134 protein-coding genes and 2 tRNA genes (2 of these 136 cut by a window edge) are annotated in these 102295 nt (G+C 68.3%); 89 read left to right on the top strand and 47 right to left on the bottom strand.

Translation table 11 applies throughout. From position 1 onward, the window contains the following. The 3 genes in view from tatC to ACY5J6_RS01370 are tightly spaced (at most 22 nt apart) and all read left to right on the top strand, a layout consistent with a single transcriptional unit that may run on beyond the window. Nucleotides 1–279 carry the 3' end of a twin-arginine translocase subunit TatC gene (tatC, locus tag ACY5J6_RS01360; protein ID WP_462845636.1) on the top strand. It extends 462 nt beyond the left edge of the window, so 279 of the gene's 741 nt are visible here — the last part of the coding sequence; its start codon lies off the left edge, out of view; its stop codon occupies nt 277–279. Nucleotides 280–301: 22 nt separating this feature from the next. Beyond that, a complete protein-coding gene (locus ACY5J6_RS01365) occupies nt 302–1369 on the top strand; it encodes a bifunctional 3-deoxy-7-phosphoheptulonate synthase/chorismate mutase (RefSeq protein WP_462845637.1) in 1068 nt (355 codons plus the stop codon). Further along, nucleotides 1369–2313, top strand: coding sequence for a 4Fe-4S dicluster domain-containing protein (locus tag ACY5J6_RS01370; protein WP_462845638.1), 945 nt, complete (start codon nt 1369–1371; stop codon nt 2311–2313). Before ACY5J6_RS01365 ends, ACY5J6_RS01370 begins: the two co-directional genes overlap by 1 nt. Before the next feature lie 203 nt (nt 2314–2516). Here the strand turns inward: ACY5J6_RS01370 and ACY5J6_RS01375 are convergent, their stop codons facing one another. Next, nucleotides 2517–3011 carry a CarD family transcriptional regulator gene (locus ACY5J6_RS01375; protein WP_054637984.1) on the bottom strand — a complete coding sequence of 165 codons (495 nt, stop codon included), beginning with the start codon at nt 3009–3011 and terminating at the stop codon, nt 2517–2519. Continuing rightward, nucleotides 3008–3568 carry a TetR/AcrR family transcriptional regulator gene (locus ACY5J6_RS01380; protein WP_462846476.1) on the bottom strand — a complete coding sequence of 187 codons (561 nt, stop codon included), beginning with the start codon at nt 3566–3568 and terminating at the stop codon, nt 3008–3010. Before ACY5J6_RS01380 ends, ACY5J6_RS01375 begins: the two co-directional genes overlap by 4 nt. A gap of 82 nt (nt 3569–3650) precedes the next feature. Here ACY5J6_RS01380 and ACY5J6_RS01385 point away from each other — a divergent pair, with 82 nt between their 5' ends. The 3 genes from ACY5J6_RS01385 to ACY5J6_RS01395 all read left to right on the top strand — a co-directional run bounded on the left by ACY5J6_RS01385 (nt 3651) and on the right by ACY5J6_RS01395 (nt 5498). Next, a complete protein-coding gene (locus ACY5J6_RS01385) occupies nt 3651–4364 on the top strand; it encodes a cyanophycinase (RefSeq protein WP_462845639.1) in 714 nt (237 codons plus the stop codon). 104 nt (nt 4365–4468) lie between these two features. Beyond that, the gene (locus tag ACY5J6_RS01390; protein WP_462845640.1) at nt 4469–4969 is read left to right on the top strand and encodes a metal-binding protein; all 501 of its coding nucleotides are present in this window, start codon (nt 4469–4471) and stop codon (nt 4967–4969) included. A gap of 43 nt (nt 4970–5012) precedes the next feature. Beyond that, complete coding sequence (locus ACY5J6_RS01395) at nt 5013–5498, top strand: TlpA family protein disulfide reductase (protein WP_462845641.1); 486 nt, start codon at nt 5013–5015, stop codon at nt 5496–5498. On the opposite strand, the gene tsaE is transcribed toward ACY5J6_RS01395, so the two are convergent. Then, nucleotides 5460–5897 carry a tRNA (adenosine(37)-N6)-threonylcarbamoyltransferase complex ATPase subunit type 1 TsaE gene (gene tsaE, locus ACY5J6_RS01400; RefSeq protein ID WP_462845642.1) on the bottom strand — a complete coding sequence of 146 codons (438 nt, stop codon included), beginning with the start codon at nt 5895–5897 and terminating at the stop codon, nt 5460–5462. The two genes, ACY5J6_RS01395 and tsaE, sit on opposite strands and share 39 nt — an antisense overlap. A 24-nt stretch (nt 5898–5921) precedes the next feature. Continuing rightward, nucleotides 5922–6008, bottom strand: a tRNA-Leu gene (locus ACY5J6_RS01405). 98 nt (nt 6009–6106) lie between these two features. On the opposite strand from ACY5J6_RS01405, the gene ACY5J6_RS01410 reads away from it, so the two are divergent. The 36 genes from ACY5J6_RS01410 (at nt 6107) to rplQ (ending at nt 25642) form a co-directional block, all read left to right on the top strand. Then, a tRNA-Thr gene (locus ACY5J6_RS01410) sits at nt 6107–6181 on the top strand. A 472-nt stretch (nt 6182–6653) separates the two neighbouring features. Next, nucleotides 6654–7067 carry a 30S ribosomal protein S12 gene (rpsL, locus tag ACY5J6_RS01415; protein WP_054637987.1) on the top strand — a complete coding sequence of 138 codons (414 nt, stop codon included), beginning with the start codon at nt 6654–6656 and terminating at the stop codon, nt 7065–7067. Nucleotides 7068–7075: 8 nt separating this feature from the next. After that, nucleotides 7076–7543 (top strand): 30S ribosomal protein S7, encoded by a 468-nt coding sequence (gene rpsG, locus ACY5J6_RS01420; protein WP_462845643.1) that lies wholly within the window; start codon nt 7076–7078, stop codon nt 7541–7543. Nucleotides 7544–7546: 3 nt separating this feature from the next. After that, complete coding sequence (gene fusA / locus ACY5J6_RS01425; protein ID WP_462845644.1) at nt 7547–9622, top strand: elongation factor G; 2076 nt, start codon at nt 7547–7549, stop codon at nt 9620–9622. A gap of 55 nt (nt 9623–9677) precedes the next feature. After that, a complete protein-coding gene (gene tuf, locus ACY5J6_RS01430) occupies nt 9678–10898 on the top strand; it encodes an elongation factor Tu (protein ID WP_462845516.1) in 1221 nt (406 codons plus the stop codon). 8 nt (nt 10899–10906) lie between these two features. After that, complete coding sequence (gene rpsJ / locus ACY5J6_RS01435; RefSeq protein WP_054647667.1) at nt 10907–11224, top strand: 30S ribosomal protein S10; 318 nt, start codon at nt 10907–10909, stop codon at nt 11222–11224. Further along, nucleotides 11221–11841, top strand: a complete 621-nt coding sequence (gene rplC, locus ACY5J6_RS01440; RefSeq protein WP_054637965.1) for a 50S ribosomal protein L3 — start codon at nt 11221–11223, stop codon at nt 11839–11841. Before rpsJ ends, rplC begins: the two co-directional genes overlap by 4 nt. A 14-nt stretch (nt 11842–11855) precedes the next feature. Further along, nucleotides 11856–12473, top strand: coding sequence for a 50S ribosomal protein L4 (gene rplD / locus ACY5J6_RS01445; protein WP_462845645.1), 618 nt, complete (start codon nt 11856–11858; stop codon nt 12471–12473). Next, nucleotides 12470–12760, top strand: coding sequence for a 50S ribosomal protein L23 (locus ACY5J6_RS01450; RefSeq protein WP_054637964.1), 291 nt, complete (start codon nt 12470–12472; stop codon nt 12758–12760). The genes rplD and ACY5J6_RS01450 overlap by 4 nt, the downstream gene beginning before the upstream one ends. 51 nt (nt 12761–12811) lie before the next feature. Continuing rightward, nucleotides 12812–13642 (top strand): 50S ribosomal protein L2, encoded by an 831-nt coding sequence (gene rplB / locus ACY5J6_RS01455; RefSeq protein ID WP_462845646.1) that lies wholly within the window; start codon nt 12812–12814, stop codon nt 13640–13642. Between the two features lie 8 nt (nt 13643–13650). Then, nucleotides 13651–13932, top strand: a complete 282-nt coding sequence (gene rpsS, locus ACY5J6_RS01460; protein ID WP_011173711.1) for a 30S ribosomal protein S19 — start codon at nt 13651–13653, stop codon at nt 13930–13932. A gap of 2 nt (nt 13933–13934) precedes the next feature. Then, nucleotides 13935–14276, top strand: a complete 342-nt coding sequence (gene rplV, locus ACY5J6_RS01465; protein WP_054637963.1) for a 50S ribosomal protein L22 — start codon at nt 13935–13937, stop codon at nt 14274–14276. Beyond that, nucleotides 14266–14985 carry a 30S ribosomal protein S3 gene (rpsC, locus tag ACY5J6_RS01470; protein WP_462845647.1) on the top strand — a complete coding sequence of 240 codons (720 nt, stop codon included), beginning with the start codon at nt 14266–14268 and terminating at the stop codon, nt 14983–14985. The genes rplV and rpsC overlap by 11 nt, the downstream gene beginning before the upstream one ends. A 3-nt stretch (nt 14986–14988) precedes the next feature. Next, nucleotides 14989–15414 (top strand): 50S ribosomal protein L16, encoded by a 426-nt coding sequence (gene rplP, locus ACY5J6_RS01475; protein ID WP_462845648.1) that lies wholly within the window; start codon nt 14989–14991, stop codon nt 15412–15414. Then, nucleotides 15401–15619 (top strand): 50S ribosomal protein L29, encoded by a 219-nt coding sequence (gene rpmC, locus ACY5J6_RS01480; protein WP_054637961.1) that lies wholly within the window; start codon nt 15401–15403, stop codon nt 15617–15619. The genes rplP and rpmC overlap by 14 nt, the downstream gene beginning before the upstream one ends. Further along, nucleotides 15612–15929: a 30S ribosomal protein S17 gene (gene rpsQ / locus ACY5J6_RS01485; RefSeq protein WP_054637960.1), complete on the top strand. Its 318-nt coding sequence runs from the start codon at nt 15612–15614 to the stop codon at nt 15927–15929. Before rpmC ends, rpsQ begins: the two co-directional genes overlap by 8 nt. Continuing rightward, entirely contained in the window at nt 15926–16294 is a 369-nt protein-coding gene (gene rplN / locus ACY5J6_RS01490) for a 50S ribosomal protein L14 (protein WP_003043914.1), read from the top strand. The genes rpsQ and rplN overlap by 4 nt, the downstream gene beginning before the upstream one ends. Further along, nucleotides 16294–16626: a 50S ribosomal protein L24 gene (gene rplX / locus ACY5J6_RS01495; protein ID WP_462845649.1), complete on the top strand. Its 333-nt coding sequence runs from the start codon at nt 16294–16296 to the stop codon at nt 16624–16626. The genes rplN and rplX overlap by 1 nt, the downstream gene beginning before the upstream one ends. 1 nt (nt 16627) lies before the next feature. Continuing rightward, nucleotides 16628–17176, top strand: a complete 549-nt coding sequence (gene rplE / locus ACY5J6_RS01500) for a 50S ribosomal protein L5 (protein WP_462845650.1) — start codon at nt 16628–16630, stop codon at nt 17174–17176. 7 nt (nt 17177–17183) lie between these two features. Beyond that, nucleotides 17184–17369 (top strand): type Z 30S ribosomal protein S14, encoded by a 186-nt coding sequence (locus ACY5J6_RS01505; protein WP_018111303.1) that lies wholly within the window; start codon nt 17184–17186, stop codon nt 17367–17369. Nucleotides 17370–17437: 68 nt separating this feature from the next. After that, nucleotides 17438–17854, top strand: a complete 417-nt coding sequence (rpsH, locus tag ACY5J6_RS01510) for a 30S ribosomal protein S8 (RefSeq protein WP_462845651.1) — start codon at nt 17438–17440, stop codon at nt 17852–17854. Then, entirely contained in the window at nt 17854–18396 is a 543-nt protein-coding gene (rplF, locus tag ACY5J6_RS01515; protein WP_462845652.1) for a 50S ribosomal protein L6, read from the top strand. Before rpsH ends, rplF begins: the two co-directional genes overlap by 1 nt. An 8-nt stretch (nt 18397–18404) precedes the next feature. Beyond that, a complete protein-coding gene (gene rplR / locus ACY5J6_RS01520) occupies nt 18405–18743 on the top strand; it encodes a 50S ribosomal protein L18 (protein WP_462845653.1) in 339 nt (112 codons plus the stop codon). Nucleotides 18744–18752: 9 nt separating this feature from the next. Beyond that, nucleotides 18753–19226, top strand: a complete 474-nt coding sequence (gene rpsE, locus ACY5J6_RS01525) for a 30S ribosomal protein S5 (protein ID WP_054637955.1) — start codon at nt 18753–18755, stop codon at nt 19224–19226. Further along, entirely contained in the window at nt 19226–19408 is a 183-nt protein-coding gene (rpmD, locus tag ACY5J6_RS01530) for a 50S ribosomal protein L30 (RefSeq protein WP_462845654.1), read from the top strand. The genes rpsE and rpmD overlap by 1 nt, the downstream gene beginning before the upstream one ends. Further along, nucleotides 19405–19857, top strand: a complete 453-nt coding sequence (rplO, locus tag ACY5J6_RS01535) for a 50S ribosomal protein L15 (protein ID WP_462845655.1) — start codon at nt 19405–19407, stop codon at nt 19855–19857. Before rpmD ends, rplO begins: the two co-directional genes overlap by 4 nt. A 1-nt stretch (nt 19858) precedes the next feature. Beyond that, nucleotides 19859–21175, top strand: coding sequence for a preprotein translocase subunit SecY (gene secY, locus ACY5J6_RS01540; protein ID WP_462845656.1), 1317 nt, complete (start codon nt 19859–19861; stop codon nt 21173–21175). A gap of 9 nt (nt 21176–21184) precedes the next feature. Beyond that, nucleotides 21185–21739 (top strand): adenylate kinase, encoded by a 555-nt coding sequence (locus ACY5J6_RS01545; protein ID WP_462845657.1) that lies wholly within the window; start codon nt 21185–21187, stop codon nt 21737–21739. After that, nucleotides 21739–22506, top strand: a complete 768-nt coding sequence (gene map, locus ACY5J6_RS01550) for a type I methionyl aminopeptidase (protein ID WP_462845658.1) — start codon at nt 21739–21741, stop codon at nt 22504–22506. Before ACY5J6_RS01545 ends, map begins: the two co-directional genes overlap by 1 nt. A gap of 7 nt (nt 22507–22513) precedes the next feature. Then, nucleotides 22514–22732, top strand: coding sequence for a translation initiation factor IF-1 (gene infA, locus ACY5J6_RS01555; RefSeq protein WP_003043942.1), 219 nt, complete (start codon nt 22514–22516; stop codon nt 22730–22732). Nucleotides 22733–22740: 8 nt separating this feature from the next. Then, nucleotides 22741–22854: a 50S ribosomal protein L36 gene (gene rpmJ, locus ACY5J6_RS01560; RefSeq protein WP_022797793.1), complete on the top strand. Its 114-nt coding sequence runs from the start codon at nt 22741–22743 to the stop codon at nt 22852–22854. 9 nt (nt 22855–22863) lie between these two features. Then, complete coding sequence (rpsM, locus tag ACY5J6_RS01565; RefSeq protein ID WP_314131370.1) at nt 22864–23244, top strand: 30S ribosomal protein S13; 381 nt, start codon at nt 22864–22866, stop codon at nt 23242–23244. Between the two features lie 43 nt (nt 23245–23287). Continuing rightward, nucleotides 23288–23677 carry a 30S ribosomal protein S11 gene (rpsK, locus tag ACY5J6_RS01570; RefSeq protein WP_054637953.1) on the top strand — a complete coding sequence of 130 codons (390 nt, stop codon included), beginning with the start codon at nt 23288–23290 and terminating at the stop codon, nt 23675–23677. A 13-nt stretch (nt 23678–23690) separates the two neighbouring features. After that, nucleotides 23691–24320 carry a 30S ribosomal protein S4 gene (gene rpsD, locus ACY5J6_RS01575; protein ID WP_462845659.1) on the top strand — a complete coding sequence of 210 codons (630 nt, stop codon included), beginning with the start codon at nt 23691–23693 and terminating at the stop codon, nt 24318–24320. Nucleotides 24321–24342: 22 nt separating this feature from the next. Continuing rightward, nucleotides 24343–25281, top strand: coding sequence for a DNA-directed RNA polymerase subunit alpha (locus ACY5J6_RS01580; RefSeq protein WP_462845660.1), 939 nt, complete (start codon nt 24343–24345; stop codon nt 25279–25281). 4 nt (nt 25282–25285) lie between these two features. After that, the gene (gene rplQ / locus ACY5J6_RS01585) at nt 25286–25642 is read left to right on the top strand and encodes a 50S ribosomal protein L17 (RefSeq protein WP_093004660.1); all 357 of its coding nucleotides are present in this window, start codon (nt 25286–25288) and stop codon (nt 25640–25642) included. A 149-nt stretch (nt 25643–25791) separates the two neighbouring features. Here rplQ and ACY5J6_RS01590 read toward each other — a convergent pair whose 3' ends face one another. Continuing rightward, a complete protein-coding gene (locus ACY5J6_RS01590; protein ID WP_462845661.1) occupies nt 25792–26268 on the bottom strand; it encodes a DNA cytosine methyltransferase in 477 nt (158 codons plus the stop codon). Between the two features lie 46 nt (nt 26269–26314). Here ACY5J6_RS01590 and ACY5J6_RS01595 point away from each other — a divergent pair, with 46 nt between their 5' ends. After that, entirely contained in the window at nt 26315–27148 is an 834-nt protein-coding gene (locus tag ACY5J6_RS01595) for a DMT family transporter (protein ID WP_462845662.1), read from the top strand. A gap of 1 nt (nt 27149) precedes the next feature. On the opposite strand, the gene ACY5J6_RS01600 is transcribed toward ACY5J6_RS01595, so the two are convergent. Beyond that, nucleotides 27150–27686, bottom strand: coding sequence for an HNH endonuclease (locus ACY5J6_RS01600; RefSeq protein WP_462845663.1), 537 nt, complete (start codon nt 27684–27686; stop codon nt 27150–27152). A 73-nt stretch (nt 27687–27759) separates the two neighbouring features. Here ACY5J6_RS01600 and ACY5J6_RS01605 point away from each other — a divergent pair, with 73 nt between their 5' ends. The 17 genes from ACY5J6_RS01605 to ACY5J6_RS01685 all read left to right on the top strand — a co-directional run bounded on the left by ACY5J6_RS01605 (nt 27760) and on the right by ACY5J6_RS01685 (nt 44469). Beyond that, nucleotides 27760–29097, top strand: coding sequence for a tetratricopeptide repeat protein (locus tag ACY5J6_RS01605; RefSeq protein ID WP_462845664.1), 1338 nt, complete (start codon nt 27760–27762; stop codon nt 29095–29097). A 1-nt stretch (nt 29098) separates the two neighbouring features. Continuing rightward, nucleotides 29099–29848 (top strand): SPOR domain-containing protein, encoded by a 750-nt coding sequence (locus tag ACY5J6_RS01610; RefSeq protein WP_462845665.1) that lies wholly within the window; start codon nt 29099–29101, stop codon nt 29846–29848. Continuing rightward, nucleotides 29845–30480 (top strand): redox-sensing transcriptional repressor Rex, encoded by a 636-nt coding sequence (locus ACY5J6_RS01615; protein WP_462845666.1) that lies wholly within the window; start codon nt 29845–29847, stop codon nt 30478–30480. Before ACY5J6_RS01610 ends, ACY5J6_RS01615 begins: the two co-directional genes overlap by 4 nt. Then, complete coding sequence (locus ACY5J6_RS01620) at nt 30477–30908, top strand: hypothetical protein (RefSeq protein ID WP_462845667.1); 432 nt, start codon at nt 30477–30479, stop codon at nt 30906–30908. Before ACY5J6_RS01615 ends, ACY5J6_RS01620 begins: the two co-directional genes overlap by 4 nt. Nucleotides 30909–30953: 45 nt before the next feature. Then, nucleotides 30954–31907 (top strand): polyprenyl synthetase family protein, encoded by a 954-nt coding sequence (locus ACY5J6_RS01625; protein ID WP_462845668.1) that lies wholly within the window; start codon nt 30954–30956, stop codon nt 31905–31907. A gap of 26 nt (nt 31908–31933) precedes the next feature. Next, complete coding sequence (locus tag ACY5J6_RS01630) at nt 31934–33193, top strand: Glu/Leu/Phe/Val family dehydrogenase (RefSeq protein ID WP_462845669.1); 1260 nt, start codon at nt 31934–31936, stop codon at nt 33191–33193. Nucleotides 33194–33201: 8 nt separating this feature from the next. Further along, nucleotides 33202–34476 carry a Glu/Leu/Phe/Val family dehydrogenase gene (locus ACY5J6_RS01635; RefSeq protein ID WP_462845670.1) on the top strand — a complete coding sequence of 425 codons (1275 nt, stop codon included), beginning with the start codon at nt 33202–33204 and terminating at the stop codon, nt 34474–34476. Nucleotides 34477–34488: 12 nt separating this feature from the next. Further along, nucleotides 34489–35016, top strand: a complete 528-nt coding sequence (locus ACY5J6_RS01640) for a GNAT family N-acetyltransferase (RefSeq protein WP_462845671.1) — start codon at nt 34489–34491, stop codon at nt 35014–35016. Further along, nucleotides 34991–35881 carry a 2-hydroxyacid dehydrogenase gene (locus ACY5J6_RS01645; protein WP_462845672.1) on the top strand — a complete coding sequence of 297 codons (891 nt, stop codon included), beginning with the start codon at nt 34991–34993 and terminating at the stop codon, nt 35879–35881. The genes ACY5J6_RS01640 and ACY5J6_RS01645 overlap by 26 nt, the downstream gene beginning before the upstream one ends. Nucleotide 35882: 1 nt before the next feature. After that, complete coding sequence (locus ACY5J6_RS01650) at nt 35883–36104, top strand: hypothetical protein (protein WP_462845673.1); 222 nt, start codon at nt 35883–35885, stop codon at nt 36102–36104. Between the two features lie 63 nt (nt 36105–36167). Then, complete coding sequence (locus ACY5J6_RS01655; protein ID WP_462845674.1) at nt 36168–37190, top strand: 1,9-bis(guanidino)-5-aza-nonane synthase; 1023 nt, start codon at nt 36168–36170, stop codon at nt 37188–37190. A 54-nt stretch (nt 37191–37244) separates the two neighbouring features. Further along, a complete protein-coding gene (locus tag ACY5J6_RS01660; RefSeq protein ID WP_462845675.1) occupies nt 37245–40001 on the top strand; it encodes a tetratricopeptide repeat protein in 2757 nt (918 codons plus the stop codon). A gap of 5 nt (nt 40002–40006) precedes the next feature. Then, nucleotides 40007–40825, top strand: coding sequence for a menaquinone biosynthesis family protein (locus ACY5J6_RS01665; RefSeq protein WP_462845676.1), 819 nt, complete (start codon nt 40007–40009; stop codon nt 40823–40825). Nucleotides 40826–40834: 9 nt separating this feature from the next. Beyond that, complete coding sequence (locus ACY5J6_RS01670) at nt 40835–41455, top strand: Crp/Fnr family transcriptional regulator (RefSeq protein ID WP_462845677.1); 621 nt, start codon at nt 40835–40837, stop codon at nt 41453–41455. Nucleotides 41456–41465: 10 nt separating this feature from the next. Beyond that, the gene (bshC, locus tag ACY5J6_RS01675; protein ID WP_462845678.1) at nt 41466–42920 is read left to right on the top strand and encodes a bacillithiol biosynthesis cysteine-adding enzyme BshC; all 1455 of its coding nucleotides are present in this window, start codon (nt 41466–41468) and stop codon (nt 42918–42920) included. A 13-nt stretch (nt 42921–42933) separates the two neighbouring features. Beyond that, a complete protein-coding gene (locus tag ACY5J6_RS01680) occupies nt 42934–44004 on the top strand; it encodes a SpoIID/LytB domain-containing protein (protein WP_462845679.1) in 1071 nt (356 codons plus the stop codon). A gap of 3 nt (nt 44005–44007) precedes the next feature. Continuing rightward, nucleotides 44008–44469 (top strand): methylated-DNA--[protein]-cysteine S-methyltransferase, encoded by a 462-nt coding sequence (locus tag ACY5J6_RS01685; protein WP_462845680.1) that lies wholly within the window; start codon nt 44008–44010, stop codon nt 44467–44469. Here the strand turns inward: ACY5J6_RS01685 and ACY5J6_RS01690 are convergent. After that, nucleotides 44446–45873 (bottom strand): glycoside hydrolase family 13 protein, encoded by a 1428-nt coding sequence (locus tag ACY5J6_RS01690; protein WP_462845681.1) that lies wholly within the window; start codon nt 45871–45873, stop codon nt 44446–44448. The genes ACY5J6_RS01685 and ACY5J6_RS01690 overlap by 24 nt on opposite strands. 91 nt (nt 45874–45964) lie before the next feature. Here ACY5J6_RS01690 and gmk point away from each other — a divergent pair, with 91 nt between their 5' ends. Genes gmk through ACY5J6_RS01715 form a run of 5 tightly spaced genes read left to right on the top strand, consistent with a single transcriptional unit; the run spans nt 45965 to nt 49217 of the window. Beyond that, the gene (gene gmk / locus ACY5J6_RS01695; protein ID WP_054638580.1) at nt 45965–46627 is read left to right on the top strand and encodes a guanylate kinase; all 663 of its coding nucleotides are present in this window, start codon (nt 45965–45967) and stop codon (nt 46625–46627) included. Continuing rightward, nucleotides 46608–46910, top strand: coding sequence for a DNA-directed RNA polymerase subunit omega (rpoZ, locus tag ACY5J6_RS01700; RefSeq protein WP_054638581.1), 303 nt, complete (start codon nt 46608–46610; stop codon nt 46908–46910). Before gmk ends, rpoZ begins: the two co-directional genes overlap by 20 nt. Next, the gene (gene coaBC, locus ACY5J6_RS01705) at nt 46910–48097 is read left to right on the top strand and encodes a bifunctional phosphopantothenoylcysteine decarboxylase/phosphopantothenate--cysteine ligase CoaBC (protein WP_462845682.1); all 1188 of its coding nucleotides are present in this window, start codon (nt 46910–46912) and stop codon (nt 48095–48097) included. Before rpoZ ends, coaBC begins: the two co-directional genes overlap by 1 nt. A 10-nt stretch (nt 48098–48107) precedes the next feature. Next, a complete protein-coding gene (gene argR, locus ACY5J6_RS01710; RefSeq protein ID WP_462845683.1) occupies nt 48108–48602 on the top strand; it encodes an arginine repressor in 495 nt (164 codons plus the stop codon). 3 nt (nt 48603–48605) lie between these two features. After that, complete coding sequence (locus tag ACY5J6_RS01715) at nt 48606–49217, top strand: MarC family protein (protein WP_054638578.1); 612 nt, start codon at nt 48606–48608, stop codon at nt 49215–49217. Here the strand turns inward: ACY5J6_RS01715 and ACY5J6_RS01720 are convergent. The 3 genes from ACY5J6_RS01720 to glyA are packed head-to-tail and all read right to left on the bottom strand — an operon-like array spanning nt 49201 to nt 53199. After that, nucleotides 49201–50373 (bottom strand): GGDEF domain-containing protein, encoded by a 1173-nt coding sequence (locus ACY5J6_RS01720; protein WP_462845684.1) that lies wholly within the window; start codon nt 50371–50373, stop codon nt 49201–49203. The two genes, ACY5J6_RS01715 and ACY5J6_RS01720, sit on opposite strands and share 17 nt — an antisense overlap. Continuing rightward, nucleotides 50370–51944, bottom strand: coding sequence for a DNA repair protein RecN (locus ACY5J6_RS01725; RefSeq protein WP_462845685.1), 1575 nt, complete (start codon nt 51942–51944; stop codon nt 50370–50372). Before ACY5J6_RS01725 ends, ACY5J6_RS01720 begins: the two co-directional genes overlap by 4 nt. Nucleotides 51945–51975: 31 nt before the next feature. Next, nucleotides 51976–53199, bottom strand: coding sequence for a serine hydroxymethyltransferase (gene glyA, locus ACY5J6_RS01730; RefSeq protein WP_462845686.1), 1224 nt, complete (start codon nt 53197–53199; stop codon nt 51976–51978). 47 nt (nt 53200–53246) lie between these two features. Between glyA and ACY5J6_RS01735 the strand changes: the two genes are divergently transcribed. Continuing rightward, on the top strand, nt 53247–53510 hold the full coding sequence (locus tag ACY5J6_RS01735; protein ID WP_462845687.1) for an LPXTG cell wall anchor domain-containing protein: 264 nt from the start codon (nt 53247–53249) through the stop codon (nt 53508–53510). On the opposite strand, the gene purF is transcribed toward ACY5J6_RS01735, so the two are convergent. Genes purF through ACY5J6_RS01790 form a run of 11 tightly spaced genes read right to left on the bottom strand, consistent with a single transcriptional unit; the run spans nt 53507 to nt 62510 of the window. After that, nucleotides 53507–54895, bottom strand: coding sequence for an amidophosphoribosyltransferase (purF, locus tag ACY5J6_RS01740; RefSeq protein ID WP_462845688.1), 1389 nt, complete (start codon nt 54893–54895; stop codon nt 53507–53509). The genes ACY5J6_RS01735 and purF overlap by 4 nt on opposite strands. Continuing rightward, nucleotides 54888–57065 (bottom strand): phosphoribosylformylglycinamidine synthase subunit PurL, encoded by a 2178-nt coding sequence (purL, locus tag ACY5J6_RS01745; RefSeq protein WP_462845689.1) that lies wholly within the window; start codon nt 57063–57065, stop codon nt 54888–54890. Before purL ends, purF begins: the two co-directional genes overlap by 8 nt. After that, complete coding sequence (locus tag ACY5J6_RS01750; RefSeq protein ID WP_462845690.1) at nt 57065–57778, bottom strand: HAD family hydrolase; 714 nt, start codon at nt 57776–57778, stop codon at nt 57065–57067. Before ACY5J6_RS01750 ends, purL begins: the two co-directional genes overlap by 1 nt. Next, on the bottom strand, nt 57775–58458 hold the full coding sequence (purQ, locus tag ACY5J6_RS01755; RefSeq protein WP_462845691.1) for a phosphoribosylformylglycinamidine synthase subunit PurQ: 684 nt from the start codon (nt 58456–58458) through the stop codon (nt 57775–57777). Before purQ ends, ACY5J6_RS01750 begins: the two co-directional genes overlap by 4 nt. Beyond that, the gene (gene purS / locus ACY5J6_RS01760) at nt 58455–58709 is read right to left on the bottom strand and encodes a phosphoribosylformylglycinamidine synthase subunit PurS (RefSeq protein WP_462845692.1); all 255 of its coding nucleotides are present in this window, start codon (nt 58707–58709) and stop codon (nt 58455–58457) included. Before purS ends, purQ begins: the two co-directional genes overlap by 4 nt. An 11-nt stretch (nt 58710–58720) precedes the next feature. Then, on the bottom strand, nt 58721–59410 hold the full coding sequence (gene purC, locus ACY5J6_RS01765) for a phosphoribosylaminoimidazolesuccinocarboxamide synthase (protein ID WP_462845693.1): 690 nt from the start codon (nt 59408–59410) through the stop codon (nt 58721–58723). 34 nt (nt 59411–59444) lie between these two features. Then, nucleotides 59445–59810 carry a DUF5615 family PIN-like protein gene (locus ACY5J6_RS01770; RefSeq protein WP_462845694.1) on the bottom strand — a complete coding sequence of 122 codons (366 nt, stop codon included), beginning with the start codon at nt 59808–59810 and terminating at the stop codon, nt 59445–59447. Beyond that, nucleotides 59807–60034, bottom strand: a complete 228-nt coding sequence (locus tag ACY5J6_RS01775; protein WP_462845695.1) for a DUF433 domain-containing protein — start codon at nt 60032–60034, stop codon at nt 59807–59809. Before ACY5J6_RS01775 ends, ACY5J6_RS01770 begins: the two co-directional genes overlap by 4 nt. Nucleotides 60035–60043: 9 nt before the next feature. After that, on the bottom strand, nt 60044–61354 hold the full coding sequence (purB, locus tag ACY5J6_RS01780) for an adenylosuccinate lyase (protein WP_462845696.1): 1311 nt from the start codon (nt 61352–61354) through the stop codon (nt 60044–60046). 14 nt (nt 61355–61368) lie between these two features. Further along, nucleotides 61369–61950, bottom strand: coding sequence for an intradiol ring-cleavage dioxygenase (locus ACY5J6_RS01785; RefSeq protein ID WP_462846477.1), 582 nt, complete (start codon nt 61948–61950; stop codon nt 61369–61371). Continuing rightward, the gene (locus ACY5J6_RS01790) at nt 61950–62510 is read right to left on the bottom strand and encodes a YceI family protein (protein ID WP_462845697.1); all 561 of its coding nucleotides are present in this window, start codon (nt 62508–62510) and stop codon (nt 61950–61952) included. The genes ACY5J6_RS01785 and ACY5J6_RS01790 overlap by 1 nt, the downstream gene beginning before the upstream one ends. A gap of 74 nt (nt 62511–62584) precedes the next feature. On the opposite strand from ACY5J6_RS01790, the gene ACY5J6_RS01795 reads away from it, so the two are divergent. From ACY5J6_RS01795 to ACY5J6_RS01830, 8 genes are all read left to right on the top strand, one after another. Beyond that, nucleotides 62585–63244: an HAD-IA family hydrolase gene (locus tag ACY5J6_RS01795; RefSeq protein ID WP_462845698.1), complete on the top strand. Its 660-nt coding sequence runs from the start codon at nt 62585–62587 to the stop codon at nt 63242–63244. After that, complete coding sequence (locus ACY5J6_RS01800; protein ID WP_462845699.1) at nt 63241–63606, top strand: carboxymuconolactone decarboxylase family protein; 366 nt, start codon at nt 63241–63243, stop codon at nt 63604–63606. The genes ACY5J6_RS01795 and ACY5J6_RS01800 overlap by 4 nt, the downstream gene beginning before the upstream one ends. After that, complete coding sequence (locus tag ACY5J6_RS01805; protein WP_462845700.1) at nt 63578–64258, top strand: uroporphyrinogen-III synthase; 681 nt, start codon at nt 63578–63580, stop codon at nt 64256–64258. The genes ACY5J6_RS01800 and ACY5J6_RS01805 overlap by 29 nt, the downstream gene beginning before the upstream one ends. Before the next feature lie 43 nt (nt 64259–64301). After that, complete coding sequence (gene hemA / locus ACY5J6_RS01810; protein WP_462845701.1) at nt 64302–65474, top strand: glutamyl-tRNA reductase; 1173 nt, start codon at nt 64302–64304, stop codon at nt 65472–65474. Next, complete coding sequence (gene ccsA, locus ACY5J6_RS01815; RefSeq protein ID WP_462845702.1) at nt 65471–66217, top strand: cytochrome c biogenesis protein CcsA; 747 nt, start codon at nt 65471–65473, stop codon at nt 66215–66217. Before hemA ends, ccsA begins: the two co-directional genes overlap by 4 nt. Before the next feature lie 67 nt (nt 66218–66284). Next, nucleotides 66285–66653: an SHOCT-like domain-containing protein gene (locus ACY5J6_RS01820; protein WP_462845703.1), complete on the top strand. Its 369-nt coding sequence runs from the start codon at nt 66285–66287 to the stop codon at nt 66651–66653. Beyond that, the gene (locus ACY5J6_RS01825; RefSeq protein WP_462845704.1) at nt 66650–66907 is read left to right on the top strand and encodes a hypothetical protein; all 258 of its coding nucleotides are present in this window, start codon (nt 66650–66652) and stop codon (nt 66905–66907) included. The genes ACY5J6_RS01820 and ACY5J6_RS01825 overlap by 4 nt, the downstream gene beginning before the upstream one ends. Beyond that, nucleotides 66901–67272 carry a DUF2089 family protein gene (locus ACY5J6_RS01830; protein ID WP_462845705.1) on the top strand — a complete coding sequence of 124 codons (372 nt, stop codon included), beginning with the start codon at nt 66901–66903 and terminating at the stop codon, nt 67270–67272. The genes ACY5J6_RS01825 and ACY5J6_RS01830 overlap by 7 nt, the downstream gene beginning before the upstream one ends. On the opposite strand, the gene ACY5J6_RS01835 is transcribed toward ACY5J6_RS01830, so the two are convergent. The 5 genes from ACY5J6_RS01835 to ACY5J6_RS01855 form a co-directional block, all read right to left on the bottom strand. After that, the gene (locus ACY5J6_RS01835; RefSeq protein WP_462845706.1) at nt 67226–68632 is read right to left on the bottom strand and encodes a sensor histidine kinase; all 1407 of its coding nucleotides are present in this window, start codon (nt 68630–68632) and stop codon (nt 67226–67228) included. The two genes, ACY5J6_RS01830 and ACY5J6_RS01835, sit on opposite strands and share 47 nt — an antisense overlap. A gap of 8 nt (nt 68633–68640) precedes the next feature. Further along, complete coding sequence (locus tag ACY5J6_RS01840) at nt 68641–69315, bottom strand: response regulator (protein WP_054638469.1); 675 nt, start codon at nt 69313–69315, stop codon at nt 68641–68643. Between the two features lie 75 nt (nt 69316–69390). Continuing rightward, a complete protein-coding gene (ppsA, locus tag ACY5J6_RS01845) occupies nt 69391–71784 on the bottom strand; it encodes a phosphoenolpyruvate synthase (protein ID WP_462845707.1) in 2394 nt (797 codons plus the stop codon). Further along, the gene (locus tag ACY5J6_RS01850; RefSeq protein WP_462845708.1) at nt 71781–72671 is read right to left on the bottom strand and encodes an AAA family ATPase; all 891 of its coding nucleotides are present in this window, start codon (nt 72669–72671) and stop codon (nt 71781–71783) included. The genes ppsA and ACY5J6_RS01850 overlap by 4 nt, the downstream gene beginning before the upstream one ends. 1 nt (nt 72672) lies before the next feature. Then, nucleotides 72673–74649 (bottom strand): elongation factor G, encoded by a 1977-nt coding sequence (locus tag ACY5J6_RS01855; protein ID WP_462845709.1) that lies wholly within the window; start codon nt 74647–74649, stop codon nt 72673–72675. Nucleotides 74650–74696: 47 nt separating this feature from the next. Between ACY5J6_RS01855 and ACY5J6_RS01860 the strand changes: the two genes are divergently transcribed. Continuing rightward, the gene (locus ACY5J6_RS01860; RefSeq protein WP_462845710.1) at nt 74697–75080 is read left to right on the top strand and encodes a M67 family metallopeptidase; all 384 of its coding nucleotides are present in this window, start codon (nt 74697–74699) and stop codon (nt 75078–75080) included. On the opposite strand, the gene ACY5J6_RS01865 is transcribed toward ACY5J6_RS01860, so the two are convergent. The 4 genes from ACY5J6_RS01865 to ACY5J6_RS01880 are packed head-to-tail and all read right to left on the bottom strand — an operon-like array spanning nt 75077 to nt 82377. After that, the gene (locus ACY5J6_RS01865; RefSeq protein ID WP_462845711.1) at nt 75077–75556 is read right to left on the bottom strand and encodes a flavin reductase family protein; all 480 of its coding nucleotides are present in this window, start codon (nt 75554–75556) and stop codon (nt 75077–75079) included. The genes ACY5J6_RS01860 and ACY5J6_RS01865 overlap by 4 nt on opposite strands. Before the next feature lie 4 nt (nt 75557–75560). Further along, on the bottom strand, nt 75561–76358 hold the full coding sequence (locus ACY5J6_RS01870) for an inositol monophosphatase family protein (RefSeq protein WP_462845712.1): 798 nt from the start codon (nt 76356–76358) through the stop codon (nt 75561–75563). 7 nt (nt 76359–76365) lie between these two features. Further along, nucleotides 76366–76977: a phosphoribosylanthranilate isomerase gene (locus ACY5J6_RS01875; protein ID WP_462845713.1), complete on the bottom strand. Its 612-nt coding sequence runs from the start codon at nt 76975–76977 to the stop codon at nt 76366–76368. Between the two features lie 12 nt (nt 76978–76989). Next, nucleotides 76990–82377 carry an LAGLIDADG family homing endonuclease gene (locus tag ACY5J6_RS01880; protein WP_462845714.1) on the bottom strand — a complete coding sequence of 1796 codons (5388 nt, stop codon included), beginning with the start codon at nt 82375–82377 and terminating at the stop codon, nt 76990–76992. A 137-nt stretch (nt 82378–82514) separates the two neighbouring features. On the opposite strand from ACY5J6_RS01880, the gene ACY5J6_RS01885 reads away from it, so the two are divergent. Together ACY5J6_RS01885 and ACY5J6_RS01890 are read left to right on the top strand one after the other, a co-directional pair. Continuing rightward, nucleotides 82515–83825 carry a MiaB/RimO family radical SAM methylthiotransferase gene (locus ACY5J6_RS01885; RefSeq protein WP_462845715.1) on the top strand — a complete coding sequence of 437 codons (1311 nt, stop codon included), beginning with the start codon at nt 82515–82517 and terminating at the stop codon, nt 83823–83825. 10 nt (nt 83826–83835) lie between these two features. Then, nucleotides 83836–84159: a histidine triad nucleotide-binding protein gene (locus ACY5J6_RS01890; protein ID WP_462845716.1), complete on the top strand. Its 324-nt coding sequence runs from the start codon at nt 83836–83838 to the stop codon at nt 84157–84159. On the opposite strand, the gene ACY5J6_RS01895 is transcribed toward ACY5J6_RS01890, so the two are convergent. Together ACY5J6_RS01895 and ACY5J6_RS01900 are read right to left on the bottom strand one after the other, a co-directional pair. Next, nucleotides 84140–84904, bottom strand: coding sequence for a metallophosphoesterase (locus tag ACY5J6_RS01895; protein WP_462845717.1), 765 nt, complete (start codon nt 84902–84904; stop codon nt 84140–84142). The two genes, ACY5J6_RS01890 and ACY5J6_RS01895, sit on opposite strands and share 20 nt — an antisense overlap. Before the next feature lie 3 nt (nt 84905–84907). Then, nucleotides 84908–85336 (bottom strand): bifunctional nuclease family protein, encoded by a 429-nt coding sequence (locus ACY5J6_RS01900; protein ID WP_054638183.1) that lies wholly within the window; start codon nt 85334–85336, stop codon nt 84908–84910. A 22-nt stretch (nt 85337–85358) separates the two neighbouring features. Here ACY5J6_RS01900 and ACY5J6_RS01905 point away from each other — a divergent pair, with 22 nt between their 5' ends. The 3 genes from ACY5J6_RS01905 to ACY5J6_RS01915 all read left to right on the top strand — a co-directional run bounded on the left by ACY5J6_RS01905 (nt 85359) and on the right by ACY5J6_RS01915 (nt 87863). Continuing rightward, entirely contained in the window at nt 85359–85895 is a 537-nt protein-coding gene (locus ACY5J6_RS01905; RefSeq protein WP_462845719.1) for a phosphoribosyltransferase family protein, read from the top strand. Nucleotides 85896–85904: 9 nt separating this feature from the next. Then, nucleotides 85905–86432 carry an adenine phosphoribosyltransferase gene (locus ACY5J6_RS01910; protein ID WP_462845720.1) on the top strand — a complete coding sequence of 176 codons (528 nt, stop codon included), beginning with the start codon at nt 85905–85907 and terminating at the stop codon, nt 86430–86432. A gap of 66 nt (nt 86433–86498) precedes the next feature. After that, nucleotides 86499–87863 (top strand): S-layer homology domain-containing protein, encoded by a 1365-nt coding sequence (locus tag ACY5J6_RS01915; RefSeq protein WP_462845721.1) that lies wholly within the window; start codon nt 86499–86501, stop codon nt 87861–87863. On the opposite strand, the gene ACY5J6_RS01920 is transcribed toward ACY5J6_RS01915, so the two are convergent. Both ACY5J6_RS01920 and ACY5J6_RS01925 read right to left on the bottom strand, forming a co-directional pair. Continuing rightward, complete coding sequence (locus ACY5J6_RS01920) at nt 87839–88447, bottom strand: HAD family hydrolase (protein ID WP_462845722.1); 609 nt, start codon at nt 88445–88447, stop codon at nt 87839–87841. The genes ACY5J6_RS01915 and ACY5J6_RS01920 overlap by 25 nt on opposite strands. A 113-nt stretch (nt 88448–88560) precedes the next feature. Beyond that, nucleotides 88561–89079 (bottom strand): 5-formyltetrahydrofolate cyclo-ligase, encoded by a 519-nt coding sequence (locus ACY5J6_RS01925; protein WP_462845723.1) that lies wholly within the window; start codon nt 89077–89079, stop codon nt 88561–88563. 74 nt (nt 89080–89153) lie between these two features. On the opposite strand from ACY5J6_RS01925, the gene ACY5J6_RS01930 reads away from it, so the two are divergent. After that, nucleotides 89154–89381: a hypothetical protein gene (locus ACY5J6_RS01930; protein ID WP_054638184.1), complete on the top strand. Its 228-nt coding sequence runs from the start codon at nt 89154–89156 to the stop codon at nt 89379–89381. Nucleotides 89382–89422: 41 nt separating this feature from the next. Then, entirely contained in the window at nt 89423–90358 is a 936-nt protein-coding gene (locus ACY5J6_RS01935) for a prohibitin family protein (protein ID WP_462845724.1), read from the top strand. Here the strand turns inward: ACY5J6_RS01935 and ACY5J6_RS01940 are convergent. From ACY5J6_RS01940 to ACY5J6_RS01990, 11 genes are all read right to left on the bottom strand, one after another. Beyond that, nucleotides 90324–90803: a DUF192 domain-containing protein gene (locus tag ACY5J6_RS01940; protein WP_462845725.1), complete on the bottom strand. Its 480-nt coding sequence runs from the start codon at nt 90801–90803 to the stop codon at nt 90324–90326. The two genes, ACY5J6_RS01935 and ACY5J6_RS01940, sit on opposite strands and share 35 nt — an antisense overlap. Beyond that, the gene (locus ACY5J6_RS01945; RefSeq protein ID WP_462845726.1) at nt 90803–91258 is read right to left on the bottom strand and encodes a DUF192 domain-containing protein; all 456 of its coding nucleotides are present in this window, start codon (nt 91256–91258) and stop codon (nt 90803–90805) included. The genes ACY5J6_RS01940 and ACY5J6_RS01945 overlap by 1 nt, the downstream gene beginning before the upstream one ends. 7 nt (nt 91259–91265) lie before the next feature. Then, the gene (gene tmk / locus ACY5J6_RS01950; protein ID WP_462845727.1) at nt 91266–91862 is read right to left on the bottom strand and encodes a dTMP kinase; all 597 of its coding nucleotides are present in this window, start codon (nt 91860–91862) and stop codon (nt 91266–91268) included. Beyond that, complete coding sequence (locus ACY5J6_RS01955; RefSeq protein WP_054638187.1) at nt 91862–92590, bottom strand: Nif3-like dinuclear metal center hexameric protein; 729 nt, start codon at nt 92588–92590, stop codon at nt 91862–91864. The genes tmk and ACY5J6_RS01955 overlap by 1 nt, the downstream gene beginning before the upstream one ends. Nucleotides 92591–92928: 338 nt before the next feature. Beyond that, nucleotides 92929–93195: a DUF3467 domain-containing protein gene (locus ACY5J6_RS01960; RefSeq protein WP_234507216.1), complete on the bottom strand. Its 267-nt coding sequence runs from the start codon at nt 93193–93195 to the stop codon at nt 92929–92931. Beyond that, entirely contained in the window at nt 93192–93545 is a 354-nt protein-coding gene (locus tag ACY5J6_RS01965; protein WP_462846478.1) for a roadblock/LC7 domain-containing protein, read from the bottom strand. Before ACY5J6_RS01965 ends, ACY5J6_RS01960 begins: the two co-directional genes overlap by 4 nt. Nucleotides 93546–93556: 11 nt before the next feature. Then, a complete protein-coding gene (locus ACY5J6_RS01970; RefSeq protein WP_462845728.1) occupies nt 93557–93886 on the bottom strand; it encodes a roadblock/LC7 domain-containing protein in 330 nt (109 codons plus the stop codon). Then, nucleotides 93874–94302, bottom strand: a complete 429-nt coding sequence (locus ACY5J6_RS01975; RefSeq protein WP_462845729.1) for a hypothetical protein — start codon at nt 94300–94302, stop codon at nt 93874–93876. Before ACY5J6_RS01975 ends, ACY5J6_RS01970 begins: the two co-directional genes overlap by 13 nt. A 33-nt stretch (nt 94303–94335) precedes the next feature. Next, nucleotides 94336–94920 carry a recombination mediator RecR gene (gene recR, locus ACY5J6_RS01980; protein WP_462845730.1) on the bottom strand — a complete coding sequence of 195 codons (585 nt, stop codon included), beginning with the start codon at nt 94918–94920 and terminating at the stop codon, nt 94336–94338. Beyond that, entirely contained in the window at nt 94921–95238 is a 318-nt protein-coding gene (locus tag ACY5J6_RS01985) for a YbaB/EbfC family nucleoid-associated protein (RefSeq protein WP_462845731.1), read from the bottom strand. It lies immediately after the preceding gene. A 98-nt stretch (nt 95239–95336) separates the two neighbouring features. Beyond that, on the bottom strand, nt 95337–95681 hold the full coding sequence (locus ACY5J6_RS01990) for a DUF5602 domain-containing protein (RefSeq protein WP_462845733.1): 345 nt from the start codon (nt 95679–95681) through the stop codon (nt 95337–95339). A 225-nt stretch (nt 95682–95906) separates the two neighbouring features. Between ACY5J6_RS01990 and ACY5J6_RS01995 the strand changes: the two genes are divergently transcribed. The 6 genes from ACY5J6_RS01995 to ACY5J6_RS02020 all read left to right on the top strand — a co-directional run bounded on the left by ACY5J6_RS01995 (nt 95907) and on the right by ACY5J6_RS02020 (nt 100300). Continuing rightward, a complete protein-coding gene (locus tag ACY5J6_RS01995; protein ID WP_462846479.1) occupies nt 95907–96470 on the top strand; it encodes a sigma-70 family RNA polymerase sigma factor in 564 nt (187 codons plus the stop codon). Then, on the top strand, nt 96460–97077 hold the full coding sequence (locus ACY5J6_RS02000; RefSeq protein WP_462845734.1) for an anti-sigma factor: 618 nt from the start codon (nt 96460–96462) through the stop codon (nt 97075–97077). The genes ACY5J6_RS01995 and ACY5J6_RS02000 overlap by 11 nt, the downstream gene beginning before the upstream one ends. A 231-nt stretch (nt 97078–97308) precedes the next feature. After that, nucleotides 97309–97935, top strand: coding sequence for a ferritin-like domain-containing protein (locus ACY5J6_RS02005; protein WP_462845735.1), 627 nt, complete (start codon nt 97309–97311; stop codon nt 97933–97935). Between the two features lie 117 nt (nt 97936–98052). Next, the gene (locus ACY5J6_RS02010; protein ID WP_462845736.1) at nt 98053–98931 is read left to right on the top strand and encodes a ferritin-like domain-containing protein; all 879 of its coding nucleotides are present in this window, start codon (nt 98053–98055) and stop codon (nt 98929–98931) included. A gap of 49 nt (nt 98932–98980) precedes the next feature. Further along, the gene (locus ACY5J6_RS02015) at nt 98981–99469 is read left to right on the top strand and encodes a carboxymuconolactone decarboxylase family protein (protein WP_462845737.1); all 489 of its coding nucleotides are present in this window, start codon (nt 98981–98983) and stop codon (nt 99467–99469) included. Between the two features lie 51 nt (nt 99470–99520). Continuing rightward, nucleotides 99521–100300 carry a GGDEF domain-containing protein gene (locus tag ACY5J6_RS02020; RefSeq protein WP_462845738.1) on the top strand — a complete coding sequence of 260 codons (780 nt, stop codon included), beginning with the start codon at nt 99521–99523 and terminating at the stop codon, nt 100298–100300. 50 nt (nt 100301–100350) lie between these two features. Here the strand turns inward: ACY5J6_RS02020 and ACY5J6_RS02025 are convergent, their stop codons facing one another. Next, nucleotides 100351–100620: a GlsB/YeaQ/YmgE family stress response membrane protein gene (locus tag ACY5J6_RS02025; RefSeq protein WP_462845739.1), complete on the bottom strand. Its 270-nt coding sequence runs from the start codon at nt 100618–100620 to the stop codon at nt 100351–100353. Between the two features lie 64 nt (nt 100621–100684). Here ACY5J6_RS02025 and hemB point away from each other — a divergent pair, with 64 nt between their 5' ends. Next, nucleotides 100685–101665, top strand: coding sequence for a porphobilinogen synthase (gene hemB / locus ACY5J6_RS02030; protein ID WP_462845740.1), 981 nt, complete (start codon nt 100685–100687; stop codon nt 101663–101665). On the opposite strand, the gene ACY5J6_RS02035 is transcribed toward hemB, so the two are convergent. Beyond that, on the bottom strand, nt 101662–102295 hold the 3' portion of the coding sequence (locus tag ACY5J6_RS02035) for an MFS transporter (RefSeq protein WP_462845741.1). The gene runs 560 nt beyond the window's last position; 634 of the gene's 1194 nt are visible here — the last part of the coding sequence; its start codon lies beyond the right edge, outside the window; its stop codon occupies nt 101662–101664. The genes hemB and ACY5J6_RS02035 overlap by 4 nt on opposite strands.

Consider the following 102295-nt stretch of genomic DNA (forward strand, 5'->3'; position numbering starts at 1 on the left):
ATGGGCCAGATCCTCATGATGATGAGCGTCATGGGCCTGGTCTTTGAGATGCCGGTGGTGAGCTACCTCCTGGCCCGCCTGGGGATCCTCTCCTCCGCCTTCCTCGCCCGCAACTGGCGCGTGGCCGTGGTCTTCCTCCTCACCCTGGCTGCGGTCATCACCCCCACGGTGGACGTGGTCTCCCTTTCCATCGTCACCTTGCCCCTCCTTGTCCTCTACTGGATCTCCGTCCTGGTGGCCCGCCTGGCGGAGAGGCAGCGGCCCCAGGAGGCGGCTTGAAACCCGCTTAGGACGATAGCCCATGGACGAGCGCATCCTGGCCTTGCGTAAAGAGGTGGACCGGGTGAACCGGGAGCTCCTTAGGCTCCTCTCGGAGCGGGGAAGGCTGGTGCAGGAGATCGGCCGCATCCAGACGGAGCTCGGCCTTCCCCACTACGACCCCAAGCGTGAGGAGGAGATGCTCGGTTACCTCACCGCGGAAAACCCCGGGCCCTTCCCCGACGAGACCATAAAGAAGCTCTTCAAGGAGATCTTCCAGGCGAGCCTGGACCTCGAGGAGCGCCAGGACCAGAAGAAGTTTCTCTACTCCAGAAAGCACAGGCCCGAGCCCACCAGGGTGCGGGTCAAGGACGTGGTCTTCGGGGAAAAGCCCCTTCTCATCGCCGGGCCCTGCTCCATTGAAAGCGAGGAGCAGATCATGGCGACGGCCCGGTTCCTTTCGGCGCGGGGGGTGAGGGTCTTGCGGGGCGGGGCCTTCAAGCCCAGGACGAGCCCCTACGGCTTCCAGGGCCTCGGGGTGGAGGGGCTTAAGCTTGGACGCAAGGCGGCGGACGCCTTCGGCATGGTCTTCGTCACCGAGGTCATGGACACCCGGGACGTGGAGGTGGTGGCGGAGTACGCCGACATCCTCCAGATCGGGGCCCGGAACATGCAGAACTTCGCCCTCCTCAAGGAGGTGGGGAAGGCCCGGCGCCCCGTCCTCTTAAAGCGGGGGCTTTCCGCCACCATGGAGGAGTGGTTCTACGCCGCCGAGTACATCCTCGCCCAGGGGAACGAGGAGGTGATCCTGGCCGAAAGGGGGATCCGCACCTTTGAGCGCTGGACGCGGAACACCCTGGACCTCTCCGCCGTGGCCCTCGCCAAGCAGGAGACCCACCTCCCCGTGGTGGTGGACGTGACCCACGCCGCCGGGCGCACGGACCTTCTGGCCCCTTTGGCCCGGGCGGCCCTGGCGGTGGGGGCGGACGGGGTGCACGTGGAGGTCCACCCCAGCCCCAAGGTGGCCCTCTCCGACAGCCAGCAGCAGCTGGACTTCGCCCAGTTTGACCGCTTCCTGGAGGCCATCCGGGACCTCCTCCCAGAGGGCTGATGGGCCTTTTGGATAACCTCCTGAACGCCTTCCTCAAGGCCACGGACCCGAGGCCCCGCTACACCGAGGCCCGTTGCCTCCTCTACAAGAACAGCGTGGGGGGGTGCGACAAGTGCTACCAGGTCTGCCCCAAGGGGGCGGTGCGGCTGGAAGGGTGGCGGGTGGAGCTGGACGAGGTCTTGTGCACGGGGTGCGGCCTCTGCACCGGGGTCTGCCCCGGCGTCGCCCTGGAATACCCCCTCGGGGCCATCCAGGAGGCCCTCATCCGGGGGAAGGGGAAGCTCAGGTGTTCCAGGGCCGAGGGGAAGGGAGAGGAGGTTCTTTGCCTGGGCCGCCTCACCCCGGGGCTTTTGGCCGAGGCGGGAAGCCGCTTCGGCAAGGTGGTCCTCGCCCGGGGAGACTGCGCGGGATGCAGGATCGGCGGGCCTGAGGTCCCGGAGCACCTAGGGAGGATGGCCGAGGAGGCGCGGCGCTACTTCCCCGTGGAGGTGGAGGTGGTGGCGGGGGAGCTTCCCGGGGAACGGGTGGGAAGGCGGGAGCTCTTCCAGGCCCTTTTGGGAAGCGCCAAGCGCACCGCCGCCGACCTCGTTCCCGAGCTTCCCCTGCCCGCTTTGGAGGAGAAGGAAGGGGGGCTTCCCGCCGAGCTTCGCTTGAGGGGCCTCGCCGCGGGCCGTGCCCCGGAGGTCCGCTGGCCCCGGATCCGGGTGGAGGAGGGGTGCACCCTCTGCCCGGTCTGCACCAACGTCTGCCCCACGGAGGCGGTGAGGCGGGTGAGGGAGGGGGAGGAGTACGTCCTCTACCTCCAGGTGGCGGCCTGCACGGGGTGCGGGGCCTGCGTGGAGAGCTGCCCGCCCCAGGTGATCCGCCTCGAGGAGGCCCCTAAGGAGGAGGTGGGGAAGGAGCTGGAGCTCTTCCGGGGCCGGCCTCCTTGGTATGACCTTTGATCCCACCCCGTGCTGGCCTAAGCCAGCAGGGGGGCCCCGGTGAACGCGATCCGCAGGGCCTCCATGCCTGGGCTTGGGCGAAGGATCCACGCCAAAAGGGTAGAAGTGCCCGCGCGTCCCTTTCGCAACACGAGATGCCCAGACTAGGGCTATAAGGAGGCCCTTTGGGGCCCCCACCGCGGCGAAAGCCGCGGTGGGGTACTTTAGTTAAGCTCTTCTCCCCAGGCCTCCTCAAAGAGGCGCTTGGCCTCTTGCAGGGTGATCTCCAGGGTCTGGGAGACCTCCTCGGCCAGGAGGTGGATGGCCCGCCTCAGGGCCTGCCGGTCCAGGTCGGGCAGGCCCCGTTCCAGCTCCCAGGCCCTTAGCTGCCCCGCCATCTGGGCGATGCGGTAGGGGTTGCCGTCCGCCAGGATCTCGCTGGTCTTGCGGTGCCGGGCGGCCCACTGCTTGGGCAGGGGCATCCGCCCGTTCTTGAGGAGGTCCAGGATCACGGGGACCTCCTCGGGGGCCAGGGCTTTGCGCATGCCCACGCTTTGCGGGGCCTCCACGGGTACGTAGGCCTTGGAGCGGGAGCCGGGGAAGTCCACCTGGTAGTAGGCCCGGCTGACGCCGCTCACGCTTCGCTGGGCTATGCCGGCCACCACGCCTACCCCATAAGGGGGCAAGACCACCTTGTCGCCGGGACGGAACTCTTTCACGGCGCGACTCCTTTCCGGAGCACCAAGAGGAGGTGCTCCAAATACGCCTCCACCTCCAGCTGGGGGTTGCACCCCAAGGCCGCCACCACGGCGGCCGTGGCCTTGGGAGAAAGCTCCGGGCGCACGGCCCCTTCCTCCTGGCCGCTTCGCAAAAGCTCCTCCAAGAGGTCCAGGTAGTGCTGGTGAAGCCCCTTGAGCCAGGGGGTGGGGTCCTCCATGGCTTCCCGGGCCACCGCCGCCCATAGGCCCCTCCACTCCGCGATCCAGGCCAGGCGCTTTTCCAGGATGCGCTCGAGGCGCACAAAAAAAGGCGCCCGCAGGCGCACCAGTTCCTCCACCTCCCGGTAGAAGGCCCAGGTTCGCTCTTCCACCAGGTTTTTGAGGAGGTCCTTCTTGTCGCGGAAGTAGAGGTAAAGGGTCCCTTTCCCCACCTCGGCCTTCCGGGCCACGTCCTCCATTTTCAGGCCGGAAAGCCCGCTTTCCCGGAGAACCTCTAGGGTGGCATCGAGGATGGCCCTTCGCTTTCCCTTAGCTAAGGCCCCCGGGGGGGATACCATCGCGGCCACGACCCCAAGTCTACCACACCGCCCTTTTCCTTTCATGAGGAGGCGGTTACCCTAGAGGTATAGGAGGTCCGCCATGCGGCAGGGTTTCTTCGCCTTGCTCACCGCCGATCCCCTGCGGGGGGCCTTGCGCCCGGTGGAGGCCAGGCTCCTGGAGGAGGCCAGGGGGGAGGCCCTTTTCCTCGTGCCCTATCCCCTTAGGGACCTGGCCGAGGCCTGGCGGCTGGCCTATCGGGACCTGGGCCTCAGGCGGGGCCAGGTCCTTTACCTGAGGCGGCGGGAGGAAGCCTTTGACCCGGAGGTGGCCCAAAGGGTGGCGGCGAGTCCCCTGGTGCTCCTGGCGGCGGAGGGGCTTCCCGAGTTTTTAGACCTCATCCGGGGGAGCCTGGTGCTCCAGGCCCTCTGGGAGGTGCACCGCAAAGGGGGTGGGGTGGTGGCCCTGGGAGAGGCGGCGGGGCTTTTGGGAGAAGCGGCCTTTTACTCCTGGGAAGGGGAGATGCGGGCGGCTTTGGGCCTGGCCCTCCTCCGGGGTCTGGCCCTGCTTCCCAAGGTGGAGGAGCGGGGGCGCTTCCTGGCCCTTTCCCGCCTGGTGGCGGACAACCCCGATCTGGTGGGCCTGGGCCTTCTGGAGAACACCGCCTTGCGCCTCCTTAGGGGCCTGGGGGAGGTCTGGGTGGGCGGGGTGACCCTGGTGGACGCCGAGGGGGCGGAGCACACCGGACGGGGGGTAAAGGGGTTACGGGTGGATGTGCTCTCCGCCGGGGAGCGCTTCCCCTTGCCCCCCCTCTAAGTACCCCTTTCGCCGGGGCGGGGGCCCCCAAAAGCTTTTCCCTAGCCCTAACCCGGGCACCCCAGGTTGCGAAACCCACGTGCGGGCACGGGTATCCTGGTTCCATGCCCTCGGGGCGCGTGCACGAGGCCATCAACCTGACGGCGCTGGGCCTGGGAAGCCTGGCCTACCTGGCCCTAGGGGGCTCCCCGGAGAGGCCGGAGGCTTTGGCCTTTGCCCTGGCCTACCTGGCGGGCACCTTTCTCCTCTCCCCGGACCTGGACCTGGCGGAGAAGGAGGTGCGGTCCAGGCGGCGCTGGGGCCTTTTGGGCGTTCTCTGGCGGCCCTATGGCTGGCTCTTCCGCCACCGGGGGCTTTCCCACACCTGGGTCCTTGGGCCCCTCACCCGGCTCGGGTACCTGGTGGGCCTTTTGGGCCTGCTGGGCTTCCTTGCCCAGGAGGTCTTGGGCTTCCTGGGGGCGGAGGTGAGGCTAAGGCCTCCCTCCCTGGGCCTCGAGGCCCTGGGCTTCGCGCTGCTCGGCTACTACCTCTCCCAGTGGCTCCACCTGGTGGCGGACGGCGTCTGGCCGGACCACGACCTCAAGCGCCTTCGGCGGCCAAGGTGAGGGGATTTACATACCCTAGGCGGGCAGGGTAGAGAATAGGGCTATGGCTAAGCTCAAGGTTTGGGGGCTTGGGCTCCTTCTGGGACTGGCCTTTGCGGTGGGGCTGGGGGAGCGCCTGCCGGACTTCTCCCTCCTGGACCCGGCAGGGAACCTCGTCACCCCTAAGACCATGAAGAAGCCTGCCGTCATCGTCTTCTGGGCCAGCTGGTGCCCGGTGTGCCGGGCGGAGTTTCCCGGATTGCACAAGGTGGCCGAGGAGACCAAGGTCCCCTTCTACGTCATCAGTCGGGAGCCTAAGGACACCCGGGAGGTGGTCCTGAACTACATGAAGGCCTACCCCCGCTTCATCCCCCTCCTGGCCTCTGACCGGGACAAGCCCCACGAGGTGGCGGGCCGCTTTAAGGTGACGGGCCAGCCCTGGACCTTCGTGGTGAACAAGGAAGGGGAGGTGGTGGCCCTCTTCGCCGGCCGGGCGGGGCGGGAAGCCCTTTTAGACGCCCTCTTGCTGGCCGGGGTGGAGCTCCCATAGCTCGGCCCGCCGGGTCTCCCCTTGGGGGATGAGGCGAAGGAGGAACCCGGCCTCGAGGGCCTTGGGGTCCCCCCACTCCACCAGGGTGAGGCGGGCCTCCTCCAGGGCGGCCAGGAGCTGGGGAAGAAGCTCCCCCGGGTCCGGCAACCGGTAGAGGTCGGCGTGGACCAGGGGGCCTTCCGGGGTGGGGTAGGTGTGGATGAGGGTGTAGGTGGGGCTGGTGACCCGACCCCGGAAGCCCAGGGCTTCGGCTAGGAAGCGGACCAGGGTGGTCTTGCCCGCCCCCAGGGGCCCCTCCAGGGCTACTACCGCTCCTCGGGGCAGAAAGGGGAGGACCTCCCGGGCCAGGGACCGGGTGTCCTCGAGGCTCTTCAAGGTGCGGGCCAGGACAAGGCGCATAAAAAAAGGCCCCTGAGGGGCCTTTGGTGCCGGGAGCGGGACTTGAACCCGCACGCCCTTGCGGGCACCACCCCCTCAAGATGGCGTGTCTACCAGTTCCACCATCCCGGCAGGCCGCGCCCTAGGCGCAAGCTTCAGTTTAGCAAAAGCCCTCGCCTTGTCAAGGCGATTGCCAAACGGGAGTCCCTGCCCTAAACTCGGGAGGGCGGGCCGGTGTAGCTCAGCGGTAGAGCAACCGCCTCGTAAGCGGTAGGCCGCCGGTTCGAATCCGGCCACCGGCTCCAGCTCCAGGACGCAATTCCCCGCCTCCTTTAGGGAGGCGGGGAATTGCTTTTGACAGCTAAGTGCCCGTACTTTGGTTTCGCGACATGGGATGCCCGAAACGGGGCCAGGAGAGGGCTTTTTGGGGCCCCCACCGCGGCTTTTGCCGCGGTGGGGTACTTAAGGGCCTCAACCCCTCGTTGCTCACCAAGGCCTGGGCCGCCCCAAAAGGGCGGCTTTGATTGGGCCATGAACTTCCCAAGAGCCGGGCAAGGTGGCCTGTTGCCTCCGTCTATGCCCGCAGTGTTCCCCCTCCTTTGGGAGGCGGCTTTCACCCGACTTGCCAAAAGAAGCCTGGGCCTGTAGACTGAGCAAGTTGAGGGCCCTCAGGGCCAGCCCCTGGTCCTGAGGGCGGTGCCCTGTGTGGGCAAAGCGGGGAAGGGTCCTTCCCCGGGTGGATCTTGAGAACACGGGGGCAAGTCCAAGAAGAAGGGAGTGGTGGCACTGCCGACGATCAATCAGCTGGTACGAAGGGGCCGCGAGAAGGTCCAGAAGAAGAGCAAAGTTCCGGCTTTGAAGGGTTCCCCCTTCCGCCGGGGGGTGTGCACCGTGGTGCGCACCGTGACCCCCAAGAAGCCCAACTCGGCGCTTCGTAAGGTGGCCAAGGTGCGCCTCACCTCGGGCTACGAGGTCACCGCCTATATCCCTGGCGAGGGGCATAACCTCCAGGAGCACTCCGTGGTCCTCATCCGGGGTGGGCGTGTGAAGGACCTCCCGGGCGTGCGCTACCACATCGTCCGCGGGGTCTACGACACCCAAGGGGTGAAGGACCGCAAAAAGAGCCGCTCCAAGTACGGGACCAAGAAGCCCAAGGAGACCAAGGGCGCGGCCCCGGCTAAGAAGAAGTAGGTGAGGGTATGCGGAGAAGAAGAGCAGAGGTACGCCAGCTCCAGCCCGACCTGGTCTACGGGGACGTGGTGGTGTCGGCCTTCATCAACAAGATCATGCGGGAAGGAAAGAAGAACCTCGCCGCCCGCATCTTCTACGATGCTTGCCGCATCATCCAGGAGAAAACCGGCCAGGAGCCCCTCAAGGTCTTCAAGCAGGCGGTGGAGAACGTAAAGCCCAGGATGGAGGTCCGCTCCCGCCGCGTGGGTGGGGCCAACTACCAGGTGCCCATGGAGGTTTCTCCCCGCAGGCAGCAGTCCTTGGCCCTTCGTTGGCTGGTGCAGGCGGCCAACGCCCGCTCCGAGCGCGGGGCAGCGGTGCGCATCGCCCACGAGCTCATGGACGCCGCCGAGGGCAAGGGTGGGGCGATCAAGAAGAAAGAGGACGTGGAGCGCATGGCCGAGGCCAACCGCGCCTACGCTCACTACCGGTGGTAAGCCATGGCGGTTAAGGTAGAGTACGACCTAAAAAGGCTCCGCAACATCGGCATCGCCGCCCACATTGACGCCGGCAAGACCACCACCACCGAGCGCATTCTCTACTACACCGGCAAGATTCACAAGATCGGCGAGGTGCACGAGGGCGCGGCCACCATGGACTTCATGGAGCAGGAAAGGGAGCGGGGCATCACCATCACCGCCGCCGTGACCACCTGCTTCTGGAAAGACCACCGCATCAACATCATCGACACCCCGGGCCACGTGGACTTCACCATCGAGGTGGAGCGCTCCATGCGGGTCCTGGACGGGGCCATCGTGGTCTTTGACTCCAGCCAAGGGGTGGAGCCCCAGTCCGAGACCGTCTGGCGCCAGGCGGAGAAGTACAAGGTCCCCCGCATCGCCTTCGCCAACAAGATGGACAAGACCGGGGCAGACCTTTGGCTGGTGATCCGCACCATGCAGGAGCGCCTGGGGGCCAGGCCTGTGGTGATGCAGCTCCCCATCGGCCGGGAGGACACCTTCTCGGGGATCATAGACGTCCTCCGCATGAAGGCCTACACCTACGGCAACGACCTGGGCACGGACATCCGGGAGATCCCCATCCCCGAGGAGTACCAGGAGCAGGCCCGGGAGTACCACGAGAAGCTCATTGAGGCGGCCGCCGACTTTGACGAGAACGTGATGCTTAAGTACCTCGAGGGCGAGGAGCCCACGGAGGAGGAGTTGGTGGCCGCCATCCGCAAGGGCACCATCGGCATCCAGATCACCCCCGTGTTCCTCGGGTCCGCCCTCAAAAATAAAGGGGTCCAGCTCCTCCTGGACGCCGTGGTGGATTACCTGCCCTCCCCCTTGGACATCCCCCCCATCCGGGGCACCACCCCCGAAGGGGAGGAGGTGGAGATCCACCCCGACCCCGAAGGTCCCCTGGCGGCCCTGGCCTTCAAGATCATGGCCGACCCCTACGTGGGCCGCCTCACCTTCATCCGCGTCTACTCCGGAACCATCACCTCCGGGTCTTACGTCTACAACACCACCAAGGGCCGCAAGGAGCGGGTGGCCCGGCTTCTTCGCATGCACGCCAACCACCGCGAGGAGGTGGAGGAGCTGAAGGCGGGGGACCTGGGGGCGGTGGTGGGCCTCAAGGAGACCATCACCGGGGACACCCTGGTGGGCGAGGACGCCCCCCGGGTGGTCCTGGAGTCCATTGAGGTGCCCGAGCCCGTCATCGACGTGGCCATTGAGCCCAAGACCAAGGCCGACCAGGACAAGCTCTCCCAGGCCCTGGCCCGCCTGGCGGAGGAGGACCCCACCTTCCGCGTCTCCACCCACCCCGAGACCGGCCAGACCATCATCAGCGGGATGGGCGAGCTCCACCTGGAGATCATCGTGGACCGGCTGAAGCGGGAGTTCAAGGTGGACGCCAACGTGGGCAAGCCCCAGGTGGCCTACCGCGAGACCATCACCAAGCCGGTGGACGTGGAGGGCAAGTTCATCCGCCAGACCGGCGGGCGCGGCCAGTACGGCCACGTGAAGATCAAGGCCGAGCCCCTGCCTCGAGGCTCCGGCTTTGAGTTCGTGAACGCCATCGTGGGCGGGGTGATCCCCAAGGAGTACATCCCCGCGGTGCAGAAGGGCATTGAGGAGGCCATGCAGTCGGGGCCCCTCATCGGTTTCCCCGTGGTGGACGTCAAAGTCACCCTCTACGACGGCTCCTACCACGAGGTGGACTCCTCGGAGATGGCCTTCAAGATCGCCGGCTCCATGGCCATCAAGGAGGCGGTGCAGAAGGGGGACCCGGTGATCCTCGAGCCCATCATGCGGGTGGAGGTCACCACCCCCGAGGAGTACATGGGCGACGTCATCGGCGACCTGAACGCCCGCCGGGGCCAGATCCTGGGCATGGAGCCTCGGGGCAACGCCCAGGTGATCCGGGCCTACGTGCCCCTGGCGGAGATGTTCGGGTACGCCACCGATCTGCGTTCCAAAACCCAGGGCCGGGGCTCCTTCGTCATGTTCTTCGACCACTACCAGGAGGTCCCCAAGCAGGTGCAGGAGAAGCTCATCAAGGGTCAGTAGATCCTTTGCGGGGTGGGCCCTATGGGCCCGCCCCTTGCTTGAAAGGAGAGCGAAGATGGCCAAGGGCGAGTTTATCCGGACGAAGCCTCACGTGAACGTGGGGACGATTGGGCACGTGGACCACGGGAAGACGACGCTGACCGCGGCCTTGACCTTTGTGGCGGCGGCGGAGAACCCGAACGTGGAGGTGAAGGACTACGGGGAGATTGACAAGGCCCCGGAGGAGCGGGCGCGGGGGATCACCATCAACACGGCGCACGTGGAGTACGAGACGGCGAAGCGGCACTACTCGCACGTGGACTGCCCTGGGCACGCGGACTACATCAAGAACATGATCACGGGTGCGGCGCAGATGGACGGGGCCATCCTGGTGGTGTCGGCGGCGGACGGTCCCATGCCGCAGACGCGGGAGCACATTCTTTTGGCCCGGCAGGTGGGGGTGCCGTACATCGTGGTGTTCATGAACAAGGTGGACATGGTGGACGACCCGGAGCTCTTGGACCTGGTGGAGATGGAGGTGCGGGACCTCCTGAACCAGTACGAGTTTCCTGGGGACGAGGTGCCGGTGATTCGGGGGAGCGCTTTGCTTGCGCTTGAGCAGATGCACAAGAACCCGAAGACCAAGCGGGGTGAGAACGAGTGGGTGGACAAGATTTGGGAGCTTTTGGACGCCATTGACGAGTACATTCCCACGCCGGTGCGGGACGTGGACAAGCCCTTCTTGATGCCGGTGGAGGACGTGTTCACCATTACGGGGCGTGGGACGGTGGCCACGGGGCGGATTGAGCGGGGCAAGGTGAAGGTGGGGGACGAGGTGGAGATTGTGGGCCTTGCTCCGGAGACGCGGAAGACGGTGGTGACGGGTGTGGAGATGCACCGGAAGACCCTGCAGGAGGGGATTGCTGGGGACAACGTGGGGGTGCTCCTGCGGGGCGTGGGCCGGGACGAGGTGGAGCGGGGCCAGGTGTTGGCGAAGCCTGGGAGCATTACGCCGCACACCAAGTTTGAGGCCTCGGTGTACATTCTGAAGAAGGAGGAGGGGGGCCGGCACACGGGGTTTTTTTCGGGGTACCGGCCGCAGTTTTACTTCCGGACCACGGACGTGACGGGGGTGGTGGAGTTGCCCCAGGGGGTGGAGATGGTGATGCCTGGGGACAACGTGACCTTCACGGTGGAGCTCATCAAGCCGGTGGCCCTGGAGGAGGGCCTCCGCTTCGCCATCCGGGAAGGCGGCCGCACCGTGGGCGCCGGCGTGGTCACCAAAATCCTGGAGTGAGGTGAGGCATGCCCAAGATCCGCATCAAGCTACGGGGCTTTGACCACAAGACCTTGGACGCCTCGGCCCAGAGGATCGTGGAGGCCGCCCGGCGTTCCGGGGCCCAGGTGTCAGGGCCCGTGCCTTTGCCCACGCGGGTACGGCGCTTCACCGTGATCCGGGGGCCTTTCAAGCACAAGGACTCCCGGGAGCACTTTGAGCTCCGCACCCATCACCGCCTGGTGGACATCCTCAATCCCAACCGCAAGACCATAGAGAACCTCATGTCCTTGGACCTGCCCACCGGGGTGGAGATCGAGATCAAGACCGTGGGAGGTGGCAAGTGAAGGGCATCCTGGGCGTGAAGGTGGGCATGACCCGGATTTACAAGGAGGACCGGGCCATTCCCGTCACCGTCATCCTGGCGGGGCCCTGTCCTGTGGTGCAGCGCCGCACCCCGGAGAAGGACGGCTATTTGGCGGTGCAGCTGGGGTTCCTTCCCCAGAAGCCCAAGCGGGTCAACCGGCCCATGAAGGGGCACTTTGCCAAGGCCGGGGTCCAGCCCGTGCGCATCCTCAAGGAGATCCGCGGCTTTAACCCCGAGGCGGATGTGGTGACCGTGGAGATCTTCCAGCCCGGGGAGAAGGTGGACGTGACCGGCACCTCCAAGGGGCGGGGCACGGCGGGGGTCATGAAGCGCTGGAACTTCGCCGGCGGTCCCGATTCCCACGGGGCCCACAAGATCCACCGCCACCCGGGCTCCATCGGCAACCGCAAGACCCCGGGCCGGGTCTACAAGGGCAAGAAGATGGCGGGCCGCTACGGGGCCGAGAGGGTTACGGTGCAGAACCTCGAGGTGGTGGACGTCCTCCCGGAGGAGAACCTCCTCTTGGTGAAAGGCGCCGTCCCCGGGCCCAACGGGGGCCTTCTGCTGGTGCGGGAGGCCAAGAAGGTGGCCAAGTGAAGGAGGGTAGGGCTGTGTACCAGATTCCTGTGCTTTCCTCTGCCGGCAGGCGGGAGCTCGCGGCCCACCTGCCCCAGGAAGTAAACCCCCACCTCCTCTGGGAGGTGGTGCGTTGGCAGCTGGCCAAGCGCCGCCGGGGCACCGCCAGCACCAAGACCCGGGGCGAGGTGGCCTACTCTAGCCGCAAGATCTATCCCCAGAAGCACACCGGGCGGGCCCGCCACGGGGACATCGGGGCCCCCATCTTCGTGGGGGGTGGGACGGCTTTCGGGCCCAAGCCCCGGGACTACAGCTACACCCTTCCCAAGAAGGTGCGGAAGGCGGGCCTGGCCATGGCCGTAGCCGATCGGGCTAAGGAGGGAAAGCTCCTCTTGGTGGAGGACTTCGCCGGGGTGAACGGAAAGACCAAGGAGTTTTTGGCCTGGGCCAAGGAGGCGGGGCTGGACGGCTCGGAAAGCGTCCTTCTGGTGGCGGAAAGCGAGCTGGTGCGCCGCGCCGCCCGCAACCTTCCCTGGGTGGTCACCCTGGCTCCCCAAGGGCTCAACGTTTACGACATCTTGCGCACCGAGCGCCTGGTGATGGACCTGAAGGCTTGGGAAGTGTTCCAGGACCGCCTGGGAGGTAAGGAATGAAGACCGCCTACGACGTGATCCTGGCCCCGGTGCTTTCCGAGAAGGCCTACGCGGGTTTCGCCGAGGGCAAGTACACCTTCTGGGTGCACCCCAAGGCCACCAAAACCGAGATCAAGCAGGCGGTGGAGGAGGCCTTTAAGGTGAAGGTGGTGGGGGTGAACACCCTCCACGTGCGGGGCAAGAAGAAGCGCCTGGGCCGCTACCTGGGCAAGCGCCCCGACCGCAAAAAGGCCATCGTGCAGGTGGCCTCCGGGCAGAGGATTGAGGCCCTGGAGGGCCTCATCTAGACCCCGCCGGGAAAGGGAGCCCGGCCCTGATCCGGCAAGGGAGGAAAGGCCATGCCAGTAAAGAAGTTCAAACCCTACACCCCAAGCCGCCGCTTCATGACGGTGGCCGACTTCTCCGAGATCACCAAGACCGAGCCGGAGAGGTCCTTGGTCGTCCCCCTGAAGAAGACGGGGGGGCGCAACAACCAGGGCCGCATCACCGTGCGCTTCCGCGGGGGCGGTCACAAGCGCCTCTACCGCCTCGTGGACTTCAAGCGCTGGGACAAGGCGGGTATCCCCGCCAAGGTGGCGGCCATAGAGTACGACCCCAACCGCTCGGCCCGCATCGCCCTCCTGCACTACGCCGATGGGGAGAAGCGCTACATTATCGCCCCGGACGGCCTCCAGGTGGGGCAGCAGGTGGTGGCGGGGCCAGACGCCCCCATCCAGGTGGGCAACGCCCTGCCCCTCCGCTTCATCCCCGTGGGCACGGTGGTGCACGCGGTGGAGCTCGTGCCCAAGCAGGGGGCCAAGCTGGCCCGCTCCGCCGGCACCAGCGCCCAGATCCAGGGCCGGGAAGGGGATTACGTGATCCTCCGCCTGCCCTCGGGGGAGCTTCGCAAGGTGCACGGGGAGTGCTACGCCGCCATCGGGGCGGTGGGCAACGCCGACCACAAGAACATCGTCCTGGGGAAGGCTGGCCGCACACGCTGGCTCGGCCGCAAGCCCCACGTGCGCGGCGCCGCCATGAACCCGGTGGACCACCCTCACGGCGGCGGTGAGGGCCGGGCCCCCAGGGGGCGTCCGCCCGCCTCGCCTTGGGGTTGGCAGACCAAGGGGCTCAAGACCAGGAAGCGGCGCAAGCCTTCCAGCCGCTTCATCCTCGCCCGGCGGAAGAAGTGAGGTGAGCCATGCCACGTAGCTTGAAAAAGGGCGTTTTCGTAGACGACCACCTCCTGGAGAAGGTGCTGGAGCTCAACGCCAAGGGGGAGAAGCGGCTCATCAAGACCTGGAGCCGTCGCTCCACCATCGTCCCGGAGATGGTGGGCCACACCATCGCGGTCTACAACGGCAAGCAGCACGTGCCCGTCTACATCACCGAGAACATGGTGGGGCACAAGCTGGGAGAGTTCGCGCCCACCCGCACCTACCGGGGGCACGGCAAAGAGGCCAAGGCCACCAAGAAGAAGTAGCCATGGAAGCGAAAGCCATAGCCCGTTACGTGCGCATCGCCCCCAGGAAGGTCCGCCTGGTGGTGGACCTCATCCGGGGGAAGAGCCTCGAGGAGGCCCGCAACATCCTTCGCTACACCCACAAGCGGGGGGCCTACTACGTGGCCAAGGTGCTGGAGTCCGCCGCCGCCAACGCCGTCAACAACCACGACATGCTGGAGGACCGGCTTTACGTGAAGGCGGCCTTCGTGGACGAGGGCCCTACCTTGAAGCGGGTTCTTCCCAGGGCCCGGGGCCGGGCGGACATCATGAAGAAGAGGACCAGCCACATCACGGTGATCTTGGGGGAGAAGCATGGGAAATAAGATTCACCCCATCGGGTTCCGGCTTGGCATCACCCGGGACTGGGAGTCCCGCTGGTACGCCGGCAAGAGGCAGTACCGCCACCTCCTCTGGGAGGACCAGGAGATCCGCAACTACCTTACCAAGGAGCTCTACCCTGCGGGCCTGGCCCGGGTGGACATCGAGCGGGCGGCGGACAACGTGGCGGTGACCGTTCACGTGGCCAAGCCGGGCGTGGTCATCGGCCGGGGCGGGGAGAAGATCAAGGTCCTTCGCGACGCCCTCGCCAAGATGACCGGGAAGAACGTGGCCCTGAACGTCCAGGAGATCCAGAACCCCAACCTCTCCGCCCCCCTGGTGGCCCAACGGGTGGCCGAGCAGATAGAGCGCCGCTTCGCCGTGCGCCGGGCCATCAAGCAGGCGGTGCAGCGGGTGATGGAGGCGGGGGCCAAGGGGGCCAAGGTCATCGTCTCCGGACGCATCGGCGGGGCGGAGCAGGCCCGCACGGAGTGGGCCGCCGAGGGCCGGGTGCCCCTCCAGACCCTGCGTGCTAACATAGACTATGGCTTCGCTTTGGCCCGCACCACCTACGGGGTGCTGGGGGTCAAGGCGTACGTCTTCCTGGGTGAGGTGATCGGCGGCCAAAAGGTCAAGGCCCGCCTCGAGGGGGCCAAGGCCGAGGAGAGGCCCCGCCGCCGTCGCCCCGCCGTGCGGGTGAAGAAGGAGGAGTAGGCCATGCTGATGCCCAGGCGCATGAAGTACCGCAAGCAGCACCGGGGCCGGATGAAGGGGGCGGCCAAGGGGGGGGATTACGTGGCCTTCGGGGACTTTGGCCTGGTGGCCATGGAGCCCGCCTGGATCACCTCCCAGCAGATCGAGGCCGCCCGTGTGGCCATGGTGCGCCACTTCCGCCGCGGGGGGAAGATCTTCATCCGCATCTTCCCCGACAAGCCCTACACCAAGAAGCCCCTGGAGGTGCGGATGGGTAAGGGCAAGGGCAACGTGGAGGGGTACGTGGCCGTGGTGAAGCCGGGCCGGGTGATGTTTGAGGTGGCGGGGGTGACGGAGGAGCAGGCCCTCGAGGCCCTGCGCATCGCCAGCCACAAGCTCCCCATCAGAACCAAGATCGTGAGGAGGGACGCCTACGATGAAGCTCAGTGAGGTGAAGAAGCAGCTGGAGGAGGCCCGGAAGCTCTCCCCGGTGGAGCTGGAGAAGCTTTTGCGGGAGAAGAAGCGGGAGCTCATGGAACTCCGCTTCCAGGCCTCCATCGGCCAGCTTTCCCAGAACCACAAGATCCGGGACCTCAAGCGCCAGATCGCCAGGCTCCTTACGGTCTTGAACGAGAAGAGGAGGGCCAATGCCTAAGAAGGTCCTGACCGGGGTGGTGGTGAGCGACAAGATGCAGAAGACCGTCACGGTCCTGGTGGAGCGCCAGTTCCCCCACCCCCTTTACGGCAAGGTGATCAAGCGCTCCAAGAAGTACCTGGCCCACGACCCCGAGGAGAAGTACAAGCTGGGGGACGTGGTGGAGATCATAGAGTCCCGCCCCATTTCCAAGCGCAAGCGCTTTAGGGTGCTCCGCCTGGTGGAATCGGGCCGGTTGGACCTGGTGGAAAAGTACCTGGTGCGCCGCCAGAACTACCAAAGCCTTTCCAAGCGGGGAGGTAAGGCATGATCCAGCCGCAGACCTACCTGGAGGTGGCCGACAACACCGGGGCCCGCAAGATCATGTGCATCCGCGTCCTCAAGGGCTCCAACGCCAAGTACGCCACCGTGGGGGACGTGATCGTGGCCAGCGTCAAGGAGGCCATCCCCCGGGGGGCGGTGAAGGAAGGGGACGTGGTCAAGGCGGTGGTGGTGCGCACCAAGAAAGAGGTAAAGCGCCCCGACGGCTCGGCCATCCGCTTTGACGACAACGCCGCGGTGATCATCAACAACCAGCTGGAGCCTCGAGGCACCCGGGTTTTCGGCCCGGTGGCCCGCGAGCTCCGCGAGAAGGGCTTCATGAAGATCGTCTCCCTGGCGCCGGAGGTGCTCTGATGCGGGCCAAGGTGCACGTGAAGAAGGGGGACACCGTGCTGGTGGCCTCCGGAAAGTACAAGGGCCGGGTGGGCAAGGTGAAGCAGGTCCTGCCCAGGAGGCAGGCCGTTATCGTGGAGGGGGTCAACATCGTCAAGAAGGCGGTGCGGGTGAGCCCCCAGTACCCCCAGGGGGGGTTCATCGAGAAGGAGGCGCCCCTGCACGCCTCCAAGGTCCGCCCCCTCTGCCCCGCCTGCGGCAAGCCCACCCGGGTGCGCAAGAAGTTCTTGGAGGACGGGCGGAAGATCCGGGTCTGCGCCAAGTGCGGCGGGTCCCTAGACGTGGAGGAGTAAGATGCCCCTGGACGTTGCCCTGAAGAGGAAGTACTACGAGGAGGTTCGCCCCGAGCTCATCCGCCGCTTCGGGTACCAGAACATCTGGGAGGTGCCGAGGCTGTCCAAGGTGGTGGTCAACCAGGGCCTGGGCGAGGCCAAGGAGGACGCCCGCATCCTGGAGAAGGCCGCCAAGGAGCTTGCCCTCATCACCGGGCAGAAGCCCGCCATCACCCGGGCCAAGAAGTCCATCTCTAACTTCAAGCTCCGCAAGGGCATGCCCATCGGACTCCGGGTCACCCTCCGCGGCGACCGCATGTGGATCTTCCTGGAGAAGCTCCTCAACGTGGCCTTGCCCCGCATCCGCGACTTCCGCGGGGTCAGCCCCACCAGCTTTGACGGGCGGGGCAACTACAACCTGGGCCTCAAGGAGCAGCTCATCTTCCCCGAGATCACCTACGATATGGTGGACGCCCTCCGGGGGATGGACATCGCGGTGGTGACCACCGCCAAGACCGATGAGGAGGCCCGGGCCCTCTTGGAGCTTTTGGGCTTCCCCTTCCGCAAGTGAGGCGAGCATGGCGAGGAAAGCGCTGATCGAGAAGGCCAAGAGGACCCCGAAGTTCAAGGTGCGGGCCTACACCCGTTGCGTCCGCTGCGGGAGGGCCAGGAGCGTCTACCGCTACTTTGGGCTCTGCCGGCTCTGCCTTAGGGAGCTCGCCCACAAGGGGCAGCTTCCCGGGGTGAAGAAGGCCAGCTGGTAGGCCGTGGCCGGTCGGGGGGGTTCCCTCGAGACCGCATGGTCCTGGAGTGAGGTAAAAGGAGAGAGGAAATGCTGACGGACCCCATCGCCGACATGCTGACCCGGATTAGGAACGCCACCCGGGTCTACAAGGAGAGCACCGAGGTGCCCGCCTCGCGCTTCAAGGAGGAGATCCTGAAGATCCTGGCGCAGGAAGGGTTCATCAAGGGCTACGAGCGGGTGGAGGTGGAGGGCAAGCCCGTGCTTCGCATCCACCTGAAGTACGGGCCCCGTCGCCAGGGGCCCGACCCCAGGCCGGAGCAGGTCATCAAGCACATCCGCCGCATCAGCCGGCCCGGCCGCCGGGTGTACGTGGGGGTCAAGGAGATCCCCAGGGTGCGCCGGGGCCTGGGTATCGCCATCCTTTCCACGCCCAAAGGCGTGCTCACGGACCGCGAGGCGAGGAAGTTGGGCGTGGGCGGCGAGCTCATCTGCGAGGTGTGGTGATGTCTAGGATCGGCAGGCTTCCCATTCCCCTTCCCAAGGGGGTCCAGGTGGAGGTGGCCCCGGGGTTGGTGAAGGTCAGGGGTCCCAAGGGCGAGCTCCAGGTCCCCGTTTCCCCGGAGATGCGGGTGGTGGTGGAGGAGGGCGTGGTGCGGGTGGAGCGGCCCTCGGACGAGCGCCGCCACAAGAGCCTTCACGGCCTGACCCGCACCCTCATCGCCAACGCCGTCAAGGGGGTTTCCGAGGGGTACAGCAAGGAGCTCCTCATCAAGGGCATCGGCTACCGCGCCCGGCTGGTGGGGCGGGCCCTCGAGCTCACCGTGGGCTTTAGCCACCCGGTGGTGGTGGAGCCCCCGGAGGGCATCACCTTTGAGGTGCCCGAGCCCACCCGCATCCGGGTGTTGGGCATCGACAAGCAAAAGGTAGGCCAGGTGGCCGCGAACATCCGCGCCGTGAAGAAGCCCAGCGCTTACCACGAGAAGGGCATCTACTACGCGGGCGAGCCCGTCCGCCTCAAGCCCGGCAAGGCCGGGGCCAAGAAGTAGGGGGAAGCATGGCACGGCTAACCGCTTATGAGCGCCGCAAGTTCCGGGTGCGCAACCGCATCAAGCGCACGGGCAGGCTCCGCCTCTCCGTCTTCCGGAGCCTCAACCACATCTACGCCCAGATCATCGACGACGAGAAGGGCGAGACCCTGGTGGCCGAATCCAGCCTGGCCCTGAAGCTCAAGGGCAACAAGACCGAGGTGGCCCGCCAGGTGGGCCGGGCCTTGGCGGAGAAGGCCAAGGCCTTGGGGATCACGAAGGTGGCCTTTGACCGCGGCCCCTACAAGTACCACGGCCGGGTGAAGGCCCTGGCCGAGGGGGCCCGGGAGGGGGGCCTAGAGTTCTAAGGAGGGACCATGCCCGAGACCGACTTTGAGGAGAAGATGATCCTGGTGCGGCGCACCGCCAAGACCTACCAGGGCGGACGCCGCTTCCGCTTCGGCGCCTTGGTGGTGGTGGGGGACCGTCAGGGCCGGGTGGGCCTGGGCCTGGGCAAGGCCAAGGAGGTGCCTTTGGCCGTGCAGAAGGCGGGCTACTACGCCCGGCGCAACCTGGTGGAGGTCCCCCTGCAAAACGGCACCATCCCCCACGAGATCGAGGTGGAGTACGGGGCCTCCAAAATCCTCCTGAAGCCTGCGGCTCCCGGCACCGGGGTGATCGCCGGGGCGGTGCCCCGGGCCATTTTGGAGCTCGCCGGGGTCACAGACATCCTCACCAAGGAGCTGGGGAGCCGCAACCCCATCAACATCGCCTACGCCACCATGGAGGCCCTCAGGCAGCTTCAGACCAAGGAGGACGTGAAGCGCCTCAGGAAGGGCGGGGAGGAGTGATGGCCAGGCTCAAGGTGAAGCTGGTGAAGAGCCCCATCGGCTACCCCAAGGACCAAAAGGCGGCCCTTAAGGCCTTGGGGCTGACCAGGTTGCACAGGGAAAGGATTCTGGAGGACACCCCGGCCATCCGCGGCAACGTCCGCAAGGTGGCCCACCTGCTCCAGGTGGAGGTGCTGGAATGAAGCTCACGGACCTCAAGCCCAACCCCGGGGCCAACAAGCGGCGCAAGCGGGTGGGCCGCGGACCCGGCTCCGGCCACGGCAAGACGGCCACCCGCGGCCACAAGGGCCAGAAATCCCGTTCGGGTGGCCTCAAGGACCCCCGCCGCTTTGAGGGCGGGCGCTCCACCACCCTCATGCGCCTGCCCAAGCGGGGCATGCAGGGCCAGGTGCCGGGGGAGATCAAGCGCCCCAAGTACCAGGGGGTGAACCTAAGGGACCTGGCCCGCTTTGAGGGGGAGGTAACCCCCGAGCTTTTGGTGCGGGCGGGCCTCCTCAAGAAGGGGCGCCGGCTGAAGATCCTGGGAGAGGGGGAGGCGAAGGCCCTTAGGGTGGTGGCCCACGCCTTCTCCAAGAGCGCCCTGGAGAAGCTGAAGGCCGCAGGCGGCGAGGCCGTTCTCCTGGAGGCTTAGGATGCTTAGGGCCTTCCGGAGCGCCCTCCAGATCCCCGAGCTTCGCCAGCGCATCCTCTTCACCCTTTTGGTGCTCGCGGCCTACCGCCTCGGGGCCTTTATCCCCACCCCGGGGGTGGACCTGGACAAGATCCAGGAGTTCCTGCGCACCACCCAGGGAGGGGTGTTCGGCATCATCAACCTCTTCTCCGGGGGTAACTTTGAGCGCTTCTCCATCTTCGCCCTGGGGATCATGCCCTACATCACCGCGGCCATCATCATGCAGCTTCTGGTCACGGTGGTGCCCGCGCTGGAGAAACTCTCCAAGGAAGGGGAGGAGGGCCGCCGCATCATCAACCAGTACACCCGCATCGGCGGCATCGCTCTGGGGGCCTTCCAGGGCTTCTTCCTGGCCACGGCCTTCCTGGGGGCGGAAGGGGGGCGGTTCCTCCTTCCCGGCTGGTCCCCCGGGCCCTTCTTCTGGCTGGTGGTGGTGGTCACCCAGGTGGCGGGCATCGCCCTCCTCCTGTGGATGGCGGAGCGTATCACCGAGTACGGCATCGGCAACGGCACCAGCATGATCATCTTCGCCGGCATCGTGGTGGACTGGCTGCCCCAGCTTTTCCGCACCGTGGGCCTCATCCGCACCGGGGAGGTGAACCTGGTGGCCTTCCTCTTCTTCCTGGCCTTCATCGTCTTGGCCTTCGCGGGCATGGCCGCGGTGCAGCAGGCCGAGCGCCGGATCCCCGTGCAGTACGCCCGCAAGGTGGTGGGCCGGAGGGTCTACGGGGGGCAGGCCACCTACATCCCCATCAAGCTCAACGCCGCCGGGGTGATCCCCATCGTCTTTGCCGCGGCCATCCTGCAGATCCCCATCTTCCTCACGGCCCCCTTCCAGGACAACCCGGTCCTTCAGGCCATCGCCAACTTCTTCAACCCCATCCACCTTTCGGGGCTGCTCCTCGAGGTGCTCCTCATCGTCCTCTTTACCTACGTGTACACCGCGGTGCAGTTTGACCCCAAGCGCATCGCCGAGTCTTTGCGGGAGTACGGGGGTTTCATCCCGGGGATCCGCCCCGGGGAGCCCACGGTGAAGTTCCTGGAGCACATCGTCTCCCGGCTCACCCTCTGGGGGGCGCTTTTCCTGGGCCTGGTGGCGGCTTTGCCCCAGATCATCCAGAACCTCACCGGGGTCAAGAGCATCGCCTTTTCCGGGATCGGCCTCCTCATCGTGGTGGGGGTGGCCCTGGACACCCTGAGGCAGGTGGAGAGCCAGCTCATGCTGCGGAACTACGAGGGGTTCCTCTCCAAGGGCCGAATCCGCGGCCGCACGCGTTAGGGAGGGAAGATGGGGGAAGCGGTGATCTTCTTGGGGCCGCCGGGGGCGGGCAAGGGTACCCAGGCGGCCAGGCTCGCCGAGGAACTGGGCTTCAAGAAGCTTTCCACCGGGGACCTCCTCCGGGACCACGTGGCCCGGGGGACCCCCTTGGGCCAGCAGGTGAAGCCCATCATGGACCGGGGGGACCTGGTGCCGGACGAGCTGATCCTGGCCCTCATACGGGAGGAGCTGGCGGAAAAGGTCATCCTGGACGGTTTTCCCCGCACCCTGCCCCAGGCGGAGGCCTTGGACCGTCTCCTGGAGGTCACGGGCACCCGCCTTTTGGGGGTGGTCCTGGTGGAGGTGCCGGAGGAGGAGCTGGTGCGGAGGATGCTCCGGCGGGCCGAGTTGGAGGGCCGCTCCGACGACAACGAGGAGACCATCAGGCGGCGCCTCCAGGTCTACCGGGAGAAGACCGAGCCTTTGGTCCAGTACTATGAGGAAAAGGGGGCCTTGCGGCGGGTGGATGGCCTCGGCACCCCCGATGAGGTCTACACCCGCATCCGGGCCGCCTTGGGAATCTGATGGCCATCAAGCTGAAAAGCCCCTGGGAGATTGAGCGCATGCGGGAGGCGGGGGCCCTCCTCACCGAGGTGGTGGAGGAGGTGGCCCGCCACGTGGCGCCCGGGGTCACCACCAAGGAGCTGGACCAGATCGCCTACGAGGCCATCAGGAAACGCAAGGCCAAGCCCGCCTTCCTGGGCCTCTACGGCTTCCCCGCCACCCTGTGCACCTCGGTGAACGAGGTGGTGGTCCACGGCCTCCCCTCGGAGGAGCCCTTGAAGGAGGGGGACATCCTCTCCGTGGACGTGGGCCTCCTCTACGGGGGCTTCGCCGCCGACATGGCCCGCACCTTCCCCGTGGGCCGGGTTTCCCCCGAGGCGGAGAGGCTCATCAAGGACACGGAGGCGGCCTTCTTTGAGGGGATGAAGTACCTCCGCCCGGGCTTCCGCATCGGGGACGTGGCCCACGCCGTGCAGACCTTTCTGGAGAGCCGGGGCTACGGGGTGGTGCGGGAGTTCGTGGGCCACGGGGTGGGGCGGGAGATCCACGAGGACCCCCAGCTCCCCAACTTCGGCAAGCCCGGCACCGGCCCCAAGATCCGGCCCGGCATGACCCTGGCCCTCGAGCCCATGGTCACCTTGAGGCCGGCCCCTGTGGTAATATTGGAAGATGGCTGGACGGCGAGCGCCGGCAAGGGCAACCTCGCCGCCCACTACGAGAACACCGTTTTGGTGACGGAGGAAGGCCCGGAGCTTCTCACCGGGGTTCCCCTGGTGCGGGCGCGGTAGGAGGGGTATGGCGAAGGAGAAGGACACCATTCGGGCGGAAGGCGTGGTCACCGAGGCTTTGCCCAACACCACCTTTCGGGTGAAGTTGGACTCGGGGCCGGAGATCCTGGCCTACATCTCGGGCAAGATGCGCATGCACTACATCCGCATCCTGCCCGGGGACCGGGTGGTGGTGGAGATCACCCCCTACGACCCCACGCGGGGGAGGATCGTCTATCGCAAGTAGGAGGCGCGATGAAGGTACGGGCGTCGGTCAAGAGGATCTGCGAAAAGTGCAAGGTGGTGCGCCGGCACGGCCGGGTCTACGTGATCTGCGAGAACCCCAAGCACAAGCAGCGTCAGGGCTAAGGAGGCAACGTGGCGAGGATCGCAGGCGTGGAGATTCCCAGGAACAAGCGGGTGGACGTGGCCCTCACCTACATCTACGGGATCGGGCCGGCCCGGGCCAAGGAGGCCTTGGAGAAGACGGGGATCAACCCCGCCACCCGGGTGAAGGACCTCACGGAGGCCGAGGTGGTGCGCCTCCGGGAGTACGTGGAGAACGCCTGGAAGCTGGAAGGGGAGCTCAGGGCGGAGGTGGCGGCCAACATCAAGCGCCTCATGGACATCGGCTGCTACCGCGGCCTCCGGCACCGGCGGGGGCTTCCCGTGCGGGGGCAGCGCACCCGCACCAACGCCCGTACCCGCAAGGGGCCCCGCAAGACCGTGGCGGGCAAGAAGAAGGCGCCGAGGAAGTAAGCCCTGAGGGTTTAGGGCCAGCGGATACTCCGAGAGGGAGAGTATGGCCAGAAAAGCGACCAAGAAGAAGGTTAAGCGGCAGGTGGCGAACGGGAAGGCCTACATCCACGCCTCCTACAACAACACCATCGTCACCATCACCGATCCCGACGGCAACCCCATCACCTGGTCTTCGGGCGGGGTCATCGGCTACAAGGGGAGCCGTAAGGGCACCCCTTACGCCGCCCAGCTCGCCGCCATGGACGCCGCCAAGAAGGCCATGGCCTACGGCATGCAGAGCGTGGACGTGGTGGTCCGGGGTACCGGGGCGGGGCGGGAGCAGGCCATAAGGGCCCTCCAGGCCTCCGGCCTCCAGGTGAAGTCCATCGTGGACGACACCCCCGTGCCCCACAACGGCTGCCGGCCCAAGAAGAAGTTCCGCAAGGCCTCGTAAGGAGTAGGAGAAGATGGGTCGTTACATCGGACCAGTTTGCCGCCTTTGCCGTCGGGAAGGAGTCAAGCTTTACCTGAAGGGGGAGAGGTGCTACAGCCCCAAGTGCGCCATGGAGCGCCGCCCCTACCCCCCGGGCCAGCACGGGCAGCGCCGCACGCGGCGCCCCTCCGACTACGCGGTGCGCCTTCGGGAGAAGCAGAAGCTTCGCCGCATCTACGGGATCTCCGAGACCCAGTTCCGCAACCTCTTTGAGGAGGCGAGCCGCAAGAAGGGGGTTACGGGCACGGTGTTCCTGGGCCTTCTGGAGTCCCGGTTGGACAACGTGGTCTACCGCCTGGGCTTCGCCCAAAGCCGCCGCCAGGCCCGGCAGATGGTGCGCCACGGCCACATCGCGGTGAACGGCCGCCGGGTGGACCTGCCGGCCTACCGGGTGAGGCCCGGGGACGAGATCGCCATCGCCGAGGGAAGCAGGAACCTGGCCTTCATCCGGGAGAACCTCGAGGCCATGAAGGGGCGCAAGGTGAGCCCCTGGCTCTCCTTGGACGTGGAGGGGATGAAGGGCAAGTTCCTGCGCCTGCCCGACCGGGAGGAGCTGGCCCTGCCCGTGAACGAGCAGCTGGTGATCGAGTTCTACTCCAGGTAGTCCCTGGCCGGTAAGGAGGCCTATGTTAGAGAGCAAGCTCAAAGCCCCGGTCTTCACGGTGCGCACCCAGGGGCGGGAGTACGGGGAGTTCGTGCTGGAGCCCCTGGAGCGGGGGTTCGGCGTCACCTTGGGAAACCCCTTGCGGCGCATCCTCCTCTCCTCCATCCCGGGGACCGCGGTCACCAGCGTCTACATCGAGGACGTCCTCCACGAGTTCTCCACCATCCCCGGGGTGAAGGAGGACGTGGTGGAGATCGTCCTCAACCTCAAGGAGCTGGTGGTCCGCTTCCTGGACCCCAAGATGCAGACCGCCACCCTTGTCCTCCGGGCGGAGGGGCCCAAGGCGGTGAAGGCCGCCGACTTCACCCCTTCCGCCGACCTGGAGATCCTGAACCCGGACCTCCACATCGCCACCCTGGAGGAGGGGGGGAGGCTTTACATGGAGGTGCGGGTGGACCGGGGGGTGGGGTACGTGCCCGCCGAGCGCCACGGCATCAAGGACCGCATCAACGCCATCCCCGTGGACGCCCTCTTCTCCCCGGTGCGCCGGGTGGCCTTCCAGGTGGAGGACACCCGCCTCGGCCAGCGCACGGACCTGGACAAGCTCACCCTGAGGATCTGGACGGACGGCTCCATCACCCCCCTCGAGGCCCTGAACCAGGCCGTGGCCATCCTCAAGGAGCACCTCTCCTACTTCGCCAGCCCCCAGGCCGCCCCCTCCCTCCCGGTCTCCGAGCCCTCCCAGGAGCGGGAGGAGAAGGAGGAACTGGACCTCCCCTTAGAGGAGCTCGGCCTTTCCACCCGGGTCCTCCACAGCCTCAAGGAGGAGGGGATTGAGTCCGTTCGGGCCCTTCTCGCCCTCAACCTCAAGGACCTGAGGAACATCCCCGGCATCGGGGAGAGGAGCCTCGAGGAGATCCGCGAGGCCCTGGCCAAGCGGGGCTTTACCCTGAAGGAGTGAGACCATGCGCCACCTAAAGTCCGGAAGGAAGCTCAACCGCCACTCTTCCCACCGCCTGGCCCTTTTCCGTAACCAGGCCAAAAGCCTTCTCCTGCACGGCCGCATCACCACCACCGTGCCCAAGGCCAAGGAGCTCACCGGCTTCGTGGACCACCTGATCCACCTGGCCAAGCGGGGGGACCTCCATGCCCGCAGGCTGGTCCTTAGGGACCTCCAGGACGTGAAGCTGGTGCGCAAGCTCTTTGACGAGATCGCCCCCAAGTACCAGAGCCGCCCTGGGGGGTACACCCGGGTCCTCAAGCTGGCGGAGCGCCGCCGCGGGGACGGGGCGCCCTTGGCCCTGGTGGAACTGGTGGAGTAGGGGCAGGCTAAGCGCCCCGCCGCGGCTTGGGCCGTGGCGGGGGCCTCATGCCCCTTTGGCGTGAATCCTTCGCCTAAGCCCAAGTACGGAAGCCCTGCGGGCCTTTTGGCCGGGGCCCCCACGCTGGCTTGGGCCAGCATGGGGTGGTATCAACCCCTTTCGCCTTGCGAGGGGCCGAGGAGCCTTAAAACCTGGTCCTCCAGCTCCCCGATGTAGGCGGCCAGGGTGTTGCCGTGCTTCTCCAGGATCGCCTCCACCCGGGCTTCCAAGGCCCGGATCTCCTCCCGCTCCGCCTCGGCCAGGCGCTGGAACTCCGCCTCCAGATAGCGCTTTAGCTCGGTGTAGCGGCTTTGCTCCGCATCTTCGGCGAGCTTCTTGTAATAGAGGAGCTCCCGGGCGTAGCGCTTGACCTCCAGGAGGGCCGCCGTTTCCAAGCCGATGGTGAAGACCAGATAGAGGAGGGTGAGGGCCCCCAGGGCCACCACCAGGACCAGGCCCAGGGGGGCTTCCACCCGGGTAAGCCCCAGGGAAAGGGAGGTGGGCTTGGTGATCTCCCCCCAGTTGAGCCAGGCGAAGAGGGCGAGGAGAAGGAGCACGAGGAGGGCAAAAAGGGTACGGGCGCTCATGCCTTGACCTCCATAAGGGCACCGGGGGGATTATACACTGCCTTCCATGGGCTACCTCTACCTCTTTCTGGCCGCCTCCCTGTGGGGCCTTTTGGGGCCGGTGAGCCGCTTGGCCTTTGGGGAGGGGCTCACCCCGCTTACGGTGGCCTTCTTTCGGGCGGGGATCGCCTGGGTCTTTTTCACCGCCCACGCCCTTCTCTTGCGCCGGGTGCGGGTAGCCCCTCGGGACCTTCCCGTCCTGTTCCTCTTTGGCCTGGTGGGGGTTTCCCTGTTCTACGGGGCCTACCAGCTGGCGGTGGGCTTGGGCGGGGCGGCCTTGGCCTCGGTCCTCCTCTACACCGCTCCCGCCTGGGTGGCCCTTCTTTCCCACCTGGTCCTCCGGGAGGCCCTGGACGCCCTGGGGCTTCTCTCCGTGGCCCTCACCCTCCTGGGGGTGGCCCTCATGGGCCTGGGCGGGGGAAGCGAGGTGAGGGCCCCCTTGCCCGCCCTCTTCTTCGGCCTCCTTTCGGGCTTTACCTACGCCCTTTACTACATCTTCGGCAAGCTCTACCTGCCCCGCTACGCCACCCCCACCCTCTTCCTCTACGCCCTGCCCGTGGGGGCCTTGGGGCTCCTGCCCTTCGTGGAGCTCGCGCCCTTAAGCCCTAAGGCCCTTTCTGCCCTCCTCTTTCTGGGAGCCTTTTCCACCTATGGGGCTTACCTGGCCTACTACGCGGGGCTAAGGCGGCTTCCCGCCACCCGGGCCAGCGTCCTGGCCACCCTCGAGCCCGTGGTGGCCAACCTCTTCGCCTTCCTCCTCTTCCGCGAGGTCCTCTCCCCCCTAGGTTACCTGGGGGCGGGCCTGGTCCTCTTGGCGGTCCTCCTCAGCGTGCGGCGGTAGCTCAGCGCAAGAAGGCCTCGAGGTAGGGCTCCCAGTCCTGGGGGACCTCCTTGAGGTCGGAGAGGAAGAGGGGCACCCGGGGGCTTTTGGGGGGCCTGAGGAGGCGCATCCCCGCCTCCTCGGGGGTGCGGTCCCCCTTCTTGAGGTTGCAGGCCCGGCAGGCCGTCACCAGGTTCTCCCAGGTGGGCTTGCCCCCGCGGCTTTTGGGGAGGACGTGGTCCACGGTGAGCTCCCCCCCTTGGCGGCCGCAGTACTGGCAGGTGTAGCGGTCCCGCCGGAGGACGTTCCTGCGGTTCAGGGGGATGCGGCTTGGGCCCCTGCGCACCAGGCGCTTGAGGCGGATGACGCTGGGCACGGGGATCCGGGTGGAGGGGGTGTGGAGGTAGCGGCCGCTTTCCGAAAGCATCTCCGCGCTTCCCGAGAGCACCAAAAGCACGCTCCGCTTGATGCTGGCCAGGCCCAGCACCTCGTACCCCGCGTTGAGCACCAGGACGCGGGGGGCGTCTAGGTTGAGGGGCTTTTCCTCGGCTGGCCCCACGCTTTCTAGGATAGCAAAGGCTTCCCCTTAGAGCTGTGCTATGCTGAGGGCAACGAAGGGTTGGGAGGCCCCTATGACGAGACCTTTGGTTGCGCTCCTTTCCCTCCTGGGCCTGGCCCTGGCGGCTTCCCTGGAGGAGGCGGAGGCCCTTTTGCGCTCGGGGGACTACGCCCAGGCGGCCTTGGCCTACGAGGAGGTTCTGGCGAAGGACTACGGCCGCCTCGAGGCCCACCTGGGCCTGGGGGTGGCCCTCTTCCGGGCGGGCCGCCTGGAGGAGGCCCGCTTCGCCTTTGACCAGATGGTCCGGGTTTTCCCCGACCGGTACGAGGGCCACTTCAACCTGGGCCAGGTCTACCTGCGTTTGGGCAAGCCCGAGGAGGCGGCGGAGGCCTTCCAGAAAGCGGTGTCCTTAAACCCCACCGAGGAGGCCTACCTGGCCCTGGCCGCCGCCCTGGGCCAGGCGGGGAAGGCCAAGGAGGCGGCGGAGGCCTTGAGGAAGGGGTTCCTTCCCGAGCGGAGCCCGGCCTACCGCTTGGCCCTCGCCCAGGCCCTTTACGCCGCGGGAAGCCGGGCGGAGGCCGTGCCCGTCCTCTACGGGCTCCTGAACCAAGACCCCAAGGCGGCCGAGGCCTGGGAGCTTCTGGCCCGCATCCTGGCGGAGGAGGGCCTGAAGGGGCGGGCCCTCAGGGAGCTGGACCGGGGCCTGGCCCAGGTGGAGGGGAAGGCCAGGGCCCGGCTCCTTCTCCGCAAGGCCCTCCTCTCCGAGGCCCCCGAGCCCCTCTTGAGGGAGGCGTATGGGCTGGACCCCGCTCTCTGGGAGGCCGCTTTCTATCTGGGCCAAACCAGGCTCCGGGCCGGGGACGCCAAGGGCGCCCTGGCTCCCCTCCTCGCCGCCTACCGCTTAAGCCCCGAGCCCCAGGTGGCCCAGGCCCTGGCGGTGGCCTACCTGCGTTTGGGAGACCCGAAAAACGCCTACCGCTACGCCGAGGAGGCGGGGCCTCCCGGGGCCTTCTTGAAGGCCCAGGCGGCCTACGCCTTGGGGAGGAAGGAAGAGGCCTTGAGGCTTTTGGAGGGGGTTTCGGCCCTCGAGGCCCAAGCCCTTAAAGGCGCCCTCCTCCTGGAGCTTGGGCGGGCCGAGGAGGCGGCGGGGGTGCTCCGCCCCTTGTACGAGTCCGGGCGGGACCCCCAGGTGGGGGTGAACCTGGCCGCCGCCCTGGTGGCCCTGAGGCGCTTCGGCGAGGCGGAACTCCTCCTCAGGGAGGTGCTGGGGCGGGCCCCCGGGCAGGCCGCCGCCTGGTACAACCTGGGCTTGGCCCTGAGGGGCCTGGGCCGGGAAGGGGAGGCGGAGCGGGCCCTCCGGCAAGCCGCCGCCTTGGGCTCTAAGGAGGCCCAGGCCCTTCTTCGGAGGTAAGATGCGCTGGCTTAGGGAAAACTGGCTGGATGCCCTGATCTTCCTCCTCATCGCCTTGGTGGCGGCGGGTATCGTCCTTTACCTCACCGGGGTCAACCCCTTCGCCCAGCCCCTGGCCTCCGTCCAGCCCGCCCCTTCCCCTCAGGCCCTCGAGGCCCCGGCGCCAAAGCCGGTGGCTACCCCAGAGGCGCAGGCCTCGGAGCCCGTGGTCACGGTGATGCCCCTGCCCCAGGCCCCCGCAGAACCCTCCCCGCCCCAGCCCCAGCCCTCCCCGGTTTCCCGGCCCCAGGCTCCGGCCAAGCCCTCCCCGGGCGGAAGCTTCCGCGTGGTGGTGGGGGCCTTCGCCAACCCGGAAAACGCCCTCCGCCTCCGCCAGGAGCTTTCGGCCAAGGGGTACCCCGTGGGCCTCGAGGCCGCCGGGAGCCTTACCCGGGTGGTGGTGGGCCCCTACGCCAGCGAAGAGGAGGCCAGGCGGGTGGCCCAGGCCCTTTCGGCCTACGGGGCCCAGGTCTACCGGGGCCAGGCCCCGGCCCCCGCCCCCGAGGGGAGCGTGTACCTGCAGGTGGGGGCCTTTCAGAAGGAGGAAAACGCCTTGGCCCTGGCGGGCAAGCTCAAGGAGGCGGGGCTTCCGGTGGTGCTGGTGAAGGACGGCGTTTACCGGGTCCGGGTGGGGCCGGTGGCTCCCGAGGAAAGGGAGGCCCTTAGGGCGCGGGTGGAGGCCCTGGGTTTACAGGCCCTGGAGGTGCGATGAAGGTTCCTAGCGCCGCCATAAGCCGTTTGGTGACCTACCTCCGCATCCTGGAGGAGCTGGAGGCCAAGGGCATCCACCGCACCAGCTCGGAGCAGCTGGCGGAGGAGGCCCAGGTGACCGCCTTCCAGGTGAGAAAGGACCTTTCCTACTTCGGCTCCTACGGCACCCGGGGGGTGGGGTATACCGTCCCCGTCCTCAAGCGGGAGCTCCGCCACATCCTGGGTCTAAACCGCAGGTGGGGCCTGTGCATCGTGGGTATGGGCCGCCTGGGAAGCGCCCTTGCGGACTACCCGGGCTTCGGGGAGAGCTTTGAGCTTCGGGGCTTCTTTGACGTGGACCCGGAGAAGGTGGGCCGCCCCGTGCGACGCGGGGTCATTGAGCCCGTGGACCTCCTGCCCCAGCGGGTGCCCGGGCGGATAGAGATTGCCCTCCTCACCGTGCCCCGGGAAGCGGCCCAGGAGGCGGCGGATCGGTTGGTGGCGGCGGGGATCAAGGGGATCCTGAACTTCACCCCGGTGGTCCTCGAGGTGCCCAAGGAGGTGGCGGTGGAGAACGTGGACTTCCTGGCGGGGCTCACGCGGCTCTCCTTTGCTATACTTAATCCCAAGTGGCGAGAGGAGATGATGGGATGAAAAAGGTAGTCTTTTTGGTCATGGGGCTGCTTTTGGCGGCATGCAACAACCTGTTTGAGGGCGGGGTCATCCTGGGAGGACCTACGGTTCTTGTGGCGCGGGAAAACTTTTCCTTCTCCACGGAGACCGACCAGAACAACAACACCTTTTACAACTACAGCTACGACATCGTTCTCTATGCCCTGCCGGGTTCGGGGACGGGCTCGGTGGTGCTGCTGGACGCCAGCGCGAATCCCGTGGATTCCCCCTTCCTAATCCCCCAATCTTGCTCTCCTTCCAGCCAGGACCCTTGCGGGCCCTACGTGCGGTCTTACAACAAGCGTTCCTCTACTCCTCTGACTCCCGTGCAGGTGGTCAAGTACCGCACGGTCTCCGCCAACGGCCAGTCTAAGGTGGTACCCCTCCCTGCCCCCATAGAGATCTACTGAGCCTCGGGAAAACTCTCCTGGCCCGCCTGGCGTATACTCAGGGGCATGGGGTTTACCGTCCTTCCCGCCCTCGAGGCCCCCCTCCGCCGCTTTGAAGAGGCCCTTTCCGGGCTCGTCCAGTCCGATGTCCTCTTCATCCGCCTCATCCACCAGGACCTGGTGACCGCCGGGGGAAAGCGCATCCGCCCCCGGCTCGTCTTTTTGGCCTCGAGGGCCTTAGGGGGGGCGCCCTTTGAGCTGGAGCTCGCCCTGGCGGTGGAGCTCCTCCACTCCGCCACCCTTCTCCACGACGACCTCATTGACGACGCCGAGACCAGGCGGGGCAAGGAGGCGGCCTTCCGCAAGTACGGGAACGCCGTCTCCGTGCTTTCCGGGGACTTCCTCCTCTCAAGGCTCCTCCACGTCATCGCCAAGACGGGGCGGATGGAGCTGGTGGAGCGGTTCGCCGAGGTGGCCAAGACCCTTTCCGAAGGGGAGGTCCTGCAGTTCCAGGTGGCCGCCTTGGAGGAGTACTCCCTGGAGAACTACGAGCGGATTATCACCGCCAAGACCGCCGCCCTCATGGCTCTTTGCACCGAAGGGCCGGCGCTTCTTAGGGGCGAGCCCCCGGAGATCCGAGAGGCCCTCCACCGCTTTGGCCTCCTCTACGGCCAGGCCTTCCAGATGCGGGACGATTACCTGGACCTCATGGGGACGCCGGAGGTTCTGGGGAAGCCCGTGGGGGGGGACTTGAGGGAAGGGAAGGCCACCCTTATCCCCCTGCTCCTCATGGAGCGCTTCCCCGAGGTGCGGGAGATCCTGAGGCGAAAGGGAAGGGAACCTGGGGACCTGGAGCGGTTAAGGGCCTTGGCCTGGGAAAGCGGGGTGGTGGAGGAGGTGGAGGCCCGCATCCGGAAGCGGGCCCAAGAGGCGGCGTCGGCCCTATCGCCCCTCCCCCCTTCGCCCTTTAAAAGGGCCTTGGAAGAACTGGCCTTGCGCGAGGCGGAAAGGCTCTCCTAGGGGGTATAATCCCCCTCGGTGATGCTATGAGCCTGCCCGCCTACCGACCTCCCGAGGACCCGGGCCTCTGGGAGGCCTTTTTGGAGCGGCTGGAGCGGACCTTGAGGGTGGCTCCCCTCCACCCCACCACGGTGGAGTACCTGACCCATCCCAAGCGCCTGGTCACGGTTTCCCTTCCCGTGGTCATGGACGACGGCAAGGTGCGGGTCTTCCAGGGGTTCCGGGTGGTGCACGACATCGCCCGGGGGCCCGCCAAGGGCGGGGTGCGCCTCCATCCCTCCGTCACCCTGGGGCAGACGGCGGGCCTGGCCGCCTGGATGACCCTCAAGGCCGCGGTCTACGATCTGCCCTTTGGCGGGGCGGCTGGGGGGGTGGCCGTGGATCCCAGGCTCCTTTCCCCTAGGGAGCTGGAGCGCCTGGTGCGCCGCTACACCGCCGAGCTGGTCAACCTCATCGGCCCGGACATGGACATCCTGGGCCCAGACGTGGGGACCGACGAGCGGGTTATGGCCTGGATCATGGACACCTACTCCATGACCCTGGGAGCCACGGTGCCCGGGGTGGTGACGGGCAAGCCCCACGCCCTGGGGGGCACGGAGGGCCGGGACGACGCCGCAGGGCTGGGGGTGGCCTTGGTCCTGCGGGAGTTCGCCCAGAGGTGGGGGTTTCCCCTGGAGGGGGCCAGGGTGGCCGTTCAAGGCTTCGGCCAGGTGGGCGGAGCCTTCGCCCTCCACGCCCAGAGGATGGGTCTGAAGGTGGTGGCGGTTTCCACTTCCCGGGGGGCGATGTACCGGGAGGAAGGGCTTCCCGTGGAGGAGGTGCGGGCCCACTACGAGGCCACGGGAGCCCTTCCGCGCCATGACCTGGACCCGGAGGAGCTTCTGGCCCTGCCCGTGGATTACCTGGTGCTGGCGGCCATGGAGGGGGCCTTGGACGGGGAAGGGGCCAAGAGGGTTCAGGCCAAGGCGGTGCTGGAGGCGGCCAACTTCGGCCTCACCCCGGAGGGGGAGGCCTACCTTCTGGGCAAGGGGATCCGGGTGGTCCCTGACCTTCTCACCGGGGGTGGGGGGCTTCTGGCAAGCTACCTGGAGTGGGTGCAGGACCTCAACATGTTCTTCTGGAGCGAGGAGGAGGTGCGCCAAAGCTTCGCCAAGAGCGTGGCCAAGGCGGTGGCCGAGGTGTGTGCCAGGGCCGAGGCCCTTTCCGCCGACTTCCGTACCGGGGCCATGGCCCTGGCCCTGGAGCGGGTGAACGAGGCCACGCGGCTTAGGGGCGTCTATCCGTGAGGGAGTGTATGAGAAGCGAACCCCTTTCCTACCTGGGTAAAGACGGCGGCCCTTGGGAGATCTTCGTGGAGCAGGTGGACCGGGTGGTGCCCTACCTGGGGCGGCTTGCTCCCTTGGCGGAAAGCCTTAAACGGCCCAAGCGCATCCTCATCGTGGACGTGCCCATTCATTTGGACGACGGCACCGTGGCCCACTTTGAGGGGTACCGGGTCCACCACAACACCGCCCGGGGGCCCGCCAAGGGCGGGGTGCGCTACCACCCCGAGGTGACCCTCTCCGAGGTCATGGCCCTGGCCGCCTGGATGACCATCAAGAACGCCGCCGTGGGCCTGCCCTACGGGGGCGGGAAGGGGGGGGTGCGGGTGGACCCCAAGAAGCTTTCCCCGGGAGAGCTGGAGCGCCTCACCCGCCGCTACACCTCGGAGATCGGGATCCTCCTGGGCCCGGACCGGGACATCCCCGCCCCCGACGTGAACACCGGGGAGCGGGAGATGGCCTGGATGATGGACACCTTCTCCATGAACGTGGGCCGCACCGTGCCCGGGGTGGTGACGGGGAAGCCCATCGCCCTGGGGGGGTCCCTGGGCCGGCGGGACGCCACGGGGCGGGGGGTGTTCGTGACGGCGGTGGCCGCGGCGGAAAAGCTCGGGCTTGCCGTGGAGGGCGCCCGGGTGACCCTCCAAGGCTTCGGCAACGTGGGGAGCGCCGCCGCCCGCATCTTCCACGACCACGGGGCCCGGGTCATCGCCGTGCAGGACCACACCGGCACCGTTTATAACGAGGCGGGCATTGACCCTTACGACCTGCAGCGCTACGTGGCGGAGATGGGGGGGGTGCGGGGTTACCCCAAGGCGGAGCCCCTGCCCAACCCGGAGTTTTGGGCCGTACCCACGGAGTTCCTCGTTCCCGCCGCCTTGGAGAAACAGATCACCGAGCAGAACGCCTGGCGCATCCAGGCCCGGATCGTGGTCGAGGGGGCGAACGGCCCCACCACCCCCGCCGCCGACGACATCCTCTTGGAGAAGGGAGTCCTGGTGGTCCCCGACGTGATCGCCAACGCCGGGGGCGTGACGGTGAGCTACTTTGAGTGGGTCCAGGACTTCAACTCCTACTTCTGGACGGAGGAGGAGATCAACGCCCGCCTGGAAAGGGTGCTGCGGAACGCCTTTGAGGCGGTGTGGCAGGTGAGCCAGGAGAAGCGGATCCCCCTGCGCACCGCCGCCTACGTGGTGGCGGCCACCCGGGTCCTCGAGGCCCGGGCCCTCCGGGGCCTCTACCCCTAGTAGGCTATCCTTGTGGACTGGCCCCGCTTCGGCCGCGTGGTCCTCAAGCCCTTTTCCGCGGGGCTTTCCGAGGAGGAGTGGAGGGGCCTCTACGAGACCTTCCGCGACCCCGAGGTGGCGGAGTGGAACGGCTCAAGCCCCCTGCGCTCGCCCTTTTGGCTCTTCAAGCGCTTCGTCCTGGCGGAGGCCCGGAGAAAGGACCGCGTGGCCTTCGTCATCCTGGACGAGAAAGGGGAGTACCTGGGCACGGTGGAGCTTTACGACCTCACCCCCGAGGAGGCCACCTTGGGCATCCTGATCGGGAGGAAGGACCGCTGGGGGCAGGGCTACGGCACCGAGGCGGTGCGGGCGGCCTTGGACTACGCCTTCCGCCTCCTGGGCCTGAGGCGGGTGAAGCTCAGGACCTTCGCCCACAACCTCCGCGCCCGGCGGGCCTTCCAGAAGGCGGGCTTCCGGGAGGTAGGCCTGGGCCCGGGCCCCAAGGGAAGGGAGGACGTGTACATGGAGGTGCGCCGTGAGGATTTTGGCCCCGAGGCTTAGGGAGGAGGTCTTCGCCCTCCTGCCCGAGGGGGTGGAGGTGCGGTTTCTGGACCAGCCCTGGCCCAAGACCGCGGACTTCTTCCTCCCCCCCTATGGCCAGGAGGAGGTGGTGCGGAAGGTCCTGGAGGAGGTGCAGGTCAAGGTGGTCCAGACCCTCTCCGCCGGGGTGGACTGGATCCTGCCCCTCCTCCCCGAAGGGGTGCTCCTCTGCGACGGCTCCGGCATCCACGACGCCCCCGTGGCGGAGTGGGTGGTCCTGGCCCTTCTCGCCCTCCTCAAGGACCTGCCGGGCTTCCTCGAGGCCCAAAGGGAGGGGCGCTGGGCCCCGAGGAGGCTTTCCGACCTGGAGGGGAAAAGGGTCCTCCTTTTGGGCTACGGGTCCATCGGGAAGGCGGTGGCGGAAAGGCTTAGGCCTTTTGGGGTGGAGCTCTTCCCCGTGGCCCGCCATCCCCGCCCCGGGGTCTACACCCGTGAGGACCTGCCCCACCTCCTGCCCCAGGCGGACGCCGTGGTCCTCCTCCTTCCCCTCACCCCCGAGACCCGAAGCCTCGTGGACCGGGACTTCCTCGCCCGGATGAAGGAGGGGGCCCTCCTGGTGAACGCGGGGAGGGGAGGGCTCGTGGACACGGAGGCCCTCCTCGAGGCCCTGGAGGCGGGGCGGGTCCGGGCCTTCCTGGATGTCACCGACCCCGAGCCCCTGCCTTTGGACCACCCCCTCTGGCGGGCCAAGGGGGCGGTCATCACCCCCCACGTGGCCGGGCTTTCCGAGGGCTTTGCCCGCCGGGCGGCCCGCTTCCTCTCCGAGCAGGTGGGGCGGTACCTCCGGGGAGAGCCCCTTTTGAACGTGGTGCGGGAGGGGTATTAGGGTGGAGGTCATCCTGCACGGGGATCTCCGGCGCTTCGGCGAGCGCTTCCAGGTGGAGGCCAAGACCCCCAAGGAGGCCCTGGAGAAGCTGGGGATTCCCCTGGAGGAGGTCTGGCTCCTCGCCGTGGGGGATAGGGCGGTGGGCCTGGACGAGGAGGTGGAGGGCCCCCTCGAGGTCTACCCCCCCATCGCCGGGGGTGGTATACTTGGGGCCCTGCCCTAATAAGGCAGGGGGCGCCAAAGGGGGGGAGCCGCCCGACGCCCACCCCGCGTAGAAGGGAGAAGCATGCAAAAGAAAGACCTCCTCTCTACGCCCGTGGTCCCCATAGACATCAAGGCCTTTGACGCCGGGCCCATCCTCGAGGCCATGGGCAAGACGGCCTTCCAGGCCAGGAACCTCCACCGGGCGGCGGAGATCTACCTGGAGATGCTTCAGGACGACTGCGCCGTCATCCTCACCCTGGCGGGGAGCCTGGTCTCCGCGGGCCAGGGCCTCATCGTCCACGACCTCATCCGGAAGGGCCTGGTGGACGCCATCGTGGCCACCGGGGCCAACCTCGTGGACCAGGACTTCTTTGAGGCTTTGGGCCACCGCCACTACCAGGGGGACCCGAGGGCGGACGACGAGGCCTTAAGGCGGCTCTGGATTGACCGCATCTACGACACCTACATCGACGAGGAGGAGCTCCGCCACACGGACTACACCATCGCCGAGATCGCCGACGGCCTAGAGCCCCGCCCCTACTCCAGCCGGGAGTTCCTCTGGCACATGGGCCGCCACCTGGCGGAACGGGGCCTGGGGGAGAAGAGCATCGTGCGGGCGGCCTACGAGGAAGGGGTGCCCCTCTTCGTCCCCGCCTTCTCCGACTCCTCCGCGGGCTTCGGCCTCGTCTACCACCAGGTGAAGCGCCCCGAGGCCCACGTGACCATAGACTCCGTGGCCGACTTCCGCGAGCTCACCGAGATCAAGCTTAAGGCCGGGACCACGGGGCTCGTGATGCTGGGGGGCGGGGTACCCAAGAACTTCGCCCAAGACATCGTGGTGGCCGCCGAGGTCTTGGGCCACCGGGTGGAGATGCACAAGTACGCCATCCAGATCACCGTGGCGGACGAGCGGGACGGGGGGCTTTCCGGCTCCACCCTTTCTGAGGCGCAAAGCTGGGGCAAGGTGGACGCGCGCCTTTCCCAGATGGTCTTCGCCGAGGCCACCCTGGCCTTTCCCCTCCTGGCCTCTTACGTCTACCACCGGGCCCCCGCGCGGGCCAAGCGCCGCTACGCCGAACTCTTCCGGGAGAAAGCGCCCGCCTGAGGGCAAGGGGGGTGGCTTTACCGCCCCCCTTTTCCTTTGGTAGACTCCCGGCAAATGCCCGAGGAGCTAAGGCTTTACCTGAAGGAGCGCTTCGGCGTCCTGGGGCCCCTTCCCCCAGGGCGCTTCGAGGCCGAGCTCGCCAAGCGCCTGGGGAGCCCCGCCCGGCGGGCCCCCCTCCTCAAGGCCTGGCGGGCCTACCTGGGAGGCGGGGGGCGGGAGGCGGTGCGAAGTTTCTACCGCGAGGTCCTCAAAGTCCCCAAGGGGGAGGCCCTGGTCTACGGCATGCACCTCCCCTTCCTGGAGTTTTACGCCAAGGAGGTGCCTCCCCGGGTGGAGGGGAAGGTCCTGGAGGTGGGCCCCTTCACCGGGGCCCTGGTGGGCTATCTGCAGAAGAAGCGTCCCGAGCTGGAGTGGCACGCCCTGGAGGGGGTGGAGGAGGCGGTGGAGGTGGGGAGAAAGAGGGTGCCGGAGGTGGCCTGGCACCTGGGCTGGGCGGAGGAGGCGGCGCTTCCTCCCTTTGACACCCTGCTCCTCCTTTCCGTGTTCCCCGAGGGGCTCGTGGACCAGGACCTGGAAAGCCGCCTGACGCCCGAGGCCTTCTGGAAGCGCTTCGCCTTCTTTGAGCGCCTGCCCCTGTTCCTCCGCCTCCTTCGGCCGGGGGGGCTTCTGGTCTACGGGCATGGACCCTTTTTGGGCAAGAGCCCGGAAGGGGTGGAGGAGGGCCTTAGGCGCCTGGGCTTTTCCCAGGTGGAACGGGTGGGGGAGGGGGAGTACTTCCTCGTCCTGGCCCGCAGGCCCGAGGCCCTGGCGGAGGCCTCCTGGGAGGAGGCCGTGGAGGAGCCCTGGGAGGAGCCCGAGCCCGTTTTGGCCGGGGGGGTGGACCTGGAGGAGATGCGGGCCCTTTTGGAGGGGGGCAACCACAAGGAGGTCCTGGCCCGCCTGCCCGAGGAGGCGGCGGGGGAGGCCGCCTACCTCCGGGGCCGGGCCCTCCTGGCCCTTTCCCGCTACGCCGAGGCGGAGGAGGCCCTGAGGCGGGCCCTCTCCGAGGAGGCGGAGGACCTCCGGGCCTTGGTCCTGGTGGAGCTTGGGGAGTACGAGCGGGCCAGGCCCCGCCTCGAGGCCCTGGCGGTGCGGGGCGGGCGGTACCGGCTGGCCCTGGGCCGGGTCTACCTCGCCCAGGGGCGGTACGCCGACGCCCTGAGGCAGTTCGTGGAGTCGGGCCTCCCCGAGGCGGAGCTCTACGTCCAGGAGGCCCTGGAGCGCATCACCGAGCGCATGCGCCGCTTTGCCCGGGAGGGGGAGTGGGCGGAGGTGAGCCGCCGGGCGGAGTTCGTAGAGGACCTCGCCCCAGGCCTCCTCACCCGGGAGATGCTCCGGCTTGGGCTGCGGGCGGCCCTTGTTCAAGGGCTCTTCGCCCGGGCCGAGCGCTACGCCAGGAGGCTTGCCGATCGGGACGAGGCCGAAGGGTTCCTGGGGCTGGCCTTGAGCGCCCTCCGCCTCCGCACCCCCCTGGCGTACCGGGGGGAGGACCTGAAGGCCGTGGAGCCTTACCTCACCGAGGCCTTGAGCCGGGCGGAGATCCCCGAGGCCTCCTTGCTCCTCGGCATCCTCCGCCAGCGGGAAGGGCGCATGGCCGAGGCCCTGCACCTCCTGGAGCGGGCGGCCCGCCACGGGGAGGGAGAGGTGGCGGGCCTGGCCTTCCACCATCTGGCCGAGGTGAAGCGGATCCTGGGCCGCCCGCTAAAGGAGGTCCTGGGGGACCACAAGCGGGCCCACGCCCTAAGGGCCTACCCCGCCCCCTACCTCTTCCGGCTGGCCCAGGAGGCCTTGAAGGGGGGAGAGGAGGTCCTGGCCCGGGAGCTCCTTTCCCGGGCCCGGGATGCGGGGCTCGAGGCCGTGGCCGAGGAGGACCTCCTGGGGCTACTGCACCTCCTGGAGAGGCTGGAGGGGCCTTGGGCCGCCTTTAGCCTGCTCTACCAGGCCCTGGGCCGCACCCCAAGCCCTCCCCTGGAGCTTTTGGCCCTGGCCTACCGCCTCTCCCGCTCCTTCCGGGAAAGCCCCGAGGCCGAGGCCGTGCGGGGGCAGTACCTGGCCGCCCTCTACGGGGCGGGGAGGGCGGCGGAGGCGGAGGCCCTTCTCCTTTCCGAGCTCCAGGGGCACCCCCAGGCCCTGGAGGTCCTCTTTGACCTGGCCGAGCACCACGAGGCCCAGGGGGACTGGCGCCGGGCGGCGGAGTACTGGCAGAAGGCCCTGGAGGTGGCCCTTTACCGGGAGAAGGACCTGGCCTTGGCCCGGGAGCTTCTCCGGAACCTCCTCTTCCTCAAGCCCCACGACGAGAGCCTCGCCCTCTACCTGGAGGAGCTTAGGGCGGTGGGAGAGGGTTTGAAGGCCTTGGGGGAGGAGGCGCCCCGCCTGCCCGAATCCCTCGGCGACCTTTTGGAGGAGGACCTCCCCCGCTTCCACGGGGAGCACCTCCTGGTGGTGGGGGGGCATACCCAGCTTAGGAGCCGCCTGGTGCCCTTTTTGGAGGCCCGGGGCCTCAAGGTGGACTGGTACGACGCCGACAGCGCCGGGGTGGGCAAGGAGGCCCTGAGGCGCATCCAGAGCCGCCTGGAGAAGGCCCACGGCCTCATGATCGTTTCCAGCTACGTGGGGCACGACCTCTCCGAGCCCGTGCGCCTCGAGGCCGAGCGCCTGGGGGTGCCGGTGTACGTCATCCCCGGGCGGGCCCGGGGAACCACGGGGTTCTTGCGGGCCCTCAAGGCCTTCGCCCCCGAGGTCTTCAAGAAGGCCCTCAAAGGGGTACAGTGAGGGGCGTGGAGGCCTTGAAGCTGGGCTACTCCCCCTGCCCCAACGACACCTTCATCTTCTACGCCCTCACCCACGGCCGGGTGGAAAGCCCCGTCCCCGTGGAGCCGGTTTTGGAGGACGTGGAAACCCTGAACCTTTGGGCCTTGGAGGGGAGGCTACCCCTCACCAAGCTCTCCTACGCCGCCTACGGCCGGGTGCGGGACCGGTACGTGGCCTTAAGGAGCGGGGGGGCCCTGGGGAGGGGGGTGGGGCCCCTCCTGGTGGCCAAAAGGCCCCTCCAGGGCCTGGAGGGGCTTCGGGTGGCGGTCCCGGGGCGGAACACCACCGCCTTCCTGCTCCTTTCCCTCTACGCCCAGGGCTTCCGCCCCGTGGAGGTGCGCTACGACCGGATCTTGCCCTTGGTGGCCCAGGGGGAGGTGGAGGCCGGCCTCATCATCCACGAAAGCCGCTTCACCTACCCCCAGTACGGCCTCACCAAGGTGGTGGACCTGGGGGAGTGGTGGGAGGGGTGGACCGGCCTGCCCCTGCCCCTGGGGGCCATCCTGGCCCGGCGGGACCTGGGGGAGGAGCTCATCCTGGCCCTGGACCATGCGGTGCGCCGAAGCCTGGAGTACGCCTGGGCCCATCCCGAGGAGACCCTGCCCTACCTCAAGGCCCACGCCCAGGAGCTTTCCGAGGAGGTGATCTGGGCCCACGTGCGCGCCTACGTGAACGCCTTCAGCCAGGACGTGGGCGAGGAGGGGAAGAGGGCGGTGGAGCGGCTCTTCGCCGAGGCCGAGGCCCGGGGGCTTCTCCCTCCTTCCCCCGAGCCCCTCTTTTTATAGGCTGAGAGCATGTTCCAGGAGCTTCCCCTCGAGGCCCAGAAGGCGGCCCTCCGGGCCTTCCAGCCCCTTAGGGTGCGGCGGGGCACCCGCCTCTACGCCGAGGGGGACCGGGCCGATGGCCTCTACCTGGTGCGGACAGGGTGGATCTGGCTGGAGCGTTCCGGGCCCCTGGAGGAGCCCGCCACCTTGGGGGTGGTGGGCCCTGGGGGGCTTCTGGGGGAGGAGGCCTTGGTGGGGGAGAGGCGCACGGCGGGGGCCTCGGCCCTCACCTACGCCGAGCTCCTCTTCGCTCCCCAGGAGGCCCTCCTTTCCCTCTTGCGGGGTTTTCCCGAGGTGCAGGCCTTTCTCCTGAAGGCCTTTTACGCCAGGCTCAAGGCGGCGGAGGCCCGGCTTTGGGAGGTGCGCCACCTCCCCGTGGGGGGGCGTCTGGCCCGCCTGCTCCTGGGCCTGGCCCAAGGGGGGGAGATCCCCTTCTCCCACCAGGACCTGGCCCGCATGGTGGGGGCCACCCGGGAGACGGTGACCAAGCTCCTGGGGGAGTGGGCCCTGGAGGGCTGGGTGGAGCTGGGCTACCGCCGGGTGGAGGTCCTGGACCCCGAGGCCCTTGCCCGCTTGGCGGAGGCGCTTTAGGCTTTGAAGCATGGAGCCCATCCTGCTGGCCCGCCTTTTGAACCTGCCCCAGGGGGAGGAGGCCTTGAGGTCCCGCCTGGGCCGGGGGGGCCACCCTAAGCTCCGGGAGGCCCTAAAGGCCTACCTCAGGCGCCTTCAGGCCCCGGAGGAGGCCTTCCGGGCCCTGGGGCGTCTGGAGGTGGGGGCGGTGGTCACGGGCCAGCAGGCGGGGCTTCTGGGGGGGCCGGCCCTCACCTTTTACAAGGCCCACACCGCCTTGGGCCTGGCGGAAAGGGTGGGGGCGGCCGGGGTCTTCTGGGTGGCCTCCCAGGACCACGATGTGGAGGAGGTGCGCCATCTTCACCTCCTCCTGGAGGAGGAGGTGCGCACCCTCTCCCTTGCCCTTCCCCCCCGCCCCGCGGGGCGCCTTCCCCTCGAGCCCCACCGCAAGGCCATCGCCGACTTCCTCGGCCCTTGGGCAAAGGACCCCCGCCTGGCCTACGCCCTGGAAGGGGAGACGCTTTCCGAGTTCTTCGCCCGGGTCCTCCTGGCCTTTTTGGGGGAGCGGGGGCTTCTGCCCTTTGACCCCATGGCGGAGGAGCTGGCTCCCCTTTTCCAGGAGGCCCTGGAGCGGGAGATCCAGGACCCCTTGGCTAGCGCCGAGGCCATCAACCAGGAGGCGGAAAGGGTTCGGGCCCTTGGGGGGAAGCCCCCCCTTAGGCGTAAGCCCGGGGCCACCAACCTCTTCCTGGAGACCGACCAGAGGCGCCTCCTCTTCTACGAGAGTGGGGCCTTCACCGATGGGGTGCGGCGCTACACCCCGGGGGAGCTTCGGGAGATCCTGAGGGCCGACCCCTCCCGCCTCACCCCGGCGGCGGGCCTCAGGCCCGTGCTGCAGGACCTCGTCCTCCCCACGGCGGGCTTTGTGGTGGGCCCCAACGAGTTTCGCTACGTGGCGGAGCTTTCCCGGGTCTACGCCCTCCACGGCCTTTCCATGCCCGCCCTCTTCCTGAGGATGCGGGGGGTGGTGCTGGAGCCCCCCATCCGGCGCATCCTGGAGCGGTACCGCCTGGACCCCTGGGCCTTGGTGGACCGGGGGGAGGAGGTCTTCCTCCAGGCCCTCCGGGAGAATCTGGAGGGCTTCCGCCAGGTGGAAGGGGAGCTCGCCCGGCTTCTGGAGGAAGCCCAGGCCCTGGCGGAAAGGGCCCGGGCCCTGGAGCCCACCCTGGAGCGCCCCTTCCGCCGCTTCCGCGCGCGGATATTGGGAGAAGGGGAGCGGCTTCTTGGGAAGGTGCTCCGCGCCCGGCTTTCCCGGGACGCGGTGCTTTCCCACCACCTGGAGCGCCTAAAGCGCCACCTCCTCCCCCTGGGGCTTCCCCAGGAGCGGGTCTTCCCCTACCCCATGTACGCCCTCCGCCACCAAGACGCCCTGAAGAGGCTGAAGGAGGCGCCCTTGGAGGGGCGGGCGGTGCTGGTCTTGGGGTAAGATGGGGAGGAGTATGAAGCGCCTGTTGGGGCTCCCTCTCCTTGGGGTCTTCTTTCTGGGAATCCTCCCCGCCTCGGCCCAGGAGGGGGACCTCCCCTTGCGGGTCCTCCTGAAGGAGGCTCCTTTGGGCCAGGAGGTGGTCCTCAAGCTCCCCGAGGGGGAGGTGCGGGCCTGGGGCGTGGCCCAGGGGGTGGCGGTGGAGGGAAGGGTTTACCCCTCCCTTGACCTTTCCGTTCCCTATTTCGCCCTAGAGGGCCGGGCCTACCGGGGCGGGGTGCGCCTCCTGGTGGAAGGGGGGAGGCTTCTTTTGGTGAACCGGGTTCCTTTGGAGGACTACCTCCTCGGGGTCCTGCCCGGGGAGATGCCCGAGGGGTTTCCCCTGGAGGCCTTGAAGGCCCAGGCGGTGGTGGCCCGCACCTTCGCCGTGAGCCGCCTGAACCCCAAGGCTCCCTACGACCTCTGCGCGGGCGAGCTCTGCCAGGTCTACCTGGGCTTTTCCGCCGAAAAGGAACGGTACCGCGTGGCGGTGGCGGCCACCCGGGGCCAGGTCCTAAGCTACGGGGGAAAGGCCATCTCCGCCCTTTACCACGCCGACTCCGGGGGGATGACGGCGGGGAGCGAGGAGGTCTTCGGCAAGGCCCTGCCCTACCTCCGCCCCCGCCCCGACCCCTACGCCAAGGGCCCCAAAAGCCTCTGGCGGATGCGGGTGGACAAGGCCCAGGCGGCCAAGGTGCTCCAGGCCCTGGGGTTCAGCCCCACGGGGGAGGACCCTCCCCAGGTTCTGGAGCGGAGCCCCTCGGGCCGGGTGTGGCGGGTGCGGCTTCTGGGGGTGGAGCTTCGGGGCCTCGAGGCGGGCCGCTTCCTGCGCCTCCTGGGCCTCCCCTCTACCCTGGTGGAGTTCCAGGGCTTTGAGGCCCTGGGTCGGGGAGCGGGGCACGGCGTGGGGCTTTCCCAGTGGGGGGCCAAGGGCATGGCCGAGGCGGGGTACGGCCACCGGGAGATCTTGGGGCACTACTTCCCCGGCACCTTTCTTTCGGACCTTCTCCTAGGGGGGCTTCCGGGCCCGGCCTTAGCCCTTCGCTAGCCCATGTGGATCCCCACGCCCCTTGGGCCCCTCTGGCTGGAGGTTTCCTCCCTGGGGGTGCGGCGCTTGGAGCCCGTCCTTTTTCCCCGGGGAGAGGAGGCCAGGGGCTCCCTAGCCCGTGCCGTGCGGGAGAGGGTGGAGGCCTATTTCGCCGGGGAAAAGCCCGATTTTTGGGACCTGCCCCTGGACTACACCGGCCTTTCCCCAAGCCGCATCGCCCTCTACCAGCGGGTGCGGCGCATTCCCTACGGAAAGACGGAAAGCTACGGGCGCCTGGCCCGGGAGCTTAGCCTTGCCCCCCGGGCCGTGGGGGCGGCCCTTAGGGCCTGCCCCTTCTTCCTCCTGGTGCCCGCCCACCGGGTGATCCACGCCGACGGGCGCCTGGGGGGCTTCGCCGGGCAGGAAGGGCTGAAGCGCTGGCTCCTCGCCTTTGAAGGGGCCCTAGACCTCCACCCAGACCGCTAGGGAAAAGGGGGGAAGCTCGGGGCCACAAAGGCGCCCCCCCATGGGGGTGCATAGGCTTCCCGAGAGGAGGTCCACCGCCTGGGCCCCCCGGGGCAGGGCCCCGTGCAGGGGGAAGTCCTGGCGGAAGGGATAGGAGGTGGCGTTCACCACCACCAGGTAGGGCCCGCGGGTGAAGGCCATGTGCCCGTCTTGGGCGTAGACGCGCCGGTAGGGGGCGGTGCGCAGGAGGGGATGCTCCTTCCTGAGCCGGGCCAGGCGCCCTACCGTTTCCCGGATCTCCCTTCGCCAGCGGACCTCCTCCCAGACCATCCCCCCCCGGTTCGCCGGGTCGGGGCCCCCCTCCATGCCCACCTCCTCCCCGTAGTAGACCGTGGGGTTCCCAGGCAGGAGGAAGAGGAGGGCCAGGGCCAGCCTGGCCCGCTCCACGCTACCCCGCAGGAGGCTCAGGAGGCGGGGGGTGTCGTGGGAGGTGAGGAGGTTCATCTGGGCCCGCACCACCTCCTCCCGGTAGCGGCCAAAGAGGTTTTCCAGGCGGTGGCTGAAGGCCAGGGCCTGGAGGGGTTCAACGGGCCCAAGCCCCGAGCGGGCGGCGAGCTCCCGGTCCAGGGCCTCCCCCCCCACGAAGCCCAGGAGGGCCCGGGAGAGGGGGTAGTTCATGGTGGCGTCAAACATGTCCCCTTGGAGCCAGGAGTCGGCCTCCTCCCAGATCTCTCCCACCAGGTAGGCCTCGGGGTTGGCCTCCTTCACCCGTCGGCGGAAGGCCCGCCAAAACTCCGGGTCCGGGATCTCGCCCGGCACGTCCAGCCGCCAGCCATCGGCCCCAAAGCGCACCCAGTGCTCGGCCACGGAAAGCAGGTACTCCCGCACCGCCGGGGTTTCCACCTTGAGCTTGGGGAGCTCGGGGTTGCCCCACCAGGCCTCGTAGTTGGGCTCGAGGCCGTAGGCGTTGAGGGGAAACCCCTTCACGTGGTACCAGTCCCGGTAGGGGCTCGCCTCCCCGTTTTCCAAAAGGTGCTGGAAGGCGAAAAAGCCCCTCCCCGTGTGGTTAAAGACCCCGTCCAGGATGACCCTCATCCCGTGGGCGTGGGCCACCTCCAGGAGGTGGCGGAGGGCGGCGTTGCCCCCCAGGAGGGGATCTACCTGGAAGTAGTCCACGGTGTGGTACCGGTGGTTGGCGGTGGAGGCGAAGACGGGGTTGAGGTAAAGGGCTTCCACCCCGAGGTCCAGGAGGTAGGGGATCTTCTCCGCCACGCCCCAAAGCGTCCCCCCCTTGAAACCCCTGAGGGTGGGCGGGGCTTCCCACGGCTCAAAGGGCCCCGCGGGGGCGGGCCTGCCCGGGGGGCCTGCGCGGAAGAAGCGGTCGGGGAAGATCTGGTAGAAGAAGGCGCCCTCGTACCAGGCCATGGGGAAGAGTGTACCACAGAAAGAATGTGCCTAGATCACAAAAATCCTTGCCGGGGCCGGGGGCTTTTGGTATCCTCCCGGGGTGAGGGGTATGCGGGGCCAGCTCTTCGTCATGACCGGGGCCAGCGGGGTGGGGAAGGGCACGGTGCGCGCCAAGGTCCTGGAGCGCACCCGCCTCTTCTACTCCATCTCCATGACCACCCGCCCGCCCCGCCCGGGGGAGCGGCACGGGGTGGACTACTACTTTGTGGACCGGCCCACCTTTGAGGCCCTCCTCGCCCAGGGGGGGTTTTTGGAGCACGCCGAGTACGTGGGGCACCTCTACGGCACCCCTAAGGCCCCGGTGGAGCGGGCCCTGGCCAGGGGAGAGGACGTGCTCTTGGAGATCGAGGTCCAGGGGGCCCTCCAGGTGAAGGAGCGGATGCCCGAGGCGGTGCTCATCTTTCTGGTGCCCCCTTCCCTTTCCGAGCTGAAGCGGCGCCTGGTCTACCGGGGTACGGACTCCCCCGAAAGGATCCAGAAGCGCCTGGAGCAGGCGGAGAGGGAGATCAGGAACGCCCACCGTTTTGACTACGTGGTGGTGAACGACGTCCTGGAGGAGGCCGTGGCCGACTTCTTGGCCATCCTCACCGCCGAGCGCCGCCGCCAGGCGCGGATGGGGGAGGCCATCGGGCGGGCCCTGGCCCGGGACGAGGTTTTGGAGAGGGACCTGGACGAGATTCTGAGGAGGAGTCATGGCGGAACCGGGGATTGACAAGCTCTTTGGCATGGTGGATTCCAAGTACCGGCTCACGGTGGTGGTGGCCAAAAGGGCCCAGCAGCTTTTGCGCCACCGCTTCAAGAACACCGTCTTGGAGCCGGAGGAAAGGCCCAAGATGCGCACCCTCGAGGGCCTCTTTGACGACCCCAACGCCGTCACCTGGGCCATGAAGGAGCTCTTGACGGGCAGGCTCGTTTTCGGGGAGCACCTGGTTCCCGAGGACCGCCTGCAAAGGGAGATGGAGAAGCTTTACCCCGTGGCGGAAGAGGAGGCTTAGTGGCCCGGGTGCTGGTGGCGGTCACGGGGGGGGTGGCGGCCCTCAAGGCCCCCCACCTCCTCCGCCTCCTCCGAGCCGAGGGGCACGAGGTCCGGGCCCTGGCCACGGAGAGGGCCCTGGAGTTCATCACCCCCCTTTCCTTGGCGGTGGCCGCGGGGGGCGAGGTGGCCACGGAGGAGGCCTGGTTCCGGCCCGACGGGAGGGCCCTCCACATAGAGCTCGCCCGCTGGGCGGAGGTGGTTCTGGTGGCCCCCGCCACGGCGGACGCCATGGCCAAGGCCGCCCTCGGCCTCGCCGACGACCTCCTCTCCGCCACCCTCCTCGCCGGGTCCAGGCGGGTGGCCTGGGCCCCCGCCATGAACGAGGCCATGTGGCTTTCCCCCCAGGTCCAGGCCCACGCCGAGCGGCTCAAGGCCCTGGGCCACGCCCTCTTCGGCCCCGCCTACGGCCCCTTGGCGGCGGTGGGGGAAGGGGAAGGGTGGGGGCGGATGCTGGAGCCCGAGGAGCTCGTGGAGCGCCTCGAGGCCTTCCTCGCCCCCAAGGACCTAAAAGGCCTCCATCTCCTGGTCTCCGCCGGGCCCACCCGGGAGTACCTGGACCCCGTGCGCTTCCTTTCCAACCCCTCCTCCGGGCGGATGGGCTACGCCGTGGCCGAGGCCGCCCGGGACCGGGGGGCGGAGGTGGTCCTGGTCTCGGGCCCCACCTCCCTTCCCGACCCTTGGGGGGTGGAGGTGGTGCGGGTGGAAAGCGCCCTGGAGATGCGCCAGGCCATCCTGGACCGCTACGCCTGGGCCCAGGCGGTGGTGATGGCGGCGGCGGTGGCCGACTACAGGCCCGCCGAAACGCTAAAGGAGAAGGAACCCAAGGCCGAGGCGGAAAAGGTCCTCCGCCTCGTGCCCAACCCCGATATTCTCAAGGAACTCGGGGAGAGGAAGGAGGGCCGGGTCCTGGTGGGCTTCGCCATGGAGACCGGGGAGGGCCTGGAGCGGGCCAGGGAGAAGCTACAGCGCAAGAACCTGGACCTCATCGTCCTCAACTGGGTCAACCGGGAGGGGGTGGGCTTCGGGAGCCTGGAGAACGAGGTGGTCCTCCTGCTTAGGGACGGGCGGGTCCTGGAGCTTCCCCGGATGCGAAAACGGGACGTGGCCGAACGTATACTGGACTTGGTCAAGGAGTTGGGGCGCTGAGGGGTTGGGTATGCGTAGCAAGGCGGAGCGGCACCGCGCCATCCAGGAGATCGTGCGCAAGGAGGAGATCAGCACCCAGAAGGAGCTGGTGGAGCGCCTGCGCCAGCTCGGGTTTGAGGTGACCCAGGCCACGGTGAGCCGGGACATCGCCGAGCTCCGCCTGGCCCGGGTGGCCCTGGGTAAGGGGCGGCACAAGTACGCCCTCCCCTCCATGGAGCTTCCCGAGGAGGTGTACGAGGAGCTCCAGCGGCAGGTGGGCCTCTTCGTGAAGGACGTGGACCGGGGCGGCAACCTCTTGGTGCTCAAGACCGCCGAGGGGCACGCCTCGGGCATCGCCCTCCTCATAGACCGCTTGAAGCGGGACGAGATCGTGGGCACCCTGGCGGGGGAGGACACCATTTTGGTGGTGGCCCGCACGGAGGAGGACGCCAGGACTTTGGAGGAGGAGTTCGGAGGGCTCCTCCTTGCGGGCAAAGCCCTAGGACCGAAGCGGGCCTCCTCCTAAGCCGTGCCCGAGTTTTTCCTCAAGTCCTTCCTCACCCTCTTCGTGGTCATGGACCCGGTGGGCCTGGTGCCGGTGTTCTTGGCCCTGGCCGGGGACCGCTCCCCCAAGGAGCAGGCCCGCATCGCCCGCAAGGCGGTCTTGGTGGCGGGGGGGCTCCTCACCTTCTTTTTCTTTTTCGGCCGGGGGCTTCTGGGCTACCTGGGCATCAGCCTGGACGCCCTGCGGGTGGCCGGGGGCATCCTCCTTTTCCGCATCGCCACGGAGATGGTCTTCGCCCACCACGAGCGGGAGACGGAGGAAGAGGCCAAGGAGGCCTTGGAGAGGGCGGACATCTCCGTCTTCCCCCTGGCCATCCCCCTCATCGCCGGACCGGGGGCCCTGGCCAGCGTGCTGGTCTTGGGGGCGGAGGCCACGCGGGTGCCCTTAGGGGTGGGGATGGTCCTCTTCACGGCCTTTTTGGTCCTGGCCCTGGCCTACCTCTTCCTGCGGGCGGCCATCCGGGTGCGCCGGGCCCTGGGGCGCACGGGGATCAACGTGGTGACCCGGGTTTTGGGCATCCTCCTCGCCGCCTTGGCGGTGCAGTACGTGGCCCAAGGGGTCAAGGGCCTTCTTTAGGCTTGTTGCGGTACATCCGGCGGTCGGCCTCCTGGAGGAGGTCCTCCAGGGTCCCCTCCTCTGCCCCAATCCCCCCGGCGGCCACCCCGTAGGCCAGGCTTTCCCGCAACCGCTCCACCAGGAGGGGGGCCTCCTCTTCGCGGAGGCCCAGGTGGAGGCTCACGAACTCGTCGCCCCCGATGCGGAAGGCCAGGTCCCGCTTCCGGCAAAGGCGCAGGAGGGCCTGGCCCAGGGCCTTCAGGGCCTGGTCCCCGGCGGCGTGCCCCTCCCGATCGTTGAGGGCCTTGAGGCCGTTGAGGTCCCAGTAGAGGAGGGTGAGGGGTTCCCCCAGGGTGCGGGCCTCCCTTTGCAGGCCCTGGAGGGCTTCCTCCAGGGCCCGGCGGTTGAGGAGTCCGGTGAGGGGGTCCGTGCGGGCGGCCGCCTGGAGGAGTTGCCGCTCTTTTAGGGCCTTGAGGAGGAGGGCGGCCTCGAGGGCGAAGGCCCGGCCCAGCTCCAGGGAAAGGGGGCCGAAGGCCTCGGGGTCGGAGAAGCTGTCCAGGTTCATGGTGGCCAGGACCTCCCCTTCCAAGACGATGGGGAGGCCCAGGGTGGCCTGGATCTCCAGGAGGCGGCCGTGCTCAAAGAAGGCGGGCCGGGCCTCCACGGTGCTTAGGGAGGAAAGCCTTCGCACCTCCTCCCCTTGGAGCACCCGGGGGCGGCCCTTGAGCCAGTTGTCCACCCCCAGGCCGTACCAGGCGAGCTCCTCCTCCAAGGTGGTGCGGGCCCAGAGGAGCTTTTTGCCGAAGCCCTCCTGGGCCACCAGATGGAAGTGGCCGCCCTCCCGCAAGAGGATGCTTCCCGCCTCGGCCCCGGGCACCGCGGCCACCGCCTCGCGGATAAGCTCCTGAAGAAGCTCCTCCGGCTCCTCGTGCCGTAAAAGCCCCTGGAGCACCCGGAGGAGGCCCTGGTAGGCCCGGGCGCGCGCGGCCAAGTCGCTCACCTCCAGCAAGAGGAGGTAGGTGCCCTCGGGGGCGGGAAGCCGGGCCACCCGGTAGGTCCTTCCCCGGGCGGTGAGGGACGTGCCTTGGGGCAGGGGCAGGTCCTGGGCCAGGGGGTTCCGCTCCACGCCCTCTTCCCGGAGGAGGAAAACGGGGTAGGGGGCCTCCAGGAGGCTCATCCCTGGACCTCGGGGCGCTCCAAGAGGAGCCGTGCGTGGGCGAGGGCGGCCTCGGTGTACTGGCCGGAGAGGAGGCGGGCCAGTTCCCGCACCCTGGCCTCCCCCTCCAGGACCTCCACCCGCACTTCCTCCCCGGTCTTCACCACCTTCAGGTGGCGGTGGGCCCGGGCGGCGATCTGGGGCAGGTGGGTGACCACCAAGACCTGCCGGGTTTCGCTCAGGCGGGCCAAGCGCTCGGCCACCTTCCAGGCGGTTTCCCCGCCGATGCCAGCGTCCACCTCGTCAAAGACCACGGTGGGGGCCTCGGCTCCCGTGAGGAGGGCCAGGGCCAGGGCCACCCGGGAGAGCTCCCCGCCGCTGGCCGCCGCGAGGGAGGCGGGGGGGAGGTGGGGGTTGGCGGAGAAGCGGAAGGCCACCTCCTCCAGGCCAAAGGGCCCCGGCTCCGGGAGGGGCTTAAGGTCCACCTGGAAGCGGGCCTTGGGAAAGCCCAGCTCGGAAAGCTCCCGCTCCATGCCCGCCGAAAGCTCCCGGGCCGCCTGCCCCCGGGCCTCCCTTAGGGCCTCCCCCGCGAGGAGGAGGGCCTCCCTGGCTTCGGCGAGCTCCCGGGCCACCTCCATAAGCCGGGTCTCCCCCCCCTCCAGGGCGGCAAGCTCCCTCCGGGCCCTTTCCCCGTGGGCCAGGACGTCCTCCAGGGTGGGTCCGTACTTGCGCTTCAGGCGTTCCAGAAGGGAAAGGCGGGCTTCCAGGAAGGAAAGGCGCTCCGGGTCCCCCTCCAGGCCTTCCAGGTAGTCCCCAAGCTCCCGGGCCACGGCCTGGGCCCCGTGGAGGGCGGCCTCCAGGTCCTGGGCCAGGGCCTCCAGGGCCCGATCCAGCCGCCCCCCGGCCCTAAGCTCCCTCAAGGCGGCCTCCAGGGGCGCCAGGGCTTCCTCCTCCAGGAGGCCGTAGGCCCTTCCTGCCCGCTCCCTCAGGGCCTCGAGGTGGCGAAGCTTCCGGGCCTCCTGCCAAAGCTCCTCGTCCTCCCCCGGGCGGGGCTTGGCCTCGGCGATCTCCTTTAACTGGAAGCGGAGCAGGTCCTCCCGCTCGGCCTTGGCCCTCAAGGCCTCTTCCAGGGCCTCCTTTTCCCCCTTCAGGGCCTGGTGGCGGGCGTAGGCCTCCTGGTAGCGGGCCAGGAGCCCGGGGTCCAGGAGGGCATCTAAAAGCTCCCTCTGCCGCCTGGGGGAGAGGAGGGTGAGGGCGGCGTGCTGGGCGTGGAGGGAAAGCCACCTTTCCGCCTCCTCCTGGAGCTCCCTGAGGCTCACCACCTCCCCGTCGATGCGAGGGGTGGAGCGGCTCCCCACCCTCCGGGAGAGGACCCGCTCCTCCTTTCCCTGGAAGAAGGCGGTGACCAGGAGGCTTTCCCCGAAGGGCCCCACCTTTTCCTCGGGCTTTTCCCCCAGAAGGAGGGCCAGGGCGTCCACCAAAAGGCTCTTTCCCGCCCCGGTTTCCCCGGTGAGGACGTTGAGGCCGGGGGAAAGCTCCAAGGCGGCCTCCCGGATCACGGCGAGGTTTCGCACCTCGAGGCGCCGGAGCATCCCCCTTATTTTAAGTGCCCAGCGGGCGCCTTCAGGGCATGGGATGGGCCAGGGCGAAGCGCCTCACCTCTTCCCTAAGGCTTTCCGAGGGGCCCTCCATAAGGGCCCGGTCCATGAGCTCGGCGACGAGGGGCATCTCCTCGGGGGTGAAGCCCCGGGTGGTGATGGCCGGGGTGCCGATGCGGATCCCCGAGGTGACCCGGGGGGGCTTGGGGTCAAAGGGGATGGCGTTCTTGTTCACCGTGATCCCCACGGCGTCCAGCCTCTCCTCCGCCTCCTTGCCGGTGAGGCCCTTGGGGCGCAGGTCCACGAGGAAGAGGTGGTTGTCCGTCCCCCCGGTGACGATGCGGTAGCCCCGGTTCGCGAGCTCCTCCGCCAGGCGCTTGGCGTTTTCCACCACCAGGCGGCTGTACTCCCGGAACTCGGGCTGCAGGGCCTCAAAGAAGGCCACCGCCTTCCCGGCGATCACGTGCTCCAAAGGCCCCCCCTGGATCCCGGGGAAGATGAGCTTGTCAATCTTCTTGCCGAGCTCGGGGTCGTTGGAGAGGATGAGGCCGCCCCTCGGGCCCCGGAGGGTCTTGTGGGTGGTGCTGGTGACCACGTGGGCGAAGGGCACGGGGTTCGGGTGGAGCCCCGCGGCCACGAGCCCGGCGAAGTGGGCCATGTCCACCACCAGATAGGCCCCCACCTCCTCGGCGATCTCCCGGAAGGCCTGGAAGTCCCAGAAGCGGGGGTAGGCGCTGGCCCCGGCCACGATCACCTTGGGGCGGTGCTCTAGGGCGAGGCGGCGGACCTCCTCCAGGTCTATGCGCTCCGTGTCAGGGCGGACCCCGTAGGAGACCACCTTGTAGAGCTTCCCGGAGAAGTTCACGCGGGAGCCGTGGGTGAGGTGGCCACCGGCCGCGAGGTCCATGCCCATGAGGGTGTCTCCCGGCTCCATCAGGGCCATGTAGACGGCCATGTTGGCCTGGGAGCCGGAGTGGGGCTGGACGTTGGCCCAGGCCGCTCCGAAGAGCTGCTTGGCCCGCTCTATGGCCAAGGACTCCACCCGGTCGATGACCTCGCACCCCCCGTAGTACCGGGCCCCGGGGTAGCCCTCGGCGTACTTGTTGGTGAGGACGCTCCCCACCGCCTCCCGCACCTGCTTGGAGACGAAGTTCTCGCTGGCGATGAGCTCCAAGCCTTCCCGCTGGCGCTTCTCCTCCAGGGCGATGAGTTCAAAAAGGGCCTCGTCCCTCAGGCTCGCGCGGACCATGGTCCGATTATAGGCCCTGGACCCGGGAGGGCTGGTAAGCTTAGGCCATGAGGGCCAATGCCTGGAACATCGTCAAGTGGACGGCCGTGGTTACCCTCCTGGTCCTTCTTTTGGCCATCCTCCTCATCAACTTCACCACGAGCCGCGACCTCCCCGAGCTGGTGCGGGTCCAGGTGGAGCGGTACGCGGTGTGCAGCTACTGGTTCTTTGGCTGGCACCTGGCCTCCACCGGGGCCTTCGCCTTCGCCTTTTTGCTGGTGGGCTTCCTGGGAGGGCTTTTGCTGGGCCTCTTCCTTAGGCGAAGGGTCTAGAGCTCCAGGGCGAGCTTCTCCCCCTCCTCGGGCACCCCCGCCGGGTAGCGCCCGTTGAAGCAGGCCAGGCAGACGGGCCGCCCGATGGCCCGCCTCACCCCCTCCTCGGAGAGGAAGGCCAGGGAGTCCGCCCCGATGTAGGCTTGGATCTCCTCCACGCTCTTCTCCGCGGCGATGAGCTCCTTGCGGGCGGCGGTGTCTATGCCGTAGTAGCAGGGGAAGCGGATGGGGGGGCTAGAGACGCGGAAGTGGACCTCGAGGGCCCCGGCTTCCTTGAGCATCTGCACGATACGGCGGCTCGTGGTGCCCCGGACGATGGAGTCGTCCACCAGGACCACCCGCCTGCCCTTCACCGCCCCCGTGGGGGAGAGCTTGAGCCTGGTCTTCAGGTCGCGCAGTTCCTGGGTGGGCTGGATGAAGGTGCGCCCGGCGTAGGGGTTCTTGTAGAGGCCGAACTCCAAGGGAAGCCCGCTGGCCTTGGCGTAGCCCACGGCGGCCCCTATCCCCGAGTCGGGTACGGGGACCACGAGGTCGGCCTCCGCGGGGGCCTCCCGGAAGAGCTCCATCCCCATCCGCACCCGGGCCTCGTAGGCCTCGGTGCCGTCCAGGAGGCTGTCGGGCCGGGCGAAGTAGATCCACTCAAAGGCGCACGGGGCGGGCTCGGGAGGAAGGGCCTGGAGGCTTCGCAGCTCGCCCTCCTCCACCCAGACCACCTCCCCGGGCCGCACGTCCCGCACGTACTCCGCCCCCATGAGGAGGAGGGCCGGGGGTTCGGAGGCGAAGGCGTAGCCCCAGGGGGCCTTGCCGAGGACGAGGGGCCTCACCCCGTGGGGGTCCCGGAGGGCGAGGAGGGTTTTGCGGTTCATGAGGAGGATGGAATACCCCCCCTCGAGGAGCCGCATGGCCTGGGCGGCGGCCTCGGGGAGGGGGAGGTGGCCCAGGCGGGCGAGGAGGAGGAGCATCACCTCGGTGTCCGAGGTGCTCTGGAAGGTGGCCCCTTCCCAGAGAAGGCGGTCGCGGAGGGGCTTGGCGTTGGTGAAGTTGCCGTTGTGGGCGATGGCCAAGACCCCGTGGGCGGTGCGGGCGGTGAGGGGCTGGGCGTTGATGCGCAGGTTGGAGCCCGTGGTGGAGTAGCGGGTGTGGGCGATGCCCAGGCGGGCCTCCGGAAGGCGGAGCTTCCCCAAGCGCTCCTCGGTGAAGACCTGGTGGACGAGGCCCAGGTCCTTTTCCACCAAAAACTCCTTGCCGTCCGTGACCGCCATCCCCGCCGCCTCCTGGCCCCGGTGCTGCAGGGCGAGGAGGCCGAGGTGGAGAAGCCCCGCCACGTCCACGGGGCCTTCGCTCCAAAGCCCGAGGATGCCGCACTCCTCCTGGGGCTTATCCATCCAGCACCTCCCTGAGGGGCGCTTTCCAGGCGGAAAGCAGTTCCTCCAGGCTCCACTCTAGGACACCCCCCGGGATGAGGACCGTGAGGCTCTTCCCCCCTGTCTCCCCCAGGACCCGGTAGGGGAGGCCCCTTTCCTCCAGAAGGAGGGTGGCCTCCTGGAGGCGGGTCTTCTCCACGGTGAAGAGGATGCGGCTTGGGGCCTCGCCGAAGAGGGCTTCCAGGCCCTCTTCCCGCACCTCCACCGTGGCCCCCACCCCGTAGGGGAAGGCCATCTCGGCGAGGGCCAGAAGAAGCCCCCCTTCCGCCACGTCGTGGGCCGTTCGGGTGAGGCCCCTTCCGATGAGCTCCCGGATGGCCTCCTGCACCGCCTTCTCCCGCCCGAGGTCCAGCCTTGGGGGGTGGCCGAACTCCTTCCCCGTGAGGAGGTAGAGGACCTCGCTCGCCCCAAGCTCCCCCTTCTCCTCCCCGAGGAGGAGGAGGACCTCCCCGGGGCGCCTAAAGCCCATCTCCGCCCGCTTATCCACCTCCAGGACCCCCACCACCCCCACCATGGCCGTGGGGGGGATGCGCTTGCCCCCGCTCTCGTTGTAGAGGGAGACGTTTCCCGAGACCACGGGGACGCCCAAGGCCTCGCTCGCCTCCTTGAGCCCGGCGATGGTCTCGGCGAGCTCGTGGTAGCCCTCGGGGGTCTCCGGGCTTCCCAGGTTGAGGCCGTCGGTGTAGGCGAGGGGTCTCGCCCCCACCACGGAAACGTTCCGGCAGGCCTCCGCCAGGGCGTGCATGGCCCCGAGCCGGGGGGAAAGGCGGCTATACCGGGGGTTCTGGTCCACCTTGGCGGCCACGCCGAGGCGGGTGCCCTTGATCCAGAGGACGGCGGCGTCCCCCTTGCCGGGGAGGAGGGCGGTGCGGGTCCCCACCTGGTGGTCGTACCGCTCGTAGACGGCCTCGCGGCTTGCCAGGTTGGGGGAGGCGAGGAGCCTCTTTAGGACCTCATGGGGGTCGGCCTTTAGGGGGGGAATAGGGGTTTCCCGGAGCCTCCGGACCTCGGGGTCCTCCCGCCCCACCCTCACGTAGGTGGGGGCCTCGGCCAGGGCCTCTGTGGGCACCTCCGCCACCACCTCGCCCCTAAAGAGGACCCGGAAGACCCTTTCCGGGATGGTCCTGGCCACGGGGACGCAGTCCAGGCCCCACCTGCGGAAGACTTCCTCCAGGGCCTTTTCCTTCCCCTCCTTGGGCACGAGGACCATCCGCTCCTGGCTTTCCGAGAGGAGGAGCTCCTCCGAGCCCATCCCTTCCTCCCGGGTGGGGACGAGGTCCAGGTGGAGCTCCACCCCGAGGCCCGACTTGTGGGCGAGCTCCGAGAGGCTGCTGGTGAGCCCCGCCGCCCCCATGTCCTGGACGCCTTCCACGAGGTCTTTTTCTATGGCCTCGAGGGTGGCCTCCATGAGGAGCTTGCCGAGGAAAGGGTCCCCCACCTGCACCGCGGGCCGGTCCTCCGCCTTCTCCTCCTTGAGCTCGCGGCTCGCGAAGGCCGCTCCGCCGATCCCGTCCCGGCCCGTCTTGGCCCCGGCGTAATAGATGGGGCGGCCCAAAGAGGCCCGACTTCGCTTCAGGTGCTCCTCCCTCAGGAGGCCCAGGCACATGGCGTTCACCAGGGGGTTTTCCCGGTAACCCTCGTGGAAGTAGAGGTCCCCGCCCACCGTGGGCACCCCGATGGCGTTGCCGTAGAAGGCGATGCCCGAGACCACCCCCTTGAGGAGGTAGCGGCTTCTCGCCTCCTCGGGTGGCCCGAAGCGGAGGGAGTCCAGGAGGGCGATGGGCCTCGCTCCCATGCTCAGGATGTCCCGGAGGATCCCCCCGACCCCCGTGGCCGCCCCCTGGAAGGGCTCCACCGCCGAGGGGTGGTTGTGGCTCTCTATCTTGAAGGCCACGGCCCAGCCCTCGCCCACCCGCACCACGCCGGCGTTTTCCCCGGGGCCTTGCAGGACCGCTTCCCCCTCCTTGGGAAGCGCTTTGAGGAGAGGGCGGGAGTTCTTGTAGGCGCAGTGCTCGCTCCACATCACCTTGAAGAGGAGGAGCTCCACCCGGCTTGGCTCCCGCCCGAGCCTGCGGACGATCTCCCGGTACTCCTCCAGGGGGACCCCGATCTCCTTGGCGAGGGCTTCCATCACGTGAGGAGGGAGAGGAGCTCCCGGTGGTCCTGCACCTTGGCCGTGGGCTTCACCTCCCCGTTCACCTCCCTCAGGCCCACGTACTGGACCGCCCAGGGGTAGCCCGTCCCGAAGGCCCCCTTGATGTCCGTCTGGGGCAGGTCCCCCACGTGAAGGGCCTCCTCCGGGGCCACGCCCAGGGCCTCGAGGGCCACCCGGAAAGCCTCGGGCTTGGGCTTCACGAAGCCCGTCTCGTCGGAGAAGCTAAAGGCCAGGAAGACGTCCAGGCCCTGCCGCTTCAGGTGCTCCCTGAGGAGGCGGCCCGGGGTCATGCCGGTGTCGGAGACGATAGCCAGGGGGTACTTCTTGGCGAGGTTCTTCAGGGCCTCCACCCCGGGGAGGGGCTTGAGGGGGGCGAGGAGGGAGCTTTCCTCCAGCTTTCTTGCGGTGAGGGCGATGAGGCCGGGGTCGTGGGGGGCGCCGAGGAGGGCGAAGATGCGGGCCACCCGCTCGTACACGGGCATGTGCTCCCCCGCCTTCCAGGCCTCCTCAAAGGCCAAGGAGGCCTGGCGGTAGGCCTCCCGCACCTCGGCTTCCTCCGCCGGGTGCCCCGCCTCGGAGAGGGCGTCCAGGAGGATCTCGTACCGGGCGGGCATGACCTTTTCCAAAAACGCCTCCCCCTCGGTGAAGAGGGTGCCCCAGAAGTCAAAGGTGATGGCTTTGGGCTTCATCGTGCCACCTCCTTGACGAGCCCCAGGAAAAAGGGGAGCCCGTCGGTGTTCCCTAGAACCTCGTCCACGGCCCTTTCGGGATGGGGCATCATGCCGAGGACGTTCCCCCTTTCGTTCACGATGCCCGCGATGTCGTGGAGGCTCCCGTTGGGGTTGTAGTCCGCCTCGTCCTTTAGAGGCGCGTAGCGGAAGACCACCAGGCCCTCCCCCTCGAGGTGGGCCAGGGTCTCGGGATCGGCGTAGTAGCGGCCCTCGCCGTGGGCGATGGGAAGCCTCAGGACCTGGCCCCTTTGGTAGAGTCGGGTGAAGGGGAGGTCGTTCCGCTCCACCCGCACCCCCACCTCCTTGCAGGTGAAGTGGAGGTTGAGGTTGGCAAGGAGCGCCCCCGGCAAAAGCCCCGCCTCGGTGAGGATCTGGAAACCGTTGCAGACCCCCACCACGTACCGCCCCTCCCGGGCGAAGCGCCGCACCGCCTCCATCACCGGGCTTTTGGCGGCGAGGGCCCCCGCCCTCAGGTAGTCCCCGTAGCTGAAACCCCCGGGGAGGAAGACCCCGTCAAAGCCCCGGAGGTCCCTTTCCGTGTGCCAGACGAACTCTGCCCGGACCCCCGCCTTCTCCAGGGCGAAGCGGGCGTCCTCGTCACAGTTGGCGCCGGGGAAGCGGACGATGGCCCACCTCATGGGAGTTCCTTTAGGGCCTCCAGGGCGTAGACCTCCATCACCGGGTTGGCGAGAAGGGCGCCCATGGCCTTGGCCTTCTCCTCGGCCTCCAAGAGATTTCCCGCCCGGAAGACGATTTCCAGCACCTTTCCCACCCGCACGCTTTCCACCGGGTGGCCGAGGTCCTTCAGCACCCCCTCCACCGCCCGGCCCTGGGGGTCCAGGATCCCCTCTTTGAGCTCGATGAGCAGGGTGGCCTGGTAGCGCGGCATATGGCCCAAGTCTACCCCAGGACCCGCCGGAGCACCTCTTGGTAGGCTTCCTCCACGCCGCCTAGGTCCTTGCGGAAGCGGTCCTTGTCCAAAGGCTCCCCCTTCTCGTCCCAAAGGCGCATGGTGTCGGGGCTGATCTCGTCGGCGAGGAGGACCTCCCCCCCGAGCCGCCCGAACTCCAGCTTGAAGTCCACGAGCTCAAGCCCCCTTTCCGCGAAGAAGGCCTTGAGGAGTTCCCCCACCCTCAGGGCGGTGCGCTTCACCGCCTCAAGCTCCTCTTCCCCCGCAATCCCCAGGGCGAGGACGGCGTTTTCGCAGATCAGGGGGTCCCCCAGGGCGTCGTTTTTGAGGGAGAACTCCAAAAGGGGGGCCTTCAGGAGGGTCCCTTCCCCCAGGCCGTAGCGCCGGGCGAAGCTCCCCGCCGCCCTGAAGCGGAGGATCACCTCCAGGGGGAGGATCTCCACCCGCCTCACCCGCATCTCCCGCTCGGAGACCTCTTCCAGGAAGTGGGTCCTGATCCCGTGGGCCTCGAGGTAGCGGAAGAGGGCCGCCGAGACCCTGTTGTTCACCACGCCCTTGCCGGGGATCACCCCCCGCTTTTGCGCGTTGAAGGCGGTGGCCTCGTCCTTGAAGTAGACCCTTAGGGTGTCCGGGCCTTCCCGGTAGAGCACCTTGGCCTTGCCCTCGTAGAGCTTCTCCATGCCTCTCCTCAAAGGGGCGCGGGGCCCTTTGCCCTCATTGTAGCGGCAGGAGGCGAAGCCGCGTCTTTTCGGGGCCGATCACCGCTAGGGCTCCCCGCTGCAAAGCCTCGGAGAAGCGACTCAAGACTTCCAGCACCTGCGGTAGGGCCTCAGGGGGTTCTGTGTAGGGGAGGCGGAGGAGGATCACGCTAGGTCCGTCCTCTCCTGTGAGGGAGAGGAGGTGGCCGAAGTCCAGATCGGCAGTGAGGACCGTATAGCCCCGCTCCCTGGCCCAAGCGAAGAGAACCTCGTCGGGGGCGTTTTCCGGGCCCACGTCGCGCCACCAAACGGCTTCGTACCCCGAGGCCTGGAGGCTTTCCCGCCAGCGCGGCGAGAGGTTCATGTCCACCAGGATCTTCACGGGCTCAAAGCGTGCTCTTCTTCCTCCAGCCTCCAAGCGGCGTAGGCCAAGGCTTCCCGGATGTCCTCGAGGGTAAGCTCCGGGTAGTCCCGGAGGAGGTCCTCGGGACGTTCTCCGTGGGCCAGCCGCCGGAGCAGGGCTGCCACCGTGAGGCGCATCCCCCGGATGGTGGCCTTACCGCCGAAGAGGCGGGGGTCGTGGGTGATCCGGCTAAACCGGGTCATGTCCTCATTCTAGAGCCCGAAGCGGGCGTAAATGGCGTCCACGTGCCGGAGGAAGGGCTTCGGGTCAAAGAGGGCCCTTAGCTCCTCCCCCTTCAGGGGGTTTTCCGGGTCCTCTTCCAGAAGCTCCAGGAAGCTTCTCTCCTCCTCCCAGCTCCTCAGGGCGTTCCGCTGCACGAGGGCGTAGGCCTGGTCCCGGGAAAGGCCCCGGGCGATGAGGGCGTTCAGGACCTGCTGGGAGTAGACAAGGCCCCGGGTGAGGTCCAGGTTCCGCTTTAGGTTTTTCTCGTAGACCACGAGGCCCTTCAGGATTCCCTTGAGGCGCCTCAGGGCGTAGTGGGCCAGGGTGGTGGCGTCGGGGAGGATGACCCTTTCCACGGAGGAGTGGGAGATGTCCCGCTCGTGCCAGAGGGCGATGTCCTCCAGGGCGGGCCCTAGATAGCCCCTCAAAAGCCTCGCCACCCCGGTGAGGTTCTCCAGGCCCACGGGGTTCTTCTTGTGGGGCATGCTGGAGCTCCCCGTCTGCCCTTCGTGGAAGGGCTCCTGGGCCTCGAGGACCTCCGTGCGCTGCAGGTGGCGTAGCTCCACGGCCACCCGCTCTATGTTCCCCCCCAGGACGGCGAGGGCCGCCATGACCTCGGCGTGCCGGTCCCGTGGGACCACCTGGGTGGAGACGGGCTCGGGGAGGAGGCCCAGGCGCCGGGCCACGTGGGCCTCCACCTCGGGGGGGACGTGGGCGTAGTTGCCCACGGAGCCCGAGAGCATGGCCACCCCGATGGCCTCCCTCGCCCGCTTAAGCCTTTCCTCGTCCCTTTGGAAGGCGGCCAGGAAGGAGAGGAAGCGGAGGCCGAAGCTGGTGGGCTCGGCGTGGACCCCGTGGGTGCGGGCGATGGCGGGGGTGTGCTTGTGGCGGAGGGCGAGGACCTTCAGGGCCTCCTCCACCCCCTTTAGCTCCTCCAGGACGAGGCTTAGGGCCTCCACCAGGAGGGCGTTTTGCGCCGTGTCCACGATGTCCGAGCTGGTGAGGCCGAGGTGGAGGTAGCGCCCCACCTCCTCGTCCCCCGTCCACTCGGTGAGGGCCCGGGTGAAGGCCACGAGGTCGTGGCGGGTGGTGGCCTCCAGCTCGGCCACCCGCCGGGCGAAGGCCTCGTCCAGGGGCTTTTCCTCAAGCCTGGCGAGAAGCCTCGCCGAAAGGCCCCTAGGCACCTTCCCCAGGGCCTCCCAGGCCTCGAGGGCGTAGGCCTCCACCCGGGCCCACATCCGGTAGCGGCTTTCCTCCGACCAGAGGCGGGCCATCTCCGGCGTCTGGTAGCGGGCGATCATGCCCTAAGGGTAGCTTAAAAGGGCAGGGTGAGGACGAAGGCTCCCCGGTACCCCTCCCCCCCCCTTTCCAGGGGAAGGAGGAGGTCCGCCCGGAAGAGGCCGTCTTGGCGGTTGTTCACCCGGGGCATCCCCCTTTCCCGGTAGGGCGGGAGGGCGTAGACCTGGCGCTGGACCTCCTCGGGGAAGAAGAGCTGGGTGGCGAAGGCCTGGCCCCCCGCCTCCACCCTGAGGTGCAGGTGGGGGGTGCGGCTCGGGTACCAGCCGGGGAAGAGGGTGAGGAAGACCGCCCGGCCCTCCCCGTCCGTGCGCCGGAAGCCCCGGCAGAAGACCCCGGGGGCGTTGACCCCCGAGTAGCGGCCGAGGGCGTCCGTGTGCCAGAGGTCCACCCGGGCCCCCGCCAGGGGCCTGCAGGCCCGGTCCCGCACCTGCAGGAGAAGCCTTAGGGCCACCCCGGGAAGCCCTTCCCGCAGGTCCTCCCGCTCGGGGACCTCCCGGAGGTAGTAGGGGCCCTGGGCGAGGGCGGGCGTGGGGGTGCAGGTTCCTTGGCCCCGGGCCAAGGGGAGGAGGAAGAGGCCGAATACCGCCCGTCTTTGCATCATGGCCTCCTTAGGAGGAGCTCCACCTCTAGGCGGATCCGGTTTTCCACGCTCAGGACCACGGAGACCCGGGGTTGGGTGAGGCGGAACTTCTCAAAGGGAAACTCCGTCCTCAAAAAGACCCGTACCTCCTCGCCCCGGAACTCCGCTTCCCCCTCCCAGACCACCTCCTGCGTCACCTCTTTTAGGGTGAGGTCCCCCACCACCTGGATGGCCACCTTGCCGCTTTGGGGCAGGGGGCTGGGGAGGCCTTTCACCTCCTTGGGGCGGAAGGTGGCGAAGGGGTAGCGGTCCGTCTCCAGGGTTCTTTGGCGCAGGTAGTTGTCCCGCCGGGCCTGGTCGCTTTTCAGCTCCCTCAGGTCCACGGCGAACTCCCCGCTTGCCCGCCCGCTTTGGAGCCGGACCTCCCCCCGCACCGCCTTGGTGGTGCCCACGGCGTCGGCGAGGCCCACCTGCAGAAGCTCCTCCCGCACCCGGTAGCGGGCCTCTCCTGAAGCCACCTCGAAGGTCTGGGCCAGGGCCGGGAGAAAGAGGACCAGCGCCGCCACAACCCATCGCATCCTTCCACCTCCTTGGGCGCTACAAAAAGGGTAGCAGGCTAGGGTTAGGCCTGGGTTAGAAATAGACTGAGGCCATGGTCCGGGCCCTGACCTTTGACGTGGGCAACACCTTGATCCTGGCGAGCCCCCGCTTCTGGCTTCTGCCCTTCCTGGAGGAGCGGGGGCTTAGGCCTCGCAAAGACCCCAAGGCGGCGGCCTTGGCCGCCTTCCGCTTTTACGAGGACCACCACCTCCTGGCCCGGGACCTGGAGACCGCCCTCGGCCTCTGGCGGGAGTTCCACCGGAGGCTTTTGGTGGGGATGGGCCTCGAGGAGCACGCCGAGGCCCTTGCCGAGGAGCTTGTGGCCCGCTGGAAGGACCCCGCCACCTGGCCCCTTGTCCCCGGGGCGGAGGCCACCCTAAGGGCCCTAAAGGCCAAGGGCTACCCCCTGGCCGTGGTCTCCAACTGGGACGCCACCCTCCCCGAGATCCTGGAGGTAGTGGGCCTAAAGCGCTACTTTGACCACCTCTCGGTGAGCGCCCTCTCGGGCCACGCCAAGCCGGACCCGAGGCTTTTCCAGGAGGCCCTAAAAGCCCTCGGGGTGGCTCCGAAGGAAGCGGTCCACGTGGGGGACGCGGAGGCGGACCTCCTGGGGGCGGAGGCCGCGGGGATGAAGGCCCTCCTCTTTGACCCCCTGGGGGAAAACCCCAAGGCCCTTTCCCGGCTGGAAAGGGTGCTAGACTACCTCCCATGAGCGTCCGGGAGGCCATCTGGGGGGAGAAGGCCGAGGCCATTGAGGAGAGCCTCAAGGCGGTGGACGAGGACCTCTTCCGCTACATCCGCGACTTCGCCTACGAGGAGGTTTTGGCCCGCCCCGGGCTAGACCTGAAGACCAGGGAGCTTCTCGCCATCACCGCCCTCATCGCCTTAGGAAGCCCCAAGGAGCTCGCCACCCACCTGGAGGGCGCCCTAAGGGTAGGGGCCACGGAGAGGGAGGTGCGGGAGGCCATCCTCCAGTCCGCCCTCTTCCTGGGCTTTCCCCGGGCCCTGGCCGCCATGAAGCTTTTCCAGAAGGTGCTCAAGGGCCGTGGTGCTCCTCACGAGGGGGAAGGATAGGGCGCTTCTTGCCAGGCTCGCCGCCCTCGGGATAGAGGCGGCGGAGGTGGCCCTTCTGGAGCAGGTGGACCTCCCCGCCCTCGCCCTCCTCTCCGAAAAGCTCAAGGAGGGGTGGGACTACGTGGCCGTGACCTCCAAGGAGGGGGCGAAGAGGCTTCTTCGGGCCTGGAAGGAGGCGGGCTGCCCCCCCCTTAAGGTGGCGGCGGTGGGGGAGGGGACGGCGGGGGTCCTGAGGGCAGGGGGGCTTCCCCCGGCCTTCCTGCCCCCACGGGCCACGGCCAAGGACCTGGCCCAGGCCTTTCCCCGGGCGGAAAGGGTTCTCTTCGTGGCCGGGGACCTGGCGGGGCGGGACCTGGAGGAGGGGCTTAGGGCGCGGGAGGTGGAGGTGGTGCGCCTCGAGGTCTACGCCACCCGGGAAAGGGCCCTCGCCCCCGAGGAGGTGGCCCTTTTGGAGCGGGCGGAGGTGGTGGCCTTCTTCAGCCCGAGCGGGGTGCGGGCCTACGCCCGCTGGACGGGAAGGCGCCCCCAGGCGGCCTCTATCGGCCCGAGCACCGGGGAGGAGGCCCGGAGGCTTGGCTTTCCCGTGGTGGAGGCGGAAAGCCCGGGGTTAGAGGGCCTCTTCCGGGCCATCCTCCGCGCCTTGGGCCGGTAGGGGCTTCCGTCCCTACCCCCTTGGCGTATACTTTCGGAAGAATATGGCCCTGCCCCTCTACCTGGTGGGCCTCTCCCACAAGACCGCTCCCCTGGAGGTGCGGGAAAGGGCCGCTTTGGACCCCCTGGTGGCCCTCCCCGCCGCCCTTTCCGCCCTGGGCAAGGGGGTGGTTCTCTCCACCTGCAACCGCACCGAGGTCTACGGGGTGGGAAGCCCCGAGAAGGCCAGGGCCCTCCTCCTCTCAAGGGGGGTGGCCCCCCGGCACCTCTACGTGAAGGAGGGGGTGGAGGCCCTGCGCCACCTCTACCGGGTGGCCGCCGGGCTGGACTCGCTGGTGGTGGGGGAGGCCCAGATCCTGGGCCAGGTGCGGGAGGCCCTCTTCCTGGCCAGGAGGCAGGGCGCCACGGAAAGCCTTCTGGAGAAGGCCTTCCAGTCGGCCATCGCCTTGGGCAAACGGGCTCGGAGCGAAACGGGCATCGGTATGGGGGCGGTGAGCGTCGCCTACGCCGCCTTGGACCTGGCCCTCGCCGTCTACGGGGACCTTTCCGGGCTTTCCGTGGCCGTGCTGGGGGCGGGGGAGATGGCGGAGCTTTTCCTCACCCACCTGAAGGCCCACGGGGTGGGGCGGATCCTGGTCGTGAACCGGACGGAGGAAAAAGCCCGGGCCCTGGCGGAGCGCTTTGGCGGCGAGGCCTTTGGCCTTCCCGCCCTTCCCCAGGTCCTCCGCCAGGCGGACCTGGTGGTGGCCTCGGCCGCCGCCCCCCACTACCTGGTGGGCCCCGAGGACCTGCCCAAGCGGGCCAAGCCCCTCTTCCTTATAGACATCGCCCTTCCCCGGAACATTGACCCCCGGGTGGGGGACCTTCCCCACGCCTACCTCTACAACCTGGACGACCTCAAGCGGGTGGTGGAGAAGAACCTAAAGGCCCGCCAGGGGGAGATCCCCAAGGTGGAGGCCCTCATTGAGAAGGCCCTGGGGGACTACATGGAGTGGTACGCGGGCCACCGGGTGCGGGAGGCCATCCGGGCCCTCGAGGCCTGGGCCCGGGTCCAGGCGGCCAAGGCCCAGCCGGAGGCCGGGCCGGTGGAGCTGGAAAAGGCGGCGGGGCGTCTGGCCCACCCCTTCATCCTGGGGCTGAAGCGCCGCGCCCTAGACCGGGTGGGAGGGCCTCCCTGCCCGGAGGACTGCCTCCTCTACCGGCTTTCCCGGACATGACCCTGGCCCTGGCCTTTCTCGGGGTGGTGGGGGTGGCCTTTGGGGTCTTTCTCCCCGCGGGGCTTTTCTGGGGCGGGGCCTTCCTGCTCCTTGGGGCCCTCTTCCACGCCCTGGCCGAAGGGCCCTTCGCCGGGCCCGCCCAGGTGGCCTTGGTCCTGGGGGGGCTTCTCGCCCTCCGGGGAAAGACCCTGTGGGACCGGCCCCGGCTTAGGCCTCTGGGCCGGTACCTGGCCTTTTTGGCCCTCCTCCTCGGCCTCTTCGCCCTCCGGTCCCTACCCCACCCCGGGGGAGACCTGCCCCTCCTCCTCACCCTCTTCCACGCCGGGGCCTTCCTCGTGGCCTACCTCGCCCTGAGCGTGGGGGTGGGGGCGGGGGCGATGTGCGCCCTCCAGGACCTGAGGCTCCGCCTGGCCCCCGAGCGGGCCGTGGCCGCCGCCCCCCTTTGGAGCCTGAGGCGGCTTGAGCGGGGTTACCTCCGGGTGGGGTACGTGGCGGCCACCCTGGGGCTTGCGAGTGGCATGGCCTGGGCCTTCGGCTACTTCGGAAGCCCCTTAAGCTTGGACCCCAAGGAGGTTTCCGTCCTTGGGGGTTGGCTTCTCCTCACCCTGTACTTCCTCCTGGAAGAGAGGCTAAGGGGCCTTTTGCGGGCCGGGCTTCTCCTCTTGGCCTACGGCCTTTTTATCTTCGCCTTTCTGGGGGCGCCCTTTCTGGGCTCCCGGCACCCCTCGAGGCTGGGGTTTTAGACTCTGTAAGGGTGAGGTTGACAAATTGTAAATCTGTGGTTTACAATTCCCACAAGGAGGTTAGGACGTGGAGGAGAAACGGCGCATACTGGAGATGGTGCGTTCGGGGGAGGTTGGGGTGGAGGAGGCCTTGGCCCTCCTCGAGGCGGTGGAGGCGCGGCCTAGGGCCAAGGGGCCTCTCCAGGTTCTTAGGGTGCGCATAAACGTCTACGACGAGGGCAAGCCCGTGCGGGTGAACGTCAACCTGCCCCTGGCCCTGGCGGAGCTTTTGGAGGCTTTCTTGCCGCAGGAGGCCAAGCTGACCCTGGCCAACCGGGGGGTGGACCTGAAGGACCTCCTCCGCCTGGTGCGGGAGGGGGTTCCCGAGGGGAAGCTCGTGGAGATTGAGGCGGAGGAGGAAGGCCACCCGGTGCAGATCCTGGTGGAGGTGGCGTGATCCCCTTGCGCCCCCGGTTCCTCTACCTCCAGGTGCGGGGGCCTTTCCCCCTGCCCCTTTTCCTGGCGCTTCCCCTCGTGGCCTTGGAGTGGGGCCTTCTCCTCGTCCTCTTCCTCCACAAGACCCGCGCCCTCCTTCGGGGGAAGGCCTCGAGGACGCCCCTGGGGGCGGTCTTCGCCCTTAGGCGGCTTCCTCCTTTGGTGCTTCTGGAGCTGGAGGTGGAGAGGATAGGGGTAAAGGTGGGCGTATGGTGATCCGGCCTCTTCCCACGCGGTGTCCGGCCTGCGAGGGGCCCTTGGCGGTGAAGGCCCTCTTCTGCCCCGCCTGCGGCACCGAGGTGCACGGGCGCTTCGCCCCAAACGAGTTCGCCCTCCTTCCCAAGGAGCACCTGGACTTCCTGCGGCTGTTCGTAAAGACCCGGGGGAACCTGAAGGAGGTGGAGCGCATCCTGGGGGTCTCCTACCCCACGGTGCGGGCCCGGCTGGACGCCCTCCTCAAGGCCCTGGGGTACGAGGAAGGGGGCGGGGGAGAGGAGCGCCTCCAGGTCCTGGAAGCCCTAAGGCGGGGGGAGATCAGCGTGGAGGAGGCGGTGGCCCGCTTGCGGGAAGGGAGAAGCTGAAGGCCGTCCCCTTGCCCACCTGGCTTTCCACCCAGATCTCCCCCCCGTGGGCCTCGAGGATGGCCTTCACGATGGCCAGGCCGAGGCCCGACCCGCCCCTTTCCCGGTCTCGGGCCTTGTCCACCCGGTAGAAGCGCTCAAAGAGGTGGGGGAGGTGCTCCTCGGGGATCCCTTCCCCGTCGTCCTCCACCCGCACCACCGCCTTGTCCCCCAGGTCAAAGGCCCTGAGCCACACGTGCCTGGCCCCGGCCTTGAGGGCGTTGGAAACCAGGTTGGCCATGACCTGGTGGAGCCGGTCGGGGTCCCCCCGCACGTAGAGTTCCTCCGGGGCCTCCACGTGGATCTCCCCTTCCAGGCTCTTGGCGAACTCCTCCCGCACCTCCTCCAGAAGGTCCCGCACCCTGACCGACACGGGTTCTATGCGCCAGGTGCCGCTCTGGGACAGAACCAGGAGGTCCGAGACCAGCTTCCCCATGCGCTCCGCCTCCCGCCTCACGATTTCCAGGCTTTCCCGCTGGGCCTCGGTGAGGGGGGTGCGCCGGAGCAGGTAGCCCACGTGCCCTAGGATGGCGGTGATGGGGGTCCTGAGCTCGTGGGAGGCGTCCTGGAGGAAGCGGGTCTGGGCCTCAAAGGCCTTTTGCATGCGGGAAAGCATGCCGTTTAGGGCCCTAACCAGGGCGGCCACCTCGTCCCTTCCCTCGGGCTCGGGGAGAGACTCGGGGCGCTCGGGCATGGCCTCGGCCTTTCGGGCCACCCACTCCAACGGCTCCAGGGCCCGGGCCACCAGGCCCCTCGCCAGGAGGAAGGAGAGGAGGAGGACGAGGAGGGCGGTGCCGGCGTAGATGCGGGCGAACTGGCTTAGGGTGGCCTCGAGGTCCTCCGTGGGCTTGCCCACCAGGAGGGCTCCCTTCCACACCGCCCCGGAGAGGTTGACCTCCACCCGGCGGGCGTAGACCAGAAGGCGCAAGGGGCTTCCCTCCCGGGGAAGGGCCACCTGGGCCCAGACCTCGCCCCTTTCCAGGAGGGCGCGGTACTGGGCCTCGCCTAAAAGGAGCCGTCCCTGTCCCAGGGCGGGGCTTTTCTGCAGGCTGATGCCCCCTTCCTTGGCCAAAAGGGCGGGGTTTTCCTCGGGGAGGAGCTGGACCTCGGCGTAGAGGCTCGGGGGGAGGCCCGCCTCCAGGAGGGCCTGCCCCCCCAGGTTGAGGAGGCGCACCACCTGGTTGCTGGCCTCCAGGAGCTCGCCCCGGAGGTTGCGGTAGAGGAAGCTCCTAAGGAGGCCTTCCAGGGCCACGCCTAAGGCCAAGAGGGCCACCAGGAGGAGCCCCGCGGTGAGGAGGGTGATGCGGGCCCTGAGGGTCATGCCGGGGGTCAGTCTTCCCGGAGCACGTACCCCACGCCCCGCACGGTGTGGATGAGGCGGCGCTCTCCCCCGGCCTCCAGCTTCTTGCGCAGATAGCCGATGTACACGTCCACCACGTTGCTTCCCCCTTGGTAGCCCGGCCAGACCTTCTCCTCAATCTCGTAGCGGCTGAAGACCTTGCCGGGGTTTTTGGCGAGAAGCTCCAGGAGCTCAAACTCCTTGTTGGAAAGCTCTATGCGCCGCCCGCCCCGGAAGACCTCCCGGCCCTCGAGGTTGATGATGAGGTCCGCCACCCGGATCTCCCCGGTGATGGCCGGGGTGACCCGGCGGAGGTGGGCCCGCACCCGGGCGAGGAGTTCCTCTATAGAGAAGGGCTTCACCAAGTAGTCGTCGGCCCCCGCGTCCAAGCCCGCCACCTTGTCCTCCACGCGGTCCTTGGCGGTGAGGATCAGGATGGGCACATTGGAGGTCTTGCGGATGCGCTTGGCCACCTCGATCCCGTCCATCACGGGAAGCATCAGGTCCAGGACCACCAGGTTGGGGTTCACCTCCCGGAACTTGGAAAGCCCGGTGATGCCGTCGTGGGCCACCTCGGTGCGGTAGCCCTCCGCCTGGAGCTCTAGCTCTATGAAGCGGGCGATGTCCTTCTCGTCCTCCACAATGAGGATCAGGGGAGGTTCCATGCCCCCATGGTACTCACTTTCTCATGAGAAAGCTAGGCGTAAAGGCTCAAGACCGCCAGGGGACCATGCCCCAGGCTACCCGATCCCGGGCCTCCTTTCCACCTCCGCCACCTCCCGCACCGTGCGCAGGAGGGCGTCGGGGTTGAGGCTTAGGGAGTCTATGCCCCTTTCCACCAGGAAGGCGGCGAACTCGGGGTAGTCGGAAGGGGCCTGGCCGCAGATGCCCACCTTCTTCCCCTTGGCGTGGGCCTTCTCAATGAGCATGGCCGCGAGGCGCTTCACCGTCTCCCGCCTTTCGTCAAAGAGGTGGGCCACCCGCTCGGAGTCCCGGTCCAGGCCCAAGGCGAGCTGGGTGAGGTCGTTGGAGCCTATGGAGAAGCCGTCAAAGAGCTCGGCGAAGGCCTCGGCCTCGAGGACGTTGGAGGGGATCTCCGCCATCACGTAGACCTCGAGGCCCCCCTCCCCCCGCCTAAGCCCCCCCTCGGCCATGACGGCCAGCACCTTCTCCCCCTCCTCCGGGGTGCGGCAGAAGGGAATCATCACCATGAGGTTCTTGAGCCCCATGGCCTCCCGCACCCGCTTCACCGCGGCCACCTCCAGGAGGAAGCCCTCCTTGTAGTCCGGGTGGTAGTAGCGGCTCGCCCCCCGCCACCCCAGCATGGGGTTTTCCTCCTTGGGCTCAAAGAGGTGCCCCCCGAGGAGGCGGGCGTACTCGTTGGTCTTGAAGTCGGAGAAGCGGAGGAGGACGGGCCTCGGGTAGAAGGCGGCGGCGATGAGGCCGATGCCCTCGCTTAGGCGTTCCACGAAGTAGGCCCGTTTATCGGCGTAGGCCTCGGTGACCTCCTCCACCTGGCGGCGGACCTCCTTGGGAAGGGTTTCAAAACGGGTCAGGGCCAGGGGGTGGACGCGGACGTGGCTTGCGAAGACGAACTCCATCCGCAAAAGCCCCACCCCGTCCGTGGGGAGGAGGCTCGCCCTTAGGGCCTCCTCCGGGGTGCCCACGTTCACCAGGATCTGGGTCTTGGTCCGGGGCAAGGCCTCGGGGCGAACCTCCTCCACCTCAAAGGGAAGCCTTCCCCGGTAGACCCGCCCCACCTCCCCCTCGGCGCAGGAGACCGTGACCTCCTCCCCCTCGGGGACGCTCCGCGTGGCCCCCACCGCCCCCACCACCGCGGGCACCCCCAGCTCCCGGGCCACGATGGCCGCGTGGGAGGTGCGCCCGCCCCTTTCGGTGACGATGGCCGCCGCCTTCTTCATGATGGGCTCCCAGTCGGGGTTGGTGGTCTCGGTGACCAGGACCTCCCCCTCCTGGAAGCGGTCCATCTCCTTCGGATCCTTGAGGACGCGGGCCCTTCCTGCGGCGATGGCCTCCCCCACGGCGAGGCCCTCGGCCAGGACCTCTCCCCTTTGCAGGAGGCGGAAGACGCGGAGGACCGGGGCCTTTTGCGAGTGAACGGTCTCGGGCCGGGCCTGGAGGACGAAAAGCTCCCCCGTGGGGCCGTCCTTGGCCCACTCAATGTCCATGGGGGTGGGGCTTCCCCGCTTCTTGGAGTAGTGGTCCTCAATCTTCAGGGCCCAGTCGGCGAGGAGGAGGACCTCCTCGTCCTTTAAGGCGAAGCGGTTGCGCAGGTAGAGGGGCGTGGGCCGGTTCTTGAGCCTTCCCTCCCTGGGGTCAAAGGCCAGGGTGAGCTCCTTGGCGCCGAGCTTTTTGTAGATCACGGCCCGGAAGCCCTCACGGAAGGTCTCCTTGTGCACGTAGTACCCGTCCGGGACCACCCGCCCCTGGACGATGTTCTCGCCGAGACCCCATATGGCCGTGAGGTAGACGAAGCCCCGGTGGCCGGTGTCGGGGTCCAGGGTGAAGATCACCCCGCTTGCGCCGGAGTCGGCCCGGACCATGCGCTGGACCCCCACGCTTAGGGCCACCTTGAGGTGGTCAAAGCCCATATGGGCCCGGTAGCTGATGGCCCGCGCGGTGAAGAGGCTCGCCATGGCCCGCTTCACGTGGAGGAGGAGGTCCTCTTCCCCCTGGACGTAGAGGAAGCTTTCCTGCTGCCCGGCGAAGCTCGCCGTGGGGAGGTCCTCGGCGGTGGCGCTAGAGCGCACCGCCACGGGGATCTCCTCCTCCCCGGCCTCCTCGGAAAGGCCGCGGTAGGCCTCCAGGATCTCCTCCCGGAGGTCTTGGGGGTATTCGCCCTTCAGGATCAGGTTCCGCAGGCGGCGGCTCGCCCTTTGCAGGGCCTTGGGGTCTTCGGGGTTCAGCCCTTCCAGCTCCTTGGCGATGGCCTCCTCGAGGCCGTTATGCCGGAGGAAGTACCGGTAGGCCTCGCTGGTGGTGGCGAAGCCCTCGGGCACCCTGACCCCCAAAGGGCCAAGCTCCCGGATCGTCTCCCCCAAGGAGGCGTTCTTCCCCCCCACCAGGGGGACGTCCTCCAGGCCCACCTCGTGGAAAAACCGCACCCACTTCACGGGATCCCTCCTTTCCTCAAGGCCTCCTTCAGCACGCCCTCGGCGCTTTCCCCCGCGTAAAGGGCCTCCTCCGTGAGGAAGAGGCGGTGGGGAAGGGCGAGGAAGGCGGCGTCCTTAAGCTCCTTCCAGTCCACGAAGGGCTTCCCCCGCAGGTAGGCCAGGGCCCGGGCCAGGGAAAGCCAGGCCTTGGCTCCCCGGGGGGAAAGCCCCATGCGGAGGCGCCGGTCCTCCTGGGTGAGGAAGGCCACGTGGGTGATGGCCAAAAGGGCCTCCTTGGCCACCCGCACCTCCCCCGCTTCCCTTTGGGCCCCGAGGAGGTCCACCTCCACGGGGCTTGGGGTTTTGGGCTCCTCGGTGAGGATCCTTAGCCACACCTCCCGCCTCGGGGGGCGGAAGGGGATCTTGGCGGCGAAGCGGTCCAGCTGGGCCTCGGGCAGGGGGTAGGTGCCCTCCAGCTCCAGGGGGTTTTGCGTGGCGATGACGAAGAAGGGCTCGGGCAAGGGGTGGCGCACGCCCCCTGCAGTCACCGCCCTTTCCTGCATGGCCTCGAGGAGGGCCGACTGCACCTTAGGGGGCGCCCGGTTGATCTCGTCCGCCAGGACCACCTGGGCGAAAAGGGGCCCCTTCACGAACTCAAAGCGCCCCTCCCGGAAGACCTCGCTCCCCGTGAGGTCCTGGGGGAGGAGGTCCGGGGTGAACTGGATGCGCTTGTAACTTAGGCCGCTTGCCTTGGCGAAGCTTTCCGCAAGGAGGGTCTTGCCCAGGCCCGGCGTCCCTTCCAAGAGGGCGTGCCCCCGGGCGAGAAGGACGGCCAGGAGGGCCTCTATGGCTTCCTCCTGGCCGAAGAGCACCTCCCCTAGGGCCTCCCTCAGCCTCGCCAAACCCACCCTAGCCCTCCTGGGCCCTCGCCTGGACGATCCTCTGCGCGAGGTGCGGGGGGACCTCGGCGTAGTGGCTGAACTCCAGGGTGTAGGCCCCCGTCCCCCCGGTGAGGCTGGGGAGGGCCTTGTAGTACTCCAGGACCTCGGCGAGGGGCACCTCGGCCCGCACCGCGCTCAGGGCCCCCTCCTGCTCCATCCCCAGGATCCGTCCCCGCCGGGCCTGGAGGTCGGCGAGGACGTCCCCCACCCGTTCCTGGGGGACGAGGACCTTGATCTGGTAGATGGGCTCTAGAAGCACCGGCTGCGCCTCGGCCATCACCTTTTTGAAGGCCAGGCTCGCGGCGATCTGGAAGGCGAGGTCCGAGGAGTCCACCTCGTGGTAGGAGCCGTTGTAGACGATGGCCTTGAAGCCCATCACCGGGAAACCCGCCAGCACCCCCTTCTTGGCCGCCTCCTTGATCCCCTCCTCTATGGCCTCCTGGTACTTGCTGGGGATGACCCCGCCGGTGATGCGCCACTCAAAGGCGTACTCGCTTGCGGGCTCCAGCCTGAGCCACACGTCCCCGTACTGGCCGTGCCCCCCGGTCTGCTTCTTGTACTTGCCCTGGCCCTCGGCCACCTTCCGGATGGTCTCCCGGTAGGGCACCTTGGGGAGGGAGTACTCCACCTCCACCCCGTAGTCCCCTAGGCGCTCCTTGGCGGTGGTGAGGTGGAGCTCCCCGTGGCCCCAAAGGAGGAGCTCCCCCGTCTCCTCCTGGCGCTCTATCTTCAGGCTCGGGTCTTCCTCCAGGAGCTTCCGCAAGGCCTCCCCCAGCCTGGCCTCGTCGGTGCGCCCCTTGGGGTAAAGGGCCACGGGCACGTTGGGCTCGGGCAGGCGGGCGAAGGGCACCTCCTCGCTTTCCGGCCTAGACCCTTGCCAGAGGACCATGCCCCGGTGGAGGCTTTCCGCCTTGGGGACCCCCAGGATGAACCCGGCCTCCGCCTCCTCCACCTCCAAGAGGTCCTTCCCCATGGGCACGTGGAGGTGGGGGAGGCGCACCTGTCCGGCCTCGCTTTGGAGGCTGTCCCCGGGCCTGAGCCTTCCCCGGTAGAGGCGCAGGTAGGCCACCTGGCCCATGAAGGGGTCCACCTGGACCTTGAAGACCTTGGCCAGAGGGGGGCCTTCCCCGAAGCGCTCCGTGGGGGAGGGGAGGGCCTCGAGGATCAGGTCCAGAAGGGGAAGCACCCCGATCCCCGCCTCCCCGGAAGCCAGGGCCACTGGGTAAAGGAGGCCCTTCCGCACCGCCTCGTGGAAGGCCTTCTCCAGGGCCTCCCCCGTGACCTCCTCCCCCTCCAGGTACTTCTCCAAGAGGCCCTCGTCGGTCTCCACGATGGCCTCGAGGACCTCCTGGCGGAAGCGCTCCGCCCTTTCCCGTTCGGCTTCGGGGACTGCCACCTCCACTTCCCGCCCCTCCTGGTAGCGGTAGGCCTTCCCGTGGAAGACGTCTATGAGCCCCACCCACCGCCCCCCCTCGTAGAGGGGGAGGTCTATGGGGAGGATGGGGCCTAGAGTACTCCTTAGGTCCTCCAGAAGGGCGTAGTAGTCCCCGCCCTTGTCCAGCTTGGTGACCACCACCATCCGGGCAAGGCCCAGCCGCTCCGCCACGGTCCAGGCCCGTTCCGTGCCCACCTGGACCCCGTTTTCCGCCGAGACCGCCACCAAAGCGGCGTCCGCGGCCTCCAAGGCCCCCCGGATCTCCCCCACGAAGTCCCCGTAGCCCGGGGCGTCCAGGAGGAAGACCCGGTGGCCCCGGTAGAGGAGGGGGGCGACCCCGGTGCGCACCGTGGTGCGGTGGAGCCTGGCCTCGGGGGTGTAGTCCGTGGTGGTGGTGCCTTCCTCCACGCGGCCCATGCGTTCCTTGGCTCCCGTGTGGAAAAGAAGGGCTTCGGTGAGGGTGGTTTTGCCGCTGCCTGCGTGCCCTACCAGGGCTACGGTTCGGATCATGGCGCCTCCTTCTTGGTGCCCATAGTATAGGGCCAAGGAGGGGGCGATTGTCCCAAGCGCTTTACCTGCCGCGGAGGCTGCTTCAGGAAACGGAGACCCACCTCAAGGGGGAGGCCCCCAAGGAGGGGGTGGGGCTCTGGGCGGGCAGGCGGGAGGTGGAGCGGGTCATCCCCCTCCCCAACGTCCACCCCAGCCCCCTCACCGCCTACCTGGCGGACCCCCTGGCCCTCCTAAGGGCCTTGAAGGAACTGGAGCGGGAGGGGCTTTCCCTCCTCGCCATCTACCACTCCCACCCCGCTGGCCCCGCCCTCCCAAGCCCGAGGGACCTCAAGGAGGCCCGCTGGCGGGTGCCCTACGTGATCTTCGGCACCGACGGCTTCCGGGCCTTTCTCCTGCCCGAGGGGCGGGAGGTGGCGGTGGTCCTCCTTTAGCCCCCGTAGAACCAGCCCGTGTCCCACATGACCAGGGGCCTCGCCTCGTAGCGCACCCCGGCCTCCACCACCTCGGCCACCACCAGGCTGTGGTCCCCGCCCTTGTGGAGGTGGCGTACCTCGGCCTCCAGCCAGTAGGGGGGCTCGGTGAGGAGGGGGAGGCCGAAGGTGGGGGAGGGGGCGAAGGGGTGGCCGTTGAGGCGGTCTTCCTCCCGCACCGTGGGCTTGAAGAAGTCCTGGGCGATGGCCTTCTGGTCCTGGGCCAGGGTCATGAGGGCGAGCCTTCCGGTGCGCTCTATGAGGGCGTGGAGGCGGCTGTCCCGCTTCACCCCCAAGGCGATGAGGGGCGGGGCAAAGGAGGCCTGGGTGACCCAGTTTACCGTGCCGGCGGCCATCTCCTCGCCGTCCCCCGCCGTCAGGATGTAGAGGCCATAGGTGAAGCTGCGGAGGACCTTCTTCTTGGCCTCGAGGTCCATGCCCCTATTCTACAGGGGTGAGGAGGGCCTCTAGGAGGGCCTCGTGGATCCGGCCGTTGGTGGCCACGATGTAGCGGTTTCCGAGGCGGTAGGGCCCGCCCGCGAGGTCCGTGACCCTGCCCCCCGCCTCCTCCACCAGAAGCCACCCCGCGGCCACGTCCCAGGGGTTCAGCTTCACCTCCCAGAAGCCCTCCAGCCGCCCCGCGGCCACGTAGGCCAGGTCCAGGGCCGCCGCCCCCGGGCGCCTGACCAAAAGCCCCCGCCTCAGGGCCCGGGCGAAGTAGGTGAGGTTTTCCGGGTCCTTGGCCACGTCGTAGGGGAAGCCCGTGGCGAGGAGGCTTCCCAAGAGCTCGCCCCTTTCGGTGACCCGGATGGGCCTCCCGTCCAGGTAGGCCCCCTCGCCCCGGAGGGCGTAGAAGGTCTCCCCCCGGGCGGTGTCCATGACCACCCCCGCCTGGATGACCCCCCCGGCCTCGAGGGCCAGGGAAACCCCGTAGAAGGGGAAGCCGTGGGCGTAGTTCACCGTGCCGTCCAGCGGGTCCACGATGAAGCGCAAGGCGGCGCTTCCCTCGCTCCCCCCTTCCTCGCCCAGGAAACCCGCCTCGGGAAAGCGCTCCAGGAGGAGGGCCTTAATGGCCTCCTCCGATTCCTGGTCCGCCTGGGTCACCAGGTCCGTGGGGCCGGACTTGGTCCCGTGGGTGAAGCCCTTTGCCAGGTAGTAGTGGTGGATGCCCCAGGCCAGCCGGGCCGCCTCCAGCATGGCCTCGAGGTGGGGAAGGAAAGGATGGCCCTTGCCGATCACCCCTCCATCATAGGCCCCAGAGCCTCTGGAAGAGGGCCCTGAGCTTGGCCTCGCTCTTCACCCCCGGGGCCTCCTCCACCCCGCTGGCCAGGTCTACGGCGTAGGGCTTTAAGGCCAGGGCCTCCCCCACGTTTTCCGGGGTGAGGCCCCCGGCGAGGATGACCCGCAGGCCCCGGGCTAGAAGGGGTTCGGCCCAGGCCCTGGGGTAGGGCTGGCCGCTTCCCGGGGTGGGGCTGTCCAGGAGGAGGGCGGAGGCGGGGTAGTGGGCCCACTCGGAAGGAGCAGGACCCTCCAGAGGGAAGGCCTTGATGACGGGAAAAAAGCGCCCCACGGCCTCGGCCCACTCCGGAGGCTCCCCTCCGTGGAGCTGGGCCACCTGGAGGCGGGCTTCCTCCATAAGCCTTAGCACCTCCTCGGGCTCCTGGTCCCGGAAGACCCCTACCCGTACCGTGAAGGGCCCTAGGGCCTGGGAGATCTCCCGGGCCCTTTCGGGAAGGACCCGCCTCCGGGAGCCCGGGGCGAAGACGAAGCCCAGGGCGTAAGCCCCGAGCTCCTCCGCCAGGAGAGCGTCCTGGAGGCGGGTGATGCCGCAGATCTTGACCCTTACCCTAGCCCCCATGCCCCTGGGCCTCTAGCCGCACTTGGAGTAGCCGCAAACCTGGCACTTCCAGCACCCTTCCTCCCGCACCAGGGCCTTTTCCCCGCACACCGGGCAAGAAGAGGCCCCAGGGAGGGCGAGGCCCCCGCCGGAGAGGGCGGGGAGGCTTGCCCCCTCCTCCACCTCTCCCTTCAGGCCCTGGGGGATGGTCTCCAGGGCCACGGCGATGAGGTCGGCCTTGCTGGAGACGAGCCTTCCCTGGTAGGTGCCGTAGAGGCCCCCGTTGATCCCCCGGAGGGTGCGGATCAGGGCTTCGGGAGGCACCCCGTACTGCAGGGCGATGGACACCACCCGGCCCAAGGCCTCGGAGTCGGCGTTGGCCTCGTCCCCGGCCTTGCCGGAGGTGAGGATGACCTCTATGGGCCTCCCCTCCAAGACGTTCACCGTCACCAGGAAGCTCCGCTTCTGCCCCTCGGGGGTCATGAGCTTCACCATGTCCGTGAAGCCCATGAGGCGGCCCGGGCGCTCGTGGAGGGGACCGTTCGCCCTGGGGGCGGGCTCTAGGGGCTTCTTCTCCACCTCCTTCGCCTCTTTCCCCTCCTCCTTCTTCACCGTCAGCACCTGGAACTCCCGGGAGCCGTCCCGGTACACCGTGATCCCCTTGCACCCCGTGCGGTAGGCCTCGGTGTAGGCGGCCTCCACGTCCTCCACCGAGGCGTGGTTTGGAAGGTTTATGGTTTTTGACAGGGAGTTCCCCGCGTACCCCTCGGCGTCGAAGGCCCGTTGCACCGCCCCCTGCATGCGCACGTGGTCCAAGGGGGGGATGTCGTGGGCGCACTGGAAGACCCGCTGGATGGGCTCGGGGACGAAGGAGAGCCCCTGCACCGAGCCGTGGCCGTCCTTCTGGATCTCCTCCACGATCTTCTCCCAGTCCCACTTCCCGTCCTTCTCGTAGCCGGGAGCGGGCGGGTAGGCCTCCATGAGCTCCACGAAGAGGGGGTGGAGGAGGGGCTTGTACTCCCCGCCGATCCTTCTCCAGACGAAGGGGCTGAAGACGGGCTCGATCCCCGAGGAGACCCCCATGAGCATGCTGGTGGTCCCCGTGGGGGCCACGGTGAGGAGGGCCACGTTGCGCCGCGGGCGGATTCCGAGGCTTTGGAAGTACTCCCGGTGTTCCTCGTAGAGGGGGAAGGGGCCCCTCTCCTCGGCCAGGGCTTCGGAGGCCCGGATGGCCTCCTCCCTTTGAGCGGAGGCGATCTCGTAGACCTTCCTCCGGGCCTCCTCCGAGGCGTAGGGGAGGCCCATCTTGATGAGGGCGTCGGCGAGGCCCATGAGGCCGAGGCCGAGCCTCCTCAAGCTTTTCGCCGCCATTTCGTTGTCGGGAAGGGCGAACTTGTTCACGTCCAGGACGTTGTCCAGGAAGCGGACGGCGGTGCGGACGTCCTGGCGGAACGCCTCCATCTGGAACTCCCCGTCCTTCACGTAGGCGGCGAGGTTCAGGGCCCCCAGGTCGCAGGGCTCGCCCACGGTGAGCGGGATCTCACCGCAGTTGTGGGCTACAAGCCCGTTGGCAATCAAGCTGTGGGTGACGGGCTCGGTGAGGTCGTAGACGGGGGCTTCTCCCGCGGGCTCCACGCTGGCCACCGTGGCGAGGAAGGGCTTGCGGTAGCTGCCCCGGGGCCTGTGGCGCAGGAAGGTCAGGAGCTTGGACTGTTTTTCCTCCTGCAGGAAGCCAATGGCCTCGGCGAACCGATCCCGGTTTTCGCCTCCCACGATCAGCTCGTACTGGGGTGCCACCGGGTACTCCCTGAGGCCGCCTTTGCCGTCCGGCAAGGCCTTACGGGCTGCCTCCCTGCGCTTGTGGATCTTCCCGAAAATCCCCAGGTTGAGAAGGAGGAGCTGAACGTCCTGGAGGAGGGCCAGGCTGGAGGAGGCCAGGCGGATGGAGGCGGTCTGCTTCTTCTCGTTGATTTGCACCGAACCGTCGGCGCTGAAGAGGCCCTGAAGGAAGCCCACCACCGCCTCCCGGGGGGCGCGGAAGAGGCTTTCCGGGACCCGCTTTTCCGTGGCCCTGGCCGCCTTGACCCCCAGGGCCTGGAAGAACTCCGCGGGGATGCGGTTGAAGTGAAGGTGGAAGGTGTTGGAGCGGGTTTCCTGGAGGGTGCCCGGGCCGAACCAGTCCCGGAGGAGGTCGGGAAGCCAGGCGAGGGCGGCGAAGTCCTGCCGGGAGAAGTAAAAGCCCACCCCGTCCTCCCGCAGGTAGCCGTCCCCCAAAAGCCAGCCCAAGGCCGCCCCGAGCTGCCGGCTCCAGCGGGTGGGGAGGTGGCTGTACTGGGCCCGGACGTCGGCGCGGCCTCGGCCTCCCCGGCCTCCCGCGGTGGCCACCCGCTCCTGGGCCACGGCCAGGGCGGGGGCGGGGAGGCTCTCCTCCTTGGGGAAGAGCCCCTCGCCGCTTTGTACCAGGATCTTCTCGCCCGGCCTGAGCTTCCCCGCTTCCCGGTAGCCCTCCGGGGTCAGGAGGAGGTGGTCCGGGGTGAGGGTGACCTCGAGGCCCTCCCGGGTGCGGAGGCGGACCACGGGCTTGACGCCGGTGAAAAAGGCCCGAACCGCCCTCCGCACCGCGGTGCCGTGGGTGGGTAAGGGAGCGCCCCCGCCCCCAAAGGGAGCCCGGTTGTCCGTTACCAGGTAGAAGCTCCCCCCTTCGCGTGCGAGCTCCTCAATGGGCACAAGCCCCCGTTCGGTGGGGATTCTTGTAGACCCCACGAAGCAGGGATTGGTGGAACGGATCTGGTAGCGCTCGCCGAGCCCCTTCAGGGCCGAGAGCGCGTTGACCCGGTCCACGAAGATGAGGCCCGGCTCCCCCGTGGCCCAGGCGTGCCAGGCGATCTCGTGCCAGAGCCACCGGGCGGGGACCTTTCCCCCATAGAGGGGGATGGGCTTGGCCCCGTCGGCCCGCTCGGGGAGGTCGGGGAGCTTTCCCGTGTAGGGTCCTTCCACGGGGTGGGGGTAGTACTTCCCCGGCACCTCCACGGGGGTCACGGGCCAGAGGGCGTCCTCCTCCAGGGCCTTCATGAAGGCCTCGGTGACCAGGACGGAGATGTTGAAGGTGGAGATGTCCCCCTCCGCCTTCTCCCGGTCCAGGTCCTTGGCGGTGAGGAAGTCCAGGAGGTCGGGGTGGTCGATGGAGAGGGTGGCCATCCCCGCCCCGCGGCGGGTGTTGTGGCTCACCAAGCCGTTGGCGAGGTAGGTGTGGTTCTCGTCCACGGAGAGGTCTAGGGTGAGGATCGCCCCGCCTGGCTCCACGGAGGCCACCTGCACGTAGTACTCGTTGAAGGGGAAGGGTTCGGCCTCCAAGCCCAGGTCCTGCGCCTTTTCCAGGGCCATGGCGTACCCCGTGGCGGTGAGCCGACGCTCGCCCCGGAGGTACCGGAGGAGGTCCTTCCGCAAGGGGGTGTAGGGGGAGGCGTGGCCCTTCTTGCCCTTCTCCGCCACCGCCAAGAGAGGCTTCAGCAACCCTTCGGCGTGGGGCAGGGGCCAGCTGGACTCCCTCCGGGTGTCGGGCTGCTTCTCGTAGAGAGCTTCCAGGCGGGAGCCCTTGGGCACCCCGATCCTCTCCAGGTACCGCTCCAGGCCCTTGGCGGTGACCACCCGGACCCGGTAGTGCTCGGCCTTGGAGAAGCGCCCCGGCAGGGGGTTGTAGCGGAGGAGCTTGGAGGGGATACCCAGTCCCCCCAGGAGGACCATTACGTCCTGGGCCAGGCGTTTGGAGGCGGTGGTAAGCATGGGGTAGCCCGCGGTAAGGGTGCCGTCGGCCTCAAAGAGGCCCCGGAGGAAGGCGGCGAGGACGGGGCGGGGGCTTTGGCGGATGGCCCTGGGGACCTCCAGCTCGTGGGCCTTCCCCTTCAGAAGGCCGTTCTTCCTGAGCCAGGTGACCAGGGGACGGCTCCGGGCCACTAAGGTGACGCTCCGGTCCCCCTGCTTCCGCTCTTCCCGGAGCTCCAACCCGAAGAGCTCGCGGAAGAGGCGCTTGGCCTCTTCCCGCATGGGCTCTTCCTCGTGGACGGAAAGGCCGATCCGGTCCCCGCTCACGAAGCCCTCCCCGAAGAAGAACCCCAGGAGGAAGGCCAGATCCTCGGTGAGCACCTCCGGGGTGCGGATGGGGGTGGCGTTGGGGTGGAGGGGTTCGTCCAGGGGAGCGAGCTGGACCGGGGTCCCCGTGTGCTCGTCCAGCACCCAGATCACCCAGTCCCCGGGCCTGAGGTCCTGGAGTTCCACCCAGGCCCGGGTCCCGTCTTCCCGGAGAACCTTGAGCTTGTGGTTGGGGGTCCCTTGGACCTCGAGGCCGTTTTCCAGGACCACCCGGAGGGTGGAGGCTACGCCGTTGTTGTACCCCTCGGGGCTTCGCCGCCAGCCCTCGTCGGTGGCCACGCTTAGGGCGTGGGGCTGCCAGCCCCGAAGGAAGGGGTCCACGATCTCCCGAAGGCGCAGCGTGCCCCGGTCGGTGTGGACCAAGGTATCGGGATGGAGGCACCCCCCCTGCCGCACCACCCGGAGGACCGGGGCGTACACGTAGCGCAAGGTGGCCACGGGGCCTGCCCCTTCCGCCCCCAGGGCGACCCACTCCAGGAAGTGGTCGAAGATCTCAAAGAGGAAGCTCACCGGCCCCGAGCTCGTCCCCCCGCTTCCCCGGATGGGGGCGCCTTCTGGGCGGAGGAGGGAGAAGTCCACGTGGGGGGTGAGGCCCCGCCGGGCCAGGTCCGCGGCCTCCCGGGCGGCCTCCACGATGCCCCCCATGTCGTCGGGGACCAGGATGCGCTCCTTGGGGGGCTCCTCCACCACCCGCACCCCATGCTTTTCCGCCAGGGCCTCGAGCTCAGGGGGAAGCTCCCCGTAGACCACCCGGGTGAAGTTCTTGAGGCGGATCTCCTCCTTGGGCCCATCGGGGTTGGTGGGGGGGCGCATGAGGCCCCGGAGGAAGTCCTCGAGGTCGGGGTGCTGGGCGGACAGGTAGGCCACGCCCCGGACCTCCCGGCGCTTTCCCGCTCCCTTGGAGCGGTAGGGGTCCAGGTTCACCCCGTTGCCCCCGCCCACCTTGGTGACTAGGGCCAGCTTCTTGGCCACCTCCATGATGCCCTCAAAGCTCTCCGGGGGGTTCTCCGTGGCCCCCTGGACGAAGCAGTTGAGGAGGTTGCCGTGCGGGGTGCCCGCCCCGGCGAGGATGCGGCCCCCCGGGGAGAAGCGCTTGGAGCTCATGAGCTCGTAGAACCTCTCCTCCCAGTAGGAGCGCTCCTCGGGCTTCTCGGGCCTGGCGATCTCCCGGGCCACCCGGCGGAACATGCCCAGGATGTCCCCGTCGCCGGGTTGCAGGTACTGGCGCTTGGCAATGGCCTGGGCGTGCTCGTCAAAGAAGGGTTGCTCCATAAATCCTCCCTATACCCCCAAATCTTGGGGTTAGATGCCAGGATGCTACTACCCCTTGGGTTTTCACGGCAAGTGGGTGGGGTCACACTTGGCCCAGGCGGTTGACGGGGCTTCTAAAGCCTACCAGAATGGGAAGGATGCGCGCGGCCTTTCGCACCCTAGGGTGCAAGGTGAACCAGGTGGAGACCGAGGCCCTCCTGGGCTTTCTTCGGGCCCTGGAACCCGAGGTGGTGCCCGTGGAGGCCGGGGGGGCGGACCTGGTGGTCATCAACTCCTGTGCCGTCACCACCACGGCGGAAGCGGACACCCGCAAGGAGGTGCGCCGGGCAAGGCGGTATAACCCCGAGGCTTTCATCGTGGTCACGGGATGCTACGCCGAGCTCGCCCCTGAGGTCCTAAAGGAGCTCGGGGCGGACGCGGTGGTGCCCAACGCCCGGAAGGCCGAGCTTCCCCGGGTGATCCTGGAGCGCTTCGGCCTTCCCTCCGACCCCATCACCACCCCGCCCAACGAGTTCTGGGGCGCGGGGGAGAGGGGGCTTTTAAATAGCCGCGTGCGGGCCTTCCTCAAGGTGCAGGACGGGTGCCAGGCGGGCTGCGCCTACTGCATCATCCCGAGGCTTAGGGGCAGGGAGCGCCACCGGGACCACCGGGAGGCCCTGGCCGAGGCCGAGGCCCTCCTCCGGATGGGCATCAAGGAGATCGTCCTCACCGGGGTGCGCCTGGGGAGCTACCGGGGCCACCCCCGGGGCCTTGCGGGGCTCGTGGAGGACCTCTACCACCTGGGGGCCAAGGTGCGGCTTTCCTCCATTGAGCCCGAGGACACGGGGGAGGACCTCCTCAAGGTGATCGCCCGCTACGCCCCCGAGGTGAGGCCCCACCTGCACCTCTCCTTGCAGACCGGCTCGGACCGGCTCCTCAAGCTCATGGGCCGCCGCTACGACAAGGCCTACTACCGGGACCTGGTGCAGAGGGCCTACGAGCTCATCCCCGGCTTCGCCCTCACCACGGACGTCATCGCCGGCCTGCCCACGGAGACGGAGGAGGAGCACCGGGAGACCCTGGCCTTCCTGGAGGAGCTCAGGCCCACCCGGGTCCACGCCTTCACCTACACGCCGAGGCCCAAGACCCGGGCGGCCTCCATGCCCCAGGTCCCCCCGGAGGTGCGGAAGCGGCGCACCAAGGAGCTCATCGCCCTGGCCCGGCGCCTGGCGGAGGAGCGCTTGCGGCCCAAGCTGGGAAGCCGGGTGGAGGTCCTGGTGGAAAGATTCCAGGGGGAAGAGGCCCTGGGCCACACCCCCGACTACTACGAGGCCCGCCTCGAGGGCCAGGCCCGCCCCGGGGAGACGGTCTGGGCCCGGGTCTTGGGCGTGGAGGGGTACGTCCTTTTGGGCCGGGTGGAGGGGGTGAAGGAGGGGGCCAGGGGGCCCCTGGAGCTTCCCGTCCGGTAGGATACCTTCCATGGGGTGTGTGTTCTGCCGCATCATCGCCGGGGAGCTCCCCTCTAGGAAGGTCTACGAGGACGAGGCCTTCGTGGCCTTCCACGACATCCGGCCCAAGGCCCCGGTGCACGTCCTGGTGGTGCCCAAGGAGCACGTGGAGAAGCTTTCCGACTACCCCGACACCGAGGAAGGGGAGAGGAAGCTCGGGGCCCTCTTCCGCACCGCGGGCCGGGTGGCGCGGCATCTGGGCCTTGAGGGCTACCGGGTCCAGGTGAACGTGGGGGAAAAGGGGGGGCAGGAGGTCTTCCACGTGCACGTGCACGTCATGGGGGGCTGGGGATGAGAAAGCGGTCTAAGACTTTCCCCCCGGGGTCCAGGGCGTAGCCCAGGAGGCCTTCGGGACGCACCTCCAGGAAGAGGGCGTGGTGGGCCACGGCGAGGGCCCGGCTCCAGGGGAGGGGAGGGCGGGTGGGGTAAAGCCCCGCCCCCCCTCCCCCCAGGACCAGGTGGGTGGTGGGGCCCACCTCCAGGCGCTCGTAGTGGTGGTCGTGGCCCGCGAGGACCAGGGCCACCCCGTGGCGGCGGAGGAGGGGCTCGAGGAAGCTCCTTAGGGCGGGGCTTCCCCCGTGGAGCCCCGAGGAGTAGAGGGGGCGGTGGAGGAGGAGGGCCTTGAGGGGGGCGGTGGAGCTTTGCAGGGCCTCCTCCAGCCAGGCCCGCTGGGCCCTGAGGTCGCCTTCCGTGTAGAGGACGAAGGCCTCGAGGCCGCCGAAGCGGACCCGGTAGTGGGGCCTCTCCAGGCGGAAGCGGCGGAGCTGGGCCTCGAGGTTCGGGGCGTCGTGGTTGCCGAAGGCGGGGTAGAGGGGGACGGGGGGAAGCTCCTTCAGGTAGGCCTCCACCACGGCGCCTTTGGGGTAGAAGTTGTCCCCCACGGTGAGGAGGCCGGTGAGGGGCTTTCTGGCGTGCTCCCCCTGGAGGAGGGCCGCCACCTGGGCCCGCCCCGGGGTATCCGCCCCCCAGTCCCCAAGGACCGCAAGCCGCTGGCCCAGGGCCAGGGAGAAGAGGAGGAGAAAGGGAAGAAGCCGGCGCAAGGCCTAGGCTTCCGCCGCCCCGTGGGGCTTGAGGCTCGCCTCCTCCACCCCGGCCTTTTCCACCACCTCCTCCGCCACCAGGATGGGCGCCCCGGCCCGGAGGGCCAGGGCCATGGCGTCGGAGGGGCGGGCGTCCACCTCCAGCTCAATCCCCCGGTGCTCCAGGATGAGGCGGGCGTAGAAGGTGCCCTCCTTGAGGTCTATGATCTCCACCCGCTTCAGCTTAGCCTGGAGCATCTCCATGACCGAGAGGAGGAGGTCTGGGGTGAGGGGCCTGGGGGGCTTTTCCCCCTGGAGGGCCACCACGATGTGGTGGGCCTCGAGGGGGCCGATGACGATGGGGAGGAGCTTATCGTTCTCCGTCCTGAGCAGGACCACCACGCTCCCGTTTTGGGGGTCCACGCCCAGGGTTTCAATCTTGGCGTGCAGCATGCCTTCAGTATAGACTGGGCCCGTGAGGACCTACCCTGTGGAGATCGCTGGGGTCAAGCGGGAGCTTCCCATCGTCCGGGTGGGGCCGGACGTGGCCGTGGCCCTTCTCAACCTCTTGGGCGACACCGAGCTCACCGAGGCGGCGGCGGAGGAGCTGGCCAAACGCTTACCCCCAGAAGTGGAAACCCTGGTTACCCCGGAGGTCAAGGCCGTTCCCCTGGCGCACGCCCTTTCCCGCATCACGGGAAAGCCCTACGTGGTGGCCCGTAAAACGGAGAAGCCCTACATGATCAACCCTATAAGCCGCCAGGTGCTCTCCATCACCACGGGGAAGCCCCAGCTCTTGGTGCTGGACGGGGCGGACGTTCCCCTTATCCGGGGCAAAAAGGTGGCCATCGTGGACGACGTGGTCTCCACGGGCTCCACCCTGGCGGGCCTCAGGGAGCTCATCGAGAGCGTGGGGGGAGAGGTGGTGGCGGTGCTCGCCGTCTTCACCGAGGGTACCCCTCGCCAGGACGTGGTGGCCCTGGGCCACCTTCCCCTTTTCAAGCCGGAATAGGAGGAGGCTATGGAAACCTACCCCATCGCCATCGGCGGCGTCACCCGGCACGTGCCCCTGATTGAGCCCCTGCCCGGGCGGCGCATTCCCTTGGTGGAGTTCCTGGGGGACCCCGAGCTGGTCCGGGCCGCCGCCTGGGCCTTGAAGCCCCTGGTGCCCTCGGATACCGAGATCCTCTTCACCACCGAGACGAGCCCCATCCCCCTCACCCACGTGCTGGCGGAGACCCTGGGCCTGCCCTACGTGGTGGCCCGCAGGCGCCGCCGCCCCTACATGGAAGACCCCATCATCCAGGAGGTTCAGACCCTGACCCTGGGGGTGGGGGAGGTGCTCTGGCTGGACCGCCGCTTCGCCGAGAAGCTCCTCAACCAGAAGGTGACCCTGGTTTCCGACGTGGTTTCCAGCGGGGAGACCATGAAGGCCATGGAGAAGATGGTGGTCCGGGCGGGGGGGCGGGTGGTGGGGCGGATCGCCGCCTTTAGGCAGGGAAACCCTTCCCTGGAGGTGGCTACCGTGGCCGAGCTGCCCTTACTCTAAGGGAACGGTCGGTATGGGGGCTGGATGAGTTCCAGCCCCCACGGGTATTCTAGGTGAGGAGGTCTTATGAAGCGGGAGTGGGTGTTGGCCTTCTTGTTTTTGGGAAGCCTGGCTTGGGCTAACTTCTCGGATCTTCCCCCGGGACCCGTGGGGCAGCAGGTGGAGGTAGCGGTGCAGGCTGGCTGGATCCAAGGGTATCCGGACGGGACCTTCCGGGGGCACGAGGTTTTGAACCGCTACCAGTTGGCCGCGGTTCTCGGGCGGGTGCTGAAGGACCTAGGGGTGGAGGCCGAGCCAGTGGCTTTTAAAGACGTGCCCCTTGGGCACTGGGCTTTGGAGCCCTTGTCCCTGGCCGTGGCCTGGGGGCTGGTCTCCGGATACCCCGATGGGGCTTTCCGGGGGCAGGAGCCCCTGACCCGGGGAGCCTTGGCGGTGGTGCTAGGCCGTCTCTTGGAGCGCTTAGGGGTGGAAAAGGAAGCTCCCTTGCCCTGGGACGTTCCCCAAACCCACTGGGCGGCCCCGGCCGTGCGCAGGGTTGTGGGGGTAGGGCTTATGGATTTAAACCCGGACGGTTCCTTCGGCCTCGAGGCCCCGGTCAACCGCTACCAGATGGCCCGGGCCCTGGCCGCTCTGAAAGCCTTGCTGGAAGGCCTGGGTAAGCTCGGGGGTAAGCTCATGGCGGCCCAGCCCGTTCCCCCGCCCGCCAACTCCCTGCCAGTGGCGAAAGAGGCCTTGGACCTCCCTGCCACATGGGTGGGTACGGCCCGGGGACAGGCATGGGTGGTGGGGGAGAAGGTGTGGCTGTGGACCGCAGGTGGGGTCAAGGAAGAAGGACCTGCGGGGGCCAGGGTGGTGTTGCCTCCCTGGCGTTTGCAAGGGGGCGCCTTGGAGGATGGCCGGAACCGCTATGTCCCCCTGGGTGCGGGTGGGGGCAAGGAGGTCCTCCCTCCGGTGTTCCGCCGAATGCGGGAGGGGCATTTGGCCCTAGACCCTTCGGGTAACTACCTCTTGCTGGTAAATGCCCGGCCCCTTTGCGACTGCCCCAGCCGGGTGCTGCGCCTGGTGCTCTTGCTCGTCAATCCCGTGGGCCTGTATGCGGAGTACGCCTACCTTCTAGACAGCCCAGAGGCCGAGGTGGCGGGGGTGGCTTGGCCTGATCCCAAGAACTTGCTGGTTCTCGAGGCCCATCCGGGAAGCGCCCGCTTGTACCGGGTGAACCTCAACGCCGGGGAAGACATCGCCTTCAGCGCCTGGGACGAAGGGGGTTTGGAGGAGCGCAACCCGGTCCTGGTCCGTCCCGTGGCCAAGGTGCTGTTGGCCGAACTCCCTCTGAGCCGCCCCAAGGGACTGGCCCTGGAAGGCAAAGATCGCCTCCTGACCGTGATGGAGGGCAAAGTGCACCGGATTCAGCTTCCTAGCGCCCTTTGGTAGGGGGCATAAACCTCCGCCTGAAGGCCCAGCCTCCGGGCGGTGTCTACGTTTTCCGGGTCGTCATCCAGGTAAAGGGTTTCCTCCGGCGAAAGCCCCAGGCCTTCCAGGGCCAAGAGGAAGGCCTGGGGGTCGGGCTTGGCCACCCCCAGGGCGCAGGAGGCGAAGAACCCGTCCACGTAAGGGGCCAGCCCGTGGTAGGCCAGGCTCTCCTCGAGGCTCGGCAGGGTATTGGAGAGCACCCCTACCCGAAGCCCTTGGGCCTTGAGCCCCTGGAGGAGGGCTTCCGCCTGGGGGGCCTTTTTCATGAAGCGGTAGTAGCGCCAAGGCAGGAGTTGCGCTTCGGGCACCCGTAGCTCCCGGGAGGCTTCCCGGACCAGGTTCCGCCAAAGGCCCTCCTCCTCCTCTAGGGTGCGCACCTCCAGGTGGCGCACCGCCTGAAAGAGCCTTCCCATCACCCTGGCCAGGACGGCCAGGCTCTTCTCCAGCCCGGCCCCGTGGGCGGAGAGTTCCAGGGCCTTTTTGTAGAGGGCTTCCTCGTCTAAAAGGAGCAGAACCCCATCCCGGTCCAGGAGGGCACCCCGCATGGGGCGAGTTTAGCACCCCTGGGCTCCCTGGCGCCGGGCTTATACCACCCCATGCTGCTTGGGCCAGCATGGGGGCCCCGGTACCACGCCTGGGCTTGGGCGAAGGATTCACGTCAAAGGGCTATCACCCCTTTTTCCGTGGCCAGGAAGGCCACGGGGACATCCCAAGGATCCCGGGGAAGGCGGGGCAGGAGGAGGGCCTCGGGCACCACCCCCAGGGAGAGGGCCCTTATCCCGGCCAGAAACCGGTCGTAGTACCCCTTTCCGTGGCCCAAGCGGAAGCCTTCCCGGTCAAAGGCCAGGCCCGGCACCACCACCAGCTCCAAGATCCCGGGGTCCACGGCCTCGGTGGTGGGCTCCTTAAGGCCGAAGGGCCCCGGGGACAAGGGCCCCCAGGGGTGGACGCTTAGGCTCTCCCCGGCCACCTTGGGCAGGTAGTAGCGGGCGGGGTAGGCCTCCACCAGGGGGGTGAGGTCCAGCTCGTGGGGCAGGGGGTGGTAAAGGAGGATGTCCCGGAAGCCCTCCTTGGCCACCCAGGGGAGGAGGACCTTTAGGACCTGGCGAGAGAGGGCTTCCCGGTCCAGGGTGCGCCAGGCCTTCAGGAGGAGGCGGCGCAAAGCGGGCTTGTCCACGGAGGGAGGGTACTATGCCCCTTTCTTGACACTCAAGTGGCAGGAGTGTCAAAATGGGGCCGGGAGGGTAACATATGCCGGTCTACGTCTACAAGGGCTTGGAGACGGGCAATTACTACGAGTTTGAGCAGGGATTCCACGAGGAACCCTTGAAGGCCCACCCGGAGACCGGGGAGCCCTTGAAGCGGGTTATCACCCCGCCCGCCATCATCTTCAAGGGGTCGGGCTGGCACGTGAAGGATTACGCCAAGAAGGGTTCCGAGGGTGGGAGCAAGTCCGAGGGGTCGGAGACCAAGGAGTAGGTTGCCTTGTTCTTGGGAGCCTTGGTGGTTAGGCTGTAGGCGTGCTCAACCTAGCGGGGTTTGTCTTGTTGCTCCTGGGGGTGGGGGTTTTCTTTACCCCCAGGCGGTCCTTGGCCCTTCCCCTTCTGGGACTTGGGGTCCTTCTCCTGGTGCTGGCCAACAGCTTCGTGGTGGTGCCCGCAGGGCACGTGGGGGTGGTCTTCAACATCCTCAAAGGGGTGCAGGAGCGCCCGTTGCGGGAAGGGGTTCACTTCGTGGTCCCGGGCTTGCAGCAAGTGATCCTCTACGATGCCCGGGTCAAGGAGGTGACCCTCTCCGCCCCCCACGAGGGGGAGCGCCGCGTGGACACCTCCATCCGCGCCCGCTCCAAGGAGGGGTTGGAGATCGGGGTGGACGTTACCGTGCAGTACCGCATCCTTGGGGACCAGGCTCCTAGGCTCCACCAGGAGGTGGGACCCGGCTACCTGGAAACCCTGATCGTCCCCCAGGTGCGCTCCAAGGTGCGGGACGCCGTGGGCCAGTACGGGGCGGCGGAGCTCATCAGCACCCAGCGCACCGCCTTGGAAACCTCGGTGATCCAGGGCCTCGAGGAGGTCCTGCGCCGGTACCACATAGAGCTGGTCTCCGTTTTGTTGCGGGAGATCCGCATCCCCGAAGCGGTGGCCAAGGTGATCGAGGAGAAGCAGACCGCCGAGCAGCAGGTGCAGATCGAGATCAACCGCCGCAAGCAGGCGGAGATCGCCGCCGAGCGGCGGGTCATAGAGGCCAAAGGGGAGCGGGACGCCGCCATTTTGCGGGCGGAAGGGGAGGCCAAGGCCATAGAGCTCCGGGGCCGTGCCCTGAAGGGCGCTCCGGAGGTGGTCCAGCTCACCTTTGCCGAGAAGCTGGCCCCGGGGGTAGAGACGGTCTTCGTGCCCAGCACCGGGAACTTCCTCCTGGACCTCAGGGGCCTCTCCCAGGAAAAGCCGGCCCGTTGAGGGCGACCCGGTCCCCGGCCCGCAGGGAGAGGAGCCCCTCCCGCACCTCCAGGGCTCCCCGGTAGGCGGTGCCGGGGGCGTAGGTTTCCCCCGGCCTCAGGTGGGCCACCTGCAGCACCCGGCCTTCCCCGTCCAGGAAGGCCACCACCACCCCGAAGCGGTACCCTTGGGTGTTGAAAGGGGCGTCGGTGGCCTCGGGGAAAAGGTAGAGGAGGGCTTCCAGGGATTCCTGCCGTAGGCCGAGCCCCCGGGCCCAGGCCTCGGGGGTGCGGGCCAGGCGGCCCTCCAGGATCTTGGTGCCCTCCCGGGTCTCCACCCGGATGGGGGCGGTGGGAGGGGCGGGCGGGGGCTTGCGGAAGGCCAAGAGGTAGCCCAGGAGGGAAAAGACGGAGAGCAGGATGAGGAGGAGGAAGGCCGCCAGGGGGAAGAGGGGGTTCCGCTCCACTATTTGGGCCAAAGCCTCAGGGCCTCCCCGCCTATCCGGGCGCCCTCGCCGAGGCCCCGCCTCCGGAACCAGCCCTGGTTGACCTCCAGGGCCCCTTGGTAGACCACCCCGGGGTAGTAGACGGGGCAGGGGTCGGCCTTACAGGGGGCCATGTCCAGGATCCGCAGCACCACCCCTTCCCGGTTGAAGAAGGCGATGGAGAGGGGGATGAAGGTGTTTTTCATCCAGAACCCTCCTGCGGTGGGGGCGGGGAAGAGGAAGACCATCCCTTCGTCCTCCCCCAGGCTTTGCCGGAACATGAGGCCCTGGGCCTGGCGCTCGGGGGTGTCGGCCACCTCCACCTTGAGGGGGTAGCGCTTGCCCTTTTGCTCCACGTAAAGGGTGCTCTTGGGAAAGGTAAGCCCCTGGGCCAGGGCGAGAAGGCCTAGGAGGGCCAGGAGGGCAAGGGGGCGCATAGGCCCATTATGGCAGGAGGGCCTTCAGATGGGTCCGGATTTCCCCCTGCACCTCCCCCACGCTCCTCGTAGCGTCCAGCACCACGAAGCGCCCCGGCTCCAGGCGGGCCAGGTGCAGATACCCTTCCCGCACCCGCCGGAAGAAGGCCAGCCCCTCCTCCTCAAAGCGGTCCTTGGCCCTCTTCCCTATGCGCCTAAGGGCCTCTTCCGGGGGGAGGTCCAGGAGGAAGGTGAGGTGGGGCCTGAGGCCTAAGGTAACCCTCTCCGCCACCTCCTCTAGCCAGGGGAGGGGAAGCCCCCGACCGTAGCCCTGGTAGGCCAAGCTCGAGTCCAGGTAGCGGTCCGAAACCACGAAGGTCCCCTCCTCCAGGGCGGGGAGGATCACTTTGCGCACGTGCTCCGCCCGGTCGGCGCTGAAGAGGAGGTACTCGGCCTCGGGGGAAAGGTCCCCTCGGAGGAGGGAGCGCACCTCTATTCCCCCTCCCGGCTCCCGGGTGAGGCGCACCTTTAGGCCCCTCTCCTCCAAGAAGCGGGCGAGGAGGCGGGCCTGGGTGGACTTGCCGCTTCCGTCCAGGCCCTCGAGGGTGAGAAAGACCCCTTTCATCAAAGCCCCGTGGGGTGGTCCAGGAAGACCCAGGGAAGGCCGAACTTGGCCTCTAGGTGGGCGGCGAGGGCCTTCACCCCGAAGGTCTCCGTGTCGTAGTGGCCAGCGTAGATCACGTTGAGCCCCCGCTCAAAGGTCTCGTGGAAAAGGCTGTGCTTAGGCTCCCCGGTGACGAAGAGGTCGGCGTCCACCTTGGGGAGGAGGCCTGCCCCCGAGCCCGAGACGAGGATCACCGTCTCCACCCGGTCGGCCCCGCCCTGGTGCACCAGGGGCTGCATCCCCGTGAGCTGTCCCAGGCGGTCGGCCACCTGGAGGAGGGGGGTGGGAAGGGGGAAGCGCCCTTTCACCCCCACGTCCCAGGGCGTAAGGTCCACCAGGCCCAGGTCCCGGGCCAGGACGAAGTTGTTTCCCACCTCCTCGTGGGCGTCCAGGGGCAGGTGGGCGGCGTAGAGGTTGATGCCCCCTTGGAAGAGGAGGTCCAGGCGCCTTTTGTGGTGGCCCACGATGGGGAAGGGCTTCCCCCAGAAGAGGCCGTGGTGCACCAGGAGAAAATCCACCCCCTCCTCCAGGGCCTTTTGGAAGATGGCCTCTCCGGCGTCCACCGCCGCCCCCACCTTGCGCACCGTCCTTTTCCCCTCCACTTGGAGGCCGTTTAGGGAGGGATCTTGGGGAAAGGCCTGGATCCTCAGGTAGGCGTCCAGGTACCGCACCAGCTCGTCCCGGTCCATGGGGAAAGCTTACCGGATGGCTCCCCGGGAGGCCTTGCGGGCGAATGACCGGTCAGTATCATGGGGCCATGGAACCCGAGGTCTTGTGGAAGCTCCGCTTCCTCTCGGATCTGGTGCCCGGCCCCGAGGGCTTTCCCCTTTTCCTGGTACACGGCCCTGCGGCACCTAGGGGTGAAGACCCGCTTCCTAAGGGTTCCCGAGGAGGGGCATGAACTCTCCCGCTCGGGCCGTCCCGACCGCCGCCTGGCCCGGCTTCGGGCCTACCTGGACTGGTGGAGGGAAAACCTCTAATACCACCCCATGCTGGCCCAAGTCAGCGTAGGGCCCTGGAAGGGAGGTTAGGCCTGGTTTTCCGCCACGGGCTCGGGGATGGGGCCAAAGGTCTCCTCGTAGCGGGCCACGTTCTCGGCCAGGCTGCGGAGGAGGGCCTTGGCGTGCTGGGGGCTGGTGATGATGCGGCTCACCACCATAGCCCCCCCTTGGGGCTGGAGTAGGGCGAAGTCCAGGATGAACTCGTTCTTGGTGTGGGCGATAAGGGCCAGGTTGGTGTAGCGGCCTAGGGCGATGTCCTTGTCTATCTGGATGTCCAGCTTGAGTTCGTTCATCTAAGGGCCTCCTCTAGCTTGGGCAGCACCCTCTTCAGGGTGAGCCGTGCCCGGCCTAAGCTTTTCACCCCGTCCAGGAAAAGGAGGAGGTGGTGCCCAGGAAGGGGCGCCAAAAGAAGCGCCCCTTCCGGATACTCTACCATGACCTCTTCTAGACCCGGGCCTTCCTGGCCCAGGGTCTGGGCCAGGGCTTGGGCCGTGCCCAAAACGGTGGCCGCCCGGGCGGAGAGGAGGCCGGGATCGGGAGCCCCCTCCTCGCGGACCTCCTCCACCACAAACCCGTCCTCGCTGAGCAGGGCCGCCACCCGCACTCCCCGGGTGGCCTTGAGTTCCTTGAGGGCTTCCTCCACCATCTCTCCTCCTAGAGGCCTTGCACCTTTAGGGCGATGCGGGAAAGCTCCTGGCCGATGGCCTTGCGGTCCATGCCCCGCTCGATCACCGCCCCCAGGATGTACTCCCCCACCTTCAGGGCCAGGACCTCCTGCTGCTCCGTGGCCAGGGTGAAGCGGCGCACCTCCCCGGAAAGGGCCTCCGCCAAGGGGGTCATGTGGCGGGCCAGGGAGGCGAGCTCCGCCGCCAGGACCTCGGCGGGGGGGGATCCCCGCCCCAGGGCCTCGATCACCAGGCCGTCCAGCCCCGTGAGGACCGCCCGCCGCACCCCCAGGGGCGCCAGGCTTTCTAGGTAAGCCATCCCGCCACCTCCGCCAACCTTTCCGTGGCCTTGGTCGTCTGCCACCGCGCTTGGCCGAGGTTGCCCCCGGCCTCGAGGAGGAGAAGCAGGAAAAGGTCCAGGGGACCTCGCCTCGAGGAAAAACCCTCCCGGGATGAGGAGCCAGCGCGCACCATTCGGGCATAGCCTACCACGGGGTGCCCCCCCACCAAAAGCTCCTCCACCCTGGGGGTGCCCAGGCTTCCCGCGTAGGCGGCCCGGGCCTGGCGCAGGAGGGCGGCGTGCTCGGCCACCGCCGCCTCCAGGTCCACCCGCCTCCGCCCCACCCCTTCCACCAAGAGGCCTTCCAGGGTGCCCAAGGCGACGGCGAAGGCCCCGTCTACCCGGTCCAGGAGCTCGTGCAAAAGGGTTTCGGTGGGGGTTTCGGGACGTTTCATCTTCGCAAGAAGGCGCCTTTTCCGGGGGTGGCCTCAGAGGGGCTTCCTCCCTTCCAGGGCCCGCCCCAGGGTGACCTCGTCCACGTACTCCAGGCTCCCCCCCACGGGAAGCCCGTAGGCCAGGCGGGTGGCCTTCACCCCCCGCTTTCTGAGCTCCTCCGCCAGGTAGAGGGCGGTGGCCTCCCCCTCCACGGTCATGGAGGTGGCGAGGATCACCTCCTTGGCCTCGGACAGCCTTGGCCAAAGGCTTTCCAGGTTCAGCTCCTTGGGCCCCACCCCTTCCAAGGGGTTCAGGGCCCCGCCCAGGACGTGGTACCGCCCCTTAAACTCCCCGCTTCGCTCCAGGGCGTAGAGGTCGGCCACCGTCTCCACCACGGCGAGGAGGGTGGGGTCCCGGGTTTCGTCCTGGCAGATGGGGCACACTTCCCCCTCGGCCAGGTTGCCACAGAGGCGGCACACGCCCAGGCCCTCCAGGCCCGCCAAGGCCGCCCGCAGCTCCTCGGCCTCTTCCCGGTGGAAGGCCAGGAAGAGGGCCAGCTTCTGGGCGGTCTTGGGGCCGATGCCGGGCAGGCGGGAGAGGGCCCGGGTGAGCTTGAGGAGGCTTTCCGGGTACCTCATTTAAAAGAGCTTCCCCAGCATGTCCCCCACGCCCCCGAGCTCCCGGGCCATCTCCTTTTCCGAGAGCTCGTGGGCCTTCCTCTGGGCGTCCTGGATGGCCACCAGGAGGAGGTCCTCGAGGCCCTCGAGGTCCTCCTGGAAGGCCTTGAGGGCCTCGGGCTTGAGCCGAAGGGCGAGGATCTTCCCGTGGCCGTTGGCCTCCACCTCCACCAGGCCCTGGGCCGAGCCCACCACGGTCATCTTCTCCAAGCGCTCTTGGACCTCGGCGGCCTTCTTCTGGGCCTTCTGGGCTTCCTTCAAGAGCTTCTGCAGGTTCATGCTCCCTCCCCTACCATCCTACCCGCAGGGCCCGGGGCGGGCCTAGGGTCCGTGGGAAAGGGGCGGGGCCTCGAGCCCCGCCCCTCCCGCAAGGCCCCTTAGTAGGGCTCGCCCTCCAGCACCTTCCGCTCCTGGTCTACGGAGACCAGGACCAGCTCAATGTGGTAGTGGGACTCCTTCACCCCGGGGTGGGGTCCCGAGGGGATGAGGTTCACGTGGTCTATGCGGGTGATCCCCAGGGCCCTCAGGGTCTTCGTGCCGATGTCCACGTACTTCTGGCTCTCGTTGAGCTTCTTGAGGGGGACCATGAAGACCACCTTCACCAGGTTCCCCGCCTTGTCGTAGGCGAGGAAAGGGCCTTCGGGCAGGGTGCTCGGGTCCACGTAGAGGGTGCCGAGGCCGGGGGTGAAGTTGGGGAGGGCCCCCTTCAGGGCCTCGCTCACGTTCACGTAGGGGGCCGAAGGGGGGCCTTCCGCACCTGGAGCATCTGGGCCAGGCCAAGACCAAGGGCCACCACCAAAGAAACCATCACGAGCGCTTTCGCCTTCCTCATACGTCTACCTCCTTAGGAGCCCTCTAGGGCTCCACCCATCCCTGCAGCCGGAGGGCGGGTGGTGGGTGAGGCCAAACCGGCCGGGCTTTCCGCCCGTATGGTAGGGTGGAGGCGGATGGGCCTGCCCGCCGATCCCCTTTCCGACGAGACCCTCCTCGCCTTGGTGGCCCGTGGGGACGAGGAGGCCTTCCGCGCCCTTTTCCGACGCTACGCGGGAAGCTTCCTCGCCCTGGCGCGAAGGATGGGCTTGGATGGGGCGGCGGCCGAGGACGTGGTGCAGGAGGCGATGATAAGAGTCTGGCAGAAGGCCAAGGAGTTTGACCCCAGGCGCGGGAGCGCCCGGGCGTTCCTCCTCACCCTGGGGCACCACGCGGCGGTGGACGAGGTGCGAAGGCGTGCCGCGAGGCCCCTTCCCCTGGAGCCCGATCCCGAGAGGGAGGAGGAGGCTTTTGACCTTCCGGGACCCGGGCTGGACGAGGAGGGCCACCTGGACCGCACCCGCCTCGGCCGGGCCCTGAAGGCCCTATCCCCGGAGGAGCGGCGGGTGATTGAGGTCCTCTACTACCAGGGCTACACCCACCGGGAGGCGGCAAGCCTCCTCGGCCTTCCCCTGGGAACCCTCAAAACCTGGGCCCGAAGGGCCCTTTCCAAGCTCAAGGAGGTGCTCGGTGAGCCCTGAGGAGGTCCGGGAACTTCTCCCCCTTTACGCCCTCGGGGCCCTCACCCCCGAGGAGCGGGCCCGGGTGGAGCAGGCCCTAAAGCGCTACCCCGAGCTCTGGCCCGAAGCCAAGGCCCTTCTGGAGACGGCGGCGGAGCTCGCTGGAGGCCTCCACCAGGAGCCGGTGCCCCCGGGCCTCGAGGAGCGGGTCCTCCGCCGTATCCGCCCAAGGCGCCTTCCCTTCCTCCCCCTTCTCGCCCGGGCGGCCGCGGTCCTGGCCTTCCTCCTTGTGGGCTACGGGGCCTACTTCGGCCTCTCCTGGACCTTGAGCCTCGGAGCCCCCACCACCCGCGTCTACGCCCTGGTGGGCCCGGAGGGGACGCCTGTGGGGCGGGCGGTGGTCCGGGGGGACGGGGAGGCCCTGGTGGTGCTGAAGGCCCCGGCGCCCGCGGGCCGGGTCTACCAGGCCTGGGGTCTGGGGAAAGGGGATCCTGTGCCCCTGCCCACCTTCCGCCTCCCCCTCAAGGTGGTGCGCCTACCGGAAGGGGCGGAGGCCCTGGCGGTTTCCCTCGAGCCCCCGGGGGGAAGCCGGAGGCCCACGGAGATTCTCGGCCTGCCCCAGCCCTGAGGTAGGGCTTAGGTGAGGCGGCGGTAGGGGCCCGCGGGGCCCGCCGCGGCCAGACCTCTGCTTCCCAGGGCCTGGGCTGGCTTTGGGGTCGGGGCGGACGGGCGCTTGGGAGCCGGGGTGGCATCCTGTCCCTCTCTACGGCCGACCGGGGCCCTATGGATGCCCACATCCAAGGAGGCCATCCCCGCCGTAGGGAAGGGTGAGGGGGAAGACCCCTCATAGGAGGTGGCTATGGGGAAGGAACGGGTTTTGGCGCGCAGGCAGTTCATGCGGGTGTTGACGGCGGCGGGGCTTTCCTCGGCCTTTGCCGGGTCCCTTCTGGACCGGGCCCTGGCGGCCCACGGGGGGCCTTCGGACCTGGACATCCTGCAGCTTGCCCTCACCGCGGAGTACCTGGCCACGGACGCCTATGCCCGCACGCGGTTCGCTTCCTTTGAGGGGGAGATCCGGGAGTACCTGGAGGCGGCCCTGGCCCAGGAGGAGGCCCACGTGAAGGCCCTGCAGGACGCCATCCGCTCCCTGGGCGGGAAACCGGTGGAGAGGCCCCAGTTCGTCTACCCGATCCAGTTTCTGTCCAGCACCCGCCTTCAGGTCCTCAGGCTCCTCAACGCCCTGGAGGACGCCTTCGTGGGCGCCTACCTGGGGGCCTTGCCCCTCCTTCAGAACAAGGACCTGGTCAAGGCGGCGGGGAGCATTCTGGGCAACGAGGCCGTGCACCGGGCTCTCATCCGCGATAGCCGCCTGAGCCTGAAGGACCCCGAGCTGCCCGGCCCAAGGGTGCCCAACGACCGGGCCTTTGAGGTGGCCATCACCCCGGAGGAGGCGCAGAAGGCGGTTTCGGGATTTATCCGGAAGTGAGCCTGCTTGGGAGAGGCCCCGGGGGAGGCCCCGGGGCCTTCGCCACATCCAAACCCGGGGGTTGGGCCGTACGGAAGGACGAGGGGGAAAAACCCAAGCCCCTCGAGGGAGGTAGGTATGCGCAAGACGGTTTTGGAGGCGCGCTTGAGCCGCAGGGAGGCCCTGAGGCGGGCCGGGGCCCTGGGGGCGGGGGCGGTTTTGGGCGGGGCGGTCACCGCCTGCACCACCACTGCTCAGACCCCCAACCTGGACGTGGCCATCCTCAACTTCGCCCTGAACCTGGAGTACCTGGAGGGCCTCTTCTACCTGGCGGCCACCGGCCGGATCACCGAGCTCAACCAGGTGGGGGGCAACGCCCAGATCGTCCTTCCCCCGGGCTTCAACGGCACGAGCCCGGTTCCGGGGCTTACGGGGGACCTCCTGGCCCTGGCCAACGAGATCGCCGACGACGAAAAGGCTCACGTCCTCTTCCTCCGCCAGGCCCTGGGCAGCCAGGCGGTGAACCGGCCCGTCATTGACCTCTCCAACTCCTTCAACGCCATCCAGAGCGGCTTCAACCCCTTCAACGACCCCGTTTCCTTCTTGGTGGGGGCCTTTGTCTTTGAGGACGTGGGGGTCACCGCCTACAACGGGGCCGCGCCCCTCATCACCGACAAGCAGAACGTCCTGGCCCCTGCGGCGGGGATTCTGGCCACGGAGGCCTACCACGCCGGAGCCATCCGCCGCTACCTTATTGATATACGCACCCAGACCGTTCCCAACACGGGCCTCACGGTGGAGCAGCTGGCCAACGCCATCAGCAACGCCCGGAACACCCTGGCGGGCGGCGGCGACCAGGGCCTCACGGTGATGGGCACCCCCAACAACGTGGCCGCGGATGCTAACGGCGTGGCCTTCAGCCGCAACACGGACGGGGTCCTGAAGATCGTCTACCTGAGCGCCCAGAAGCAGCCCGGAGGCTTCTTCCCTCAGGGCCTGAACGGGCAGATCAAGTAGCCCTTCCCGCCTTGGGCCCCCCGGCCGGGGGGCCCCTTATACTAGGGCCATGGGGGAGACCGAGCGGGAGATCGTGGAGGAGCTGGGCTTCGGGATGGTGCCCAACGCCTTCGCCTGGGCCCGCGAGGTGCCGGAGGTCCAGACCGCCCTCTGGAAGGCCTTCCGCCACGTGGTCTTAAGAGGGCTTCTTCCGAGAACGGTCAAGGAGATGATGGGGGTGGTGGCCTCGAGGCGGGCGGGCTCCGAGTACGCGGCCCGGGTCCACCTGCACGCCCTCATGGTCCAGGGGGTGGAAGCCCCCCTCCTCGAGGCCCTGGAGCGGGGGGAGGTCCCGGAGGGCCTCCCTCCCAAGGTGGCCGCCCTCCTCCGCTTCGCCCACGGGGCGGCCTTGGACCCCAGTAGGCCCGAGCTTCTCCGGCCTCTCCGGGAGGCCGGGCTCAGCGAGGCCGAGGTGAAGGAGGCCGTGGCCACCCTGGCCCTTTTCCGGATGGTGAACGCGTGGACCGACCTTCTGGCCATCCCGGTGGACGGGGTGTAGGCCCGGCCCCTCCGGGGGAGGGGGGCGCCCTCTAGGGGAAAGGGCGGGGGCATGCCGCAGGCTATGGGCCAGGAGTCCTTCCTCCTCCGCCTTCTCCTCCTGCACGAGGTTACGGCGGGCTTCTCCGAGCCCCCCTTTCTGGAGGTGCTGGCCCGGGCGGAGCGGGGGGTGGAGTGGGTCTTTCCCGGGGCCAGACTGTTGGCCCTGCTTCCCGAGGAGGCGAGGGGCCTCCCCGGGCGGGGCCTGGGGCGCTTTCGGGGCCTCTTGGGGTACGGGGCCTACTTTCCCGGTCCCCCCCTGCCCCTCTACCTCTTTCTGGAGCACCCCGGGGTGGAAAGACCCGAGGAGCTCCGCCTCGCGGCCCTCTTCATGGAGCACCTCCTGGCGGCCCTAAGGGGCGCGGGCTACCGGGAGGAGCTGGAGCGCCAGGCCCGCACCGACTGGCTCACGGGCCTGGGCAACCGCCGCGCCCTGGACCGGGCCCTCCGGGAGGGGCTGGCCCGGGGCGAGGTCCTGATGGTCCTGGACCTGGACGGCCTGAAGGCGCTGAACGACCGGGAGGGGCACCTGGCCGGGGACGCCCTCCTCAGGCGGCTCGGGGCCTGCCTCCAGGCCCTGGCCCGCTCCCACGGGGGGCGGGGTTTCCGCCTCGGGGGGGACGAGTTCGCCCTGATCCTGCCGGAGAGGGCCTTGGGAGAGGCCCGGCGGGCCTTGGAGGCCTTCCCCGTGAGCCTGGGGGTGGCGCAGGCCGAGGAAGGCCAGGGCCAGGCCCTTCTGGAGCTGGCCGACCGGAGGATGTACCGGGCCAAGCGCCGCAAGGGAAAACGCTAAGCCCCCCTGGCGCAGGCCAGGGGGGCGTAGGGCGGGCGTGGGGGGTTCCCCTAGCCCGCCTTGCGCATGAAGCCCACCGCCCGGAGCAGCCAGATGAGGACCACGGCCCCCACCACCCCCCAGAGGATACCGCCCAGGCTGAGGCTGCCCGCGGAGGAGGCCCCGACGATGCCCAGAAGGTCGGCGAACAGCCACTTCGCCAGCACGGAACCCACGATGCCGATGAGGACCTTGCCGAGAAGCCCCTCGCGGTCTCCCATGATCATGCTGGCGATCCACCCCACGATGGCGCCCACCAGAATGGCCACGATCCAGCTCATGGTCTTCCTTTCCAAAACCCCACCCGCGTCAAGGCGAAGCCCCGCCCGGGGTATAGTGGAAGCCATGGAGCGCCCAAGAAGGCTTCGGTCCCCCCTTCTCCGCCCCCTGGTGGCCGAGGTGGAGCTTTCTCCTAGGCACCTCGTCCTGCCCCTCTTCGTCAAGGAGGGAGGGGAGAGGGAGGAGGTTTCCTCCATGCCCGGGGTCTTCCGCTACCCCCTCTCGGAGCTTCCCCGGGTGGGGGAGGAGGCCTTGAAGGCGGGCCTCGGCGGGGTCATCCTCTTCGGCGTCCTGCCCCAGGAGGCCAAGGACTCCCTGGGCCAGGGGGCCTACGCCGAGGACGGGGTGGTGCAGCGGGCCATACGGCTTCTCAAGCGGGAGCTCCCCGAGCTTCTGGTCGTGGCCGACACCTGCCTTTGCGAATATACCGACCACGGCCACTGCGGGGTGGTGAAGGAGGGCCCCCTGGGCTTTTACGTGGACAACGACGCCACCCTGAAGCTCCTCGCCAAGACCGCCCTCTCCCAGGCCCAGGCGGGGGCGGACGTGGTGGCCCCGAGCGCCATGATGGACGGGCAGGTGAGGGCCATCCGGGAGGCCTTGGACCGGGAGGGGTTCGCCCACGTGCCCGTCCTCTCCTACGCGGTGAAGTACGCCTCCGCCTTCTATGGCCCTTTCCGGGAGGCGGCCCAAAGCGCCCCGGGCTTTGGGGACCGCTCGGGCTACCAGATGGACCCTAGGGCGGGCCTCTGGGACGCTCTTCGGGAGGCGGCTTTGGACGATCTGGAGGGGGCGGACATGCTCATGGTGAAGCCCGCCCTCCCCTACCTGGACGTGCTTTCCGCCCTCAAAGGGCGCTTCGCCAAGCCCCTCTTCGCCTACCAGGTCTCCGGGGAGTACGCCATGCTGAAGGCGGCGGCCCTCAAAGGGTGGCTGGACGAAAGGCGGGCCGTGCTGGAAAGCCTTTTCGCCCTGCGCCGGGCCGGGGCCCAGGGGATCCTTACCTACTACGCCCTCGAGGCCGCCCGCTGGCTTCGGGAGGCCTAGGCCTCCTGCGCCTTGGGGGCGGGGATGCCCCCGGTGAGGAGGGTATAGCCTGCGGCGAGGGCCACCATGGCCCCCGCCAGCACAAAGATCTTGGGGGCGCCGAGGGCGCCTTCCAGGGCCCCGCCCAGCATGGTGCCCATGAGGACGGCGGCGTTCATCACGGCGCTGAAGGCGGCGAAGATCCGTCCCCGCATCTCCTGGGGGGTGTTGAGCTGGAGGATGGAGCGGGCGGGCACGATGAAGGCCATGTTGAGGAAGCCGCTCACGAAGAAAGCCGCCACGGTCCAGGCGAACACCGGGAAAATCCCCACCGAGGCCTCAAAAAGCCCGAAAAGGAAGAGGCCCAGAAGGAAGAGGCGCTCCCTTGGGATCCGCTTCAGGAGGTAGGGGAGGCTTATCCCCCCCAGGATGGCCCCCAGGGCCATGGCCGCCTCCATGAAGCCGAAGCCCGCCGAGCCCACCCCGAGCCACTTGAGGGCCAGGACCACGCCCAAGGCCGTCTCCACCGAGCCGAAGGCGGCGGCGGCGAAGAGGGTGCCCACCGCCCGCCGGATGGTGGGGTGACCCAGGAGGTGGCCCAGGCCCTCCTTCACCCGGGCCAGGTACCCCGCCTTGGGAAGCCTTTGGGGC

Source organism: Thermus sp. H19.2, assembly GCF_054979525.1.

What these genes read in the sequence shown, in the direction of transcription:
- ACY5J6_RS01365 (WP_462845637.1), top strand. Translation starts at nt 302, where the DNA reads ATGGACGAGCGCATCCTGGCCTTGCGTAAAGAGGTGGACCGGGTGAAC.
- ACY5J6_RS01370 (WP_462845638.1), top strand. Translation starts at nt 1,369, where the DNA reads ATGGGCCTTTTGGATAACCTCCTGAACGCCTTCCTCAAGGCCACGGAC.
- ACY5J6_RS01380 (WP_462846476.1), bottom strand. Translation starts at nt 3,568, where the DNA reads ATGGTATCCCCCCCGGGGGCCTTAGCTAAGGGAAAGCGAAGGGCCATC.
- ACY5J6_RS01385 (WP_462845639.1), top strand. Translation starts at nt 3,651, where the DNA reads ATGCGGCAGGGTTTCTTCGCCTTGCTCACCGCCGATCCCCTGCGGGGG.
- ACY5J6_RS01390 (WP_462845640.1), top strand. Translation starts at nt 4,469, where the DNA reads ATGCCCTCGGGGCGCGTGCACGAGGCCATCAACCTGACGGCGCTGGGC.
- ACY5J6_RS01395 (WP_462845641.1), top strand. Translation starts at nt 5,013, where the DNA reads ATGGCTAAGCTCAAGGTTTGGGGGCTTGGGCTCCTTCTGGGACTGGCC.
- tsaE (WP_462845642.1), bottom strand. Translation starts at nt 5,897, where the DNA reads ATGCGCCTTGTCCTGGCCCGCACCTTGAAGAGCCTCGAGGACACCCGG.
- rpsG (WP_462845643.1), top strand. Translation starts at nt 7,076, where the DNA reads ATGCGGAGAAGAAGAGCAGAGGTACGCCAGCTCCAGCCCGACCTGGTC.
- fusA (WP_462845644.1), top strand. Translation starts at nt 7,547, where the DNA reads ATGGCGGTTAAGGTAGAGTACGACCTAAAAAGGCTCCGCAACATCGGC.
- tuf (WP_462845516.1), top strand. Translation starts at nt 9,678, where the DNA reads ATGGCCAAGGGCGAGTTTATCCGGACGAAGCCTCACGTGAACGTGGGG.
- rpsJ (WP_054647667.1), top strand. Translation starts at nt 10,907, where the DNA reads ATGCCCAAGATCCGCATCAAGCTACGGGGCTTTGACCACAAGACCTTG.
- ACY5J6_RS01450 (WP_054637964.1), top strand. Translation starts at nt 12,470, where the DNA reads ATGAAGACCGCCTACGACGTGATCCTGGCCCCGGTGCTTTCCGAGAAG.
- rplB (WP_462845646.1), top strand. Translation starts at nt 12,812, where the DNA reads ATGCCAGTAAAGAAGTTCAAACCCTACACCCCAAGCCGCCGCTTCATG.
- rpsS (WP_011173711.1), top strand. Translation starts at nt 13,651, where the DNA reads ATGCCACGTAGCTTGAAAAAGGGCGTTTTCGTAGACGACCACCTCCTG.
- rplV (WP_054637963.1), top strand. Translation starts at nt 13,935, where the DNA reads ATGGAAGCGAAAGCCATAGCCCGTTACGTGCGCATCGCCCCCAGGAAG.
- rpsC (WP_462845647.1), top strand. Translation starts at nt 14,266, where the DNA reads ATGGGAAATAAGATTCACCCCATCGGGTTCCGGCTTGGCATCACCCGG.
- rplP (WP_462845648.1), top strand. Translation starts at nt 14,989, where the DNA reads ATGCTGATGCCCAGGCGCATGAAGTACCGCAAGCAGCACCGGGGCCGG.
- rpmC (WP_054637961.1), top strand. Translation starts at nt 15,401, where the DNA reads ATGAAGCTCAGTGAGGTGAAGAAGCAGCTGGAGGAGGCCCGGAAGCTC.
- rpsQ (WP_054637960.1), top strand. Translation starts at nt 15,612, where the DNA reads ATGCCTAAGAAGGTCCTGACCGGGGTGGTGGTGAGCGACAAGATGCAG.
- rplN (WP_003043914.1), top strand. Translation starts at nt 15,926, where the DNA reads ATGATCCAGCCGCAGACCTACCTGGAGGTGGCCGACAACACCGGGGCC.
- rplX (WP_462845649.1), top strand. Translation starts at nt 16,294, where the DNA reads ATGCGGGCCAAGGTGCACGTGAAGAAGGGGGACACCGTGCTGGTGGCC.
- rplE (WP_462845650.1), top strand. Translation starts at nt 16,628, where the DNA reads ATGCCCCTGGACGTTGCCCTGAAGAGGAAGTACTACGAGGAGGTTCGC.
- ACY5J6_RS01505 (WP_018111303.1), top strand. Translation starts at nt 17,184, where the DNA reads ATGGCGAGGAAAGCGCTGATCGAGAAGGCCAAGAGGACCCCGAAGTTC.
- rpsH (WP_462845651.1), top strand. Translation starts at nt 17,438, where the DNA reads ATGCTGACGGACCCCATCGCCGACATGCTGACCCGGATTAGGAACGCC.
- rplF (WP_462845652.1), top strand. Translation starts at nt 17,854, where the DNA reads ATGTCTAGGATCGGCAGGCTTCCCATTCCCCTTCCCAAGGGGGTCCAG.
- rplR (WP_462845653.1), top strand. Translation starts at nt 18,405, where the DNA reads ATGGCACGGCTAACCGCTTATGAGCGCCGCAAGTTCCGGGTGCGCAAC.
- rpsE (WP_054637955.1), top strand. Translation starts at nt 18,753, where the DNA reads ATGCCCGAGACCGACTTTGAGGAGAAGATGATCCTGGTGCGGCGCACC.
- rpmD (WP_462845654.1), top strand. Translation starts at nt 19,226, where the DNA reads ATGGCCAGGCTCAAGGTGAAGCTGGTGAAGAGCCCCATCGGCTACCCC.
- rplO (WP_462845655.1), top strand. Translation starts at nt 19,405, where the DNA reads ATGAAGCTCACGGACCTCAAGCCCAACCCCGGGGCCAACAAGCGGCGC.
- secY (WP_462845656.1), top strand. Translation starts at nt 19,859, where the DNA reads ATGCTTAGGGCCTTCCGGAGCGCCCTCCAGATCCCCGAGCTTCGCCAG.
- ACY5J6_RS01545 (WP_462845657.1), top strand. Translation starts at nt 21,185, where the DNA reads ATGGGGGAAGCGGTGATCTTCTTGGGGCCGCCGGGGGCGGGCAAGGGT.
- map (WP_462845658.1), top strand. Translation starts at nt 21,739, where the DNA reads ATGGCCATCAAGCTGAAAAGCCCCTGGGAGATTGAGCGCATGCGGGAG.
- infA (WP_003043942.1), top strand. Translation starts at nt 22,514, where the DNA reads ATGGCGAAGGAGAAGGACACCATTCGGGCGGAAGGCGTGGTCACCGAG.
- rpmJ (WP_022797793.1), top strand. Translation starts at nt 22,741, where the DNA reads ATGAAGGTACGGGCGTCGGTCAAGAGGATCTGCGAAAAGTGCAAGGTG.
- rpsK (WP_054637953.1), top strand. Translation starts at nt 23,288, where the DNA reads ATGGCCAGAAAAGCGACCAAGAAGAAGGTTAAGCGGCAGGTGGCGAAC.
- rpsD (WP_462845659.1), top strand. Translation starts at nt 23,691, where the DNA reads ATGGGTCGTTACATCGGACCAGTTTGCCGCCTTTGCCGTCGGGAAGGA.
- ACY5J6_RS01580 (WP_462845660.1), top strand. Translation starts at nt 24,343, where the DNA reads ATGTTAGAGAGCAAGCTCAAAGCCCCGGTCTTCACGGTGCGCACCCAG.
- rplQ (WP_093004660.1), top strand. Translation starts at nt 25,286, where the DNA reads ATGCGCCACCTAAAGTCCGGAAGGAAGCTCAACCGCCACTCTTCCCAC.
- ACY5J6_RS01590 (WP_462845661.1), bottom strand. Translation starts at nt 26,268, where the DNA reads ATGAGCGCCCGTACCCTTTTTGCCCTCCTCGTGCTCCTTCTCCTCGCC.
- ACY5J6_RS01595 (WP_462845662.1), top strand. Translation starts at nt 26,315, where the DNA reads ATGGGCTACCTCTACCTCTTTCTGGCCGCCTCCCTGTGGGGCCTTTTG.
- ACY5J6_RS01605 (WP_462845664.1), top strand. Translation starts at nt 27,760, where the DNA reads ATGACGAGACCTTTGGTTGCGCTCCTTTCCCTCCTGGGCCTGGCCCTG.
- ACY5J6_RS01610 (WP_462845665.1), top strand. Translation starts at nt 29,099, where the DNA reads ATGCGCTGGCTTAGGGAAAACTGGCTGGATGCCCTGATCTTCCTCCTC.
- ACY5J6_RS01615 (WP_462845666.1), top strand. Translation starts at nt 29,845, where the DNA reads ATGAAGGTTCCTAGCGCCGCCATAAGCCGTTTGGTGACCTACCTCCGC.
- ACY5J6_RS01620 (WP_462845667.1), top strand. Translation starts at nt 30,477, where the DNA reads ATGAAAAAGGTAGTCTTTTTGGTCATGGGGCTGCTTTTGGCGGCATGC.
- ACY5J6_RS01625 (WP_462845668.1), top strand. Translation starts at nt 30,954, where the DNA reads ATGGGGTTTACCGTCCTTCCCGCCCTCGAGGCCCCCCTCCGCCGCTTT.
- ACY5J6_RS01630 (WP_462845669.1), top strand. Translation starts at nt 31,934, where the DNA reads ATGAGCCTGCCCGCCTACCGACCTCCCGAGGACCCGGGCCTCTGGGAG.
- ACY5J6_RS01635 (WP_462845670.1), top strand. Translation starts at nt 33,202, where the DNA reads ATGAGAAGCGAACCCCTTTCCTACCTGGGTAAAGACGGCGGCCCTTGG.
- ACY5J6_RS01655 (WP_462845674.1), top strand. Translation starts at nt 36,168, where the DNA reads ATGCAAAAGAAAGACCTCCTCTCTACGCCCGTGGTCCCCATAGACATC.
- ACY5J6_RS01660 (WP_462845675.1), top strand. Translation starts at nt 37,245, where the DNA reads ATGCCCGAGGAGCTAAGGCTTTACCTGAAGGAGCGCTTCGGCGTCCTG.
- ACY5J6_RS01670 (WP_462845677.1), top strand. Translation starts at nt 40,835, where the DNA reads ATGTTCCAGGAGCTTCCCCTCGAGGCCCAGAAGGCGGCCCTCCGGGCC.
- bshC (WP_462845678.1), top strand. Translation starts at nt 41,466, where the DNA reads ATGGAGCCCATCCTGCTGGCCCGCCTTTTGAACCTGCCCCAGGGGGAG.
- ACY5J6_RS01680 (WP_462845679.1), top strand. Translation starts at nt 42,934, where the DNA reads ATGAAGCGCCTGTTGGGGCTCCCTCTCCTTGGGGTCTTCTTTCTGGGA.
- ACY5J6_RS01685 (WP_462845680.1), top strand. Translation starts at nt 44,008, where the DNA reads ATGTGGATCCCCACGCCCCTTGGGCCCCTCTGGCTGGAGGTTTCCTCC.
- ACY5J6_RS01690 (WP_462845681.1), bottom strand. Translation starts at nt 45,873, where the DNA reads ATGGCCTGGTACGAGGGCGCCTTCTTCTACCAGATCTTCCCCGACCGC.
- gmk (WP_054638580.1), top strand. Translation starts at nt 45,965, where the DNA reads ATGCGGGGCCAGCTCTTCGTCATGACCGGGGCCAGCGGGGTGGGGAAG.
- rpoZ (WP_054638581.1), top strand. Translation starts at nt 46,608, where the DNA reads ATGGCGGAACCGGGGATTGACAAGCTCTTTGGCATGGTGGATTCCAAG.
- argR (WP_462845683.1), top strand. Translation starts at nt 48,108, where the DNA reads ATGCGTAGCAAGGCGGAGCGGCACCGCGCCATCCAGGAGATCGTGCGC.
- ACY5J6_RS01720 (WP_462845684.1), bottom strand. Translation starts at nt 50,373, where the DNA reads ATGAGCCTCCTGGAGGCCCCCTACCCCGTTTTCCTCCTCCGGGAAGAG.
- ACY5J6_RS01725 (WP_462845685.1), bottom strand. Translation starts at nt 51,944, where the DNA reads ATGCTCCGGCGCCTCGAGGTGCGAAACCTCGCCGTGATCCGGGAGGCC.
- glyA (WP_462845686.1), bottom strand. Translation starts at nt 53,199, where the DNA reads ATGGTCCGCGCGAGCCTGAGGGACGAGGCCCTTTTTGAACTCATCGCC.
- ACY5J6_RS01735 (WP_462845687.1), top strand. Translation starts at nt 53,247, where the DNA reads ATGAGGGCCAATGCCTGGAACATCGTCAAGTGGACGGCCGTGGTTACC.
- purF (WP_462845688.1), bottom strand. Translation starts at nt 54,895, where the DNA reads ATGGATAAGCCCCAGGAGGAGTGCGGCATCCTCGGGCTTTGGAGCGAA.
- purL (WP_462845689.1), bottom strand. Translation starts at nt 57,065, where the DNA reads ATGGAAGCCCTCGCCAAGGAGATCGGGGTCCCCCTGGAGGAGTACCGG.
- ACY5J6_RS01750 (WP_462845690.1), bottom strand. Translation starts at nt 57,778, where the DNA reads ATGAAGCCCAAAGCCATCACCTTTGACTTCTGGGGCACCCTCTTCACC.
- purQ (WP_462845691.1), bottom strand. Translation starts at nt 58,458, where the DNA reads ATGAGGTGGGCCATCGTCCGCTTCCCCGGCGCCAACTGTGACGAGGAC.
- purS (WP_462845692.1), bottom strand. Translation starts at nt 58,709, where the DNA reads ATGCCGCGCTACCAGGCCACCCTGCTCATCGAGCTCAAAGAGGGGATC.
- purC (WP_462845693.1), bottom strand. Translation starts at nt 59,410, where the DNA reads ATGGAGAAGCTCTACGAGGGCAAGGCCAAGGTGCTCTACCGGGAAGGC.
- ACY5J6_RS01775 (WP_462845695.1), bottom strand. Translation starts at nt 60,034, where the DNA reads ATGACCCGGTTTAGCCGGATCACCCACGACCCCCGCCTCTTCGGCGGT.
- purB (WP_462845696.1), bottom strand. Translation starts at nt 61,354, where the DNA reads ATGATCGCCCGCTACCAGACGCCGGAGATGGCCCGCCTCTGGTCGGAG.
- ACY5J6_RS01785 (WP_462846477.1), bottom strand. Translation starts at nt 61,950, where the DNA reads ATGCAAAGACGGGCGGTATTCGGCCTCTTCCTCCTCCCCTTGGCCCGG.
- ACY5J6_RS01790 (WP_462845697.1), bottom strand. Translation starts at nt 62,510, where the DNA reads ATGCGATGGGTTGTGGCGGCGCTGGTCCTCTTTCTCCCGGCCCTGGCC.
- ACY5J6_RS01795 (WP_462845698.1), top strand. Translation starts at nt 62,585, where the DNA reads ATGGTCCGGGCCCTGACCTTTGACGTGGGCAACACCTTGATCCTGGCG.
- ACY5J6_RS01800 (WP_462845699.1), top strand. Translation starts at nt 63,241, where the DNA reads ATGAGCGTCCGGGAGGCCATCTGGGGGGAGAAGGCCGAGGCCATTGAG.
- hemA (WP_462845701.1), top strand. Translation starts at nt 64,302, where the DNA reads ATGGCCCTGCCCCTCTACCTGGTGGGCCTCTCCCACAAGACCGCTCCC.
- ccsA (WP_462845702.1), top strand. Translation starts at nt 65,471, where the DNA reads ATGACCCTGGCCCTGGCCTTTCTCGGGGTGGTGGGGGTGGCCTTTGGG.
- ACY5J6_RS01830 (WP_462845705.1), top strand. Translation starts at nt 66,901, where the DNA reads ATGGTGATCCGGCCTCTTCCCACGCGGTGTCCGGCCTGCGAGGGGCCC.
- ACY5J6_RS01835 (WP_462845706.1), bottom strand. Translation starts at nt 68,632, where the DNA reads ATGACCCTCAGGGCCCGCATCACCCTCCTCACCGCGGGGCTCCTCCTG.
- ACY5J6_RS01840 (WP_054638469.1), bottom strand. Translation starts at nt 69,315, where the DNA reads ATGGAACCTCCCCTGATCCTCATTGTGGAGGACGAGAAGGACATCGCC.
- ACY5J6_RS01855 (WP_462845709.1), bottom strand. Translation starts at nt 74,649, where the DNA reads ATGATCCGAACCGTAGCCCTGGTAGGGCACGCAGGCAGCGGCAAAACC.
- ACY5J6_RS01865 (WP_462845711.1), bottom strand. Translation starts at nt 75,556, where the DNA reads ATGGACCTCGAGGCCAAGAAGAAGGTCCTCCGCAGCTTCACCTATGGC.
- ACY5J6_RS01875 (WP_462845713.1), bottom strand. Translation starts at nt 76,977, where the DNA reads ATGGGGGCTAGGGTAAGGGTCAAGATCTGCGGCATCACCCGCCTCCAG.
- ACY5J6_RS01880 (WP_462845714.1), bottom strand. Translation starts at nt 82,377, where the DNA reads ATGGAGCAACCCTTCTTTGACGAGCACGCCCAGGCCATTGCCAAGCGC.
- ACY5J6_RS01885 (WP_462845715.1), top strand. Translation starts at nt 82,515, where the DNA reads ATGCGCGCGGCCTTTCGCACCCTAGGGTGCAAGGTGAACCAGGTGGAG.
- ACY5J6_RS01890 (WP_462845716.1), top strand. Translation starts at nt 83,836, where the DNA reads ATGGGGTGTGTGTTCTGCCGCATCATCGCCGGGGAGCTCCCCTCTAGG.
- ACY5J6_RS01900 (WP_054638183.1), bottom strand. Translation starts at nt 85,336, where the DNA reads ATGCTGCACGCCAAGATTGAAACCCTGGGCGTGGACCCCCAAAACGGG.
- ACY5J6_RS01910 (WP_462845720.1), top strand. Translation starts at nt 85,905, where the DNA reads ATGGAAACCTACCCCATCGCCATCGGCGGCGTCACCCGGCACGTGCCC.
- ACY5J6_RS01915 (WP_462845721.1), top strand. Translation starts at nt 86,499, where the DNA reads ATGAAGCGGGAGTGGGTGTTGGCCTTCTTGTTTTTGGGAAGCCTGGCT.
- ACY5J6_RS01920 (WP_462845722.1), bottom strand. Translation starts at nt 88,447, where the DNA reads ATGCGGGGTGCCCTCCTGGACCGGGATGGGGTTCTGCTCCTTTTAGAC.
- ACY5J6_RS01930 (WP_054638184.1), top strand. Translation starts at nt 89,154, where the DNA reads ATGCCGGTCTACGTCTACAAGGGCTTGGAGACGGGCAATTACTACGAG.
- ACY5J6_RS01945 (WP_462845726.1), bottom strand. Translation starts at nt 91,258, where the DNA reads ATGCGCCCCCTTGCCCTCCTGGCCCTCCTAGGCCTTCTCGCCCTGGCC.
- tmk (WP_462845727.1), bottom strand. Translation starts at nt 91,862, where the DNA reads ATGAAAGGGGTCTTTCTCACCCTCGAGGGCCTGGACGGAAGCGGCAAG.
- ACY5J6_RS01955 (WP_054638187.1), bottom strand. Translation starts at nt 92,590, where the DNA reads ATGGACCGGGACGAGCTGGTGCGGTACCTGGACGCCTACCTGAGGATC.
- ACY5J6_RS01960 (WP_234507216.1), bottom strand. Translation starts at nt 93,195, where the DNA reads ATGAACGAACTCAAGCTGGACATCCAGATAGACAAGGACATCGCCCTA.
- ACY5J6_RS01970 (WP_462845728.1), bottom strand. Translation starts at nt 93,886, where the DNA reads ATGGCTTACCTAGAAAGCCTGGCGCCCCTGGGGGTGCGGCGGGCGGTC.
- ACY5J6_RS01975 (WP_462845729.1), bottom strand. Translation starts at nt 94,302, where the DNA reads ATGAAACGTCCCGAAACCCCCACCGAAACCCTTTTGCACGAGCTCCTG.
- recR (WP_462845730.1), bottom strand. Translation starts at nt 94,920, where the DNA reads ATGAGGTACCCGGAAAGCCTCCTCAAGCTCACCCGGGCCCTCTCCCGC.
- ACY5J6_RS01985 (WP_462845731.1), bottom strand. Translation starts at nt 95,238, where the DNA reads ATGAACCTGCAGAAGCTCTTGAAGGAAGCCCAGAAGGCCCAGAAGAAG.
- ACY5J6_RS01995 (WP_462846479.1), top strand. Translation starts at nt 95,907, where the DNA reads ATGGGCCTGCCCGCCGATCCCCTTTCCGACGAGACCCTCCTCGCCTTG.
- ACY5J6_RS02005 (WP_462845735.1), top strand. Translation starts at nt 97,309, where the DNA reads ATGGGGAAGGAACGGGTTTTGGCGCGCAGGCAGTTCATGCGGGTGTTG.
- ACY5J6_RS02010 (WP_462845736.1), top strand. Translation starts at nt 98,053, where the DNA reads ATGCGCAAGACGGTTTTGGAGGCGCGCTTGAGCCGCAGGGAGGCCCTG.
- ACY5J6_RS02015 (WP_462845737.1), top strand. Translation starts at nt 98,981, where the DNA reads ATGGGGGAGACCGAGCGGGAGATCGTGGAGGAGCTGGGCTTCGGGATG.
- ACY5J6_RS02020 (WP_462845738.1), top strand. Translation starts at nt 99,521, where the DNA reads ATGCCGCAGGCTATGGGCCAGGAGTCCTTCCTCCTCCGCCTTCTCCTC.
- ACY5J6_RS02025 (WP_462845739.1), bottom strand. Translation starts at nt 100,620, where the DNA reads ATGAGCTGGATCGTGGCCATTCTGGTGGGCGCCATCGTGGGGTGGATC.
- hemB (WP_462845740.1), top strand. Translation starts at nt 100,685, where the DNA reads ATGGAGCGCCCAAGAAGGCTTCGGTCCCCCCTTCTCCGCCCCCTGGTG.